The following is a 115343-nucleotide window of genomic DNA, read 5'->3' as shown; positions in this document are numbered from 1 at the left end:
CAGGGCTAGACACTGTATAAATGGACAGTATACTTAGCCCCATTAATGATAGCTTTTATCTCATAGAGATAGCGTTTTATTTCCTGGAGACCGAAATGGACGATAACAAAGAAAAGGCGCTCGCAGCCGCACTCGGGCAAATCGAAAAGCAATTTGGCAAAGGCTCAATCATGCGTCTGGGTGATGACCGTACCATGGACATCGAAACCGTATCGACCGGCTCTTTGTCTCTGGATATTGCGCTAGGTGCAGGTGGCCTACCATTTGGTCGTATCATCGAGATCTATGGACCTGAATCATCAGGTAAAACGACATTGACCCTAGAAGCCATCGCTGAAGCACAAAAAAAGGGCAAGACTTGTGCGTTTATTGACGCGGAACACGCACTCGACCCAATCTATGCGCGCAAGCTGGGTGTCGATATTGATAACCTGTTGGTGTCTCAGCCCGATACTGGCGAACAAGCTTTGGAAATTGCTGATGCGCTGACGCGTTCCGGGGCCGTTGATATGATTGTTATCGATTCGGTCGCAGCCTTGACGCCAAAAGCTGAGATTGAAGGCGAAATGGGCGACTCCCACATGGGTCTGCAAGCGCGTATGCTGTCACAAGCAATGCGTAAGCTGACCGCCAACATCAAAAACAGCAATACCATGATGGTCTTTATCAACCAAATTCGGATGAAGATTGGTGTGATGTTTGGTAACCCAGAAACGACCACAGGCGGTAATGCATTGAAGTTCTATGCATCGGTCCGTTTAGATATTCGCCGCATTGGTGCGATTAAAGAAGGCGATGAAGTGGTGGGTAACGAAACCCGCGTCAAAGTGGTAAAAAACAAAGTCGCCGCACCGTTTAAACAAGCAGAGTTCCAAATTCTTTATGGTCAGGGCATTAACTTGCAGGGCGAGCTGGTGGATCTGGGTGTGAAACATAAACTGGTAGAAAAAGCCGGAGCTTGGTACAGCTACAAAGGCGATAAAATTGGCCAAGGTAAAGCCAATGCATGTAAATACCTGAAAGAAAACCCCCATATTGCTGAAGAAATTGACACTACCTTGCGTGAGATGTTGCTGCAGCCAGGCCTGAACAACGAAGCTGTAGACGCCAACGTTGAGGCAGATACTGAGGACGAGAAGCTGTAATGGCGGCATCGTGCCAAGAAATAGCGGTGGGCCTGTTGGCTCGCCGCGATCACTCTGTCCACGAGCTAACACAAAAATTGTCTCAACGCGGATTTGATGACGACGCAATTACCCTCAGTATTAATGACTGCTTAGAACGAGGCTGGTTAGATGACGCGCGCTTTGCTACCAGCTTGTTGCGTCAGGGGATTAACAAACACCATGGCTGGTTGCGTATCTGCCAAGATGCGAAACGTAAAGGCGTTGATATTGAGCTATTAGCCCGCGCAGAGCAAGACGCTGAAGTGGATTGGTACCTACTCGCCAAAGAAACAGCGATACGTAAGTATGCTGACCTAGATGGCCGTCTTCCTCCTGTTGAGCACAAGGTGAAAGCGAAACGCATGCGTTTTTTACAATCGCGCGGTTTTAACTTTGATCAAATCCAATACGCGCTGAATGACGACGATATCGACCCGCATTTCTAAACCAATCCTACTCTGTCTCTTTTCCCCACGCGATCGGTTGTTTACAATGGCGTAAACAATACGATGCTCCCATCGCGTCATTACCATAACCGGTTGCTAACGCAATATTCGATTATCAGGATTAGCCAATGTATATGAGCACTGATGAGATCCGTACAGCGTTTCTCAAGTTCTTTGAAAGCAAAGGGCACCAGATTGTGCCTAGCTCATCGCTCGTCCCTGCCGACGACCCAACACTGTTGTTCACTAATGCAGGCATGAACCAATTTAAGGACACCTTCTTAGGGGCCGAGAAGCGAGACTACACACGTGCGACCTCAGCACAACGTTGTGTGCGCGCCGGCGGTAAACATAACGACCTTGAAAATGTAGGCTTTACCGCTCGTCATCACACCTTTTTTGAAATGCTCGGTAACTTTAGTTTTGGTGACTACTTCAAAAAAGACGCGATTGCTTATGCGTGGGCGTTTTTGACCGAGACGATCGGTTTGCCAAAAGAAAAACTGTTGGTGACCATTTACCACACTGATGACGAAGCGTTTGATCTTTGGCATAACACCATCGGTGTACCGGCGGATCGCATTGTGCGTATCGGCGATAAAGAAGGCGGAAAGCCGTATGAGTCAGACAACTTCTGGCAAATGGGGGATACCGGACCTTGTGGGCCTTGCAGTGAAATTTTCTACGACCACGGTGAGCATATCTGGGGAGGACCTCCAGGTACGCCTGAAGAAGACGGTGATCGCTTCATTGAGATCTGGAACATCGTTTTCATGCAGTTCAATCGACAAGCTGATGGCACCATGGAGAACCTCCCTAAACCGTCAGTTGATACGGGAATGGGGATTGAGCGTATCGCCGCGATTAAGCAAGGCGTGCACTCCAACTATGAAATTGATGTTTTCCAGCAATTAATTAAGCAAGTGGCTGACATCATCGGCGTTGAAGACCTGACCAATCAGTCTTTGCGTGTGGTCGCTGATCATATCCGATCTTGTGCGTATTTGATTGTCGATGGTGTGATGCCTTCTAACGAAGGGCGCGGCTACGTGTTACGTCGAATTATTCGTCGTGCGGTGCGTCATGGTAATAAGTTAGGCAGCAAAGACACCTTCTTCTACAAGTTGGTGGGGCCGTTGGCCACCATCATGGGCACGGCCGGCGAAGATCTGCGTGCGCAGCAAACCATGGTTGAAAAAGTCCTAAAAATTGAAGAAGACAACTTTAGTCGTACTCTTGAACGCGGCATGTTAATGCTAGAAGAAGCGTTAGATAAAGTGGATGGCGATGAGTTGGATGGCGAGACCGTCTTCAAGCTTTACGATACCTACGGCTTTCCAGCGGACTTAACCAACGATGTCGCGCGTGAGCGCGGTTACCGCATTGATGAAGCTGGTTTTGAAGCGGCGATGGACGCTCAGCGTCAACGCGCGCGTGAAGCCGGTCAATTTGGCACCGATTATAACCAAACGATTAAAGTCGACCACGGCTCTGATTTCTGCGGTTACACAGGCACAGAGGCGAAAGGTCAGATCACTGAGATTTTCGTGGAGGGTGAATCGGTCGACCATCTGGCATCGGGCGATCACGCGGTGGTTATCCTCGACCACACCCCTTTCTATGCCGAAGCCGGTGGTCAGTGTGGTGATACAGGCATCATTGATACCGACGAAGGGCGTTTCACGGTAACGGATACCCAGAAGATCGGGCAGGCGATTGCTCATTATGGTGCTTTATCCGACGGACAGCTAAGTGTTGGCGCGCAGGCAACCGCGCAAGTCGATGCCAAGCGTCGTCATGCGGTGGCCATGAACCACTCAGCCACGCACCTGTTACATGCAGCGCTCCGTGAGGTGCTCGGCGATCACATTGCGCAAAAAGGGTCCTTGGTGCGCGCTGATGGTTTGCGCTTTGATTTTTCTCACTTAGAGCCTGTGACTGCCGATGAGCTAAAAGCGGTAGAGCGTATCGTTAATGAGCAAATTCGCGCGAACAATGCAGTACAAACGGAAGTCATGGATATCGACGCTGCGAAACAAAAAGGCGCGATGGCATTGTTTGGTGAGAAATACGACGACGAAGTGCGCGTATTGAGTATGGGCGACTTCTCCATCGAGCTTTGCGGTGGCACGCATGCCAATCGTACCGGCGACATTGGTATGTTCAAAATCGTTTCAGAGGCAGGTATTGCAGCTGGAGTTCGTCGTATCGAGGCTATTACAGGTCAAGCGGCGATAGATAATGTGTACCAAACCCAAGCCGACTACGAGGCCAAATTGGATGAAGTGCATGGCAAAGCTAAAGGGTTGGAGAAGCAAATCCAACAACTGAAGCAAAAGCTCGCAGCACAAGAAAGCGCTGGATTGATTAATCAAGTGCGCGAAATCAATGGCACTAAGGTACTGATCAGCCAACTCGATGGGGCAGATAACAAGGCACTGCGTAGTATGGTTGATGATCTCAAAAACCAAATGGGGAGCGGGATTGTGCTTCTCGGCAATGTCGCCAACGATAAAGTAGGCTTGATTGCGGGTGTGACCAAAGATCTCACCGGTACAGTGAAAGCGGGTGAGCTGGTCAATGTTGTCGCGCAACAAGTCGGTGGTAAAGGCGGTGGTCGCCCTGATATGGCGCAAGCGGGTGGTAGCGATGTAAGCGCATTACCCAGCGCGTTAGCCGCTGTCGATGCTTGGCTTGCCGAGCGGTTATAATTCGCTAAAAAGCATTTAAGAAAAGTCAAGAAGGTCGCCATGCGCGGCCTTTTTTTGTGATCTAGATTAATAATTGCACTTTTTTTTTGATTCTGTATAGTGCAACGCCTTAGGCGATGTGTCGTGCTGAGCGGTGATATCGCTTACATTTTATCGCTTTGCTGACCAGTGCAACACTGATTTCTCTTACTCTGTTGTCTCAGATCACGCGCCTTTATGGCTAACGGTATGATGATAAAACAGTAAATTTCTCTGCCCTTTTCTGGATATGGTGTGATAATTCGGCCATAGTGTGAAGTGCGGGTAACAAAACCTCCCGCATTGGCATCACGAGCAGGGAAATAATCCAACGATTGCAGATAGCGAGCCGATACGCTGGCGGGTTATCTGGCTCAGAAACTAATTGAATAAATAAAAGATTGATACTCAAGGAGTAGAAGCATGCTGATTTTGACTCGCCGTGTTGGCGAAACCTTGATGATTGGTGATGAAGTCACCGTCACTGTGTTGGGTGTAAAAGGTAACCAAGTACGTATTGGTGTGAATGCACCGAAAGATGTCTCTGTACACCGCGAAGAGATCTACATGCGTATTCAAGCCGAAAAAGGCGCGCCAGCCGGTAGTCAAAACGACTACTAACAAAGCAAAAGAGGTCGACCAGGGTCGGCCTTTTTTATGGTTGGTTTTCCCATAAAATCAAAATGAAACGGCGATAAAACCAACAATAAAAACACCTGGTGGGTAATAATTGTCCATTTGTTAGTAACAAGGCGACTTTTCCCCGAAAAGTGTTTGACATATATCTGGCTCAAAGTAATATGTGCACCCGCAGCGACGGTGAGGTGGCCGAGTGGCTGAAGGCGCTCCCCTGCTAAGGGAGTATACGGTTTGTAGCCGTATCGAGGGTTCGAATCCCTCCCTCACCGCCATGTTGTTGCAAGCAAGATAGATGCGCGTCCGTAGCTCAGCTGGATAGAGTACCTGGCTACGAACCAGGCGGTCGGAGGTTCGAATCCTCCCGGACGCGCCACTACTTGCGGTGAGGTGGCCGAGTGGCTGAAGGCGCTCCCCTGCTAAGGGAGTATACGGTTTGTAGCCGTATCGAGGGTTCGAATCCCTCCCTCACCGCCATTATCGACAAGCCTGCCTTGTGATAATTGCAGTAAAAGATGTGCGTCCGTAGCTCAGCTGGATAGAGTACCTGGCTACGAACCAGGCGGTCGGAGGTTCGAATCCTCCCGGACGCGCCATCACCTCCATGGAAGACCCGCAACACCGTTCAGGATGAACACAAGATTGACGACACGCGCTCGTAGCTCAGCTGGATAGAGTACCTGGCTACGAACCAGGCGGTCGGAGGTTCGAATCCTCCCGAGCGCGCCATCTTCAATCTATGCAAATCCGTCAGCGCGTCCGTAGCTCAGCTGGATAGAGTACCTGGCTACGAACCAGGCGGTCGGAGGTTCGAATCCTCCCGGACGCGCCATTTTGCATTACCTCTTCCTTCTCCTTATTTCCATTTCGCTATCTTTTCATTGTCACCCAAATCGACTTTTCTGTTTATTATTTTCGCTATCGCTATCGCTATCGCTATCGCTATCGCTATCGCTATCGCTATCGCTATTGGACAGCGTGTTGTGATACTGGAAAAACGCTTTTTCCAAAAATGGCATAGTGCGCCTCTATTAATAGCCAAACCGTCAAAACCCTCTATGTACCAGGACGTTTCATCGCGCGATTAACGGACTTGGACGAGATAAATACGCCTTTACGAGTGGCGGTTGTTCGCGTGCGATGAGTGCATCATGACCCGTGTTGTCAGGTAACAAAAACACAACACGAGATTGTCATTTATGCGAATTGTTAGTATTTTGAACGCCGATGATGAAATGGCCACCAAGATAAATGAATAATAACGGGCCATCCGCGCATCATTGCCAGTAAGAGTGAGTAACAAGGAAGACAACCATGGATTTAGGCCCGCTTTTAGAACAAGCACTGACGCTGATGCTGACCGGTATGGTTGTGGTGTTTGTGTTTCTTTCTACGTTGATTTTTTTGGTCCACCAACTAGAACGTTTTGGTGACCCGACCCCGCCAGCTGCTGCTAAGGCACCCGCTAAGCCTAACGCACAACCTGCATCGGAAAACGTATCGCCCGATGTCGTTGCCGCGATCACTGTCGCTGTCCAGCAGTACCGCCAACGCCATCGTTGAGTGGTAAGGCACATATAAAAAGGAGTTTGTTATGTCTACGCCGTTAGCTATTACCGATGTGGTATTGCGTGATGCCCATCAGTCGTTGTTTGCCACACGTCTGCGTTTGGACGATATGTTGCCGATTGCCGCCGAGCTCGATCAGATTGGGTTCTGGTCATTAGAAACATGGGGTGGCGCGACCTTTGATGCCTGTATTCGCTATTTGGGTGAAGATCCTTGGGTACGGTTGCGAGAGCTTAAAAAAGCCATGCCTAATACCCCGATGCAAATGCTTTTACGTGGGCAGAATCTCTTGGGTTACCGCCACTACGCCGATGATGTGGTATACAAGTTCGTTGAACGTGCTCATGCCAACGGTATGGATGTATTCCGCATCTTTGATGCCATGAATGATGTGCGTAACTTTCAAGCCGCTGTGGGTGCGGCAGTGGACGTAGGTGCCCACGCTCAGGGAACGATTTCTTACACCACTAGCCCTGTGCATACCATGGATACCTGGACCGATTTAGCCAAGCAGTTGGAAGATCTTGGCTGTCACTCTCTGTGCATCAAAGATATGTCCGGCCTGCTTAAACCTTATGAAGCGTATGAGCTCGTGAGCCGCATAAAATCGACCTGTGATATTCCCCTGTCGCTGCATTGTCATGCGACCACAGGGTTATCAACAGCAACGGCGGTTAAAGCAGTAGAAGCGGGGTTAGATGTCCTGGATACGGCCATTTCCTCAATGAGCCAAACTTATGGGCATACCCCGACTGAAACCGTTGTTGCGATGCTTGAAGGCACCGAGCGTGAAACTCATCTTGACCTGAATAAACTTGAATCGATTGCGGCTTACTTCCGTACCGTGCGGAAAAAATACGCCCAATTTGAAGGGCAGTTAAAAGGCGTCGACTCACGTATTTTGATCGCGCAAGTGCCCGGCGGTATGTTGACCAACATGGAAAGCCAGCTTAAAGAACAAGGCGCGGCTGACAAAATGGATGAGGTCTTAGACGAAATCCCGCGGGTGCGTGAAGACTTAGGATATATCCCCTTAGTTACGCCGACCTCACAAATTGTCGGATCGCAATCGGTCATTAATGTATTGACCGGCGAGCGTTATAAGAGCATTACTAAAGAGACTGCTGCGCTGTTAAAAGGCGAATATGGAAAAGCCCCCGCACCGGTCAATGCAAAATTACAAGCGCGCGTGCTTGACGGTGAACAAGCGATTACCTGCCGTCCGGCGGATAAATTAGCCCCCGAAATGGAAAACTTGACGCAGGCATTAACCGATAAAGCGTCGACAGAAGGTGTGAGTTTGGCGGAAGAGACGATTGACGATGTCCTCACTTACGCCTTGTTCCCACAAGTGGGTTGGAAATTCCTCCAAAATCGTGGCAATCCTGATGCGTTTGAACCGGTACCCACCGGAGACTCCACGCCGCCAGCAACGCCCGCGGCTAGCCCAGCGAGCCAAGTTGAGGTTGAAACTTACAGCGTGCGCGTTAATGGCCAGGTGTATCAAGTGGATGTCGGTCCCGATGGCGCACTAGGCGCGATCCAAACTGCTAACGATGTCGACAATGCGCCTACAGCACCGCGTGCCCCGGTGTCACAGCCGGCATCTACCCACGCAGAGCCAGTCACCGCACCGTTAGCGGGTAATATCTTTAAAGTCATGGTGACCGCCGGTGAGCATGTACAAGAAGGTGACGTTCTGATCATCCTAGAAGCGATGAAGATGGAAACCGAAGTCAGGGCTGCGCATGCTGGCACTGTCCAAGATGTACAAGTAAAAGAAGGCGACGCCGTGACTGTCGGCATGCCGCTTTTACATTTAGGATAAGAGGGCAGCATGGAAGGATTAATGATCCTGTGGTCGGAAACTGGACTGGCGAATTTCCAGTGGCCACAGCTGGTGATGATGGCCGTCGGTTGTCTGCTGCTCTTTCTTGCGATTCGACGTGGGTTTGAGCCTTTGCTTCTGTTGCCCATCGGGTTTGGGGCAATCTTGGCGAATATTCCCAACGCGGGTTTTAACGAGCCGGGCGGTTTGTTGTATTACGTCTACCATGTCGGGATTGATACGGGGGTTTTCCCGTTATTGATCTTTATGGGGGTGGGGGCGATGACCGACTTTGGTGCCTTGATTGCTAACCCGCGTACCTTGCTTTTAGGGGCGGCGGCGCAATTTGGCATTTTTGCTACCTTGTTCGGTGCTATCTTGCTCAATCTGGTCCCAGGCATGGAATTTAGCCTTCAAGATGCAGCATCAATTGCGATTATTGGTGGTGCGGATGGGCCGACGGCCATCTTCTTGGCTAGCCGACTATCGCCGGATCTTCTTGGCGCGATTGCAGTCGCAGCCTATAGTTACATGGCGTTGGTGCCAATTATTCAACCGCCGATCATGAAGTTGTTCACCTCGCCACAAGAACGCCAAATTGAAATGAAACAGCTGCGTCATGTCTCGAAAACGGAGAAAGTGCTGTTTCCTTTAGCGGTCTTGATGATGACGATCTTATTCTTACCCTCCGCAACGCCCTTGGTTGGTATGTTTTGTCTGGGCAATCTGATGCGTGAGTGTGGCGTCGTCGATCGGTTATCGAGTACTGCGCAGAATGAGTTGATCAACATTGTGACCATTTTCTTGGGGCTTGCCGTTGGTTCCAAGCTAGAAGCGGATAAGTTTCTTCAGTTTGAAACCTTGGGGATCTTGGTGCTCGGAGCGGTCGCGTTCAGCATCGGCACCGGAACGGGCGTCTTAATGGCGAAGCTGCTTAACCGGTTTAGCCGCGATCCTATCAACCCACTGATTGGCGCGGCCGGCGTCTCTGCCGTGCCAATGGCTGCGCGCGTGGTGAATAAGGTTGGACTGGATGCCAATCCACATAACTTCCTGCTGATGCATGCGATGGGACCGAATGTGGCTGGCGTGCTTGGCTCTGCTGTCGCAGCGGGGATATTGTTGGCGTTAGTCGGATAGCCGTGCGATGTGAATATAGAGACAAACCGTAGCAAAAACAAAACACGTGAACAGTGAAAAGAAAACAGCGGCAGGCATTGAGTCTGTCGCTGTTTTTGTTAAGACTAGGGGTTTACGCGTTGCGATGACCCTGTGCTTTTTTATTATCTGCGCTATCAAATTTATTACCTGCGCCATGAAAGCATAATGGCATGCGAAAGGAGTCAATATGTCGAATAACTTGTCTCTTGCGATTACCGAATTCGGTGCGCCAGAGGTTCTCTCCCCAGTAAACCGTGCTATCCCCTCACCGTCGGAAGAGCAGGTGTTAATTCAGGTAAAAGCCGCGGGCGTGAACCCGATCGATGCTAAAACCCGTGCCGGACTGGGTTGGGCGGCGGAACATAACCAAGATAAGCTGCCTTGGGTACCCGGTTACGATGTGGCCGGTGTGGTGGTGGCAAACGGCACCAACGAAAGTAAGTTTGATGTGGGGGATCGCGTGGCAGGAATGATTGGTTTCCCGACCGAGGGAGGGGGATATAGCCAGTATGTGGCTGCCGACGCCGGACTGCTTTCCACGGTACCACCCAGTGTCCCAATGGTGGATGCTGCCGCGGTACCACTTGCCGGGCTCACGGCGTGGCAAGCGCTCGAGCATGTCAAACTCGCCCGTGACGAAAAAATACTGATTTTGGCGGGGGCCGGGGGAGTGGGCCACCTTGCGGTACAATTAGCAGTAAGAACGGGGGCTGAGGTGTATGCGACAGCATCGCCGGGCAACCATGAATTTTTGCGCCAGCTGGATGCGAAACCGATAGACTATCACCAGGCACATTGGGCGACAGCGCAGGGCGAGTTTGATGTACTGATTGATTTGGTCGGTGGCGATACGGGCATTGAAGCACTTGCGAGCCTAAAAACCGGTGGACGTGTGGTCACGGTGCCGACCAATACACGTGATATGATCACCGCTGCTGCGGCCGAGCGAGGATTAAAAGCCACGGGGATGTTGGTTGAGCCCAACACCTGGCAAACTCAGCGCTTGCTTGACATGCTTGATCAAGGCGAGCTTCATATTGATATTGCCGCTGTCTACCCTCTAGAACAAGGGGCGCAAGCCCATAAAGCGCTCGAGTCTGGTCATACACGCGGTAAGCGAGTATTAGAAATGCCGTCGTCGTAACAACCATGGACGACTGGTCGGCGTTGGCGACACTGTTTGTTACCAGCTTTTTGAGTGCCACTTTGTTGCCAGGTGGTTCAGAAGCGAATTTGGTTTACTTATTAACTCAGCAACAGTTTGCTGATGGCGTAATTGTAGCTATTGCGACCGTCGGAAACACCCTTGGAGGCATGACCAACTATGCCATCGGCCGTTGGATTCCGGATTATCAGCCGCACCAACGCTGGCATCGTCGTGCGCACTTGGGACTGCAACGTTATGGTTATGCGGCTTTATTATTGAGTTGGGTCCCCATCATTGGCGACCCTTTGTGCGTGGTCGCCGGTTGGCTACGTTTGCGTCAATCATGGTGTTGGGCGGTTATCTTTATCGCCAAAGCATCGCGTTACATGGTTATTGTTTGGTCATTTAATTGGGTCACTGGGTAGGAATCATCATATGCAACGCTTATTGTTCGTCGCTGTTCTCGTTTTATCCGTTCTGACAGGGTGTCAGCGACTGGAAACATCGCCTCCTGCTACGCCAAAGGGGGTGACCTGGATAAAAACAGTCTCGCCACTACCGGGCAGTGCCCAAGTGCCTTATCAACAGTTTACGCTCGATAACGGGCTGACTGTTTTGCTGCACCAAGACCACTCCGATCCCTTAGTCAGTGTCGACATGCGTTATCATGTTGGCTCTGCGCGTGAGGAGCCTGGCAAATCGGGCTTTGCGCACTTTTTCGAACATATGATGTTTGAAGGCTCAGAACACGTTGACGATCATGGTAAGCGTATCAAAGAAGTCGGTGGCTATAACAATGGCTCGACCAACCGCGATACCACCCAGTATTATCAAACGGTGCCGGCTAATGAATTAGAACGTGTACTTTGGTTAGAATCCGATCGCATGGGTTTTCTGTTGGATGCCGTGTCACAGCGTAAGTTTGAAGTGCAGCGTGATACGGTGAAAAACGAGCGAGCCTTTCGGATAGACAATGTTCCCTATGGCCGCGTTAACGAAACCATTAATCAAGCGCTATACCCCGAAGGTCATCCTTATTCATGGCCGGTGATTGGTTACGTGGAAGATTTAGACCGCGTTGATGTCGATGACCTCAAGCAATTCTTTTTACGTTGGTACGGTCCCAACAATGCCACCTTGACCATTGGTGGGGATATTGATGTACAACAAACCTTAGCGTGGGTGAAAAAGTACTTTGGTGACATCCCGCAAGGGCCAACTATCCCCGCGGCAGACCCTCAGCCTGTCACTCTGGAAGCCGATCGATTTGTCACTTTAGAAGATAAAGTGTCGCAGCCTGTTTTGATCATGAGCTTCCCCACCAGTACGCCTGAGACAGACACCAGTACGCGTCTGAGTGTCCTGGCCAATGTGTTGGGACAAGGGCGAGATAGTGTCCTTTACCAATCATTGGTGCAAACGGGAAAACTGCTTAGTGCAGGCGCATCGCATCAGTGCGGTGAGCTTGCATGCACCTTCGAAATTTATGGTGTCGGCAGTCAAGATCAGTCGTTAGCTGAGGTGCGCACGCTACTGCGCCAGAGCATGGCGACATTTGCGGCGCAAGGCGTTGACCAAGACGATATCAGCCAAATCAAAGCCATGGTAGAAGCGGATAACATTTTTGCCCTACAAAGCGTCGATGGCAAAGTAGAACAACTAGCCAGTGACTATACGTTGCATGGCGACGCAAGCATACTGACACAACGCCTAGCCCGTTTGGATGCTGTAACGCCTCAAAAGGTGATGGACAGTTATCAACAGTGGGTAAGCAATCAACCTGCGGTTAACCTCAGTGTGGTGCCTGAAGGGCGTCAAGATTTGGTCGCTCATCCGGCAAACTTTGTCTATCAGCGCCCTGATTATCGCCACGTCGCTAGCCAAAATAATGCGGATACACTGGCGTTACGCAACACGCCTGAACGCTTTGACCGCAGCCTGATCCCGCCCCCGAATGGAAGCGTGACTGTCCATGTTCCTACTATTTATCGCGCGGAGCTCGACAATGGTATTCACCTGGCAGGCACCGTCAGTCGCGAGACCCCCACGGTGACCTTGCAACTTCGCTTGCCGGCAGGTGTGTTGATGGAGCCGAATGATAAGCGTGGTATCGCCGAGCTCACGGCTAGTATGATCACAGAAGGCGGCGCGGGAATGTCGGCCGCGGAATTAACCCAAGCGCTAGATAAGCTTGGCAGTCAGATGAGTGTTAATCCAGAGGCTTATCATACGACATTGACCGTGACATCCTTGAAAAAGCATCTGGGAGAGACGCTTCAATTAGTGAATAAGGTGATCAGTGCACCGACGTTTGCGGAGCAAGATTTTGAGCGGCTCAAAAAACAAGCATTAGAGGGAATGGCGTCACGCGCCGACGATGCGGGCTGGTTGGCAGATCAGGCTATTAGCCAATTGCTTTATCAAGATGCAACCTTCCGTGCCCCGCAAGGTGGTGTGGCAGAAGACGTTGCCGCACTCACCCTTGCCGACGTTAAACGCTTTTATCAACAGCATTATGTGTTGAAAGAAAGTCAGCTTGTCGTGGTGGGTGATTTGTCCCGTGAGCATGCGATCAATCTCGCTAACCGGATTCAAGCTTGGCAACCGACTCCTGAGGGGCATGCTCAAGTTGCAAGGCCCGTGCCTCGAGACGAAAAAAGTCCACAAATTTGGTTAGTGGATAAACCACAAGCGCCACAAACCAGTATTCGTATGATACGTCATGGCATGCCTTACGACGCAACCGGCCCCATGTTTAAAACCCGCTTAGCTAACTTTAATCTCGGCGGAAACTTTAATGCCCGCATCAACCAAAACTTACGCCAAGATAAAGGTTACACCTATGGCGCCCACAGTGCTGTGTATGGTGGTCGTCAAACTGGGACCATTGAAGTCGGTGCCGATGTGCGTGCGGATGCCAGTGCCGAGGCCATTAAAGAGCTTTGGAAAGAAATGGCCCACGCGCACGAAAATGGATTTACTGAGCAAGAGCTTGCCTATTTACGTCAATCGAGCGGCCAGCAGGATGCACTCAATTATGAAACACCGTGGGAAAAAGCGGGCTTGATTGCGCACATTGAGGCGTTTAATTTGGATGACGACTATCGTGAAGCCCAAAAAGCCATGCTGTATTCACTGACACGCCAACAACTAAATGCCCAAGCATCGCGCTGGTTCGATCCTAACGACTACCAAATCATCGTGGTCGGCGATGCAGAGCGTTTGGAAGGGGATCTGCGTCAACTTGGCTTGCCAGTCAATAGCTTGGCGTTAGATTACCGTTAATACCGGTTGGATAAACTTACCCCGCTGCGTGATGGCTTTTGAGCAATAGCTTGTTTATATTGACCGCCACGCAGCTTAAAAAAATAAGAGATACATTTTGACTGACTTTACCCAACGGTTAGCGCGGTTAGCGCAAAACCCATATGCATTGAAGGGGATTGGCCGCGGATTGGAGCGCGAGGCATTACGCATTACGCCAGCAGGCCATTTAGCGCAGACGGCGCATCCAGAGACACTTGGATCCGCGCTGACACACCGTTGGATCACGACGGATTTTGCGGAGTCTTTGTTGGAATTTATTACGCCCGTCAATACATCGGTCAACGGAATGCTCGATGAGCTGCAAGACATTCACCGTTTTACTTACAAGCAAATGGGTGACGAGCAGCTCTGGCCGATGTCAATGCCTTGTGTGGTCGCATCGGAAGACGATATTACTTTGGCGCAATATGGCAGCTCGAATATTGGTCGGATGAAAACGCTTTATCGGCAGGGACTCAAACACCGCTATGGCAGTGTGATGCAAGTGATCTCGGGCGTGCATTTTAATATCTCACTCCCTGAGGCGTTTTGGCAGCACCTGTATCACTCAGAGACTGTTAGCCAAGCTGCGGTGACACAAGGCTATTTTGATTTGATCCGTAATTACTACCGCCATGGTTGGATGATCCCTTACCTGTTTGGTGCATCACCGGCTTTGTGTGGATCCTTTATCAAACATACTGACAGTCCGCTGGCGTTTGAGCATATGCCATCGGGAACCTGTTACTTGCCGTATGCAACGTCCCTGCGTTTGAGTGATTTAGGCTATACCAACAACGCCCAAGCCGATTTGAAAATAGGCTTTAATACATTAGAGCAATATTTAGAAGGATTACGTCGCGCTATTCGTACCCCTTCGCAGCAATTTGCACAGTTGGGGATTCGTGACGGTGAAACCTATCGACAACTCAATACCAATATGCTGCAAATTGAGAATGAGCTTTATGCTCCGATTCGACCAAAGCGTAATGCGGAAAGCGGCGAAAAGCCGACCGAAGCACTAAGCCGCGGCGGAGTAGAGTACATAGAAGTCCGCTCACTAGATGTGAATCCTTACAGCCCTATTGGCATTGAAGAAGATCAAGTGCATTTTCTCGATTTATTTGTGTCTTGGTGTGCGTTATCGCCCTCCGACCCCATGTCCGATCCGGAACTGAATTGCTGGCGGGATAACTGGAATAAAATTGTACTTGAAGGGCGAAAACCCGGCTTAACCTTAACCACAGGATGCAATGGCGGTACCTTAACTCAGGCCGAGTGGGGACGTCAGGTGATGGCAGAGCTGAAACAATTAGCCAAAGTGATGGACCAGACCGTTGGTGATAGCCGCTATGAGCGCGTATGCGACAAAATGATTGCGTGTTTTGATAACCCCGAACTAACCTTATCAGGGCGTGTGCTGGCAGACGTGATTGCACAAGCCGGAATTGGTGGTGTTGGCCTAAGCTTGGCGAGTGAGCACAAGAAGGCATTGGCTGATGTGCCGTATCAGGTTCACAGTGATGTCGACTTTCTCCGAGAAGCCGAAGACAGTATGGCACGTCAAAAAGCGGTAGAAGCCAGTGACACACAAAGCTTTGAGCAGTTTCTAAACGCTTATTTCAAAGATGTGCCGATGGCAGAAAGCTGGTAACTGGAATAATGGCGATGAGCAGGACGCGTATTCTCAACCGATTAGGGATAATCACCGCCATGATATTGTTACCCGGGTGCGCGACGCCGCCACCGGATAACCCCAGCAATGTCTGTGCGATTTTCGAGCAAAATCCTGACTGGTTTGAGGCGGCCGTCGAGATGGAAGACAGCTGGGGGACGCCTATTCAGGTCGCGATGGCATTTGTGAAGCAAGAAAGCGCGTTCGTTCACGATGCTTTGCCTCCACGTGACTATGTATTAGGCATTTTACCCTGGGGGCGAGTGAGCAGCGCATATGGTTATGCGCAAGCACAAGATCCCGCGTGGTCAGACTATCAAAAAGCCACAGACAATGGCGGCTCTCGCACCGACTTTGCCGATGCGTTACAGTTCATAGGCTGGTACACAGCAGAAACGCATCGTCAGCTTGGGGTGTCGCAATGGGATGTTTACCGGCAATATTTAGCTTACCATGAAGGAAGAGGCGGATTTCAACGTGGCTCATTTGAGCGAAAACCTGGGCTCAAACGGGTGGCGCGTAAAGTCGAACAACAAGCAAAGGACTACGGTTGGCAGCTAAAAGGGTGCCGGCAACGACTAGAAGACAATCTGAGCTGGTGGCCATTTTAAGGCCGCAGTGATGAATGAAGGAGGAAAGATGCCACTACTAGATAGCTTCACGGTTGACCATACCCGCATGAATGCACCGGCGGTACGGGTCGCAAAAACCATGCAAACGCCCAGCGGTGACACCATCACTGTGTTTGATTTGCGTTTTTGTCGTCCCAATGAACAGCACTTAACCGAAAAAGGGATCCATACCTTGGAGCACCTTTTCGCTGGCTTTATGCGCAATCATCTGAATAGTGACAAGGTGGAGATCATCGATATCTCGCCGATGGGCTGCCGCACCGGTTTTTATATGWGCTTGATTGGCGAGCCCCAAGAGTCGGAGGTTGCTAAAGCATGGGAGCTTGCGATGGAAGATGTCCTTATTGTTCCTTCGCAAGATAAAATTCCGGAGCTTAACGAATATCAATGTGGTACTTATGAGATGCATTCGTTGAATGAAGCCAAAGATATTGCTCGTGCAATTATAGATGCAGGTGTGACCGTCAACAAAAATGATGATCTATCGCTGCCCGAATCGATGTTGCAAACGTTGCGCGTCGATTAAAACGCGACCAGTCATCCCTCTGCGGTAACATTGCCTTCTGTGTTACCGCCCCCCCTCCCGATTTGAGTGTTCTTTTCATTATTTTTGTCTCAATAGCTAGATAAACCCAAGAGAAGTGTAGGCGTCGTTGCAGCTTTTTTGCCTGTTCAAGCACGCTTCTGCATTTTGTCGCTGCGTATTCGCCTGGGTTTCGCTAAGCTGACAACTGAAATCGACCATCAAAAAAGGCTGTGAAACCCAAAGTGAGTTTACGCACAAGACATCATATTCGCCCCATCAGTATGTATCATTACCTGCTAGGTATCATGTTGTTGGTGACGGTGCCGAGTGCGCAAGCGTCGTTAAATGGCTATTGGTCATATGACGAGTTTCTTGCACGGTATCCTGAGCAAAAAGCGCTGACGGCAACACTCGATAAACAAGTGCAAGCCGATCCGGCGCCAATGCAACGTGCGTTGGCACCGATAAAAATTTCAGTGGTCGTGCCGGGTCAACAAATCTCTGATTATTGGCAGCGTAATGTGCGAGCGTTCGAACGTCGCTTACAAGCGCTTAATATTCCTTATCAGTTAAAAGAAGTCACAACACGACCGAACAACGACATACGAGAACAAAGTGCGTCTTTGTATGCGGCGCTGCGTGACGGTGCCGACTATCTTGTGTTTACCTTAAACAGTGTTCGTCACCGTAAGTTTATTAATCATGTGCTATCACAGAAAAAAACCAAGCTCATATTGCAAAATATCACCACACCGGTAAAAGCGTGGCAAGGTAATCAGCCTTTTCTCTACGTGGGGTTTGACCATCAGCGCGGCAGTCAGCTACTGGCTGATTATTATCAAACGCGTTATCCGAAAGGGGCGAATTACTCGGTGTTGTTTTTTTCTCAAGGTTATGTGAGTGATGCACGTGGGGACACTTTTATTGAAACCATGAGTCGCCATGGTGATAGTCAATTGGTCTCGGCTTATTACACCAAAGGTGACCAACATTCTGGTTATCAGGCAGCCAAAGCCATGTTAAACAATAATCCGCAACTCGACTTTATTTATGCTTGCGCGACAGATGTGGCGTTTGGGGCAATCAAAGCGCTTGAAGAGTTGGGAAGAGAGGAAGTTGGTGTTAACGGCTGGGGAGGCGGGTCCGCTGAATTGGATGCTGTCATGTCAGGACAACTAGACGCAACCGTGATGCGTATGAACGATGATACCGGGGTGGCGATGGCTGAAGCCATCAAACGCGACCTACAACAAAAAGCTGTGCCCGTTGTGTACTCAGGTCGGTTTAACGTCGTCACTCAATATGATGATCCGGATCGAATAGAAAAACTTAAGCAACATGCATTTAGATACTCGGATTAGATCATGCCCACCTTTGGTTCACCTAAATTATCACTCTCGCAATTACTGACTCGCTTGATTGTGGTCTTCTTCTTATGTGTGACCGCGGGCGTTTACATACAAAGTTACCAGTTGACCTTAGCGGGGATTAATCAAGAGATTAGCCGTACTTTGGCACAAACTTCTCGTCTATTGCAAAACGTCTTTGATAGTCGCTTAACGGCACTGCAAATTCACCAAAATACCAATGCTGCAAGTATGACACTTCAGTCACTGGTCGCCAGTGAAGACAGTGACGCACTTGATGACTATTTTATCGAACAAGAGCAACAAGATGTTGCAAATACCCCTGACTTTCGTTTTATCGCTAAAGACGACCGTGTGTTATGGCATGATGGCAGTAGCTTGTTTCACGGTATTGATAATGAGGGGTTGGATCAGCTGCGTTTGCAATTACGAAGTATTAATCGTTGGACCTTAACCACTGTCACCACGGATACAGAGCAAGGTTATTTACTGATGCGGAAAACGCCGATCGTTTTTCAATCAAACGGTAAACTCGGCGGATATTTGTATGTGGTCGTGATGCTGAATGGCAACTTTTCGTTTGTGAAAAGTTTGCAGCGTGCCAGTGACACTCAGGCGGTATGGCTATCGGCAGACAATGCAACCTTAGCATCTACTCTTAGTGGTAACGATGACATAGGCAAGGCGTTAACGTTGCCGAGCGAGGAGAGCAGTCAAGCGTTTCGGCACTATTTAGTGAGCCAATCCAAGCTTCGCATCGGCGGTGAGTCGACCAAAATTTCATTGTTATCGGCGCAACGTAATGACAATGTTGTCACATTACAGCGGCAAATGGGCATCAACTTATTACTCACTACCCTAATTATTATTATCGCTGCTTTTTGGGTCAATCGTTTTGTGAAAACCCGGGTTGCGGATTCGCTCGATAGGCTAATGCGATATAGCCAAGGGGCGCGATCACGTCAACGTACCTTGCCGTTTGCCGGATCCGATATTGAAGAGTTTAATCACATCGGCAAAACTCTAGAGTCGACTTTTCATGCGCTGCACGAGAAAGAGCGCTCCCTACAAGATTTATTTGATTACGCGCTATCACCGATTATTGTTTGGGACACGGACTTTGCTATCACCCGTATCAATCCAGCAGCCAAGTTAAAGCTGAACTATGACGAACAAATCCATGCCTCAAGCTGGTTGTATGATCAGTTTATGTATGCCATCTCTCCTCATCTAAAGCGCGCGGTTAATGGGACCATCCTCAAAGGGGTCAATATTGAGATTGACCGTCGCGTTTACCGATGGAATCTTGCACCTTTAATGGTTGATAACCAAGTCAAAGCGGTGATCGGCCAAGGTCAAGAAATTACATCTCTTATCGAAGCCGAGCAACAAAGCCAGCGAGCCAAAGAAGCAGCGGAAGCCTCCGCGCGCGCTAAATCAGAGTTCTTAGCCAAGATGAGCCATGAAATACGCACGCCGCTTAACGGCATTTTGGGGATCACGCAAATATTAAATGATAGAGCCGAGGATAAGGCACAAAAAGACCTACTTGGTAGTTTATACCAAAGTGGTGAGCACTTACTCACAGTACTCAATGATATCCTCGATTTGTCTAAGATTGAACAAGGTAAAATGACCATCGAGTATGGGGAGTTTTATCTCCAAGATATCATTCGCACGGTGGAGAATATTTACACACCGCTTTGTGAAAGCAAGTCTATCTTATTGAATATCGATGCACCGATTGCGGCTGATACCATGGTGCGCTCGGATCAGTCCCGCCTCACACAAATCTTATTCAACCTAATGAGTAATGCGATAAAATTTACTCATGCAGGGCAGGTTGGGCTGACGGTCACCCTAGCGCAACGTGAAGTAGAAAAAACAGACGAGAATGAAAATTCGTCAGATCAATCTACATTGCGTCAATATACATTGCGTCAATATACATTGCGTCTCGTAGTGAGTGATACCGGGATAGGAATGAACCAGCAGGCGCTTGAGTCTTTGTTCGATCCCTTTGTACAAGCGGATTCCAGTGTGACGCGGACTTATGGTGGTAGCGGCCTGGGCCTGTCGATTGTTAAAAGTCTATTAGACTTACTGGAAGGTGACATTGATGTGACCAGTGAGCCAGATAAAGGCAGCCGCTTTGTGGTCGAGGTGCCGCTCACCTTGGTGGACAATAAACCGGCCAAGGCGCCAGAAAACGTGCCTTTCGATCCTGTGTCGCTCGGCATCAAGCGCGTCTTATTGGTTGAGGATAATAAGATTAATGCTATGGTCGCCCAAGCATTTTGCCATAAATATCATATTGAGGTGGAGTGGGTGAAAGATGGAGAACAAGCATTAGCGCGCCTTCAGCAAGTGCAGTATGACTTGGTGTTGATGGATAACCATATGCCCAATCTTGGTGGCGTGGAAGCAACGCAGGCCATACGGCAAACGCTCGGGTTAAGTGTCCCCATCTACGCTTGCACGGCCGATGCGTATGGCAGCGTGCATGACGCTTTTTACCAAGCAGGCGCGGATTACATCATCGTCAAACCGATTAAAGAAGCCAGCTTTATCGAGGCGCTCCGCCACTTAAAACTCCGCCACTTAAAACATGGCGCACACGCTGACTCATGAGTGTGAGAGTTAACGTTGTGCGCTGCATGGCCTAAACACTAATATTGGCGTCGGGTTGGTCTGTAGGGAGGACTTTGACTTGCTTGATCATATTGTCGGCAACATCGACAATTTCAATATGGTGACCATCAATTTCAATGCTCAAGCGGCTTTTAGGGATATCCTCCAAGTGCTCGAGAATTAAACCATTGAGGGTACGGGGGCCGTCAGTGGGTAAGGTCCAGTTAAGACTCTTATTCAAATCGCGAATATTGGCGCTACCTTCAATCAAATAGCCACCATCGGTCAATGACGTAATCTCTTCGGCCAAGCTCGGTGATAAAGAGGTGGTAAACTCACCCACGATCTCTTCGAGAATGTCTTCTAACGTCACCAGGCCAATCATGTCGCCGTATTCGTCTACCACTAAGCCGATACGTTGCTTATTACGCTGAAATTTAAGCATTTGTACGTTCAGTGGCGTGCCTTCCGGAATAAAATAGACTTCATCGGCGGCGCGAAGCAGCGTCTCTTTATTAAATTCGTTTTTCTCAACCATCAGGCGATAGGCTTTGCGGACGCGCAGCATCCCAACCACCTCGTCGATGGTATCGCGATATAACACCATTCTTCCATGCGGGGCATGCGTGAATTGGCGCATGATGGACTTCCAGTCATCATTGATATTAATCCCAGTGATCTCATTGCGTGGCACCATGATGTCATCCACGGTCACCTCCTCAAGCTCTAGGATTGATAGCAACATATGCTGGTGACGACGAGGGATCAAGCTACCGGCTTCGTTGACAATGGTCCGCAGCTCTTCGGTGCTTAGATTATCCTTGCCGTCGGCTTTAGCGCCTATTCCTAACAAGCGCAAAAAACCATTGGTGATAAAGTTCACCAGGCTAACAAGCGGATAAAACACCTTCATTAGGATGGTGAGCAAATGGCTGCTAATAAACGATACGCGCTCTGGATAAAGAGCAGCCAGCGTTTTGGGCGTGACTTCGGCAAACACCAGGATCACCATCGTTAACACACCGGTTGCGATCGCAATCCCTGCGTCGCCATACAAACGTAACCCTAGGACGGTCGCGATTGAAGAGGCAAGAATATTTACCAGGTTATTACCGATCAGAATAAGCCCAATCAATCGGTCTGGCCGAGCAAGCAGTTTTTCGACCCGCTTAGCGCCACTGTGGCCTGATTTAGAGAGGTGGCGCAACCGGTACCGATTAAGTGCCATCATGCCTGTCTCAGACCCGGAAAAATAACCGGAAATGACGATAAGCAATACCAAAAGGGAAATTAATATTCCCGTYGATATGTCGTCCAACGAACTGTTCCTTACGTTTGTTTTAAAATCAGAGCGTGTGCTCGAGGGTTTACGCTAAATGCGCGTAATCAATAGCCTGCAATCAATATCTCACGAACAAACCGGCTACCAAAGTAGGCCAGAGTAAGGAGAAACGCGCCCACGATACTAAACCAGACCACCCGACGTCCACGCCAGCCGGACTGATAATGCCCCCAAAGGAGTACACCATAGACTCCCCAAGCGGCCATCGAGAGGAAGGCTTTGTGCGCTTTTCCTTGCGCGAACATGTCATCGACAAAGACAAAACCAGAGATTAGAGTGAGTGTTAATAATACTTGTCCGACTAAAATGATGTTGAAAAGCTGACGCTCCACCATCATTAAAGGAGGAACATTATGATTAATCACCTGGCGCTTTTTGTGTTTGAGTTGATAATCCAGCCAAGCCAATTGCAATGCGTACAGGGTAGCAATCATCAATGTTGAGTATGAAAACAGAGCCAGAGAAATGTGTAATAGCACCTCTGGGTGTGATTCAAGATGCGTAATAAAGGCACCGGGCAGCAGGGTCGCGCTCGCAAGGTTTAGTCCTGCAAAGGCATAAACCACCGGCAGCAAGAACCATAGCCGCAATCGGAAAATTAGCCCGGTCGTCATCATCGCAATGATAAAACTCACCAAAGAGGCGACGTTAAGCATGCTAAGATTCTGCCCGCTTCCTGATAAAATCAGATCTTTGAGCAGATAAGCATGTAACGCCAGCGCAGCCAGTGCGGTGAAAAAGACCGGCTTCGCACTAATTTGATTGTTGCTGGACAAGCCGGGGATGATCTGCAAAATGGCGGCCAGATAAAGCAGTGATGCCAACAAGGCTGTCAGAATTTCCATCGTCACCGATCAGTCAGTTAATCAATAAGAATGAAGGTGTGAGTATACCTTGCCTCAATCTCTGTCGCTATCGATACATGCAAGTGATGGGGGGATTGCGGTATAATCTCAGTAATTTCGCGACAGCGATTGCACCCAGATGAAAAATCATGGGCCAATAGGACGAGTGGGCGAGTAACGCATGTTTGAAAACTTATCAGAACGTTTATCCCGGACGCTCAAAAATGTGAGCGGCCGTGGGCGATTAACGGAAGACAATATCAAAGAAACCCTGCGCGAAGTGCGTATGGCGCTACTGGAAGCCGATGTCGCGCTCCCTGTGGTTCGTGATTTTGTTAAACGCGTCAAAGAACGTGCCGTTGGCATTGAAGTCTCTAAAAGCCTGACCCCAGGGCAAGAGTTTATCAAGATTGTTCAAGCTGAGCTTGAAGCGGTGATGGGCGACGCCAATGAAAAATTGGATCTTGCGGCGCAGCCGCCCGCAGTGATTTTGATGGCGGGCTTGCAAGGGGCGGGTAAAACCACCAGTGTGGGTAAGCTGGGTAAGATGCTTACCGAGCAAGAAAAGAAAAAAGTGTTAGTGGTGTCTGCCGATGTGTATCGCCCGGCGGCGATCAAACAGTTGGAGACCTTGGCTAGCGAAGTGGGGGTTGATTTTTTCCCGTCCAGCACTGACCAAAATCCAGTCGATATTGCTCAATCCGCGGTTGAGCACGGCAAGCTAAAATTTTATGACGTAGTGATCGTCGATACGGCGGGTCGTTTGCATGTCGATGACGCCATGATGGGCGAAATCAAAGACGTTCACCGCGCGATCAACCCCGTTGAAACCCTGTTCGTAGTAGACGCCATGACAGGCCAAGATGCGGCGAACACCGCCAAAGCCTTTAACGATGCATTGGCATTGACGGGTGTGGTTCTGACCAAGGTTGATGGTGACGCCCGAGGTGGTGCCGCACTGTCGGTACGTCATATCACCGGTAAACCGATTAAGTTCTTGGGTGTGGGTGAAAAAACAGACGCACTTGAGCCTTTCCATCCTGACCGGGTGGCATCCCGTATCTTGGGGATGGGCGACATGCTGTCGCTTATCGAAGATCTCGAGCGTAATGTCGATCAAGACAAAGCAGAGAAAATGGCCAAGAAGTTCAAGCAGAAGAAAGGCTTCGACTTGGCCGATTTTCGTGATCAGCTTGAGCAGATGAAGGGCATGGGTGGCATGATGGGCATGATGGATAAGCTGCCTGGCATGTCCAATGTGCCTGATAACGTGAAAGATAACGTTGATGATAAAATGTTCTTGCAGATGGAAGCGATCATTAACTCGATGACACCGCGTGAGCGCCAGCGTCCAGAAATCATCAAAGGGTCACGCAAAAAGCGGATTGCCGCCGGTTCAGGCACCCAGGTGCAAGACGTCAACCGCTTGCTTAAGCAGTTCACCCAAATGCAGAAGATGATGAAGAAAATGCAAAAAGGTGGCATGCGCAATATGATGCGCCAAATGAAGGGCATGATGCCACCCGGTGGTGGCCCCGGCGGCCCTGGCGGATTCATGGGTTAATCCGATTCGATATTTTGCTTGTCAGCCCAGTGCTAGCAGGCTTGATAACTCGCTGTGAGGCTGGGGACAGCTGGTGGAAATTTGACTAAACCAGTTGCATTCACAGCAATAAAGAGTAAAATTCCCGAGCTTTATTTTGGCACGAGGCCCCGCATTGCTTACGCGAAACGGGGCCAATTTTATTAAGTAATGCAAATGAGGACGATATGGTAACCATTCGTTTGGCACGTCATGGCGCGAAAAAACGCCCATTTTATCAAATCGTTGTAGCTGACAGCCGCCAGGCGCGCGACGGTCGCTTCATCGAAAAAATTGGTTTCTTCAACCCTGTTGCTCAAGGCCAGGAAGAGAAACTACGCCTTGACCTGGATCGCGTAAACCACTGGGTTAGCGAAGGCGCAACGGTTTCTGACCGTGTTGCTAAGCTAGTCAAAGACGCAGCGCAAGCGGCGTAATTGATCAGTGTCAGGGTTAAAAGAAGAAATGAGTGAGCAAGAGACGATTGTCGTTGGCAAGCTAGGCTCGTCGTACGGCATACGAGGCTGGCTCAAGATTTTTTCTTACACTGAAGATGCTGAAAGCATTTTTGCCTACTCACCCTGGTTTATCCAGGTGCGCGGGCAGTGGCAACGTTTCGAGGTCGAAGACTGGAAACGCCACAATAAAGGGTATGTCGCCAAACTTACGGGGCTGGATCAGCGCGAAGACGCGCAGATGCTGACCAACGCTGAGATTGCAGTCAGTGCACAAGCGCTTCCTGCTTTATCAGATCAAGAGTTTTATTGGCGTGAGCTGTTTGGTATGGACGTGGTGAATGCAAAAGGCTATCACCTCGGCACTGTGACTGACATGCTTGAAACAGGCTCGAACGACGTGCTTGTCGTTAAAGCCAACCTGAAAGATGCTTTTGGTAAAAAGGAACGCTTAATTCCGTTCCTTGAAGAGCAGGTCATCAAGTCGATTGATCGCACTGCTCAACGGATCGAAGTTGACTGGGATCCTGGTTTTTAAACTCCAACAGTAAGCGAGCGGAAATATGTGGGTTGGCATTATCAGCCTGTTTCCAGAAATGTTCCGAGCGGTCACTGATTTTGGAGTCACGGGCCAAGCGGTAAAAAAAGGGCTGTTAAACGTCGAAACGTGGAATCCGCGTGATTTCACCCACGACAAACACCGTACGGTCGATGACCGACCTTACGGCGGTGGCCCGGGCATGTTAATGATGGTAGAGCCTTTGCGCGATGTGATTCATGCCGCTAAACAAGCCGCAGGCGATAAAGCGAAAGTGGTTTACCTCTCTCCGCAAGGGCGCAAGCTCGATCAAGCGGGGGTCGAGTCGCTGGCGAGCAATGATAAACTTATTTTGATTTGTGGCCGGTACGAAGGGGTAGACGAGCGCATTATTCAAACTCACGTTGACGAAGAATGGTCAGTGGGAGATTTTGTGCTTAGTGGGGGCGAGCTGCCCGCGATGACGTTAGTCGATGCTGTTGCTCGGTTTGTACCGGGTGTGCTAGGCGATATGGCGTCAGCAGAGGAAGATTCCTTTGCCAATGGGTTGTTAGACTGCCCACACTACACGCGTCCTGAAGTGTTAGATGGGTTGGTGGTACCAGAGGTGCTAAAATCCGGTAATCATAAGGACATTCGTCGCTGGCGATTAAAACAATCGCTAGGTCGCACTTGGTTACGACGACCAGAGCTCCTGGAAAACCTAGCTCTGACTGACGAACAGGAATCACTACTTGCCGAGTTCATCAAAGAACATCGTGCAAGTGCCGAATCAAATTGAGTTTCAGTTTATTCTAGGGTTATAAATAATGAGTAACATCATCAAGCAGCTCGAAGACGAGCAAATGAAAAAAGACCTGCCTGAGTTTCAAGCAGGTGACACTGTCCTGGTACAGCTTAAAGTAAAAGAAGGTAACCGTGAGCGTCTGCAGCCATATGAAGGTGTGGTTATCGCTAAGCGCAATCGTGGTCTACACTCTGCATTTACCGTACGTAAAATGTCTAGCGGTGAAGGTGTAGAGCGTACTTTCCAAGCCCATTCGCCAGTTATCGACAGCATTACTGTTAAACGTCGCGGTGCAGTACGTCGTGCCAAACTGTACTACCTGCGTGAGCGTTCTGGTAAGTCAGCTCGAATCAAAGAGCGTCTTAACAAGAAGTAATCGCCCCTATGGCGTTTATTGCTCAAAAGCCCGTCCTGTAGGACGGGCTTTTTTAATGGCCAATCGGCTCATTCACACCACACCCTTCACCGCCCTCACCACTTAATCCTGTTTACAACCGTTTATCTGCACCGGCGACCACTCGCCGTTAAAGCGCGTGTATTCGACAACGCAATCGGCAAAATGGCATCTGTCCCCTACTAAAAGATTGGCAGCAGCGCTGCTAACGACACGGAGAGCAATTATGTCCTGGTTTTTACTTTGCGTAGTGACCTTGATTGTCGGCTACTTTACCTACGGCACTTTCATTACCAAAATTTTTGGGCCAAAACCGCAAAAAGCGACCCCGGCCATGAGCATGAACGATGGTGTGGACTTTGTGCCACTGTCAGATAAGAAAGTATATCTGATTCAACTGCTTAATATTGCTGGCCTCGGTCCGATTTTTGGCCCAATACTCGGTGCGTTATATGGCCCTGTTGCCATGCTATGGATTGTGTTTGGCTGCATTTTTGCCGGCGCCGTGCATGATTATTTCTCTGGCATGCTCAGTGTGCGTGCCAATGGCGCATCTGTCCCTTCTGTCGTGGGCGAGCATTTCGGTAACTTAGCTAAACATTTTATGAACTTCTTTGCGGTGTTACTCTTGATGCTGGTGGGCGTGGTGTTTGTGCTCGGTCCAGCCAAGTTGTTAGGTAGCCTGTCAGAAATGAGCGTGGCGCTGTGGGTGGGCGTTATCTTTGCCTACTATGTATTGGCCACCGTGGTGCCGATAGACAAAATTATTGGCCGTTTTTATCCTATATTTGGCGCTTTGCTTGTCTTTATGTCGGTGGGCTTGATTATCGGCTTGGCCGTGAGCGATCACAGCTTCTACAGCCAAGGGCTCGATTTTGCCACCAACTTCCATCCGACCGATCTGCCACTATGGCCATTACTGTTTATCACCATCGCTTGTGGTGCGGTATCAGGCTTCCACGCCACCCAATCGCCATTAATGGCGCGTTGTATGCAGAATGAAAAGTCAGGCCGGTTTATCTTTTATGGCGCCATGATTGGTGAAGGTGTGATTGCGCTTATCTGGTGTAGTCTGGGCTTAAGCTTCTATGAATCGAGTGACGCGCTTAATCAAACGCTCGCTAACGGTGGCCCGGCTGCGGTGGTGCATGAGGTTTCCACCTCGCTACTTGGCACGGTCGGCGGCATTATGGCGGTATTAGGGGTGATTGTGTTGCCGATCACTTCTGGCGACACTGCTTTCCGTTCTGCGCGTCTGATTATCGCCGACTTTCTGAATATTCAGCAAAAACCGATGGTGAAGCGCCTGATGATTGCGATCCCCATGTTTGTGGTCGGCTTTTTGATCACCAAAGCGGAGTTTGGCGTGATTTGGCGTTACTTCGGCTGGGCTAACCAAACTACCGCGATGATCATGTTGTGGGCCGCGGCAGCCTATCTTATTAAGCGTGATAAGCTGCACTGGGTATGCACCATTCCTGCGATGTTTATGACTGCGGTAACTGTCACTTATTTGGCCAATGCCGAAATCGGTTTTAGCTTACCAATGAATATCGCTACCATGATTGGTGTCGGGGCAACCGTTGTCGCCACGATTGGGTTCTTTATCGGTTATAAACCCAATTCGCAGTTAATCGCCAATGAAAAGCAGTTATAGGTAAGGCGTTATAGCTGATGGGTCTGCGCTCAGCTATATGACTGGTCTTCAAGCAATATTCAGTCAAATACGCTAAGATCTAAGCCTCAGTATTTACTGAGGCTTTTTTATGAGGGTAGGACAGGGTATGAAACAGACGTTTTTTTTATTATTCGCCGTTTTACTTTTGGCCGGGTGCGCTGCTTCTACCACCCAAGGCTTGGTTGACGATCAAAATTGGTATGGCTTGGGGGAGCAAGATGGTCAGCGTGGTTTGCCACAGCGATCCGTGAAAGATTTACAAACCCTGGCAAATAAAGCAACTGGGCCGATGAATGCAAATTATCTCGACTACGAGCAAGGCTACATCCATGGTATTGATGATTACTGCGATCCTGCTCATGCCTATCAGCTTGGGCTAGACGGAAATCCGTATATGGGCGTATGTGAAAGTCGGCCAGGATCTCAGCGTTTTAGAATGGAATGGCAGCGTGGTCATCACGATTCTCAAAGCCAATCTAATAGCCTATTTTATTGAGCACTGGCGTATAAGTCTGGGTTAGTTAAGCCCCAATTGATTTTTTAACGCTTTTAAGTAACGTCGGCTCACCGGCACAACATGCGCTGAGGAGGTAATCACCTCAGCAAGGCCATTGTCGAGTAAGCGGATTTCGCGGATAGCGGCGGGGTGAATCAAGTATTGGCGATGACAGCGTATTAAGGGGGTTTTGTCCTCCAAGACCTTGAGTGATAGGTGCGTGGTAGACTCGCCTTTTGCGGTGAGCAGTGCGACGCCACTTAAGGCGGTACGCGCAACTTCGACCTCTTGATGTGGGATCAATGTAATCCGACTGTGTCCCGCACAGGGAAGCAAATCCAACGTTGGTGTCATTGCTCGGTAGTCGTTTTTCTGGCGTAGCTCACGAGTGAGTTTTTCCAAGGATTTTTTTAATCGCACGGTTTCGACGGGCTTTAACAGGTAGTCGAACGCATTTTCTTCAAATGCTTGTACCGCATATTCATCATAGGCGGTGACAAATACCACCTTGGGCATGGTATCGGGATCGAGCATGGCTAACAGCTCTAATCCCGTCACTCGCGGCATTTGAATATCTAAAAACACCACGTCTGGACGGGTTTGATTGATGGCTTTCAGTGCGTCAATGGCATTGTTGCATTGCCCTATGATGTCAACACCGCCTACCGCTAGCAACTCGTCTTCCAACGCCTCGCGGGCGTACAGCTCATCATCAACAATCAATGCCTTAATCATGCCTCTCTCTCCTTATTGGGCGTTTGATATGTGAAGGGCAAAGTGACGGTTGCCCGTGTCCATATATCAGGCTGGCAGGTCATTTTTAGCGCATATTGGCCGCCAAACAACCCTCGTACACGCTTATCAACAATACGCATGCCGAGTCCTGAGTGTTGTGCTGCGGGTTGGTAAAGCCCGGCATTGTCTTCCACTTGTAAATACAGGCATTCGCCTTCTTGCCAGCCACGAATAATAATTTTGCCGTCTGCCATCAATTGGCTGATCCCATGTTTCACCGCATTCTCGACCAAAGGCTGTAAGGTAAAGCTTGGGATCACCGCGTGCAAGATAGCGGGATCAATCTGCTTCTCCACACTCATGCGATCGGCAAAACGGGCATGTTCGAGCTCTAAATAGGCATCGAGGTGATTCAGCTCTTGCTCAAGCGAGACGGTCTCGCGGTTTTGCTTAAGGTTACTGCGAAAGAAGGTCGATAGATGTTGGATCAATTGGCGTGCCCGCTCTGGCTCGCGTTTGACCACCGCACTAATCGTATTTAAGGCATTGAACAAAAAGTGCGGATTGACTTGGGCGCGTAATAGGTTTAATTCGGCCTGGGTGAGCAAACTTTGTTGACGCTGATAACGGCCGGTTAAAATCTGGTTCGAGAGCAATCGGGCGATCCCTTCGCCCATGGTGACATTAATGGCCGAAAAGAGCTTACGTTTTGGCTCATAAAGCTTCACCGTCCCCAGTACATAGCCATCGCCTCCGCGTAGTGGGATCACCAGTACTGATCCCAACTTGCAATAAGGAGAAAGTGAGCAGCAATAGGGGATATCCGCACCATCAATATAGATCAGCTGATCATCGGCAATCGCGCGACGGGTGTAATCAGAGGCAATTGGCGTACCGGGGAGATGGTGGTCATCGCCAATACCGGTAAACGCAAGGATCTTTTCTCTATCGGTAATCGCCACCGCCCCAACGCCGGTTTCTTGCTGAATAATGGCAGCGACTTGTTCACTGCTTTGTTGATTAAACCCGCTGCTTAAAAGGCCGACCGATCGTTCAGCAATTTTGAGTGCTTTGCTGGAAAATGCCGCTGAATAGCGCTCGAACAGGGTTTTCCGGTCGACAATTATGCTCATAAACATCGCCGCGCCAATAGAGTTAGCAATCACCATGGGGGCGGCAATCGCGCTAACCAGCTCATACGCGCGGCTAAAGGGCTCAGCGACCGCGAGGATAATCGCCATCTGCACTAACTCGGCAACGAAGGTTACCCCTAACACGACCGTGGGAGAGAATAAACGGCTGGTTTGATTGCGCGACACCAAATAGCGGTGCATTACGCCACCAATCAAGCCCTCTGCCGTGGTCGATATTGCGCAAGCTAAGTCAGTAAAGCCGCCTAAACTGTAGCGATGTAAACCGCCGGTTAGCCCGACCAAAAAGCCCACAAATGGACCGCCTAGTAATCCGCCCATGACTGCGCCGATCGCACGGGTGTTGGCAATTGCATCTTGAATCCCCAAGCCAAAATAGGTACCGAGAATGCAAAAGCCAGAGAAAAGAAAATAACAAACAACTTTATGCGACAGTCGCCCCGAAATACTCAGCAGTGGCATAAATGCCGGTGTTTTACTGAGCAAATAGGCGATAACCAGATAGACGCTCATTTGCTGAAGAAGTGAGAGAATTAGTGCCATAACGACCCACACAAAAAAACCAATGCGCTATAGTAACGGTTGCCGTTGTAAGACTCTATTGTAATCTCTAGTGTAAATTATTAATTACAGAGTAAATAAATAAGTACAGTTTGTATTGCTTTTAAAATATAGGCTGGTATTGTTTGTGTAAAACATGATGAACATTAAAGGCAAGGCTATGCAGCAAGATTCGGTGACCAATATTCATATCCGTGATGAGCAGGTGCTCTTGACGCCAGAGCAGCTTCGCGCGCAGTTCCCTATTGAAAAAAGTACCCGGGCTGCTATCAGTGAGGCACGCGAGACAGTGGCGGATATTATTCATAAACGCGATCATCGCTTGTTGGTGGTGTGTGGTCCTTGCTCTATTCATGATGTTGAAGCGGCGAAAGACTACGCGCGTCGTCTGAAAGCCTTGTCGGATGAACTCAGCGATCACCTGTTTATTGTCATGCGGGTGTACTTTGAAAAACCGCGGACCACTACTGGCTGGAAAGGGTTAATCAACGATCCGCATCTGGATGGCAGCTTTGATGTCGAATCTGGCTTAAAGCAAGCGCGTGGTCTGCTCACGGATTTAGCACAAATGGGGATCCCGTTGGCCACTGAAGCGTTGGACCCAATCAGCCCGCAATACATTGGTGATCTGTTTAGCTGGGCGGCGATTGGCGCACGTACCACCGAATCACAAACCCACCGTGAAATGGCCAGTGGTTTGTCGATGCCAATCGGCTTTAAAAACGGTACTGATGGCAATCTGGCCACCGCCACTAATGCGATGAAAGCCGCCGCGTCTGGGCACCGGTTTATGGGGATCAACCAAGCGGGCCAAGTGGCACTGCTTACAACGCAAGGTAACCCTAATGGGCATGTGATCTTACGTGGTGGTAAGCAAACCAACTACGATTCAGTCTCCGTCGCCGAATGCGAGCAGCAAATGGAAGCTGCGGGACTCAACCCGTCCCTGATGGTGGATTGTAGCCACGCGAATTCACGTAAAGATTACCGCCGCCAGCCATTGGTGGCAGAAGATGTGATCCATCAAATCAAACAAGGTAACCGCTCTGTCATTGGTCTGATGATCGAAAGCCATCTTAACGCGGGTAACCAATCGGCGGATTTGTCTAAAGATGAGATGGAGTACGGTGTGTCGATCACGGACGCTTGCATTGATTGGGCGTCTACCGAACAATTGTTACGTCATGCTCACCAAGAGCTGGCAACCTCTCTTCAACAACGTACTCAACAGGACTAAACCATGGTGGCGGAACTCAGCCGACTGCGCGATCAAATAGACGATGTCGATAAACAAATGGTGAGCTTGCTCGCGCGCCGTTTAGAGCTGGTAGCAGAAGTGGGGGAGGTGAAAAGCCAGCATGGCTTGCCCATTTATGCACCGGACCGTGAGGCGGCGATGCTCGCTTCGCGTCGTCAAGAAGCACAGTCGCAAGGGGTGCCACCGGATTTAATTGAAGATGTGCTGCGTCGCACCATGCGTGAGTCTTACAGCAGTGAAAATGACTCTGGCTTTAAGTGTCTAAACCCAGATTTACGTCAGGTGGTGGTGATTGGGGGTAAAGGCCAGCTGGGTGGCTTATTTGCTCGCTTGTTCCGTTTGTCGGGTTATCAGGTTGCGGTGCTGGATAAAGAGGATTGGGAGCATGCCGATGCCCTGCTGGCCGATGCGGGGATGGTGGTGGTCTCGGTGCCGATTGACGTCACGGAAACGGTCATTAGTAAACTGACCCAGCTGCCAGACGATTGCTTATTGGTGGATCTCACCTCGGTGAAATCCGGTCCGCTACAAGCGATGTTATCCGTGCACTCCGGTCCAGTGGTTGGCCTGCACCCCATGTTTGGCCCAGATGTCGCCAGCCTTGCCAAGCAGGTGATGGTGTATTGCGATGGCCGACACCCTGAGGCGTACCAATGGCTGCTAGAGCAGTTTCGCATTTGGGGCGCCGGGTTAAACCGGATCAGTGCCATTGAGCATGATGAAGGCATGACGCTGATCCAAGCGCTGCGTCACTTCACGTCGTTTGTTTACGGGGTCCATTTGGCAGAAGAAAACCCCAACTTAGACCAGCTGACAGCGTTGAGCTCACCGATTTATCGCTTAGAGCTTGCCATGGTGGGGCGCTTGTTCGCTCAAGATGCGGGGCTGTATGCGGATATTATTATGTCCTCACCGCAAAACTTGGCGATGATCAAGCGTTTTTACCAGCGTTTTGGGGAAGCGATTGATTTGCTTGAACAGCACGACAAAGCCACCTTTGTCGATGCGTTTGCCCAAGTTGAAAACTGGTTTGGCGACTATGCCCCACGTTTTTTACAAGAAAGCCAAGGCCTGTTGCGACAAGCCAACGATGCGACTCACCGCACCGCGACCTAGGCTTATATAAACCGCTCCGACAATCGATGATAAATCTATACCGAAACCAGCCGCTTGGCTGGTTTTTTGATAGCGTAGAAATACCTTATCTGTCATAGATAGCAATGGAATAAAAATAATGAGGTCACTAGAGTGAGATCTTGATCCTAAAAAACATCATATCTTCAGTGAGGAGTGATTTTTCAATCGATTTTGTATTTATATATTGGTAGTGTTTTTCGGTTTTTTTATTGTTCCTTTACCTAAATACTAATTTAAATAAGAATTTTATGCAGAATAGATATTTTCCGTTAGTGGGTTTCATCTATATAGTGTTCAGCTCTTCTTTGTTATTTTCAATGTCTACAGTTGGAGACTATGTTGAGCACGCTATTAATTTCATATCACCTGTTGTGATGTTTTTTGTCATTATCGCATTATATTCAAAGTATCGAAATATAGTCATTTTTAGCGATTTAGAGTGTAGAATTATCGCTTTATCATATGTTGCAATAACTATTGCTGACTATTTATACCCCATTTTAAGATATTGGGATCAGAGCTTTAGTTCTAGTCATTATTCTCTTTTTTTAATCGAGGTTGGTATTAATGCTGCGATAGCAAAGGTCATTATAAAATGAGTATGAATTCTAAGTCACTTTTAGGCTCTATATCTAAAGCATCTCCTTTGGCTACACCTTTGGAAATGATGTATGGACTACTAGAAGACAAAAAAGATGCAAATGAAAAATATAATGCTTTAATTCCTATACTACATGATGCTTTATCGCGCGGGTGTCGATTTGAGTCTAAGGAAATACAATCAATTGTTAAAATACTTAGAGATATGCCTCCTGCTGGAGCTAGAAGAAATAATTTTGAAAAATTATACTTGAAGGATGAATACACGTTAAGAAAACTGCCTAAGGACGCCAGAGATATTCCATATGGACATTGGTATTAATAATTAAAGCCCACATCGTAGGCTTTTTTTATCGGTAACTTATGATTATTCGTTGCTGTCCGGCAGCGATACCTCGGTGGGAGAAATGGTCTCTGACGGGTAGCAGCCGAGCACCTTTAGATAACGGGTAAGAGTAGTGAGTTCGTCCAGCGCACTTTGCATCAGGTTGCTAGCCATATTGGCCTCAACATCGACGTAAAACATCTCTTCCCACGGGTTACCGAGCACGGGCCGAGATTCAAGCTTGGTCATATTGATGCCACGCTCGCGCAATACCATTAAACACTCCACCAAGGAACCCGCTTGTTGTGACGTCGACATAATAAAGGTGGTCTTGGCAGGGGTCAGTGATGATACTTTAACCGGCTTACGAGCCACGACAATAAATCGAGTGTGATTTTGCTGTTGGTTGGCAATCTCGCTCTTAATCGCGGTTAAACCGTAAAACTCACCACTGGCAGCATGGCCAATCGCGGCCACATTAGGCTGGTCTAAATCCGCCACTTGTTGCATGGCTTCAGCGGTGCTGGAGCAATAAATCTTCTTCACTTTACCCAAAGTATCAATGTATTCGCTGCATTGCTGGTGCGGTTGTGGGTGGGCATACAAGGTATCAATTTGGTTTGGGTCTTGGTCGCCGACAGTCAGCAGGCAGTGGTCGATAGGCAGCGTAAGCTCACCGACAATCGATAAACGTGTGTGCTGCAGCTGATCGTACACTTCGTTGATTGAGCCAGAGCTGGTGTTTTCTACCGGTAAGATACCATAGTCGGCATGGCCGGTTTCTACCGTTTCTACCACCTTTTTAAAGCTGTCACAGGCCATCTCCACCAGTTCGGTTTGCTTGCGGCTAAAGTACTGGCGCGCGGCGAGGTAGGAGTATGAGCCTTGGTTGCCCAGGAAAGAAACTCGTGCCACCGGACGCTGATTGTCGGGATTAGCGAGGTTTTGTAAATAGCGTTGCTGAATCAGCACCGAGTCTTCGATAATGGTGTGAAACAGGCTCAGCACATAGTGAGCATCTAACTGGCGATCTTGCGCTTTGGTCACCAGCTTTTCTAATAAGGCTTGCTCACGGGCTTGATCGCGAATCGGTTTTTGCACCGCGACTTTGTTTTTGGCGACGTCTAGGCTTAAGCGACGGCGCTCGGCCAATAGTGTCAGCAGCTCTTGATCAAGCTGGCTTATTCGCGTGCGTATCTCATCCAGTGGGCGTGGTGTGTCTGACATAAATTATCCTTGTTCTAATACAAAAAAACCTCCCGGTTGGGAGGTTAGTGCGCCAGGCTGATTGGGCTTAGCACGCTTCCTCCCGCGTTGGCGAGATAAAAAAGAAGCGAAAAAAACGAGCGTCAATCAGCATTGGGCGTTGTGTTGTTATGTTTGCGTATGGATTAACCATATTGGGCGCAGGCTGGCGTGTCAAGGATCAAAAAGCCCCGCGAAGACGGGGCTAACATGTTTAGCGATTTAGGTGTTGCGCTGAGGGTTAGATTTCCTCGTCGGTTGGATTTTCTTCCATCGCAACCGTCGCAGCAGATTTATCATTGCGACGTGCTTCGCCTTTGTGTTGGACCTTATTCAGTTGCTTCTCGAGCTTTTGGCCCACATCATTAATTGCTTTGTACATGTCATCGCTTTCTGCTGAGGCAACCAGCGTTGAGCCCGGCAACCCAGCTTTGGCTTCGACTTTAAACTGGTGGTTTGGCTCTTTACTGATCACAGCGTGAGGATTGATGAGTGCCACCTGCCACTTGGCCAACTTATCAAAGCGGCTTTCGATGCGCTCACGGATGGCGGGAGTGATTTCGATGTTTTTGCCTGCAATTTCCACTCTCATACTCGTTCCTCTTTGTTCCCCTGTATTAGGTTCATCTTTAGATTACCGCTTTACGCCATTGATAACGTGACTTGGCTCATGTTTAAAGGGGGGGGAGTTTTTCGATAGGAGGATCTGTGAGCATTCGCGAATCCTGACACGGAAAAGAGGCAAAAAGCCTTGAACTCACAGATGAAAATGCTAAGTTGGGAAGGGCCACGAATGCTGATTACTTGCCAATCAGGGCCCGCTCGCGCCCATCCTCCATCCTGATTTTTATTAGCGGTCAAAAGTGTGCCACAAATACATGTGGGTCACTGTGTTGAATCTGCTTCATTGATGGCGCGTTGAGAAAAATCGCATAAAAAGGCGGCTTTGAAAGCCGCCTTTGACGTAGTCACACTGACATCGCCGGATCAGTTATTGGCGTGTAGCTCGTGGTTGAGCTCGACCGCACTTTTGTTGGTCAGACACTCAACCGCTCCTGTTTTTGAGTTACGGCGGAACAGTAGATCCGCTTTGCCCGCCAAATCACGCGCTTTGATACTTTCTACTGCTTTTCCATCAGCATCTAGCATGGTTACCTTAGTGCCCGCGGTCACATACAGACCCGATTCGATGGTACAACGATCGCCCAATGGGAAACCAAGACCCGCGTTGGCACCTAATAGTGAATTCTCGCCAATCGATACGACAATTTGGCCGCCGCCACTGAGGGTACCCATAATCGATGCACCGCCGCCAATATCGCTGCCTTGACCGACCATTACACCCGCAGAGATACGGCCTTCAATCATGCTTTTGCCTTCGGTGCCCGCATTGAAGTTGATAAAGCCTTCGTGCATTACCGTGGTACCTTCACCGACATGGGCGCCCAAGCGAACGCGGGCGGTATCGGCAATACGCACACCGGCAGGTACCACGTAATCGGTCATTTTCGGAAACTTGTCGACGCATTCAACGGTCAGTGTTTCGCCTTTCAGACGTGCTTCCATTTGGCGCTCAGATAGCTCAGGCAAGTCAATCGGGCCTTGATTGGTCCAAGCAATGTTGTGTAGTAGGCCAAAGAGCCCTTCTAGCACCACACCATGTGGTTTCACTAAGCGGTGTGAGATCAGTTGAAGCTTCAAAAAGCCTTCTGCAACCGATGCAGGCTTGCTGTCATTTTCGAGGATCACCAGCACCAGCGGTTGGGTAGTTTGTTGTGCCATGTTGGCGAAATGAGCGGCCTCTTTAGCGCCAGCCGCCGCGAAGGCTTCACTGATAGCACGGCAGGTTTCTGGTGCAATCGCTACTACCTGATTACCCGCGTCGTAATCTGTCAGCGCGCTTAATGCACGGACAAGATCATCGCTCGGGTTAAGAAGCGGAGCCGGGAAAAAGGCTTCAATGATTTTTCCGTCCTGGTTTTGGGTCGCGGTACCGAGTGCCAGAGCAAAGCTTGCCATTGGGGGAGATCTCCTTATAGAAATTTGGGCTTAAAACATCGAACGCTTCATCTTAAAGACAACCGCCAGCGGTTGGAAGTACTCAACTGAACGCCAAGGTAAAATCCCACACAGGTCGGGGCACTGATTCGTGTTGATGCATAGCGTGGGTGATACCTTGCGAGTGAAATACAGGTTCAGCGCATAAAAAAAGCAAGCCAAGTGGGCTTGCTCTTTCGCGGATGCCAACAGGATCAGCAATGGGAGTGCTAGGCAGCGTCAGCGTCTTTGCTGTCGTCGCTACTTTCATCCATTTTACTGTCACTCGCTTTCGCCGGTTTTTTCTTGACGGCTTTACGTTTGGCGCCCAGCGCCTCGAGGACCGAGTCTTTGTGTTGAGCAAGGTATAGCGACAAGGCTTCACGCTTTTCTTCGTCGTCTACTAGTTCGCTTTCTCCAATCAAGTCGAACATCGCATCTGCCATATCCAACATTTTATCGTAGGCATCGGCTTCGGCTTTGGAGGTAAATGTCATCTTTTCTTCTCCCTCGCGTTCGACCACGTACTTGACGATAACGGCCATAATTACCCTCTCTTCGTTGATTTACTGTCTTTTTATACAGTAGGATAAGGGCCATTGTCTACCGACCCTGCCGTGATTGTGACATGAGAGAAAAATTTAGCACCATTTATCAACGTGCCGCCGATCGCAAAGGTGGTCAACGAGAATTAGAGCGCATGCTGGTGGCACCGCTTGAACATCAGGCACTGTGTGAAATACCGGATGATCGCTGGTTAGCAGCGTTTAGCCAGAAGGTATTTCAATCGGGCATTAGCTGGCAGGTGGTACGCAAAAAGTGGCCGGGATTCGAAGAGGTTTTTTGGGGATTTGATATCGACAAAATGTTGTTGATGCCGCCAGAAATGTGGGAAGAGAAAGCGACGAACCCCGCGATCATTCGCCACTTAACCAAGGTGATGACCATTCCACACAATGCGGAAATGATCCACCGCGTGCAGCAATCGCATGGCAGTTTTAGCCAGTTTGTCGCCGATTGGCCCAGCGAAGATATTGTTGGTTTATGGCAGTATTTAAAAAAACACGGTAAGCGTTTAGGCGGTAATACGGGTGCTTATACCTTGCGCCGAATGGGCAAGGACACCTTCTTGTTCACCCGCGATATCGAGCACTACCTGCGCGCGACTAAAATCGTTGATAGCGGCCGAGAGACCAAGCGGGCGATGCAAGCCGCGCAACAGGCATTTAATCAGTGGCAGCAAGAGTCGGGCCGTTCACTGAACCATATCAGCCAGCTGATTGCCTTCAGTGTGGGTGATAATCGCGTTTAATCGCTCAGCGATTTGCTGTGCTATCACACGGTTAGCAAGTCGTGTGCAAGGTCGCGGCGTGTCGGTGGCGATTTGCGCTTATCACGGCAATCGGCCACAATCGATGCCAGTTATCTTTCCCATGTGAGCGCCTTGTGTTTACTGTTTATCACTCTAATCGGCTCGATCTGTTAAAATCGCTGTTGGTCTCCCTGATCCAACAGCGACCGCTGTCCGATCCCTTTCAAAAAGAACTTATTCTGGTGCAAAGCCCCGGCATGGCGCAGTGGTTAAAAATGGCACTCGCCAACGAGCAGCGGATTGTCGCTAACGTCGAATTCCCGCTTCCCGCCACCTTTATCTGGCAGTTGTTTGTGCGGGTGTTGGATGGCGTGCCTGAGCGCAGTGATTTCAATAAAGAGGCGATGACATGGAAGCTAATGGATATTTTACCCAGCTGCCTGGATGCGCCTGAGTTCGCTGATTTAGCCGCGTATTTGGAAGATAGTCAGGATCAGCAGCGTGCTTATCAGCTGGCCGAAAAAGTGGCCGATATTTTCGACCAGTATTTGGTCTATCGCCCTGAGTGGGTGTTGGCATGGGAGCAAGAACAACCGGTGCCTGAGCTTGACGATGTGCAACCTTGGCAGCAAAAACTGTGGCGTCGCTTATATGATCACACCTTGGCGCTGGGACAATCGCCTTACCATCGCGCTAACTTGTATCAAGAGTTTATCGACACCTTAACCAGCCATCAGCACAAACCTGCGGGGCTGGCTGATATTGAGCGGGTCTTTGTGTTTGGCATCTCGGCGCTTCCACCACGCTATCTGGATGCGTTGCAAGCCCTAGGTGAGCATGTGGAGGTGCATTTTATGTTCACCAACCCATGCCGTTATTATTGGGGCGACATTCGCGACAAGCGCTATCTGGCTAAACGTGCCGCATTGGAACGGGATAAAATCAGCCGAATTGAAGACATCCCCGCCGAGAGCCAATTGGCACTGGGGCTTGATGAGCCCGAGCACGGTGAAGTAGGGAACAGCTTGCTGGCGTCGATGGGAAAACTGGGGCGCGATAACTTACTGCTGCTCTCGGAAATGGCCTGTAATGAGATTGATAGCGGCTTTGTCGAGGTCAACCGCGATAATCTGCTGCATCATCTCCAAGCCGATATTTTGGATTTGAATGAGCCGGGTGATCCCAAGCAAACCGAGACCAGTGCGGCGAAAACAGAAATCGAGCCAGATGATGCTTCCATCGCAATCCATGCCTGTCACAGCCCGATGCGCGAAGTTGAGGTGCTGCACGATCAGCTACTCGCGATGTTTGAGGCTAACCCATCACTGAGCCCCCGCGATGTGATTGTGATGGTGGCGGATATCAATGCCTACAGCCCCGCCATTCAAGCGGTGTTTGGTAATGCGCCTCGCGAGCGTTTTATTCCGTTTTCCATCTCAGATCGCAGTGCCGATCAAGAAAGCCCGGTGTTAGCCGCCTTTTTGCGTCTGCTCACCCTGCCTGATAGTCGATGCAGTGCGGCGGAGCTATTGGAAATTCTTGAGGTGCCGGCGGTCTCGCGCCGTTTTTCCATCGACAGCCAACAGTTTGATCAGATTAAGCAGTGGGTGGAAGAAACCGGCATTCGCTGGGGGCTTGATACCCATACCGCCAGCCAGTTTGCGTTGCCAGAGCAATATCAAAACACCTGGCTGTTTGGCCTGAAACGTATGTTACTTGGCTATGCGATGCCGAGTGAGGCTGGATTGTTTGCAGACACCGTGCCTTATGATGAAGTCCAAGGGCTTAATGCGGAGCTGGCGGGGCGTTTAGGGCTGTTTATCGACACCTTAATTCACTACCAGCAGCAACTGGCGATTGAATGCGATGGCAAGACGTGGGTGGCGCGGTTGACCCAAATGCTGGATGACTGCTTTGCCATTGAAGGGGATGAAGAGTTAGCGATAAAGCTTATCCGCACCCAGTTGGACAGTTGGCTGACACAGCTCAGCGATGCCGCCTTTACCCATACGCTAACCTTGCCCGTGGTGCGCGATTACTTTAATGGTCGCCTCAATAACGAGCGAGTCAGCCAGCGCTTTTTGGCCGGGCAGGTTAACTTTTGTACCTTGATGCCAATGCGCTCCATTCCCTTCGATGTGGTGTGTCTGCTGGGGATGAACGATGGCGTGTACCCGCGCACTGTGCCCAGTGTCGGCTTTGATTTGATGGTCGGTCGCACGCGGGCGGGAGATCGCTCGCGCCGCGACGATGATCGATACCTATTTTTAGAAGCGTTGCAGTCAGCACAGCAGCGTTTGTATATCAGTTATGTCGGTCGCTCAGTGCAAGATAACAGCTTAAAAGTCCCGTCGGTACTGGTCACCGAGTTGCTTGAGTATTGCACCCAAGGCTACTGTTTGGCCGGTGACGGCGATTTACCCGAAGCGCAGTCACGCCAGCGGTTGGAAGAAAAGCTTATCCAGACGCATCCACTGACGCCCTTTAGCCCACAGGCGTTTGTTCATAGTGGTAGCTACGCGCAAGAGTGGCTACCGGCTGCTCAAGGACAAGGGACACAACTGCCAGCATTTATTGGCGATGCGTTAAGCCCTGATCCCGACAGTCACCAGGATCCTGTGATTGAGTTAGCTGAGTTGCAGCGCTTTTGGCGGTTGCCCGTGCGCTATTTTTTCCAACGCCGCTTGAAAGTCTTCTTTGAGCAGTTAGAAGCGCCGCTAGAAGAATTCGAACCCTTTAGTTTAGATACCTTGCACCGCTTTCAGCTGCGTGATCAGCTGTTAGCGCACTTTATTGAAACCGATGACAGTCCCCAAAGTGTGCAGGATTTTATGGCCCGACAGCGTGGCCAGGGCAAGTTGCCTTTGGCGTACTTTGGCGAACTGACCTTGGATACGCAAGTCACGGTGATCCGTGACATGTACCAGCGCTTAACGCCTTTGCTCGCCGCGCCGCGCCCTGATCTTGAGCTTAATCTGACTCTTCCTACTGCGTTGGGCGAGGTGCAAGTGCAAGGTTGGCTTAATCGGCGTTATCAAGACAGCTTGGTGCGCTTTCATTGCGGCGATCTGACCGTGCGTCATCAGCTTGCGGTATGGATTGACCACTTATGCCAATGCGCGATGGGCGAAGCGGTGCCGAGCACGTTGGTGGGCGTGAAAGAAACCATCGAGTTTGCCCCACTCAGTAAAGGTGACGCGCTTGCACATCTACAAGCCTTGGTTGAAGACTATCAAAATGGCCTGAATCAGCCGCTTACTTATCTGCCAAGTACGGTCGGGGCCGGGATAAAAGCCCGAGATGGCAAAAAAGGCTTTGATAACAGTGACACCGGCCAAGACAAAGCGCTGAAAGTGATGCGTGATGCCTTTATCGGGGGCTTTAATCCTGGTGAAGTCCAAGACCCTTATGTGTATCGCGTATGGCCGCAATGGCACGAGAGTCTCGGTCAAGCGCTATTAGCAACAGGCGATCAACACGTACTGCCGATGCTTGCGCAGCGACAAAAACGCTAATCACCAAAGGCGCCTCATAGGAATAGTGCGGCGCCGTTTCCCCCTCTATCCACTCTCTTTCCCACTCTTCTCCCTGTTAGCCAAGTCTATGCATGGCTCTTTTGTGGTTATTTACTCTTAATTTTTGACTTTATATTCATTTTGAGAGATTAACTACTAGGATAGAGAAAATGGGTGGCTCGTCGATACAACCATCTTTTTTGTCATGTTTGTTACCATTGTGTTGGTTAAAGATTGCACATTACGTTGCTCGTTAGGGGTCAATCTATTTGGGGTCTAAATATTTTTTAAGCGATCATTTTAATGCAGGGTTGTATTTTAATTTTGATTAAAATCAGTATTTTAGTTTTAATTTAATGATTAGAGGGCATCGTTTTTGTGTTGTTTACAGAGGCCTTTGTTCTGTTTTTTATTTGAACGTGTAATTAACTTAACGCACAATGTCATCGAAAATTCATATAACAAACCATGAAAAAAAGGATGTGCCTTCATGCATAAATTCTCAAAAAGCGCGGTGGCGACCTTGGTCTCTGGCCTTTTGCTGGGTGCCTCAGCGCACGCCGACGTCAGCATTACTCAAGGTAAGACTGCAATCCCAGATGGTGAGGCTACGCACGCCCAAGACATCACGGTAAAAAACGAGCATGTCGCGTTCGCATTGGCGGTTGAGTCTGCGCCACCATGGGGCGTGCCACGTGGTACCTTGGTGGATCTCGCGGCGGTGAAAAATGGCAAAATTGATCTAGACCGAGTCGCTTTTGCAGATTTCATCCCCAACAGCTGGTCAGCCTGGCCGAACGATCGCAAGTCGATTGAGATTGTTGAAGACAGCGATGAAAAAGCAGTGATCAAAGTGAGCCGTAACTTCGACAAAGTCGACATTACTACTTGGTATACCTTGGCTGCAGGCTCTGACGCGATTGCTCTTAAAACCGTGATGAATAACCAGGGTGAGGATGATCTCGAACTAGAATCTGGCCACACGATCTGGCCGGATACGGGTTATCAGTTCGCGGTACCAGGGCTTGAAGGCAATGAAGAAGCGATGGCGGACAATGCCCTCGCGGATCGCATGGTCGCGTATGACCGTGATTGGGCGTTTGCGCTGCATGCGCCTTACTTTGACCGCATTAAATACAACGGTCGCGATATGTATCTGGGTCACACGCTCAAAGCCGGTGAAAGCCGTACGTTTGAGTCTCAGCTACAGGTTGTCCCGAACGGTGACATGGCGCCGATTGTAAAAGCCGAAGCCGAACGTCATGGTGAAGCGACAGGTACCATTGAAGGTAAATTGCGCGCTGATAATGGGCAAGTGCCAAACGATGCCTTGGTAATGATTGAAAAAGACGGTCACCCTTACGCGTGGACGCTTGCCAAAGATGGCCAGTACAGCATGGAGCTACCAGCCGGCGAGTATCAGGTTTATGGTACGGCAACCGGCCATGCCAACAGTCAGTCGCAATCTATTAATGTGAGCGCTGATGGCGAGCAAACACTGAATTTCACCTCGCTAAAAAGCCCTGCGACCCTTGCGCTTAACGTAGAAGAAGCGGTGTCTGGCGTGGCTAAAGACGCACGTGTGACTATCATTGAAGGCCAAGCGCCACCGGTTGAATTCTTGGGTAAACGCACCTTCTTCACGGACTTGCTGCCTGCCGGCCATGCCGAGCTAAACCTAGCGCCCGGTGAGTATAAGCTGGGCATTAACGCCGGTGCAGGCTTTACCGCTGAATCACAAACCTTGGACGTGACGCTGGAATCGGGCAAAACCAACAAGCAGTTGGTTAAGATCCCACAGGTGACCTTCCCGAATCGCCACCAATGGTACGGGGCTGATTTACACCACCACGGCAATGTGCTGGAAGGGGTAACCCCACCAGAAATCGTGGTGCGTGCCCAGTTGGCAACCGACTTGGATCTGACCTTTATCAGTGATCACGACTCCACCATTAATCACAAAGTATTTGCTGATTTATCAGCAAAACGCGGCGTGCCTTTCATTCCATCGATTGAGATCTCGCCATCATGGGGTCACATGAACCCGTTCCCCATCGACAATGGCGCGGCGCTGACGGTCGATCCGGGTACTGATGACGTGCATACTCTGATTGATGCTGCACATGAGATGGGTGCAGAAGTGGTGCCGATGAACCATCCATATAACGATTATGGCTACTTCACCAATATCGCTAAGGATGCGGTGCCGGGCGGTAAGACCGACCGTTTCGACCTGATGGAGCTTAACGCACGTGTCGATAACGAGCCGACGCTTGAAAAAGCGCACAAGCTTTGGGATCAAGGCGAAGCCATGTACCTCACAGCCGGTACCGATACCCATGATGCGTGGAACCAGCTCACTGGGCGTATTCGTATGATGGCCAATGTTGATGGTGAGCTAACGCCGCTCGCCTTTGCCAAAGCGTTAAAAGCCGGTCACGGCTATGCCACGCAGGGGCCAATCCTGTACCCACAAAACATCATGTTTGGTGAAACCGCCAAAGCAGGTGATAAATGGGATATTAATGTGGTCGCCGCTGATGGCCTCAAAGAAGTGCGCTTAATCGGCCAAGGTGGTGAGGTGCTAAACAGCATCACCATTAACCCTGAAGAGAGCACACAGCGTCTTGAGCTATCACTGCCTATTCCTGCGGATGCAGAGGGTTGGATCAATCTAGAAGTGGAAGACAAAGACGGCAGCACGGCATGGACCAACCCAGTTTGGCTTCAGTCGTAAGTGTCGAGTCTCAATAAACGAACCAAGGCCAGCGATGCTGGCCTTTTTTGATCGTGATGTTAACCGGCGCAGATTGATGGTCTTGGTTAGAATATGTTTTACCCCAAGGGGTTGCTACAATAGCGGGCAGACTAGGCGATGAAATAATGATATGGAACCGCAGATCCTCAACCCGCTCACCTTGCCACTTGATGGCGTCCGATTAATCGAAGCCTCCGCCGGCACCGGCAAGACGTTTACCATTGCTGGCTTGTACCTGCGATTGTTGCTTGGGCATGGCCGCGCAGCGCCGTGTCGGGTCGAGCAAATACTGGTGGTGACGTTTACCGAAGCGGCAACCCAAGAGTTAAAAGACCGTATTCGGCGTCGCATTCATGAGGCGCGTTTTGCCTTTATGCGCGGTGAGAGTGACGATCCCATCATTGAGCCTTTGCTGGCAGAGATTAGCGATCATAAAACCGCGGCGCAGCGTCTGTTAGAGGCCGAGCGGCAGATGGACGAAGCGGCTATCTATACCATTCACGGTTTTTGTCAGCGGATGCTGACCCAAAATGCGTTTGAGTCGGGCAGCCTGTTCAGTCATGAATTTGTCACCGACGAGCGACAGATCAAAGCGCGCGCGGCGGCCGATTTTTGGCGTCGTCGTTTTTATCCGCTGCCAAAATCGTTAGCCGGTGTGGTGAGCAGCTACTGGCCCGCGCCGGAGGCCTTATTAAAAGAGATTGCGCCCTATTTATCCGGACCGGCTGTCACGGTTAAGGCGCCTGATCTCGGCGAAGATCTCATGGCGGCACACCAAGCGGCGATTGCCAAGATTGATGCGGTGAAGCGCGCATGGCGCGAGGCGGGGGAGCAGATCACCGAGCAGCTCAGTGCCGCTAAACTCGATGGCCGTAGTTATCGCAAAGATCATCTGGCGAACTGGCTGAACGCGATGGAACAATGGGCCAATGCCGAGACGCTTGATTACCAGTTGCCCGACAAATTGGAAAAATTCGCCCAACAGACGTTAGCGGCCAAGAGTAAAGCTGAGTCACCGAGTCTGGCGCTATTTGAGCAGATTCAGGCATTGGTTGATCAGCCGCCGACGTTAAAACCGGGATTAACCGCGCTGGCGATTAAAGAAGTGCGGCAGCTGCTCCGCCAAGAAAAACGCCGCCAAGGGTGGCTCTCGTTTGACGATCTCCTTTCTCAACTTGCCAGCGCACTTGACCAAGATAGCCAAGGTCAGTTGGCGGCACGTATTCGCAGCTTATATCCGGTGGCAATGATTGATGAATTCCAAGACACCGACCCGCTGCAATATCAGATTTTTAGCACTGTCTATCAGCCGCCAGTGGCGGACGATGCCCCTGTATTCGCAGACGCAGAGACAGACACAGGGGAAGAGGATGAGCGCACCGGTTTAATGATGATTGGCGATCCTAAACAGGCGATTTATGCCTTTCGTGGCGCCGATATCTTCACCTATATTCATGCCCGTGCACAGGTGAGTGATCACTATAACCTTGCCACCAACTGGCGCTCGACAGATGGCATGGTGCGCGGGGTCAATGCCTTGTTCTCGCGTGCTAAGGCACCGTTTGTTTATCAAGACAGTATTCCCTTTTTAGAGGTAGCCTCTTCGCCTAGCGCCAAACAAAAGGCGCTGGTGGTGGAGGGAAACGAGCAGCCCGCGCTCACCTTTTGGCATCACAGCCCGGATGAATTATGTGGCAAGCAAGATTTTGAACAGACCTTAGCTGTGAGTACCGCACAGCATATTACTCAAGTGCTCAACCAATCGGTGGCGGGCAATAGTTATTTGCAAACTCCAGCAGGCCAAGCCGAAATTCAGCCGCACAATATCGCCGTGTTGGTGCGCACCGGCCGCGAGGCACAGCTGGTCAAGCAAGCGCTGGCCGAAAAAGGCGTGGCGTCTGTCTATCTTTCTAACCGTGATAATGTGTTCGCCAGCCCCGTCRCCAGCGATATTGAGCGCATTTTAGTGGCGGTCATGCAGCCTGAAAACGAGCGTAAGTTGCGGGCAGCGCTAGCCAGCCACTTATTTGGCCTGACCGCCGAGCAGCTGGCATTACTCAATCAAGACGAAGCCTTGTGGGAGCAAGAGGTGGTGGCCTTTAGCCATTACCGTGATACTTGGCAGCGCCGTGGGGTGATGCCGATGCTGCGCCAAGTCGCCAGTGCCCGCCAAGTGGCAGAAAACTGGTTGGCGATGCCGCAAGGCGAGCGCTGTGTGACCGATTTTTTGCATATTGCGGAGTTGCTGCAAAGTGCCAGCCAGCAACTGGACAACCCACACGCGCTGATCCGCTGGCTACAAGAGCGGATGGCCGAGCCGGCTCAACAATCGGAAGAGCAGCAGGTGCGGTTGGAGTCGGAGCGTGATTTGGTGCAAATCGTCACCATCCACAAATCGAAAGGCTTGGAGTACGATTTGGTTTACTTGCCGTTTGCTTGTCAGTATCGCGAAAGCAGCCAACCTTTTTATCATGATGAACAGTATCAGCCGGTACTGGCGTTGGATAATGTCGATGAGGGCAAAGAACGCGCTGAAAAAGAGCGGCTGGCTGAAGATATCCGCTTGCTGTATGTGGCGGTCACGCGAGCTGTCTACGGTTGTTTTATCGGCTGTGCCCCCCTTAAACAAGGTAACAGTCGGCAAAAAGACTCGGCCTTGCACTTAACGGCCCTGGGTTATTTGCTCCAGCATGGAGAAGTCGGTGATGCTAGCCTGCTGGCCGAGAGTTTAGCTGGGTTGGCGAGCGCGAGCGATGCGGTGGCTGTGGTTGCGCCACCGGAGCCGGATGATAGCCGTTATGCCCCTGAAACGGGGGCGCACGAGGCGCTAACCGCGCGTCAGTTTGACGGCAAGATTGACCGTCAGTGGCGCTTAACCAGTTACTCAGGGCTGTTAAAACAGAGCCATCATGTCAGCGCCTTGCCAACATTAGCCAGTTACGACTTGGACGCGGACGATGACCTCGCCGATGAGGAGACGCCGGATGTGGCGGTGGATCCTTGGTCGGTTTTTGCGTTTCCCAAAGGCGCGCGAGCCGGTACCTTTTTACATACCTTGTTTGAAGAGGTGGACTTTACCGCTGATTTGATGAGTGAAGAGGTCGCTGAGCTTATTACCCATCACCTTAGCTTGGAAAACTATGACCCGCAGTGGTGCCCGATATTGCAGCAGTGGATGACACAGGTATTGAAACACCCGCTAAATGAACAAGGGCTGATGCTGAATCAAATTGACAACGCCAGTCGGTTAACGGAGATGGAGTTCGTGATGCCTTTGGCTGCACTCGACTGCCAGCGACTGAACCGACTCGCCGCACGATATGATGCACTGTCAGCGCGTGCTGGACAGCTCTCCTTTGAGACAGCGCGCGGGATGTTAAAAGGTTTTATCGATTTAACCTTCCGCGCCGATGGCAAGTATTACGTGCTGGATTGGAAGTCGAACCATTTAGGGGACAGTGTGGCCGATTACCATCCTGATGCGCTTAAAGAGGCGATGATCGCGCACCGATACGACTTTCAGTATCAGATCTATACCTTGGCGCTGCACCGCTTTTTGCGCCAGCGGATCCCCGATTATGATTACGACACCCATGTGGGGGGCGTGTTTTATTTCTTTTTACGGGGCGCCAGTGATAGCGGCGAGACCGGTGTATTCGCGTATCGCCCCGACAAGGCGCTGATTGACGCCTTGGACAACCTCTTTGCTGGAGAGTCGGTATGAAACAAGCATTAATGGCACTATACCAGCGCGGTGAATTGCGAGCGATTGATGTGCAATTTGCTTGTTTGATGGGCGAAGAAGAAAACCAATTAGATAAGGCTGCTATCACCGTATGGGCGGCGCTGCTGAGTCGTGAAGTGGGCAAAGGGCACGTCTGCCTTGACTTAAACCAGTGGCAGCCACCCACTGACGTCGCTTGGCAGCCTTTATTGGCGCACATTGATAGCCAAGCGCCAAGCAAGCAATTGGCGCAGGCCTCAGTCGTGTCCGATGGGACGCAGGCGACGCCCTTGGTGCTTGCCGAACACCGATTGTATTTGCATCGCTACTGGCATGCCGAGCAGCAAGTGGCGGAGCATATTCGCCAGCGTCTCGCGGCGCTGCCGGTACCGGATGAGGCCAGCCAAACCCTAGATAATTTATTTGCCGCCTCACAGGTAGAGATAGACTGGCAAAAAGTGGCGGCAGCCACCGCGTTGACCCAGCCGTTTGCGGTGATTTCGGGTGGGCCGGGTACGGGTAAAACCACCACCGTCGCCCGTTTGTTGGCGGCGCTGGTGGCGTCACACCACGCCGAGCGTACAACGTCTGCAGCGCTCACCATCAAGCTGGTTGCCCCGACCGGTAAAGCGGCCAACCGATTGACTGAATCACTAGGACGGGCGATTGCCGCCTTGCCTGTTGATGATGACGTGAAAGCGGCGCTGCCGACCCAAGCCAGTACCATTCATCGATTATTAGGGGCGATTCCGCAGCGAGTAGCGTTTCGCCATCATAAAAATAACCCCGTGCATGCGGATGTGTTGATTGTCGATGAAGCCTCGATGGTGGACTTGCCCTTGATGGCGCAGTTATTCGATGCCTTGGCGCCCTCAACACGCATTATTTTGCTGGGGGATAAAGATCAGCTTGCCTCTGTGGAAGCGGGGGCGGTGCTTGGCGATATTTGTCAGTACGCCGAGGCGGGCTATCCAGCGGCGCAAGCAGCGCGTTTAAGCCAACTGACAGGCTTTGACGTACCCGAAAACCCGCACGCGCCAGCGATTGCCAGTGCTTTGTGTTTATTGCGCAAAAGTTATCGCTTTGATGCCCAATCCGGCATCGGTCAGCTCGCCTTTGCGGTGAACCGAGGAGAGATGGCCGAGGTGGGGGCGGTGTTAAAACGCGGCTATGGCGATATTGCCCACCATGTGTTGAGTGATGACAGCTATCAGACCCTGATGCTTCAAGCGGTGGCGGGGTATCGCGACTACCTAACGGCACTCGATCATTCGACGCTCGAAAATCAGCGGCCCATGGCCGACGTGCTGAGTGCCTTTAGCCAATTTCGATTGTTATGCGCATTGACCGAAGGTCCATTTGGCGTCGCTGGCCTCAACCAAGCGATTGAACAGCATTTGGCGTCGGCGGGGCTGATAGCTAAAGAGCGTGACACCTGGTATCACGGCCGGCCGATCATGATTATGCAAAACGATCATGCACTGGGTTTGTATAACGGTGACATTGGCATTGCGGTGCAGCAAACGGGGATCACCCGGGTGGCGTTTGAAACCCACGATGGCGAGGTGCGCTATTTGCTTGCCAGCCGTCTGCCCGCCCATCAAACCGCGTTTGCGATGACGGTGCATAAATCACAGGGCTCGGAGTTTGCGCACACAGTCCTGGTATGTCCGCCCACCATTTCACCGGTGATCACCCGCGAGCTGATTTACACCGGCATCACGCGGGCGAAGCACCAGCTTGATCTTTACGCGTCTTGGCCGGTGCTGCGCCACGGTGTGAGCGCACGCACCGCAAGGTATAGTGGTTTGCCGGATGCCTTGTTGGCGCCCTTATAATGGCGAGGTCAGCTAAAGCGCTAAGGTTAGTACCTTAGACCGGCGCTGATAGTTGTACAGCTCTTGGCGGGTGTTGGGGAGCGCCGAGACATCGGAAAGCAAAAAGCCTTGCTCCAGAAACCAATGCAAACTGTGGGTGGTGAGCACAAAAATCGTTTCAAGTCCTTTGGCTTTGGCGCGTTGCTTGAGGTGATTGAGCAGCATGACGCCGCGGTCGCCATCACGATAGTCTGGATGAATGGCGACACATGCCATCTCGCCGGTGCGCGCTTCACTAAACGGATAGAGTGCGGCGCAGCCTATCACTAACCCATCCCGTTCGATGATAGTAAAGCGTGGGATTTCTTGCTCCAATTGTTCTCGCGAGCGGCGCACCAGGATCCCTTGTTGCTCCAACGGTCGGATTAAATCCAAGATCCCACCGATATCGTCAATCTCAGCTTGGCGCACTTTTTCGGCACGCTCCATCACGATCTGGGTGCCGATCCCTTCAATCGAGAACAGCTCTTGGATCAAGGCGCCGTCTTTTTTATAGCTAATCAAATGACTGCGAGTGACTCCCGCGCGACACGCAGCAATCGCGCCCCGTAAAAAGCGACTGGTGCCAGAGCCAGTATCGCCAGCGGCTTCTCTCACTTCTAGAAGTGGCTGGGCTTGCGTGGGCAGTAACTCAGAAATCACTTCATTGTCTTGGTTTAAGACCCCTTGTTCGGAGCAAAAGCCAATCAACTTGTCTGCGCGTAACCGAATTGCGACTTGAGTCGCCACTTCTTCGGAGGTGAGGTTAAAGCATTCCCCTGTCACTGAACTGGCTACTGGCCCCATCAGCACAATCGCGTTTTGATCCAGTTGGCGTTGAATACCGTCGGTATCAATACGGCGAATTTTGCCACTGTGACAATAATCAATCCCCTCGTCGACACCCAACGGTTGCGCGATAATAAAATTGCCACTGATCACATTAATCTGAGCACCCGCCATTGGGGTGTTGTTGAGCCCCATGGATAAACGCGCGGTGATGTCGAGCTGCACTTGGCCGGCGGCTTGTTTGACCACTTCAAGCGCGTGGCTGTCGGTGATGCGTATTCCTTTGTGATAAGGCGTTTCCAGTCCGTACTGATTGAGCGCGCGATTGATTTGCGGGCGGGCACCAAACACCAATACTAGCTTCATGCCAAGGCTATTGAGTAGCGCGATATCATTGACGATATTTTTAAAGTTCTCATCCGCCATCGCCTCGCCACCCAGCATGATCACCGCGGTTTTATCTCGGTGAGCATTTACATAAGGTGCAGATTGGCGAAATCCTTTAACCAGTGCGGTACTTCTTATCTTCACGCGCATACCCGTTTATTTATTCACTTTATATGCCTTTTTATTCTTTTTTAGGTCTGAGTGTCAAGTCCTGTGCGGTGTCAGTGCGCATGTGAAACGATAAGAATTAGCTCCCATACTCGATGTTGGCCGATGAAGCGAGATCACAATCTGGCGTTCAGCGTCTAAAGTAAAGTGATGAGTCAGTTATGCTGGAATAAAAAGCACTGAGGGGTAAGCGCGTGCGAAAAACGAAACAAGTGGTTCTATTAGTTCTATTTATATTATTTGGTGGAACGGGATTTTTAGTGGCGACCCAGCCTGCAATTTTTGCGCCTGACGTGACGCAAACCGATTTGTATGGCGAATGGGTTGAAACAGAGGTCGCGCCCTATGCAGCTGATCGTTTTGAAGTCCGCAAAGACGGTATCTATACCAATGGCAGCCGGGTTACGACGAGTTATCAGTTTGATGGTGATAAGCTAAGTTATTCGATTGGTACGCAAACGTACGTGTATCGTGTCGAAAACAAAAGTACCTTAGAACGCTTATCGCCCGCGCATTACACGTCTTTTTTTGCGAAAGACGACTAGATGTTGGCATCCAATGGAGTTATTAGGTTACGACGGCACAAGTAGGGGCGCCCAGAAACTCTCCGAGTAGGCACAAGGATGCAGAGTGCTCAGATCGTGATTAATATTTCACAGACTCTATTGTCGACAATAACTCATTGACCGAGCATTGCTTGGTGGCTACTCGGCGTAAAAGATCGGCAGTTTCCGAGTCGCCACCTAGGCAACGCTGAATACTGGTATTGATCACATTATGGGTACAACCTTCACTGGCCATCATGCGGATCCATTGATATTCCACCGCATCGCTATCAAGTAACGTCGAACGCCCAACTTTCAAGTCCATGGTAATCATTACTCCTTTTTTGTTGCATTTTCTATGCATTTTTGTTTCATGCATAGTACATAACAATTATATGACAGTTTGATGAATGACCAAGCAGTTACTAGGATAATCTGAATGACATCACAATTGAACTGTATTATTTTGCAGGCATTTACAGTCTGATAATGATAAGTGATTGCCAAATTCATCGCTTTTTGCGAGCCTTAGCGCTACAAACTAACTGATTGGATGATGGTGTGAAAAAAGCGTTAGTCGTGATGGCGTGTGTGGCGGTACTCGCAGGGTGTGTTAGGCCGACTGATCGTGGTCAGCAGTATCGAGATGGGCGGTTTGAACGTATTTTAACCCCAGTATCTCAGGTGGTGTCGGAAAGTCCGCGCGACTTTAGTTTATTTCAGGAGCAGCTTGCAGAAGTAGAAGCAAAATCTCCCTCGTTAGTGGTCAAGCATCAAGCGGTATACCAGCGCTTGCAGGCATGGCTGGACGCAGGAGGCAATGTGGGCACGCTCGCTGAGTTTGGCCTGAGTGTTAACCAAATGGGCGGTGGCGATGATTTCGGTAACGTGATGTTTACCGGCTATTTCTCACCCGTGATTGAAATGCGCCATCAACCCGATGCCTTATTCCGTTATCCAGTTTATGCCAAACCGCCTTGTGATGAAGACTGCCCTGATCGTCAAGCGATTTATGACGGTGCTTTAGAAGGGTTAGGGTTGGCGTTGGGTTACAGCGCGTCTCGCATCGATAACTTTATTATGGAAGTGCAGGGCAGTGGTTTTGTCCATTTTGGTGACAATGATCAGCTCGAGTATTTTGCCTACGGCGGTAAAAACGGTCATCCGTACGTCAGTATTGGTAAGGTATTAATTGAAAATGGTGAGGTAGCCAGAGAGGATATGTCGTTACGGGCGATTCAAGATTGGGTCGCGGCGCACGATGAAGAAGAGGTTCGGACCTTACTGGAACACAACCCGTCGTATGTGTTCTTTACGCCCAAAGCGGCGGATCCTGTCAGTGGGACGGCGGGGATCCCGTTAAAAGCGGGCGCCTCTGTGGCGGCGGATCGACGTTACTTACCTATGGGCAGTGTATTACTTGCTGAAGTGCCACAGCTTGATGACCAGGGTAAATGGACGGGAGAGCATGTGCTCAAGCTTTTAATGGCGTTGGATACCGGTGGGGCAGTGAAAGAAAATCACCTGGATTTATACCATGGCATGGGTAATAAAGCAGGCGAGCAAGCCGGTCATTACAAACACTTTGGTCGGGTTTGGAAACTGGAACCGTTAGCGCCACAAATGGTGAATCAGCCCTAACGGCTAAGATTAAGACTCATCCTTGAAGCAATAAAAAAGCGAGCGTTTGACGCTCGCTTTTGCATTTAAGCCAACGAAGTATGATTACTCAATCAAACCCGCTTCACGATAGTAGCGTGCTGCGCCTGGGTGCAGGGGAGCAGACAGACCATCTTTTACCATTTCTTCTTTCTTCAAGTTGGCAAACGCTGGATGTAAGCGACGGAAATCATCGAAGTTCTCAAACACCGCTTTCACGACGTTGTAAATGACGTCTTCAGAGACTTGGCTTGAGGATACAAACGTAGCACCCACACCAAAGGTCGTCACATCATTATCGTTACCCCGGTACATACCTCCTGGCAATATCGCTTGACGATAATAATCGCGCTCGCTGATCAACTGTTTAGCCGCATCGTTAGCGACTTCAACCAATACGCTATCACACGCAGTCGTTGCCTCTTGGATCGCACCACTCGGGTGGCCTACGGCATAAACCATGGCGTCAATTTTATTGTCACAGAGGGCTTTTGATTGTTCAGACGCTTTCAGCTCGGAAATTTGGCCGAACTTATCCATGTCCCAACCCATTTGATCCATCAATACTTCGATGGTGCCACGCTGACCTGACCCTGGGTTACCAATGTTAACGCGCTTGCCTTCGAGGTCATCAAAGGTTTTTACGTTTGCATCAGCACGAGCGACCACGGTAAAAGGTTCTGGGTGGATAGAGAAAACCGCGCGCAGATCTTTAAATTCGCCTTGATCTTCAAACTTGCTGGTGCCTTTGTAGGCATGATATTGCCAGTCGGATTGTGCGATCCCCATATCGAGCTCGCCAGCACGAATGGTATTGATGTTGTAGATAGAACCGCCTGTACTCTCTACAGAGCAGCGAATGCCGTGGTCATCTTTACTTTTGTTAACCAGACGACAAATTGCACCGCCCGTCGGGTAATAAACACCCGTCACACCGCCAGTACCAATGGTTACAAACTGATTGGCTTGAGCCGTTGCTGCGGTTCCTAGTGCAGCGGAAAAGCTGAGCGCAATCAGAGTCGGTTTCATCGCTTTCATGCTTAAGATTCCTTTTTAAGTTAGAGGTTGCTATCCGGGCGCACCCTCGAAGATGGTATGACACTCGATGTAAATATGACAATAACGTGTCACCGCGCTATTTTTTCAATCTTTTAACAATATTTGCAAGCAATAGTATTGGGTTAAAACGATTGGGTCATGGTTTGTCTTAGTGCTTGTACAGGTTTAGTACAATATCCCAGGTTTTCCAGTGTGTTGCGCAAATTTGTGATCTGTGATGCGTTATCGTGTGCCTGGCTTTGATCGATGTGTTGGGTGTTGTTTTCAAAGCCGATTCGAACGTCACCGCCCAGTGTCGCGGCTGTGGTTAAACAGCGACTTTCATGACATCCAAATGCGCAGACAGACCAAGGAATAGTGCCATTGGCGTGAAGCGCATGATACATGGCGACGACATCTTCGGACATACCTCGGGGTGGAGTCCGATCTCGCCCTGCAACAAAAAGCAAGTGATGACCTCGTGAGGGTAAAATACCTTGTTCGCGCAGCGTGTAGTAGCGTGCCAGTTCTCTGGGGTGATAGAGAATAAACTGACTATAGATCCGAGCTTCAACCGTCCAAGCAAAAAAATCTGTTACCGCTTTGCTTGGAGGCTGATGATCAGGGATAAGCTCTCGTAGCGCAAAGGAAGCGGCTTCGGGTTTGACGGCTTTAATCAGCGCCATTTGTTGCTGGGGGGAATAGCGGCCTACGGCTTCGGTGGTGAGTTGAATCACCATACGATCACCGACGGCATCTATTACTTGCTGATATAGCGCTTGGTTTAGCGCGGGATCAAGGCTATGGGCTCCCTGTTGATCGCGGGCGTGGATGTGGGCCATGGTTGCGCCTGCCTCGGCGCATTCGTGTAGGCAGTGAATAAGCTGTTCGCCGGTGACAGGCACACGCGGATGGTGCACGGGCTGTAAGTGCGCACCATTGGGGGCAACCATGATCGTCCTTGCGTCTCGCATTCTTTTCCCTCACTTCTGAATCTGTCGTTATTGGTAAGGCAAGCACATCTCTAATGTCAGTGCTAGCTTGTCGGTAATGGCCGCGATATGAGTTGATTCAATGATATAGGGCGGTGCGAGTAAGATGTGATGCCCCTGCTTACCATCAATGGTACCGCCCATGGGATAGCACATGAGTCCGTTATGCATGGCGGTTTTTTTTATCGTTTGATGGAGCGTAAGTTCAGGCGAGAAGGGACGCTTGCTGGTTTTGTTTGCCACCAGCTCCAACGCTAAAAATAGCCCACGTCCGCGAATGTCGCCGACAAAAGGGTGAGAATCAAACTGATGGTGTAACGCCGATTTAAGCGCCTTTCCTTGCTGCTCAGTGGCGTCAACTAATCCTTCTTGCTGAATGGTGGTGAGTGTTGCTAAGGCAGCGGCACATGCCGTTGGGTGAGCCATGAAGGTGTGGCCATGTTGGAAAAAGCCTGACCCAGATGCAATTGCTTCATAGAGACGATCCGAGACCAAGGTGGCGCCAATGGGCTGATAACCAGCAGCCAGTCCTTTAGCGATGGCGACAATATCCGGAACGATGCCTTCATGTTCAAAAGCGAAAAAGCGACCGGTGCGCCCCGTGCCGCACATGACTTCATCGAGGATCAGCAAAATATTGTACTGATCGCAAATTGCGCGAATACGAGAAAAGTATCCCGCTTCCGCGGTCAATGCACCGGCTGTCGCCCCCACCACAGGTTCTGCGATAAACCCAATGACGGTTTCCGGCCCTWTTTCTAACAGCATGGCTTCCAGCTCGTTGGCCACCCGCTGACCATACTCGTAAGCGGTCTCATCGGGACGTTGATCGCGATAGGCGTAACAAGGGGCAATCAAACTGGTATCCATCAACAACGGGGCAAAGGGGGCGCGTCGCCATGCGTTGCCACCCACGGACAGCGCCCCGAGTGTATTACCGTGGTAGCTTTGGCGGCGTGCGATAAAATGTTGTCGTTGGGGTTCACCGACTTCCACCCAGTACTGGCGAGCGAGTTTTAGCGCGGTTTCCATCGCTTCCGATCCACCACTGACTAAATAGGCGTGATTTATCGAGGGAGGTGCAAGATCGGCCAACATCTTGGCGAGCGCTTCACTGCTTTCTGAGGTAAAAAAGCCGGTATGCGCATAGGGAATCGCATCAAGCTGACGGTGGATAGCGTCCAATACGGCAGGGTGGTTGTGCCCAAGGCAAGAGACGGCTGCGCCTCCGCATGCATCGAGATACTCGTTACCTTGAGTGTCGATTAAGTACATCCCATTACCACTGGCAATGGTAGGGGGAAGATGATGACAGTGACGGTGAAAGACATGACTCATACGAGGGCCTCAATGCAAGCGTGATAACTCAGTATGGTGAACTTGTGTTTTAAACCGCAAAGGATATATTTTCACCAGGTATGCAAAAAAGGAATGAGATGATGAATGTGCGTTTGCCGTCGATGCGTTCGCTTCAAACATTGATTGCGGTGGCTCAAACAGGAAGTTTTTCAGAAGCTGCCAAGGGGTTGCATGTCAGCCAAAGTACGGTGAGCAAGCAAATACAGCAGCTTGAAGAAGGGATTGGCCAACCACTCTTTGAGCGACACGCAGGGGGAGTAAAACTCAACCGAGTCGGTGACTCTTATTTAAATGTGATATCGGCCAGCGTCAATGATATCGCCAATGCCACGGCGCAAGCGCGCCAGCAAAGTGCAAGGCAAGAGTCTGTCAGCTTACTGGTACCGCCTTCGTTTGCCAGCCTTTGGTTGATTCCTCAGCTGCCTGAATTTAAATCGCAGCATCCTGATATTTCTGTGGTGGTCAGTGCCAGTGACTATGTGCCCCAAGGGAAAGAAAGTGAACTGGATATTTTAATCCGCTGTCAGCCTCATCAGCAGGCAGGCGCGCAAGGAGCCTGTTTAATTCACGAACACTTATCGCTTGTCGCATCAGTGACTTTGCTACCAGAGCCTTTGGATCGGACCGCGTTGTTATCGGAGGTGCCGGTTTTATCTCATTTGACGCGCCCTTCACTGTGGGAGCAGTTTTGGCAACAATTTGGGCTGGCTGACAGTAATCCGCAATATGGCGCAGGCTTTGAGCACTTTTTTATGGCGCTTGAAGGCGTGAAACAGGGTATGGGCATGGCGTTGATCCCCACCTTTATGGCCTCAGCCGCCCTGTCAAACGATCAGATTGTAAATCCCTTGGGGTTAAGCATAGACAGCGGCTATGGCTACTACCTTTATAGTGCGCGGTATAAGCAGCGTTCACCCGCTGTCATGCATGTGATCAACTGGCTGTGTGACGCCCTCAAGGTGGATGTGGCTAGACATCCTATCAGCAAGTCGGTATAACGCCTGTCAGCGCGATCAACGAAGACAATAGTTATGACACATCCCCTATCAGAATCCTATCTGCAACGTTTTGGCGGTACGGCTCGTTTGTATGGACGCCGTGCGCTAGAGGTGTTTCACCAAAGCCATATTTGTGTCATCGGTATTGGTGGCGTGGGATCGTGGGCAGTGGAATCGCTGGCTCGCACAGGGATTGGGGCGATCACCCTTATTGATATGGATGACGTGTGTGTCACCAACACCAACCGACAAATTCACGCGCTGAAAGATACCATCGGTCAAAGCAAAAGTGAGGTAATGGCTGAACGCGTGGCAGCGATTAACCCGGAATGCCAAGTCACTGTGATTGATGATTTTATCTCACCGGATAATATTGCTGAGTATATCGATAAGCGCTTTGATTATGTGCTTGATGCGATCGATAGCATTAAGCCCAAAACCGCATTATTGGCACACTGCAAGCGGCACAAAATCAAAGTTATTACCGTCGGGGGCGCGGGTGGGCAGATTGACCCGACGCAAATCCAGGTGGCGGATCTCACCAAAACCATTCAAGACCCCTTGGCGGCCAAGCTACGCAATAATTTGCGTCGCTTTTATGGTTTTACCAAGACGAAAGGACGCAAGTTCGGGATTGACTGTGTTTACTCCACCGAGCAGCTCAAATATCCGCAACCGGATGGTAGTGTGTGTGAGAGTAAATCATCGGCAGAAGGCCCGAAACGGATGGATTGTGCCAGTGGGTTTGGCGCCGCAACCATGGTGACAGCAAGCTTTGGATTTGTCGCGGTCTCACGTATTTTACAAAAACTAATCGCCGCTGATCAGCGGCGCGAAGATTAGAAAGTGACGCCCCAGCCTGATCTGTCGGGGCGCCATTTTTGTGGGACGGTTGATTAAGCCTCTTCTTTTACCGGTTCAGATTCGGCTGATTTCGGCCCAACGTCCGATTTAACCGGCAGTACCTGGCGTACATATTCACCTGGTGCAGCATAAAGTACAGGGTAGCTGTCTGATCCCGTTGGGTAGGGCTCAACTTGTTCGTCGGGACTATAACTTCGTAACCATTTTTCCCAATGTGTCCACCATGATCCAGTCTGGTGAGACGCGCCTTCCAGCCACTCCTCTGCCGTATCTGCGAGGTGGTCATTGGTCCAAAAGCCGTATTTTTTCTTCACTGGATGATTAACAATCCCTGCAATATGGCCGGACTCACCTAATACGAAGGTTTTATTGCCGCCGACATTGAGCGCACCACGGTACGTGCCTTGCCACAGAGCAATATGGTCTTCTTTAGTGGAAATAAAATAACTGGGAACTTTGATTTTATTGAGATCAATCCATACACCACCGACTTTAACGCCCTTATCTTGCACCAGCTTATTTTCGAGGTATAAATCGCGCAGGATAAAATTATGGGTTTTAGCTGCTACGTTGGTACTGTCACTGTTCCAATACAGCAAATCAAAGTCGACTGGGCTATTCCCTTTCAGATAGTTCTCGATGTAGTAGTTCCAATAAAGACTATTTTCCCGCAACAAGCTAAAGGTCACACTCAGCGATCGCCCATCCATATAACCGCGAGCAGTATTCTGCGCTTCTATGGCTCGGATGAGACTATCATTGATGTAAGCGCCAATTTCACCAGGCTGTGAGAAATCGAGTAAGGTAGTAAAGAAACTTGCCGACTTAATACGCGCTTTCATGCGTTTGGCAGAGTAGTAGGCAATGGTGCACGCTAATACGGTTCCACCAATACAATAGCCAACACCATTAATCTGTGATTGGCCGGTGATGTCTTCAATCGCACTGACGGCTTTTACTGTCCCTTGCGTGACATAGTCTTCAAAGCCAATATCAGCTTGCTCAGCAGATGGATTGCGCCATGACATCAAGAAGACGGTGTGTCCCTGTTCTACTAACCAACGAACCAGTGAGTTTTTCTCGCGCAAATCGAGAATGTAATATTTATTGATAAAAGGCGGCACCACTAACACAGGTGTGGCATGGACGTTTTCGGTGACCGGGCGGTATTGAATAAGCTCAAACAGGTCATTTTTATACACCACGTCTCCTGGGGTGTTAGCAACGTCATCGCCAACGCGGAAAGCGTTATTATTGGTCATGCGTACTTTTAGGATGTCGGCGCTTGACTCCATGTCTTGTTTTAACTGCTCCATGCCACGCAGCAAGTTCTCACCTTTTGATTCCAGCGTCATTTTTAACAACTCTGGGTTGGTCGCGATGTAGTTGCTGGGGGCCATGGCATTAATGGCTTGGCGAGAGAAAAAAGAAAGGCGCTCACGGGTTTTATCATCGAGTCCTTCAATGGCCTCAATGGTCTCCATGTAGGTACGTCCAAATAACAGATACGATTGCTTGATAAAGTTATAGAGGACATCTTCTTGCCACGCCTTGTCCTTGAAACGTTTATCGTCGCTACCTTCGCTGATCACTTCGTCCGTGTTATCACGGGCGAGCATGGCGTTCTGCCAGATTTGCATTTGTTGTTCCCACCACTGCATCTGTACTTGTAGAAGTGCAGCGGGTTGTTGAGCCGCGCCTTCCAGCAATTGAGCAGTGTCTTGCAGGCTGACTTCCTGCATGGCTTGATTAAACGGTGTGTCTACGGCTGCCTTGCCCTGCTCAAGATCCTGCCACCATTGCTGGTTTTGTTCTTGCAGCCTGGCAAGGTAGTCCGAAAAGAAGTGATGAAACATAATGTTGCCCTCTTGATCGGAAAAGCACTATAAAGGCCTGCTACGGTGAGTAGCAGGCGATAGTGCAGTAACCCTGCCTTTATGCTGGGGTGCCGGCTTTCATGTTTTCAGCCGTGATTTTGTCGATATCTTCTTTGAACTCTTTAGCGATGTTTTGCAGTTTGGTGCTGTCATCCATCATTTGCTGAGACAGTTTGGTTAATGCTGCCAGTTGCTGGCTACTAAATGATGTCATGCTGGTGACATCTTTGACTTCGCTGGCAGCTTTCATCTGCTCAAGACCGAGCGAGCTGTATGTGCGCATCGCGTTCATTTGCAGTTCGGTGAGTGTTTCGACATTTTTGGCTACCAGCTTGTTAAAATTAACGTAGGGAGCCAGGGCTTTTTCAGATTGCTCAGAAAACGCTTTAAACATATCTGTGTACATGGTGTATCTCCTGATAGTGTTGTTCTGGGGATTTTCCCCAAGGTCGCAAGTGTCCGTTTATACTTGTGTACGCTTAATTACTAAAGCCGTACCCATACCGCCGCCAATACACAAAGAAGCAACGCCATAGGTTTCGCCTCTTCGCGCAAGCTCGTGTAGCAAGGTCACAACAATTCGGTTGCCGGATGCACCAAGCGGGTGGCCAAGTGCAATTGCTCCGCCATTGACGTTAGCACGTGCCAAGATGGCATCGGGCGTCGTCTTGTGGTGCTCAGCTAGTTGGTGAACCACCCCGAGTGCTTGCGCAGCAAATGCCTCGTTGAGTTCAAACAAATCAATATTATCGAGAGTGAGGTTGGCTTTATCGAGTGCGGTGTTCACCGCACCCACGGGGCCTAACCCCATGACGCTAGGATCAACTCCGTGCTGTGAATAGGCACTTACTTCTGCTAATGGGGTGAGCCCATGTTTATTGACTGCCGATTCGGAGGCTAAGATCACCGCACTGGCACCATCGTTGATGCCTGATGCATTACCCGCGGTCACCGAGCCTTCTTTATCAAAGGCGGGACGTAATTTTCCCAGCCCCTCAAGGGTTACGTCTTCTTTAGGATACTCATCGGTGTCAAAGGTAATGGTCTGCTTACGCTGCTTAATCTCAATGGGAGTGATCTCGCTTTTAAAGCGACCGGCTTCTATCGCTGCAACCGCTTTTTGCTGGCTGTGTAGGGCAAACTGATCTTGTTGCTCGCGAGTGATATCCATTTTTTTAGCAACGTTTTCTGCGGTGACGCCCATATGATATTGGTTATACACATCGGTGAGACCGTCATTGATGAGCAAGTCTTTCATCGCAAAGTTGCCCATCTTTTGCCCTGTTCGTAAGTTCCCGGCCGCTGCAAACGGAATCTGTGACATGTTTTCTACGCCAGCAGCGACCACAAGTTGTGCATCACCAGCGCGAATATGAGTAACAGCATCCATAATGCTTTTCATCCCACTGCCGCAGACCATATTGACAGAGTATGCGGGAACATGAGTAGGGATATCGGCATAGATAGCTGCTTGACGACCTATTCCCATTCCTTGTCCGGCGCTGACTACATTGCCTACAATCACTTCGTCGATAGCCTCACCAGTTAATCGACTTTCAGCTAATGCGCCTTTGACAGCATAGGCAGCCAATTGGCCGGTAGGGATATCTTTGAGCGTGCCTGAAAAAGCACCGATGGCGGTGCGTTTTGCCGCCACAATAAAAATGCGTTCCATCAATCTATCCTTGATTTATTGCATGTACAGGCCGCCGTTGACCGACAGCGTTTCACCCGTAATGTATGCGCCTGCTTCGCTCGCGAGGTAAGCCACGGAAGCCGCAATTTCTTCTGGCTTTGCCAAGCGTTTCATCGGGATTTGATTGGTAATCGACTCAAGTACGTCTTCGCGCATGGCCGTTACCATGGGCGTCGCGGTATACCCTGGCGCAACCACATTCACGGTGACGCCTGCGCGGGCTCCTTCGGCAGCTAACGATTTGCTAAAGCCCATCATCCCTGCTTTCGCTGCGGCATAATTTGCTTGGCCAAACTGGCCTTTTTGACCATTTACAGACGAGATATTAATGATACGTCCACCTCCCTTTTCGCACATGGCAGCGAACAAAGGTTGAGTGACGTTAAAGAGGCTATTGAGGTTGGTGTTGATGACGTCGTGCCATTTATCGGCATCCATCTTTTTGAATACACTGTCACGCGTGATCCCGGCGTTATTTACCAAGATATCGATTGTGCCTTCTTCTTCAAGCAGTTTAGCAAGACGTGTAGCGCATTGTTCTGTATCGGTAACATCAAGTTCGAATAGGCGCACTTGATCTTGTTTGAACCCTTTTTCTTCAAACCAGTCTTGTGCGCACTGACCACCGCCCGTGAAGTGTGTTGCAATGACGCGATAATTATCATCAACTAACTTTTCGGTGATCGCTGATCCAATGCCGCCTTTTGCGCCAGTTACTAATGCCAGTTTCTTCATCTATGACTCCATTCACTACAACAAGCAAATATAACGAGATGCCTGAAGCCGCATCTGGAACCACTTTAAACCAGAATTACAGTCATCCTTTCTTGTCTCATAACGGCAGCAAGAGTTATGCCAATAGTTAATAATCATGCTGCCGATATTATTAGGCAGTCTAACTTGTTGGTGTGACCCTTTTATGACTGCCTGGTTCTAAGCTAACGAATCTAGCCAAATACGCAAAGTATAAAAGCCTCGGATTACACATTCGCGATCTCGGTCAATTTTGATAGGTAATAATGCAATACTTTGTTAATAAGTTGTTATTTTTATGTTTATCTTTGTTTTCCGTTGGCGAGACTGAATGATCTGGAAGAAATCGATTGCACTCTTCTGTGTATTTCGATGGTGAATAGTCGGGTTGTCGGCATATGTGGGCAGTGGTGGCGCGATGTTTTAGGGGGGATAAGGTTAGAATGCCGTGACGATGAACCACGGCGTCCAACACAAATTAAGCGGTAAGGTGATGAACATATTGCACAATCGCATGCAAACCATTGGTGCGTGACTCACTTAAATGGTGCGATAATCCGGCTTGTTGGAAGACTTGATCTAAATCGAGAGCGTAAATGGCATCACTGTGTTGACCATGAACACAAGCGAGCACAACGGCTAATAGACCTTTAACGATTCTTGCATTTGAATCTGCAGCAAAGTAATGCCTTTCGTCATCCGAGTGATGTAAAAACCAAACATCACTTTCGCATCCACTGACAAGGCGCGCAGTATGCTTCTGTTCATCGGTAAACGTAGGCAAGCGTTTACCCCACACGATAAGCTGGCGGTATTTGTCCTCCCAGCTGATGTGTTGTGCAAGCATCTCGGTAACCATTTTTTGGTCGAGTTCACTGCCAAAGGGGTGAGTAGGTAAATCCATGGTAGATCCTGTTATGAAACGATTAAACACCGAGTAAATATAATGTTTTATCTAACGCTGTGAGGAAGCGTTGAATGTCTTCCTGATGATTATAGGCACCGAGTGATACACGTACGGTTCCCTCCACGCCCAGCGCTTTGATCAGCGGGTGCGCGCAGTGGTGCCCAGACCGTACTGCCACGTTTTGTTGGCTGAGCAGCTCAGCAATATCTGCGTGGTGTTCTCCTTCTACCACGAATGACACTATGGTGCTGTGTGGTTGGGGGCAGATTAGCTTGATGGCTGGGCGTTGTTTCAAGCCGTCGAGTAGCGATTGATAACAGTCACTAATATGGGTATCGATGGCTTGAGCGTCATATTGTTTTAGCCATTGAATGGCGGCAGCAAGGCCAATCGCCCCCGCTGTATTGGGCGTGCCTGCTTCAAAACGAGCGGGAATCGGTGCTAATGTGTGATCATCAAATGTGACGTCAGTAATCATTTTGCCACCACCGTGAAATGGCGCGAGAGTAGCCAATGCTTCTGGTTTTCCATAGAGCACGCCAATACCGGTTGGTCCATACAACTTATGTCCGGAAAACACATAGAAGTCAGCATTCAAGGTTTGCATACTGAGGGGCTCGTGAACGATCCCTTGTGCACCATCAATGATCACCGTTGCACCATGACGATGCGCGAGTGCGGTCATTGCTTCTATCGGGTGGCGTGTTCCGGTCACGTTACTGACATGACTTATCGCCACGATACGGGGACGGGTCGTGAGTGCTTGTTGATAAGCGTCCATATCTAACTGGCCCGTGCTGACACAACAGGGGATCTTTACCAGTTGCGCGCCTGTACGCTGCGCGATCAGTTGCCAGGGAAGCAAATTAGCATGATGCTCCATTTCGCTGACGAGGATACAGTCGTTGGCGGTCAAAGTGTGGCTGAGGCTATAGGCAAGTAAGTTGATAGCTTCCGTTGCCCCTCGCGTCCAAATTATCTCACTAGGGTTTGCATCAATAAACGCCGCAACCTCACGTCGCGCTTGTTCAAACTGTGCAGTGGTGGATAACGAGGCTTGGTGTTGGCCGCGATGAACATTCGCAACCGGTGCCATGTAGCTTTGGCAAATGGCATCAATCACACACTGTGGTTTTTGTGCCGTAGCCGCACTGTCCAAATACACCCAGTCTGAGGCATTAAAAGCGGGAAACTGGGCACGCAATGCGTAGGGATCAAAACCGTCTGTCATAGTCATCGTCCAAAGTAAAATCTTGCCTATGATCGCCATCTCACTGGTGTAACTCAAGCGTGATACGTGTTTAAGATAAAAAACGGACAAAAAAAAGCACTGAGCCAAGCTCAGTGCCAACAAATATGTAATGACAGACAATGTCAAAATACAGGAAGTTAAAAGTGGTAGATACGACTACCTGTCTAACCAGTGTTAGACAAATGCAAACACAACATCGCAACCACGGAAACAGTCTAAATAGAGAGACGTCACATGTGGATGCGGGATGCACTATAGGGTGTTGCTGGTATATCAGCAATCGACAATTTATAATGTCAACGATTAGAAAAATTAATGAATAGGGTGTCCGTTTATGGCAAGGCGTCTTCCTCCACTTAACGCGCTGCGCGTTTTTGAAGCAGCCGCACGACATTTGAGTTTTACTCGTGCAGCTGAAGAGCTCTTTGTGACTCAGGCGGCGGTGAGTCATCAAATCAAAGCGTTAGAAGAATTTTTGGGATTAAAGCTATTTCGTCGTCGTAACCGCTCGCTGTTGTTGACGGAAGAAGGTCAAAGCTATTTTCTTGATATTAAAGATATATTCTCTGAACTTTCTTATGCCACTGATAAAGTGTTAGAGCGAAGTGCCAAAGGAGCGCTGACCATTAGTTTGCCACCCAGTTTCGCGATTCAATGGTTAGTGCCGAGGCTCGCTGATTTTAATAAAGCGCATCCAGATATCGATGTTCGGATAAAAGCGGTTGATTTGGAGGATGGGTCATTAACCGATGATGTCGACGTAGCCATTTATTATGGCCGAGGCCATTGGACGGGTTTGCGCTGTGACCTATTGTACCAAGAGTGCTTGTTGCCTGTTTGTTCTCCCATGTTGCTAGAGTCCGGCTATCCGCTCCAAGCGCCAGACGATCTCGTCCATCATGTTTTGTTGCATGATCGCTCACGAAAAGAATGGAAGGCATTCGCAAAAGCCCATCAATTGAGTGAAGTGAACGTTGAGCACGGTCCTATTTTTAGTCATTCGTCGATGGTGCTTCAGGCAGCGGCCCACGGACAGGGCGTTGCATTAGGGAATAATGTGCTTTCCCAACCTGAACTGGCCTCTGGACGTTTGGTGCAACCTTTTGAGCAGGTGTTAAAAAGTGACAATGGTTTTTATCTGGTGAGTCAACAAAGAGACGCTGACACCGGGCGCATTACTGCGTTTCGAGAATGGATGCTAGCCACTGCAGCAAAAGAGCAAGCGAGTATGAATTTATGATAGATCTAGAATTTGATGGGCCTGACAGTGCCACCGATTGGGTGATTATTGCTCATGGTGCAGGCGCCGGCAAAGAGCATGAGTTTATGACAGATATCGCGACACGCATCGGAGTCGGTTGCCGTGTGGTGCGGTTTAATTTTCCCTATATGGAAAAGCGTCAGGAAGATGGCAAAAAGCGTCCGCCAGACCGTGCACCTAAGCTACTTGCACACTTTGAAGCTGTGATTGATGCCATCGATAGTTTACGCCCAAAAGAAAGTCGTTTATGGCTTGCCGGTAAATCGATGGGAGGACGTATGGCCAGCCATCTTACCGGCCATTCATCAGTCAGCGGGGTGGTGTGCTTTGGCTTTCCTTTTCACCCTCCAGGCAAGCCTGAAAAATATAAAGGCGAGCATTTAGCGACCGTGACCAAACCGTTGCTCATTGTGCAAGGGGAGCGTGATACCTTTGGTCGGAAAGAAGAAGTGATGGGGTATTCATACTCATCAAGTATTGATATTGAGTTCGTTCCTGATGGCGATCATAGTTTCAAGCCGCGCAAAGCGTCAGGTTACACTGATTCGGACAATCGGCAGTTTGCGGTCGACTGTCTACTGCGTTTTATTGAGCGCCAAGGAGCGAAAGCATGAAATTAAACCACTGGATCAGCCTAGCTGCTTTAGGGGCAGGACTGGCTGTCGGGCTAGGTGCCTTTGCAGCACATGGTTTGAAAATGGTTTTGTCCGATTATCAATTAGCTATTTTTAAAACCGGCGTTAACTATCAGATGTGGCATAGTTTAGCCTTGCTTGGACTGTGTGCACTTTCTTCACGGATCTCCACGCGGTTATTCAGCTGGGTCGCTTGGGCTTGGTTAGTTGGTATGATCGGCTTTAGCGGTAGCTTATACCTGCTTGCTCTCACGGAGATGCATTGGCTAGGACCGGTAACACCAGTTGGCGGCGTGAGCTTTTTAATCGGCTGGGGAGGGCTCGCTGTGGGCGCATGGCGTACAAACGTTTCTCTCTCTCATCCATCGCGTTAAAAGCGGCTATCTGCATTTCTTTCTTGTCGAGATGACAGATATAATGCGCAGCTTATTTTTATCATCACATAGCGTGATCCTATCGTCGAACCAGAGGGTGTTATGAACCAGGTTTTGCTTTACTGCCGTGCAGGATTTGAAAAAGACTGCGCCGCAGAAATCCAACAAAAAACCACCGAAATGGGCGTGTATGGGTTTCCGCGCGTGATAAATAACAGCGCGTATGTTGTGTTTGAGTGCTACCAAGAAGATGACGCTGAGCGCGTTGTGCGTGATTTATCGTTGGACTCGCTGATCTTTGCGCGCCAAATGATTGCTGTGACCGCCGCCTTGTCGAATCTTGACCCTGATGATCGTATCTCCCCGATTTTGGCGGTAGCGAGCGATCTGCCTAAAGGTGGCGATCTACGAGTGGAGACACCGGATAACGATGAGGCTAAAGCCTTATTGAAGTTTTGCCGTAAGTTTACCGTGCCACTACGCCAAGCCTTGCGCAAACAAGGCATCATGTTAGCCAAAGATAACCCCAAAAAACCGGTGATTCACTTATGCTTTACCGCACCGGGTACTTGCTTGGTGGGCTACTCGCTGACGACCAATAACTCACCTCATTATATGGGCCTACCACGGATGAAATTTCCGTCTGATGCGCCAAGCCGTTCGACATTAAAACTGGAAGAGGCCTTCCATCATTTTATACCCAAGGATGAGTGGGATACGCGTTTAGCGCCTGGCATGTGGGCGGTCGATTTAGGTGCATGCCCCGGGGGCTGGACCTATCAATTGGTTAAACGCTCGATGTTTGTCCATGCGGTGGATAATGGGGCGATGGCTGAAAGCCTGATGGAGACAGGACAAGTGTTTCATCATGCCGAAGATGGGTTTAAATTTGAGCCGACGCGCAAGAATGTGACCTGGTTAGTGTGCGACATGATTGAAAAACCATCGCGAGTGGCGCGGTTGATGGGAGAGTGGTTAATTGAAGGTTGGGCCCAAGAGGCTATTTTTAACTTGAAACTGCCGATGAGCCGACGTTATGAGCAGGTGTCAGAAAACTTGCAAACCCTAGGTGCATTTTTGGCTGACTACAATGTGCCGTATGAAATGCGCGCGAAACACCTTTATCACGATCGCGAAGAGATCACCGTGCACTTGCGCCGTGTGAAACGCCAGCAACGTGGCGGCTAACGTTCAAAGCGGATATCTTGCAGGTTAAAACCGAGTGGGATATCCGTTTTTAATTGGGCTACCTTTTTACAACGTTGGGCTAAATCCTGGTGCCCAGCGAGCTTTTTTTGCCATTTTTGTTCGACATCGCTTGCGGCGAAAATAGCTTCAAGCGTCTCGTACCGCTCAAGCAGCGTTGCTGCCGTTTTTGCACCAATACCGGGGACGCCGCTCACTTCGCTACTGCTGATCCCGGCCAGCCCCCAAAAATCGCACAGCTGTTCAGGACGCACACCAAACTGAGCATCAACAAACGCTAAATCGAGCCACCGGTGTTGGAAGTAATCACGAATGCTTAACGTGGGTTGTAATAGCTGGCAGTAGCCTTTATCGGTGGAAACAATCGTGACGTGCTCATGACGCGCTGCCACTTTTAATGCCAAGGTAGCAATCATGTCGTCGGCTTCATCGCCTTGTGACAGTAACGCATCGACCCCTCTTTGCCAAAATGCTTCTTGGATCGTGTCTAAGCCTTGTTCTAGTGCCACAGGCATGGGCTTACGGTTTTGTTTATAGGTGGGAAGTATCTCGGCCCGCCAACCTCGATCAGGGCCAATATGATCAAACACGGCAACAATATGGCTAGGCTGGCTATGATTGATGATTTTATCCAAGGTTTTGATGCAGGATTGAGCCGTCGCATCGATCGATTCTTGATCCGGCTGGGCAGCGTGGACTCGGCGGATAAGATTCATCGCATCAATAATAACAACATGGAGCCTAGACATAATAAAAACCGGGTGTGCGTTTTATAAATGCCGCATTATACCCGGTTTTTGTTTAGGACGCAGGGCGTTAAAAGTCGTGCCTAAGTCTCGGAAACAATTTCATAGCAAGGCACATACGCAGTGCCAGGTAGCTTCATGCGTTGTTGTTCAACGAAACTTTGCAAAAGTTTATCCATTTTGGCCATCAAATACTTGTCGCCATCAATTTTAAATGGGCCATGGCGTTCAATATTACGCATCCCCTCATCTTTGACGTTACCTGCAACGATGCCTGAAAAAGCCTGGCGCAGCGAAGACGCGAGAAGCTCTGGGCGTTGATTCATGTGTAAGTTGAGGTTTGCCATATTTTCATGCGTGGGCGCGAAGGGATGCTGAAAGCCGGGCTCAATTTTTAATGACCAGTTATACGAGTAGGCGTCACCCGTTGCTTTGCGGTGCTCTTTGACGGCGGGCATGGCATTTTTCATCAAACGCGCGGCTTTGGCCGGATCATCAATCACAATTTCGTAGTATTGTGTGGCTTCTTCACCGAGTACATCACGAATAAAATTATCAATATCACGAAAATAGGCCTCGCTCTCTTTGGGCCCAGTGAGTACGATCGGCAGTGGCTGCGCGTGATTATCGGGGTGCATCATGATCCCGAGAATATAAAGTAACTCCTCGGCGGTACCGGCGCCACCAGGAAAAATAATGATACCGTGGGCGATACGAACAAACGCTTCTAAACGCTTCTCGATATCGGGCATGATCACTAATTCATTCACCATTGGATTGGGCGGCTCGGCGGCAATAATAGATGGCTCCGTCAGGCCGATAAAGCGGCTGTCATAAGTACGTTGTTTCGCATGACCGATGGCCGCGCCTTTCATAGGCCCTTCCATCGCACCTGGCCCGCAACCGGTGCAAATATCGAGCTCTCTCAGCCCTAACTCATGGCCCACTTCGCGGGTGTATTGGTATTCGATATCATTGATGGAGTGACCGCCCCAGCATACAACCAGGTTAGGATCGACATGGGGACGCAGTGCTTTGGCGTTGCGTAAGATACCGAATATTAAATTGGTAATATGTGGCGAGCTGTCTAGGTTTAGCGCCGGGCTGTGCTCGAGCTGCACATTGACATGAATGATATCTCTTAGCACAGAAAACATGTGCTCTTGAATGCCACGAATGATTTTACCATCGACGAAGGCATGCTCAGGTGGGTTAACCAACTCGAGTTTGATCCCACGCTCTCGACGAAGCACTCGAATTTCGAAGTTTTCATGCTTTTCTAGCAGCGCTTTGGAGCTATCTGTATGACTACCAGAATTTAAAACAGCCAATGAGCAGTTTCGGTATAAACGGTATAAATCACTGCTGGCGCTGGTTTTTAAACGATCAACCTCAATTTGAGAAAGCAGATCCATCGTTCCTATGGGGCTAATGTGTGTGATCATAACGACAACCTCTTACGGACCGCCCCTCTTGAAAAGCCAAGTAGGGAAGATAGCACGGTGCTATAAAAATCAGTGTGTTAATTAAAAATACACACGCCAGCCACAATTGACCAGTAATAATTAACACCAAATAATTTGGTTGCGGCCACTGTTTTTGGCTTGATACAACGCTTGGTCTGCTCGTTCTAGAACGGGGGTTGGCGTATCTTGATCGCTAAAGAGGGTAGCACCAATCGATACGGTGATCGCGACGCGTTCGTTCTTGAATTTTAACGGCAGCTTGCGGATGGTATGGCTGATAGTGGCTAGGATTTCTGTGCGAGTATCATCGTTGGCATCGGGCAATAAGATCACAAACTCTTCACCACCAAACCGAGCAATAAAATCGGTATCACGCAAACATTGATAAATCGTACGCGCGACGATTTTCAAGGCTTTATCACCGACTTCATACCCAAACTGTTGGTTAACTTGCTTGAAGTGATCAATGTCAATCACCGCGAGGCAAAACGGCCGTTGGTACTTCTTCCATAAGCGGAATTCATGTTCGAGGCGATCATTGAGCGCGGCGCGATTGTAAACACGGGTCAGTGGATCCAGTAAACGCTTGCGTTCTTGGTCGCCAACATGACGGCGTTGATCCATCGTGTGTTCAGCCAGTGTACTCAACTGGGTTTGATTGTGGCTCAGTTGCTCTTCGAGTGCGCGCTCTCGCGTTTTGAGGGCCTCGTTCTCTTTTGCTATGGCGTTCAGCGCGTCGAGTGCACGTGTTAGTGCGGCCTCAGGATTGGACTCTGGCGTGCCTTTTAGGCCAAGTTCTTTTTCAATGTCAGTAATGGTGTGATCTAGGCGCTGATCAACGCTTTGATGTGCCACCCGCAATTGTGTGGCGTGATCAAAAGCGCGCGTATTTTGCTGACTGATTGCAACCAGATCATCATTCACTTGGGCGAGAAACTGTTGTGATGCCTGACGCTCGGCTTGCGTGGCATCTAAAATCAGCCGAAGGGCGGACAGAGTGAGTGAGACGACAGTCGCTGGCGCGACATCGGTCAATAATTGGCGACGAATATCAAGCAACTGACTGCCAGCTTGACCATCAATATCGAGCTCGGTAATCAGGTTTTGTAGCTCATCTGCGACGCGACGAATTTGGTCTTTATCGAGCTCTATTTGCGCGTGTTGAGCGCGAGGGCGTGTGACTTGCAAGGTCACAGCCCGCTCGTAGAGCTGAAGTAGTCGGATCAAATGCTGCGTTCTTTCAGTATCACTGTTCGCCGATTTTGCTAGCAACTCGCGTAAATCTCGCTTGAGTTGAGCAGGCAGGCCGATAACACGTTGTAGCGTTTCACCACTGGTATGAAACTGCTCTTCGAGATGGGACTGTGCTTTTTTTTGTGTCATGTCTTGATGACTCACCATGCGTTCAATAACAGCTAAACGCGGAAGCAACGCGCTAACATCCTGCGCTGAGTATAATATGTCACGGAAGTCGGTTAGTTTTTGATCTACCGCGGTGTTTTTGCCTGTGCATGTCGCAATCAATCGCGATGCTAAGCGTTTGAGCGTATGGATCTCTCGACGCGACTTCAAAGCCAGCTCTCGATATGCTGAAGGCGCATGATGATGATCCGCCTGAGCGGTCTGTGCCGACAACGGTGATGGAGTTGACTTAGTCATTTGGTCGAAAAAACACCTAATTACATTCGCGATTCAGCATCACAGGTAGTGAGAATGCACCACCCATGGACGTTAGCTATACCGACTTATTGCTATCGTCATCAATAAAAGATGTTCGCTTTTTATCAGATTCGTGATCCTTCTGCCAGTCCATGAGGCCATTTGATGATGTTTTAACCTTTACTAGCCCAGACTCAATCCCTTTTAAACAGGCTTGGCGAAGGTTGGTATTGACGAAACTCGCCGCCGGCGCCGTATTAATCGCACTAAAGTGGACCCAATGACTTTCTTCACTTTGTTGAGCCAGTGCGCTTGCTTGATGTGTGGCGGTGAGCAAGATCTCTATCAGCTCCTGATCGTTGATCGAGGTATATGCGCGTGGCAAAAAGGGATACTCTGCTAAGCCAATGGCGACGTGTGGCGTTAAACGCGCTAGATGTTGAGGAGCAGCATCAATGGATGTGTGGTCATCAAGTAATTGGTCTGATGTGTCGACAGTAGCGTCCTTAGCGGGCGCTTCGTGGACGGTATTTTGGTATTGGGTGACAAAATCCTCTATCAATGTTTGTACAAATTGTGCGAGTGCTTCAGGTTTGGTGTTTTCGTCCCAGTTTGTCTCTATATAGATAAACAGGGTGTCAGCAAAATGGTACAGACGCCCAGATTGTGTCACACGTTCAGACAGATACTCACCGAGCTGGCGTTCTATGTCTTGAGCACGTTGGTAACCATGCAACAAAAACAATTCTTTGAGAAAAACCACGTCGAACATGGCGAAGCGTAGCCGATCACTGAGCGGTTGGTGAATCATGTCGTTGAGGTACCATTGCTCAAAATTGGCATTACTTTTTTCAAGCGAACGCGGCAATTTGGCATTAAGCATACGTAAGTTTCTCAGCCCAGTGCGAGGATGAGTGTAGAAGTCATCACGTAACTGCTCGAGTTCGGTTTGGCGTAACACTGCGGCGCGGTGGCGTAGATAGACAATGGCAATTAGGACACCCAGGCTGCCCAACAGAAAGTAATTGACTTTTTGTAGGTGCAACTGCTCTTGATGCGCCGTATCGAGCTGACGCTGTAATTCATCCATTTGTAACTGGCGTTCAACCACACGCTGCTGTTGCTTAAAGGTATCTGCTTGTTGCTGTTGCTTTGATTGAGCCTGTGTTGCTCGTAATTGCTCATATTCTCGCTGCATAGCGAGCGCAACTTGATATCGTTCCTGCGCCTCGAAAGCGTTTGATAATGCCTGATAGGCGTGGGTCATGGTGGTGATATCGTTTTCAGCCTCGGCGCGCTCAAGCGCGGTCTTGATTTCCTTTTCTGCTTGTTTGGGTTGCTCAAGCGCTAAATGTATTCGCCCTTGTAACAGCATGGCCTGAGTTGTCAGTGGCGAGTTTGGCAAACTCCCCACGAGTCGCAATGCATCCTGAATATAGCGATCACTGAGAGGAAAGTGTTTTAGCTCAAAGTAGGTGCGGGCGATGGCTAAGTGTATATCGGCGAGCGGTTGAGTTCGGCCAAGAGACTGCTCAACTTCGAGCGCATTAAAATAATGCACGAGTGCAAAATTATACCGAGATTGCTGCTCGTATAAGGTAGCTAATAAGCGCTGAGACGCTGAGAGTCGTCGGCTGAGTGAGAAGTGTTCGAAAAATGCCGCGGCTTGATTCGCATGCTCGAGTGCTTGCTCGAGTACACCTTGTTGAAAATAAAGTCGAGCAAGTTCCATATTGGCGTTCGCGATCAATGCGGTATATTCATTTTCACTGGCGATCCAAAAAGCGCTTAGCAGTTCAGTTAAGGCACTTTCGTGCTGTTCTTGTGCCAGCAAAAAACGTCCAAATGAGAGTTGAAACTCGACTTTGTCGCGAAGATCTTGTGGATCATTACTCAGCTGGCTGCGTGCATTTTCATACGCCACTAATGCCGATTCGTTATCTGATGTTTCAGCCAGTATGTTGGCGCGTAGTAAGGCACTACGAAAGCGAAGCTCTGGCCCATTGAGACTATTTTCCGGCAAGGCACTCATCGCCGTTTGTACTGCATCTAACTTTGCCAGTGCGCCTTGTTCATCATGGTCTAAGTGCCAAATGAGCGTCGCTTCAGTCAGAACGACTTGCACGTGAGTATGTTTTAAATCGTACTCTTCAACGACCTGATACGCTTTTTGGAGCGCGGCTTTGGACTCAAGTGGCTGCTCCAAATGAGCATAAGCACGGGCGCTAATTAAATACGCATAAACCGTGTGCAACGGCGTCCGAATCGATCGATCGGTGTCATTGTTGACGTGTGAACGATTAGCCCCTGTCGTTAATCGTCGTTGGGCCAGGAATCGGTTGCTGATTTCTAAGGATTGGATGGGGGATGTATCCAATAATTTTTCGGCATCGGTTAAAACGGGCGAGGAGTGGATAGAAGCGAACGCCGCCATCGACGTCAACCAAAAAAGCAGGCCTACAAGTAGTGGGCTGATGCGCATGCGCCATCCTCTATGTATAAAAATGAAAGAAAGGCTGCCGATAAGCAGCCCCGTTTTGTTATTGTCGTGCTAACCGGTTATTTTCACTCGGGGTTTTGCCCATATTGGTACGATAGGGGTTTATGTCTAAACCGCCGCGGCGAGTATAGCGGGCATAGACGGTCAATTTTTCAGGCTGACAAAAGCGCATAATATCCATAAAAATGCGCTCAACGCACTGCTCGTGAAATTCGTTATGCTCGCGGAATGAAACCAGGTAACGAAGCAATTTCTCGCGGTTTATTTTCTTGCCCTTATAAGCAATTCTCACTGAGCCCCAATCGGGCTGGTGAGTGATTAAGCAATTCGATTTGAGCAAATGACTATGAAGGGTTTCGGACACAATGGCACCTTGCGCGGCGTCTTCTAGCCATTCAGGTTGGAAACGATAGTCATCAATACTGATATCTTGATGATCCAAGCACTCGCCTGATAGTCCCGCAATCACTTCCCCTTCTAGTTCACTGAGGGGCGATAAGGTGACGTCCACAGCTTCACCGGCACAAGCGGAAAGGTCGGTTTGTAGTGCATTCGCCACTTGCTGCCAGCTATCGAATCGGGTTTGGTTAAAACTATTGAGGTATAACTTGAACGATTTCGATTCCACTAGGTTTGGGCTGGATGCGGGTAATCGTACCTCGCCGATCGCGACTTGAGGTAAACCGTTCTTGTTTAACCAGGATAGTTCATAGAGCGTCCAGGTATCATAGCCAGTGAAAGGAAGCGACGCCTGATCGAGGCCGATAGCTTGGCGGTTTAATTCGCGCGGGACCGCACGCAGCTGTGACGGATCATATTCAGTTGGGTAATCAGTGTGTTGACCTAGCGATAGTTTGGCTAGGGCATCGGCATCTTGATAATTGCTCATACGGATCTGCTATTGATTCAAGTAGAATGGGTAAAGTTTACTGAATCTTGCTATAGGTTGCGAATGGAGAACACATTACATCGCGCCCTTTGGGCGCTAGCACAGAATTATGTTACCGCATGGCAGCATCAATATCAGAGTTTACCGTGCTCGGATGAGTATATCGGGCTCTCATCGCCTTGTATGGTCAGTGACAATGCGCATCAAGTACAGTGGCAGCCAGTTAAGCGTGAAACCGCCGCGGACTTTACCAATGTTGAGAAGGGAATATCGCTGCGTTTACACAGTGATATAAAAGATTTTTATAATGGCTTCTATTGCGCCGATTTACCGGTTCGGTTTGCGGGGGAGTCGATCTGTTTGGTGCAAGTTTGGAGCGATGACGATCTCGCACGCTTACAAGAAAATATTTTGGGGCATTTAATGATGCAACGTCAGCGTAAATTGACCCCGACTGTTTTCATTGCCACCACGGATGACGAAATGACGATCATTTCAATTGATAATATGAGCGGCGAAGTGGTGAAAGAAGGATTGAATACTGGCACTCGCGACGTGATAGCCAAAGATGCCGAAGCGTTTGTGACGGCGTTGGAGGTTGATGCTATATGATCCTGACAGAGCTGACGTTTGAGTGTTTCGATAACACCACAGTAGATGCCGTCGATCGTAAGCTTAATGGTTTAATGGACGCGCTGCGATATAACGGTCAGGTGCTTGGACGCGAATTTCCTATTCTCATGCAAGACGGGCAATTTCAGCTCCGTGTGGTGTGTCCAGATGAAGATGCGTTACAACCTAAGTATCATAGTCCTCAAGTCAAACGCGCGTTGCAACAATTGGCTGATGCGTGTTTGACCCAGCCAAAAGTACGCCTTTTGGGGCGCGATCTCAATTCGGAGCAAGCGGCGCCTAATGCGTCACCAAGTTGGCAAGTGTTGTACACAACCTTTGTGCACACGTGCTCACCGCTGCGCTGCGGGGATACGTTGCTACCTATCCCTTTATACCGTTTACCAGCCACCTTTAATGGTGACCATAAGTCGGTCGTCAAATGGCAAACGGAATGGCAGGCCTGTGATGAACTACAAATGGCGGGCGCCAGTGATGCCGAATTTGCTGGGCTTAACGAGATACAAAGCCCCCATACTCGGCTATTTCAACGGGGATGGGATTTGCGCGGTCGGATTGAATACCTAACGGGGATCCCGACTTATTACTATCAATATCGCGTCGGTGGCAAAGACAAGGACAGTGAGTTAACACGCCCTTGTCCGAAATGCGGYGCAGCGTGGCGATTAGATACGCCATTGCACGATATTTTCTTATTTAAGTGTGAGGCTTGCCGTTTGGTCTCAAACCTGTCTTGGGACTTTAAACTAACTTGATTGCTTGATTGCTTGATTGCTTGATTGCTTGATTGTTGTATTACTGATTGTCCAACGTTGCTTCTAACCGGGCCAAACGCTCACTTAGCTGTGTAATGTGTTGCTCAAGTTGATCGATCCGCTCAGCATCAGACAGGGTGATCTCGGGGGCTGACATGGCAGGCAGGGACTGATTTTTTTTGGCACTTTTGACGGCCTGAATGATCAGCGGCAATGGGACTTGTGTATCAAGTTGAGCTTTTATCTTTGCCACTGTCGCGCTTTGTCCTTTTGCGGCGAGCGCTTTTAACGCTCGCTCTAATGCTGCTTGATAGCTCATTTCATCTCCTTGGTTTAAAGTCAGCGGCAAGATTAGGGCTTTCTCAGTAATGCATCAAGCATATCAACTTGCTCAGCCCAGTCGGCATCCTCTTTTACGGCTTGCTCAATCAATGCCCGCTGCGCCGCGTTCCAAAAAGGAGCCTCCACCAGCGTTTGTCCGTCCACCAGACAGTGGCTGGATAAGAAGTGCTCAATCGCTGTGTGATCGCTGTCTAACCCGAGTTGCTCAAACAGATGTTGCAAATCATGCTGGAACGTTTCCATTGTCTCTCCTATCCTGTTGGTATGGGTCTATATTGACTATAGCAAGAATAAAAAGCGCAGACCTCTCCCCACCGTTGATGACTCAATCCTACCTTGTCGAGACAATTATCCCTTTTCTGTGTGCGATATCTCTTACACGCGCGTGGGATAAAAGCAGAATCGTATCAAGACAAACGACCTGACGATAGTTTATTTTTAATTTAAAACAGTGACTTACTGGATTGTAACTAGTTCGGACTAAAAAATGAGAGATTAAGCACGTGACAGTGACTTGTACCAAGCGTCTATTCGCGTAATCTTATGGGTGTCGGAAGGGAACTGACACAGGGAACAGGAATCACCAAGGACTTGGTACCTCAGGATGAGGCAGTACTTCAGGAAGAAGCGCTGGCAAGGATTGCAAAAAGGACAACGGACGGAGCCGTTCGCTGCAAGCAGGAAGCTTGTGCGTCAGGAAGACTTAGGACAACCCAGGATGGGGGCTTAAGGATCACTTCAGGACGAAGTCATGGACACCTCCAGGATGGAGAGCTTATCGAAAATCGGAATTTCGGTTTGTCAGGATGACGAAAGGACACCTCCAAGACGGAGAGACATGGAACGACGCTGAAGGAATCGGCGACTGATCAAGGAATGATGCAGGGAGCACCTTTTCGTAGCAGGATAGCTGCAAGTAAAACTTTAGGGCGCGGCGCAAGCTGCGCCCTTTCCTTTTTGAGTGCTTTGGCCGACACTCGGTGGCCGACACTCGGTGACTCCCTGTCACGCATTAGCAAAAACACCCTCAGCGTGCGCATCATATTTATAATCTAGTACAGCTTATCACGAGGCGCGACCATGTTTGTGCACCCAGGTCTCTGTACTCAGGTCTTTGCCCTAAGGTCTTTATACTAGGGAAGGCCTTTGCATTGACGATCTTCTCATCGATCAATCGGATTGCCCCGGCATCGTATGAACAGGCGTATCAATCGCTTTCAGCCTTAGTCCATAAAGCTGTGCTTGACCGGTGTAGTGATCATTACCCGTCGCTGAAAACTCAAACCAATAGTACGTTACCCATCGCCAACCAGCCTTCGTTTTGACCATGGTGTGGCGACCGCGCGCGATTGAGAGTAATTGTAACTCCATTCGTTGACAGTATTGACGAATATGCTGGTGAGCTTGCTCAGATTGCCGCCGCTGTTGCCAAAATAGCAAGGCAATGACGACAACCAGCAAGATGGTCAATAGATCAGTGATCATGTGATGTTTGTGTCACGGCCTGTTGCATCCGAGCCATGGCCTGAGCCAGGGCGGGTGATGTATGACCGTGGAGCCGCGTCAGTAGTGCACCGCGTAACGGTGGTAACATGACCAAATCCGTATAGATTTGCTGAAATAATGCTGCATCTTGGTGGTCTGCCAAGGCAATCAAAAAGTAGTCAAGCACGGATTCATTGGCTAAGCTACGCCAGCAGCGACCGGCAATAGCGACAAAAATTTCTCGGTGGTGGAGCTCTGGCCTTGCAAGCACCGCTTCTATCAGTTGGTGCTCGGTGTCTGAAGGCGCCCCAGCATGAGCACGAAGTAATGCACTGACCAAAAACAAGTCGACATCTTGGTTTTGGCACATTTGAGTAAACATCTCGCGTAAACTTTCCGCTAATTTCGCGTTAATTTCACAATGCTCCAAACAACCTAACAGCGCATATAGGGGTGTGTTAGGTATGTTATTCAGTGCTTTACGAACTCGAGTTGCATTATTTTGCTCCTGCATACGCACGCAGGTATCCGCTAGCCCCTGAAGTCCAACACCTTGCCAATTATCCCAGCCGAGCTCGCCATTGAGGTAATGCTGGGCATGGTCATAGTACTGGCTGGCAGGATGACCCAATTGATAGGTCAGTGAGGCGTGAAACATCGCCATCTTGTCGTCAGTTGGGGTAAAGGTATAAGGATTGTTGGCCAGTTTCTCGCGCTGTGCCTTGTTTGGCGTCGCGGTCAGGCTCTCGCCCATCGCCGCGCTGACATACTGAAGGAAATCCCCCATTGCGGTGTGATTTAATAACCCTCGCTCATCTAAAGGCATTTTTAAAAACCATACCCAAGGCGTGCCACCTTGTGGCCAAAAAGCCACGGCCATATGCGCTTGCTGACGTAATGGGTGAGGGTAAGGTTGTTGGTTGGCCTCGACGGCACGAAAAGATGCCTCTTCCAGGCGGCACACTCGACGGCCTAAATCATAGACACTGAATTGGCAACCTGCTTGATCAAATAGGGCGCTGAGGGCGTGAACCGTTTGCATGATATCCGCTCTTCGTTATCGCTTAATTAGCCGCGAGTATATCAGTTTTTATCCCTGCAATGCTCGCCTTGTTAATGTCGTCTTGAATCGGTTCGTGCTATGCTTCGCGCTTTATCGGTCGAGTAATGATGAGGTTGTCAATGACTCTTCGCCAACAATGTGAACAACTCCTTGATGAATTAGAGCAAGTGCTAAACAATCACGCGCTATGGCAGACGACGCCACCGTCAACTGAGCGGCTAGCCAGCACTGAACCGTTTGCTGTCGATACACTGGCGTGCCACGAATGGTTGCAATGGGTTTTTGTGCCTAAGATGCGAGCGCTTATCAAGACAGAGCAAGCTTTGCCACGTAACTTTGAAATCTCACCGTACGTGGAAGAAGCAATGAAAGAGTATGCAGGCCATAGTGACGTGGTTGCTGTCGTTGTTCGAATTGATAACTTGTTTTCTGATCAATGACCGATACTTTGCTGAACATTTTATACCGTGACGAGCATTTAGTGGTGGTGAATAAACCGTCAGGGATGCTGGTCCACCGCTCTTGGTTAGACAAAGGGGAAACCCGATTTGTGATGCAAACCTTGAGAGATCAAATTGGCCAGCATGTCTATCCATTGCACCGACTGGACAAGCCGACGTCGGGCGTTTTGGTGTTTGCGTTATCCAGTGAAGTGGCCTCTAAGATGATGCCGCAGTTTGCTGAAGGGCAGGTCAAAAAAGCTTACCATGGCATTGTTCGAGGCTGGGTTTCCCATGCTGGCCAGCTGGATTACCCGCTGGTGGAAGAACAAGACAAAATAGCGGATAAACACGCCAGCCAACCGGCGACAGCAAAAGCGGCGGTGACTGACTATCAGCCATTGGCGACAGTTGAGCTGCCGATCGCAACCGGACGCTATGCGACCAGTCGTTATAGCTTGGTAGCGATGCAACCTCATACTGGACGAAAGCATCAATTGCGGCGGCATATGCACCACTTAAGCCATCCGATCATTGGTGACACCACTCATGGAGACGGTCGCCACAATCGTGTGTTTAGAGAGCAATTTAATTGTCATCAGCTGCTATTACACGCCAGTGAGATGACGCTAACGCACCCAGCCAGTGGCAAGACTGTTTTTATCCATGCGCCTTTGGATACAGTCTGGCAGCATGTTATTAAACAGTTGGGCTGGAAAGCGCCGGCGTCATCATACGATAACTAGACCTTGCTATGGGCGGTGTACTCGCATGCCGCCCTTACAGTTTTTCGAGTTCGGCCTCGATTTCTGCAATCTTACTGGCGACCACTTTTTCTAGGTGACGTAGGTCGGTAAGCACTTTTTGCTTCACGTCTTGCTCGGTATGCTCGTGTTGCACGATCTGGTCGAGCTCATCAATGACCAAAGAGAGGCTCCGGTTTATCTCTGTCACTTCTTTTGAGCGACCTGTACCGCTGTCGACGACCACATTTTTACGCTGCCGCGGATATTTAAATTTCATACTCCGCGCAAACAGATCGCCTTTTGGCTTACTAAAATAGATTTTGAGCGTATCGTAGCTTGCTTCTTGACGGAGCGAGTAGCGCTCTATTTTTTCAGGGTGTTCAACACCGATATTCTTTAACTGTTGATACATAGCCACCTCATGGTTAGACATCGTTATGGTTGCGCGTCTTACCCGCGCGATTCCCTGGTATTATTTGGCTTGCGAGAGGGCTTTCTCGAGCGCCGCTTTCAATTGTGCTTGGTGTTCAGAAGTGAGCGCTTGATTGTCGAGATCCGTGACGATAAAAAAGTCCTCTGCGCGCTCACCGATGGTGGTGATTTTAGCCGCGTGAACACTCACATTTTGCCGAGCAAAAACCGCACCGACGCGTGCCAATAGCCCTGGCGTATCGAGCGCGACTAATTCCATGAGTGTACGTCGCCCGTTTTTGGTGGGGAGAAACAACACCTGCGTTTTCACCGAAAAATGTTGTAACTTTTGCGGTGAGCGACGCTTGGGAATAGTGATCTTGCCGGTCTCGTTGAGTGCTTTCCCAACCCCGTCGATAATTCTAGGATGACGATCGATAGAAATCGCATCGTCGTTTTGATCGAGCACCATAAAGGTATCGAGTGCGTGGCCATCTTTGCTGGTCATGACTTGGGCATCATGGACACTGAGGWTTTTCTTATCTAGGGCGGCAACGACGCGTGCGAACAAGCTCGGCCTGTCTTGGCAGTAAACGAATATTTCTGTGCCGCCACGGGTCGCTTTTTTACTGACGAGCACCAGCGGCTTATCATCGGCGTGGTGGAGCAGATGTTCACTATGCCAAGCTATTTGCTTGTGGGTATGGCGAAGAAAATAATCCGCTTTAAAACGTTGCCATAATACTTCAATTTCTCGTGGACTGTGCCCCTGCTTGCGTAACATGGCAGCAGCGAGATGTTTGTTGTGCCGGATCCGTTCTCGGACATCCGGTGGGTTTTCTAGCCCACGTCGTAAGGCTTTTTGAGTGGAATAATAAAGCTCAGCAATTAAGGTACGCTTCCAACTATTCCACAAGTCTGGGTTAGTGGCATTAATGTCTGCCACGGTCAGGCAGAGAAGCAAATCGAGCCGCTCCTCGTCGCGGACCTCTTTGGCAAAGTCGGTGATGACATCGGGATCGTAAATATCGCGACGCTGGGCGGTGACAGACATCAGTAAGTGGTTACGTACCAGCCAACTGACAATGTTGGCTTCTGGCTTTGATAAACCGTGGTCAAGACAAAAATCATGGGATTCAATCGCGCCAATTTCACTGTGATCGCCTCCACGGCCTTTGCCTATATCATGAAAAATAGCCGCAACCAGCAACAGCTCTCTTCGTGCAAGACGCGGAAATACATCGCAACAAATGGGGTGGCGCTCACGATTAGCTTCATCGTCAAACAAACGCATATGTTTGAGCAAACGAATCGTGTGTTCATCAACCGTATAGACATGAAACAAATCAAACTGCATTTGTCCGACAATTTGACTCCACTGTGGGAGGTACGCAGACATGACACCGTGGCGGTGCATTAGTCCAAACGCTTTATGCAGAGCGTTTGGGTGGCGTATGAGTGCCATGAATTTTTCTCTTGCATCGTCTTGCTGACACAAAAAGTGGTTAAGTCGACGTCGAGCGGTACGCAGTTGACGTAAAGTGGGGGCGGCGATGGCCTCGATCGAGGTGTCGTCGGCGATATGCAGCATCATATCCAAGATAGTCTCAGGGCGTGCTTGAAATAAAGCAGGTTTGCGTGCCTCAATAGTCCGTCCGCAGCGTTGGAAGTCATCACTTAATACGTCGACTTCTCCAGACCGACCATTATCGATGATCACCTGATCAAAGATTTGCAGCAGCATCTTGTTGAGCTCCCCCACGCGTCCGAGGGTGCGAAAGAAATCTTTCATCATGGTCTCGACCGCACGATTACCGTCGCCCCGGTAGCCGAGGAGTTCAGCCACTGAGGTTTGGTGGGCGAAGGTCAGTCGGTTGTCGTAGCGGCGCAGCTCAAGATGAAGGGCAAAACGGATCCGCCACAGCACGTTTTGGCATTCGTTAAGTTCACGATACTCAGCATCAGTCAAAAAGCCAAAATCGCTCATTTCTCTTAAGCTGGTGGCACCAAAATGACGGCGCGCAATCCAAGATAGGGTATGAATATCGCGTAAGCTGCCAGGGCTGAGTTTTAAATCTGGCTCGAGTTTATAAGCGGTATCATGATAGCGGCGATGTCGGGCTTTTTGCTCGTCGACTTTCGCTTGATAAAAGCGTTCACTGGGCCAAAAGCTATCATGGTGCACACGGGCCTCGAGCGCCTCGAACAACTGTGAATCGCCACATAAAAGGCGCGACTCTTGTAAATTAGTCGCCACGGTAAGATCATCCAGCCCAACGTCAATACACTCTTCGACAGTCCGGACACTGTGGCCGACTTCCAATTTCAAGTCCCACAACAAGGTGAGTAGATCACTGAGGCTTTGCTGCTGATAAGCATTTAGCGGTGCTTGGCAAAGTAGGAGTAAATCAATATCAGACAGAGGGTGTAATTCACGCCGGCCATAGCCGCCCACCGCGACCAGCGCAAGAGGGCTTTGATCAAAACCAAAGTGATGCCATAACCTAGCCAGAAGGGCATCCATATAATCGGTACGCTGATAAACCAACTCGGCAACGGGAACATTGGCAAGGAAATCTTGCTTTTGCTGTTCAAGTAGCTGTTGGAACTGTGCCTTTAGCGTGATGGGGTCGAGTTGATCATCCCCCAAATGTTGTGGCGTAATTACCGTGTCTGTCATGGCGATCCTTTGCGCAAAAAAAAGCCGGAACGAAACCGGCTCTTATTTCTAGATTAGTGGTTGATGTAACGTGGGAGACTTTCTTCCTCTCGTAACGTTAATACCTCAACCCCTGTGTCGGTCACCAGCAGCGTGTGCTCCCATTGCGCCGACTTTTTACCATCGATGGTATAGACCGTCCAATCATCGTCCTCATCCAGTACGGTCCCATACTTCCCTGCGTTAATCATAGGCTCAATAGTAAAACACATGCCAGGTTTAAGAATGGTACGGTCGTTGTTTTTGTAGTGCACCACTTGTGGATCTTCATGGAAGCTCGCGCCAATACCATGCCCACAGTACTCTTTGACGATTGAGTAGCGCGTGTTGCTGCTCTTGATGAACTTTTGGATCGCTGTTCCTAAATCACCAACAGTCGCACCTGGTTTTACCTTTTTGATCGCGTGATACAGGCTTTCTTGCGTGACACGGCAAAGACGTTTGTCTTCGAGAGACACTTCCCCGACTAAAAACATCTTTGAGGTATCGCCATGGTAGCCATCTTTGATCACGGTGACATCAATATTGACGATGTCGCCTTCTTGGAGCACGTCTTCATCACAAGGTATACCATGACAAACGACATGATTGATTGATGTGCACATGGATTTAGGAAAACCGTGATAGTCCAATGTGGCAGGAATGGTGCCTTGTACGTCAGTCATATACTGGTGAGCGATGTCGTCTAGCTCACGGGTGGTGACCCCAGGCTTAACATGCTCGCCAAGCATCACGAGCACGTCAGCAGCGAGCCGACCGGCTACGCGCATTTTTTCAATTTCTTCTTCTGTTTTAATCGGGATTGTCATTTTGCTTTCTCTCTTTATTCGGGATGCTCAATGATAATGTTAAAACGAGAGCATGATTCAAGTCACGTTTTGTATCATTAAGCACAGCCACTGACGCCCTGCTACGCTTGTCTCAGCGGTGCAGGATTAGCAACTGTCTAATAGTGACTATATGGTACCAAGCCATGTCCATGGAAGAAACAGAAAGAGAAGCATTCCGCGCGGTCATCGTATAGGTTTAGGCGGATTGCGCGCGCAATTTAACTGGATTTTACCCACGTGTTTGTGATATAAAGCGCGCCGAAAACCGTCATTATGATCAATCTAGCCATGCTAGGTCTAGCCGAGCTAGGTTTCAGTTTGATGGGGTTCAATTATCATTTTTAATCTTAAATCACACACATATCGACACATTGACCGGGGTGCCCACTAACGGGTCGGTAAATGGGATATGTGGAGGCCTAACCCCGAGAGGAATTTATCATGGCTACTGTTTCAATGCGCGACATGCTCAAGGCGGGTGTACACTTCGGTCACCAAACTCGTTTCTGGAACCCAAAAATGAAGCCGTTCATTTTTGGTTCACGTAACAAAGTGCACATCATCAACCTTGAAAAAACCGTACCAATGTTCAACGAGTCACTGGCTGAACTGTCAAAAATCGGTGAGCGTAAAGGTAAAGTTCTGTTTGTTGGTACTAAGCGCGCAGCAAGCGAAGCGGTAAAAACGGCAGCAGAAAACTGCGAGCAGTTTTATGTAAGTAACCGTTGGTTGGGCGGCATGCTGACCAACTGGAAAACCGTTCGCACATCTATCAAACGTCTAAAAGATCTGGAAACTCAAGCGAGTGACGGTACGTTTGAAAAGCTGACCAAAAAAGAAGCGCTGATGTACACCCGTGAAATGGAAAAACTCGACAAATCACTGGGTGGTATTAAGAACATGAACGGCCTACCTGATGCAATGTTCGTTATCGATGCGGATCACGAGCACATTGCCATCAAAGAAGCGAATAATCTGGGCATCCCAGTCTTTGCAGTGGTAGATACCAACTCTAACCCTGACGGCGTTGATCACGTAATCCCAGGTAACGATGACGCAATTCGCGCTATCCAACTATACCTGAACGCAGCGTCTGACGCTTACAAAGAAGGCCGTAGCCAAGATATCGTCACGCAAGCAGAAGACGAGCTGGTTGAAGTCGCTGAGTAAGACGACAGCTCCTTGTGAGCGTTCTTAGCCATCAGCGTGTCATCTTTCATGCTGTAAGCTAAGTATGGTTAGCAGGGGCCGATATCGGGCCCCTGTTTTTTACCCAAAATAGTTTCGAATCGAGGATTGAACAATGGCAACTGTTACCGCTGCCCTGGTTAAAGAACTGCGCGAGCGCACTGGCGCTGGCATGATGGAATGTAAAAAAGCACTGGTTGAAGCGAACGCTGACATCGAAGTTGCAATCGAAAACATGCGTAAGAGCGGCGCGGCAAAAGCAGCGAAGAAAGCTGGCCGTGTTGCTGCTGAAGGTGTCATCCTAGTTAAAGAAAACGACGGCAAAGCTGCGATCGTTGAAATTAACTGTGAAACTGACTTTGTTGCTAAAGACGCGAATTTCGCTGCATTTGCTAACCAAGTGGCAGAAACAGCACTGGCTGAAGGCCTAGCAATCGACGCGCTGAAAGAAAAATTCGAACAGCAGCGTGCTGAGCTTGTTGCAAAAATCGGTGAAAACATGGATATCCGCCGTGTTTCATTCATCGAAGGCGAGAAAGTCGGTTCTTACCGTCACGGCGATCGCATCGGTGTGGTTGTTGCTGCGAAAGCTGACGAAGAAACCATCAAGCACGTTGCTATGCACATTGCCGCGTCTAAGCCTGACTACGTGAACCCTGAAGATGTGCCTGCTGACGTTGTTGAAAAAGAGAAGAAAATTCAAGTTGATATCGCAATGGAATCAGGCAAGCCAGCTGATATCGCAGAGAAAATGGTTGTTGGCCGTATGAAGAAATTCACCGGTGAAATTTCTCTGACAGGTCAAGCATTCGTGATGGATCCAGCACAAACTGTGGGTCAAATGCTGAAAGAAAAAGGTGCCGAAGTGACTAACTTCATCCGTTTTGAAGTGGGTGAAGGCATCGAGAAAGAAGAAGTAGACTTTGCTGCAGAAGTTGCTGCTGTACAACAAAGCTAATTCTTGCTGACTCAGACCGCGGTGCTCGCCGCGGTCTTCCATAACCTTCTTCCCTAATTAGTGCCTAATAGAAAGGTAGTGAAATGACTACAAATCCTAAGCCTGCATATCAACGAATTTTACTTAAACTGAGCGGTGAAGCCCTGCAGGGCAAAGATGGATTCGGTATCGATCCCACCGTGCTTGATCGTATGGCGCAAGAAATAAAAGAACTGGTCGAGCTGGGTGTTCAGGTAGGATTGGTCATCGGTGGCGGGAATTTATTCCGTGGTGCGGGTCTTGCTGAGGCGGGAATGAACCGTGTTGTGGGCGATCACATGGGTATGTTAGCCACCGTGATGAACGGGTTGGCGATGCGTGACGCACTTCATCGTGCCTATGTGAACGCACGAGTGATGTCAGCGATTCCTCTAAACGGTGTATGTGACAGCTATAACTGGGCGGAAGCCATCAGCCAACTTCGTAATGGTCGGGTGGTGATTTTCTCTGCTGGGACCGGTAACCCTTTCTTTACTACCGACTCGGCTGCCTGTTTACGCGGTATTGAAATTGAATCCGATGTGGTGATTAAAGCGACCAAAGTCGACGGTGTATACAGTGATGATCCAACCAAAAACCCAGATGCAACACTTTATGACTCGCTGACATATCAAGATGTGTTAGAAAAAGAGTTGAAAGTGATGGATTTGGCCGCATTTACACTTGCACGCGACCATAAACTGCCTCTTCGTGTATTTAACATGAATAAGCCAGGTGCGTTACGCCGTGTCGTGATGGGTGAAGCAGAAGGCACCTTGATCACTAACAGCTAAGCCAATATTGGTGGCATAATCTTACAAATTAATTCAATCGCAAGGATATTCCCGTGATTAATGACATAAAAGACGACGCCAAAGCGCGTATGGAAAAAAGTGTAGAAGCGCTTAAGCACACATTAGGTAAACTGCGCACTGGGCGTGCACATCCAAGCTTACTAGAAGGCCTTACCGTTGAGTATTACGGCGCGCAAACGCCTTTAAACCAACTTGCGTCTATTGTTGCTGAAGATTCGCGTACCTTGGCGATTAGCGTGTATGACAAGCAAGTAACCCAAGCGGTTGAAAAGGCGATCATGACCTCTGACCTAGGCTTGAACCCAGCCTCAGCAGGTACCGTGATCCGTGTGCCTTTGCCACCACTGACCGAAGATCGCCGTAAAGACATGGTGAAAGTTGTTCGTTCTGAAGGTGAAAATGCGCGTGTTGCAGTACGTAATATCCGTCGTGATGCCAATAGTGATCTCAAAGCACTATTAAAAGACAAAGAAATTTCAGAAGACGACGAGCACCGTGCGCAAGATGACATTCAAAAGTTGACTGATGAAGCGGTTAAGAATGTTGATGCACTTCTTGATGCAAAAGAAAAAGAGTTGATGGAAGTCTAAATCTCATTAGACTTTACCGCCAATGCTAAAGCGCTGTGCGTGCAGTACAGCGCTTTTTATTTGCCAAGGAGAAACATGAGTTCCCAGTCTCTTGATGCGCAGCTCGAATCTGCCGCTTTACCGCAACACATCGCCATTATCATGGATGGCAATGGACGCTGGGCCAAGGCTCGCGGAAAAGCCCGTGTGTTCGGGCATAAAGCGGGCGTCAAAGCGGTACGTAAGACCGTCAAGGCGGCGTCTGAGCTTGGTGTGAAAGCGCTAACTTTATTTGCGTTTAGTAGTGAAAACTGGCGTCGTCCAGAAGACGAAGTCAGCGTATTGATGGAGCTATTTATCAATGTGCTATCGCGTGAAGCTAAACGGCTCGACAGCCATGGTGTGCAATTACGCATTATTGGTGACACCTCTCGATTCAGCCCTTCTTTGCAAACGAAAATTGCCGAAGCTCAAGCGTTAACGGCAAATAATGACCGTTTGGTACTCAATATTGCGGCGAATTACGGTGGGCAATGGGATATTACCCAGGCAACACGTCGTGTCGCTGAACAGGTTGTCGCCGGTCACTTACAACCCAATGATATTGGGGAACAGGATATTGCGCGTCATTTAATGTTGGCAGATTTACCGGATGTCGATTTAATGATCCGCACCAGCGGCGAATGCCGCATCAGTAACTTTATTTTATGGCAAGCTGCCTATGCAGAGTTATGTTTTACCGAGCAATATTGGCCTGATTTCAACGAACAAAGTTTGTATGATGCCGTGGCTTGGTATGTCAATCGTGAACGACGTTTTGGCTGCACCGGCGAGCAAATTAAAGCCATGATAACAACGGATAAGTAACCACGAGGAATCAGTTTGCTCAAACAACGTGTTTTAACCGCGGCCTTGTTAGTCCCGTTAGTGGTCGCTGGAGTCTTTTACTTACCGTTTCCTGCATTTGTTGCAGCGATAGCGGCTGTCACTTTAATTGGACTTTGGGAATGGACGCAGTTTGTCTCGGCGTCTTCGCGTCTTTTTACCTTTATTATCCCTGCTGCAGCGCTGGCGCTTTCGCTCTTTAGTATTCCTTTTAGTGCCATGGCGCTTGGGCATGTCACACTGCCACCTTTCGCACTGGCGGCAACCGGCGCGGCTTGGTGGCTATTCGCAACCGTGTTAGTGCTCTCATACCCTCGCTCAGGGGCATATTGGACCCACAGCAAGTTACTACGCCTACTCTTTGGTCTCGTTACCCTGTTACCGTTTATGTGGAGTGTCTTGCTGTTGCGTGCAACAGACTACCAGTTCTCCTCTTTTTATGGCGCCAAGTTAGTGCTGCTGGTTTTTGTCCTTGTATGGTGCGCAGATAGTGGTGCCTATTTTGCCGGGAAAAAATTCGGTAAACATAAAATGGCCCCTGCGGTCAGCCCGAATAAAACCCTCGAAGGATTACTGGGTGGGCTCACTGCGGCAGTGGCAGTGACCTGGTTAGGGACGCATCTGTTAAACATCCATTTCGCCAATGTTGGCGTGTTCTTGGCTGTCACTGTGGTGACCGCCTTGGCGTCCGTGTTGGGTGACTTAGCGGAGAGTATGTTTAAACGCGTCGCTGGGGTGAAAGACAGTGGTAATTTGCTTCCAGGTCATGGGGGCATTCTTGATCGCATTGATAGCTTAACGGCAGCGTTCCCAGTGTTTACCGTGTTGTACTTCGCATTTGCGAATTAAGTGAAACGAGTCTTCGACATGCAAAGAATCACCGTATTAGGCGCCACAGGTTCTATTGGCTCCAGTACCCTAAAAGTGGTTGCAGCCAACCCTGAAAAGTTTGAAGTCACGGCATTGGCTGCACATACCAATGTCGAGAAAATGATTGCGTTATGTGTCGATTGGCAACCTGCTTACGCCGCGATGGCCAATCGCGCGTCAGCGCAACAGTTGCGTCATGCGTTGCTTGAAAGAGGGATCGGCACCGAAGTACTCGCTGGCGAGGACAGTTTATGTCACCTTGCGGCATTACCTGAAGTGGATATGGTGATGGCGGCAGTTGTTGGCGCGGCCGGGCTGTCTTCAACAATGGCGGCGGTTAAAGCGGGCAAACGGGTGCTGCTTGCCAATAAAGAAGCCTTGGTAATGTCTGGGCAGTTTTTTATTGATGCTGTTTATCAATACGGCGCTGAGCTGCTGCCCATCGATAGTGAACACAATGCGATCTTTCAATGCTTGCCGCAATCCGTGCAGCAACAGCCCGGACGCTGTGATTTGCAAGCGGCCGGCGTCAATAAAATTTTGCTAACAGGCTCGGGTGGACCATTTCGCTATCGTGACCCACAAAGCTTAGCGACCGTCAGTGTTGAAGAGGCCATCGCACATCCTAATTGGTCGATGGGGCCAAAAATCTCGGTCGATTCAGCAACCATGATGAATAAAGGTTTGGAATACATTGAGGCGCGATGGTTATTCAACGCCCAGCCTCATCAACTGGAAGTAGTGATCCACCCGCAGTCAGTGATCCACTCCATGGTACAGATGTGTGATGGCTCGGTGCTCGCGCAATTGGGTACGCCCGATATGTGTACGCCGATTGCTCATGCAATGGGATATCCTGATCGCGTTCAAGCGTCGGTAGCGCCTCTTGATTTCACTCAAATTGGCGAATTTACTTTTATGGCACCGGATGCGTGTCGTTATCCTTGTCTTTCGCTCGCGATCGCAGCCTGTGAGCAGGGGCAAGCAGCAACTACCACGCTCAATGCCGCCAATGAGCAAGCTGTCGCCGCGTTTCTTGCCGGAAAGATCAGCTTTATGGATATTGCTCGCATCAATGAGCAGGTATTGACCCAATCATCGCTTCCCACGCCAACAAGCTTGGATTGCTTATTTGAGCTGGATAGAATAGCTCGCATGGCTGCCAATGAGCAGATTACTAAGGTGACAAAATGAGCGATTTTCTTTGGAACGCGGCGGCGTTTATTGTCGCGCTTGGCATACTGGTTGCAATTCACGAATACGGTCACTTTTGGGTCGCTCGTCGCTGTGGTGTAAAGGTTGAGCGTTTTTCAATTGGCTTTGGTCGCGCATTATGGCGCTGGTATGGCAAAGACAATACCGAATACGTGATTGCTGCGATCCCGCTCGGTGGCTACGTCAAAATGTTGGATGAGCGTATTGAGGCTGTTCCTGACGCAGACAAACACCGCGCATTTAACAACCAACCCCTATGGCAACGTAGCGCCATTGTCGCCGCCGGCCCTATCGCTAACTTTATCTTTGCCGCCTTTGCGTATTGGCTGGTGATGATGATCGGTGTTCCTGCTGTCAAACCTGTGATCGGCGAAATATCCCCCAACTCGATTGCTGCTGAAGCCGGAATCGAATCAGGAATGGAACTAACCCAAGTTTCCGGCGTCGAAACCGCTGATTGGCAAGCGGTTAATTTTGCGTTGATCGGGCATATTGGTGATGAGAGCATGACCCTCACTGCGAAACAGAGTCCAGCGCAAACTTATCAACGCGATTACACCCTAGATCTCACGCAATGGCAGTTTGATCCAGAAAAACAATCGCCTTTGGCGACGCTTGGCATCACGCCTTATCGACCCGCGATCACATTGTCGGTCGCACAAGTGGTTGAACAGAGCGCGGCAGCGCAAGCTGGACTCGAACAAGGTGATAAGATCGTTGCCGTGGATGACACTGAGTTGGCATCATGGCAAGCGCTCGTTGCGGTGATCAAACGAAGTCCCAATCAAAGCTTGTCGCTGACAATCGTCCGCGATGGGGAAACGCAAAATTTGACACTCACCCCGGATGCGCGTGACGTTGAAGGTCAAATGACAGGGTATGCGGGGATTGCTCCTCAAATGGCAGCATGGCCTGAATCATACCGTTTCACGCAACAATATGGGCCGTTAGCGGCGATACCAGAAGCGGTCAATAAAACGGGCCAAGTGATCAGCATGACCGTCAATATGATAAAAAAACTGATCACCGGTGATGTGGGTGTGAACAACTTAAGTGGTCCTATATCGATCGCGAAAGGCGCGGGCATGACAGCAGAGATCGGATTGATCTCATTTTTAGGGTTCATGGCACTGATCAGTGTGAACCTAGGCATTATCAATTTACTTCCTCTGCCCGTATTAGATGGCGGCCATTTGCTGTTCTTTGGGATTGAGGCTGTGACACGAAAACCGGTTTCCGAGCGTGTACAGGACTTTGGGTATCGTATCGGCGCTGCCGTGTTGATGATGGTGATGGCAGTGGCATTGTTTAACGACTTCGCCCGACTTTAAACGGTTAGTATTCAAGGATAAGTCAGATAGCACATGGCGATGAAAAAACTATTAATAGCGTCTCTTTTAGTAAGCAGCAGTATGGCGCATGCTGACACATTCGAGGTAAGCGATATCCGCTTTGAAGGCCTACAGCGGGTCAGCTTAGGGGCTGCATTGCTATCGATGCCGGTCCGTGTGGGTGACAACGTCGACGACGAGGATGTGGCAGATGTGATAAATGCACTGTTTGCCTCGGGTAATTTCGAGGATGTGCGCGTCTATCGCGATGATGAAACCTTGCTGGTTAAAGTCGTGGAGCGTCCTACTATTGCGAGCATTTCGTTCTCAGGCAACAAAGCAATTAAAAAAGAGCAGCTACAAGAAAACCTCACGTCTTCCGGGCTGCGTGTCGGTGAGGCGCTTGATCGGACAAAGCTTAGTAATATTGAGAAAGGCTTAGAAGACTTTTATTACAGTGTGGGTAAATACAGTGCGTCGGTAAAAGCCGTTGTTACGCCTTTGCCGCGAAATCGCGCGGATTTGAAGTTTGTATTTACTGAGGGCGTCTCGGCTAAGATTGAGCAGATCAATTTCGTGGGGAACGACGTCTTCAGTGATGACGCATTACGCGATAGCTTCGATTTGCGTGCCGATGTGCCGTGGTGGAATTTCTTAGCCAACGAAAAGTATCAAAAGCAGGTGCTTGCTGGCGATCTGGAAAAACTGCGTAATTTTTATCTCAATCGTGGGTATTTAAAGTTTCGCGTTGAATCGACCCAGGTGGCTATTTCGCCAGATAAAAAGGGTGTTTACATCACTCTGAATGTGAACGAAGGCAAGCCGTATGAGATTGCTGATGTCAACTTTCGTGGCGATCCGCAAAACGAAGACACTTACCGTTCATTGGTTAGCTTTACCCGTGGTGATACCTACAATGGCGATAAGGTGACTGCACTCGAAGAGGCCATTAAGCGCCATCTTGGTGAAACCGGCTTTGCCTACCCCAAAGTCAATACCATGCCGACTTTTGACGATGACAACCAACAAGTCTCACTGACCGTGAATGTCGAGCCGGGTAAGCGTATCTACGTGCGCAATATCCGCTTTTCCGGGAATACCACGTCTAAAGATGAAGTGTTACGCCGCGAAATGCGACAGCTGGAAGGAACCTGGCTAAACTCCAAAGCGGTCACTCGGGGGAAAGAGCGGTTGAGTCGTACCGGCTTTTTCCAAAACGTGGAAGTGGATACACAACGCGTGCCGGGAACGGACGATCAAGTCGATGTTAACTATAAAGTCAAAGAAGCCAACTCCGGTAGCATTAACTTTGGTGTCGGTTACGGTACCGAGTCTGGCGCCAGTTTACAGCTCGGTTTGCAGCAAGATAACTTTGCCGGTACCGGTAATCGCTTTGGCATTAATGCCATGGTCAATGATTACCGTAAAAACCTAACGTTGGAGTACCGAGACCCTTACTTTACCCTCGATGGTGTCAGTCTGGGTGGTAAGGTATTTTACAACGAGTTTGAAGCGCGTGATGCCAATATTGTTGAGTATACCAACGAGAGTTACGGGACAAGCCTGACGTGGGGTTTTTGGACCGATGAGTTGAATTCAGTCGATTTCTCGCTAGGGTATACCCACAACAAAATTGAAAATATTGGTAAATACTACCAAATCGATAAGTTTCTTGAACGCCATAATGATCACTTAACGAGCAATGGTGGACTCGAAGTTGATGATTTTGATATGTCCGTCTCATGGACGCGCAATAATCTCAACCGTGGCTACTTTCCAACCGCCGGTAATTATCAGCGAGCCTCTTATCGCATGACAGTGCCGGGGTCCGACGTTCAGTATTTTAAAATGCAGTACGATATTCGCCAGTATATGCCGCTGACACAAGAGCATGAATTTACGCTCTTAACGCGTGGTCGTCTCGCGTATGGTAACGGCTATGGTCAAACCAACGGCCAAGACCATATGCTGCCGTTTTATGAAAACTATTATGCTGGTGGCTTCTCATCTCTGCGTGGCTTCCGCTCGAACTCGGTAGGCCCTAAAGCTATTTATGAAGCAGATGGCTCTGAGCAGCCGGACGGGGACATTGAACAATCCGAAGGGTCTTACGGTTCAAGTGATGCGGTTGGTGGTAACGCCATGGCGCTTGCCAGTGTTGAGCTGATTGTACCGACGCCATTTGCTTCAGATGAAGCACGCGAGCAAATCCGTACCAGCGTCTTTATTGATGCCGCCTCTGTGTGGGACACTGAGTTTGATCGCCAAGAACTGGTCGATATGGGCTATCCCCCAGGTACAAAAGACTACTCAGATCCATCCAATGTCAGTGCCGCTTACGGTGTGGCACTGCAGTGGATGTCACCGATGGCACCTTTGGTGTTTTCCATCGCAAAACCTATAACTAGCCAGCCTGGCGACGATGAAGAGTTCTTTACCTTCACGATCGGGCGCACATTCTGATGATCAGAAAGGAGACTATTGTGAAATCATTTTTGAAAGCAGCGGGACTGAGTGTCGCGGTATTGACCACGTCCATGTACGCATCAGCGGCTGATGCTGCACAGAAAGTGGGCTACGTATCAACCGGCGCTGTGATGTCGCAGCTGGCGCAAAAAAATAACCTCAATGAAAAATTGCGTGGTGAATTTAAAGATCGCGTCGCAGAGATTGAACGTTTGAAAGAAAAGCTCTCAAAAGGCGTAGAAAAACTTAAACGTAATGGTGAGTTGATGAGCGAAGACGAGCGCGTGAAGCTACAACGCGAGCTTCAGTCGATGGAGTCTGACTATAAACTCAAAGTAAAAGCCTTGCAGGAAGATCAGCGCAAGCGCGGCGGCCAAGAAGAATCTAAGCTGGTGCAAAAGCTGAAAAAAGCCGTCGATAAAGTGGCAGAGCAAGAGGGCTATGACATCGTGATTGATGCCAATGCCGTTTTGTATGCGAACCCAAGTGATGATTTGTCTGAAAAAGTGATTAACGCAGTTAACTAACCGTCGAGGAGCCCATGGTTTCAATTACTCTCGCTGAATTAGCGGAAAAACTGGATGCACAGCTCCACGGAGACGGCGCTGTAACGATAACCTCGCTTGCAGGGATGAATTCAGCGGGAGAAGGGCAAATCACCTTCTTATCGAGTCCGAAATATCGGAAGGGTCTTGCACTGTGTCGTGCTAGCGCGGTGATGCTTAAAGAAGGCGATCTTGCCTATTGCCATGGCAATGCCTTGGTGGTGGCAGACCCCTATTTAGCCTACGCGAAGGTCGCACAAATTTTAGATACGACCCCTGCCTGCGCCACCGATATCGCGTCGTCAGCGGTCGTTGCAAATGATGCCATCCTAGGTGAAGGCGTCGCCATTGGTCCTAATGCGGTGATTGAATCTGGGGCGTTAATTGGTGACAACGTTCAAATTGGCGCAGGTTGCTTTATTGGTAAGGGCGCAAAACTCGGCGCGCGGACAAAACTGTGGGCCAATGTTAGCGTCTATCATCATGTCGTTATCGGTCAAGATTGTTTGGTTCAAGCAGGAACAGTGATCGGCGCAGATGGGTTTGGCTACGCCAATGACAAAGGCAAATGGATTAAAATCCCTCAGCTTGGCCGGGTTGTGATTGGTAACCGAGTCGAAATAGGTGCCTGTACCACTATCGACCGTGGGGCGTTGGATGATACCGAGATTGCTGATGGCGTGATTATCGACAATCAGTGCCAGATTGCGCATAATGTCTCGATTGGTGAGAACACGGCAATCGCGGGTGCAACGGTAATGGCAGGCAGCCTCAAAGTAGGTAAACACTGCATTATCGGTGGCGCCAGCGTGTTTAATGGCCATATGGAAATCACAGATAACGTGACCATCACAGGAATGGCGATGGTAATGCGGCCAATCACTGAGCCGGGCATGTATTCGTCCGGTATTCCGTTACAGCCCAACCGCGAGTGGCGGAAAACAGCCGCGCGTGTGCTCAAAATTGACGAGATGCACAAGCGACTTAAAGAGCTGGAACATCAGCTCGACAAACAAGATTAACGCCGAGAATAGCAGGCCCGCCTTAGTAACGCGGGCCGTTTTGCGTTAATGAAGTCAGTATTGGATTTGAACGGGAATACTACCTTGACTCGCGAAAAAAAAGTTCTATATATCAATGAAATCAAAGAGCTGCTACCACACCGCTATCCTTTTTTGTTGATTGATCGTGTTACCGATTTTGAAGAAGGGCAGTACCTTCACGCGATTAAAAATATTACGGTTAATGAGCCGCAGTTCACTGGGCATTTTCCGCAGTTGCCGGTGTTCCCAGGCGTACTGATCCTAGAGGCGATGGCGCAAGCGACAGGCTTGCTCGCATTTAAGACCTTCGGTAAGCCGAAAGACAACGAGCTATACTATTTTGCAAGCATTGATAATGCTAAATTCCGCCGCCCAGTCTCGCCAGGCGACCAACTGGTTCTCGAGGTAGAATTTATTAAAGAGCGCCGAGGTATTGCGGCCTTTACTGGCGTCGCAAAAGTCGATGGTGATGTTGTCTGCTCGGCTCAATTAAAGTGCGCAAGAAGAGAGATCTAATTGTGATCCACGAAACTGCCTATATCCATCCCGCTGCCGTTGTCGAAGACGGTGTAGTCTTGGGGGAAAACGTAAAAATTGGCGCCTTTTCTTATGTGGGGAAGGGTGTAGAGATCGGTGCAGGGACCGAAGTGATGACCCATGTGGTGATCAAAGGGCCTACGCGTATTGGTTGTGATAATAGAATCTATCAGTTCGCCTCCATTGGTGAAGCATGCCAAGATCTTAAATATGCTGGTGAGCTAACAACATTGGAAATTGGTGATCGCAATACCATTCGGGAAAGCGTGACCATGCACCGCGGCACGGTGCAAGATAAAGGCGAAACCAAAGTTGGCAGCGACAACCTGTTTATGATTAATGCCCACGTCGCCCATGATTGTGTGGTGGGGAATCATTGTATTTTTGCCAACAATGCGACCTTGGCAGGACACGTCCATGTCGATGACTATGCGATAGTGGGCGGGATGTCAGCTATTCACCAGTTCTGCGTCATTGGTAGTCATGCCATGCTCGGTGGCGGATCCATTGTGGTTCAAGACGTGCCACCGTATGTGATGGCTCAAGGCAATCACTGCGCACCGTTTGGGATCAATGTGGAGGGTCTCAAACGCCGTGGCTTCGACAAGTCCGCCATTCGGGCCATTCGTGCGGTGTATAAAAACATGTATCGCGCCGGTAAAACGTTAGAAGAAGTGAAAAAAGAGCTCGCGGCGCAAGCAGAAGACGAACCTGCATTGGCGTTGTTTGTTGACTTTTTTGCACGCTCAACGCGAGGCGTTATTCGTTAATGTTACCGAGTGAGCGTCCATTACGGGTTGGAATCGTCGCCGGAGAAATCTCCGGCGATGTTTTAGGTGAAGGCCTCATCAAGGCACTGCGCGCCCAGCACCCGAATATTGAATTTGTCGGCATTGGCGGCCCACGAATGATAGCGCAAGGCTGCCAGAGCCTGTTTGATATGGAAGAGCTGTCCGTGATGGGGCTGGTTGAGGTCTTGGGTCGACTGCCGCGTTTATTGAATGTGAAGGCCGCGCTGGTGAAGCACTTTACTGCTCATCCGCCTGATGTCTTTATTGGTATTGATGCGCCGGACTTTAACTTACGTCTTGAAGCATCATTAAAAAAAACCGGAATAAAAACCGTCCATTACGTCAGCCCTTCAGTGTGGGCGTGGCGGCAAAAGCGGATCTTTAAAATTGCGGCCGCCACGGATCTTGTCTTAGCGTTTCTGCCCTTTGAAAAAGCGTTTTACGACAAGTTCGACGTGCCGTGTGCCTTTGTCGGTCACACCATGGCGGATAGCATTCCGATGCAAGTGGATAAAACGGCGGCACAGCAAACCCTGGGGCTTGACCCCAATAAACGTTGGTTAGCGGTCCTTCCGGGAAGTCGCGGCAGTGAGATGGCGATGTTAGCCCCGCCGTTCATACAAGCCTGCCAACAGCTTGCGGCACGTTATCCGGAACTTGGCTTTGTGGTTGCTTTGGTTAACTCGGCACGTCGCGAACAGTTTGAGCAAGCTTGGCAGGCCATTGCCCCAGAGCTTTCGTTTACCTTGATTGACGATACAGCGCGCCAGGTTATTAGTGCGGCCGATTCTGTGTTGCTGGCCTCGGGAACCGTCGCGCTTGAATGCATGTTACTCAAGCGTCCTATGGTGGTGGGCTACCGCGTGAAACCACTGACAGCATGGCTGGCAAAGCGTTTGCTTAAGACCCAGTATGTCTCGTTGCCGAATATTTTAGCAGACGCGCCACTGGTGCCTGAACTGCTACAGGAAGACTGTCAGCCAGAGGCGTTAGCGAAGGCCGTTAGTGATCAGCTTGATAGCGATAATCAAGCACTGTTGTCCACCTTTACTGCGTTGCATCAAACCATTCGTCAAAATGCGGATGCCTCCGCCGCCAAGGCAGTATTAACACTATTGGGTCACCATGACTGAACAACCTTTTGTATACCCGGACGCCAACGTGATTGCTGGTGTTGATGAGGTCGGGCGAGGCCCGCTTGTCGGCGCGGTGGTGACAGCGGCGGTGATTTTAGATCCCAATCAGCCGATTGTTGGATTAACCGATTCAAAGAAATTGAGCGAGAAAAAGCGGCTTGCGCTGTATGATCAGATCAAGCAAAAAGCGCTTTCATGGTCTGTTGGACGTGCTGAGCCTGATGAAATTGATGCACTCAATATATTACACGCCACGATGCTAGCGATGCAGCGTGCGGTGAATGGGCTGTCGGTTACTCCGGATTATGCGCTGATTGACGGTAATCGCGTGCCTGACTTACCGATGCCGGCGCAAGCCGTTGTGAAAGGTGACTTACGCGTGGCGGAAATCAGTGCCGCCTCAATTTTAGCCAAGGTCGATCGCGATCATGAAATGGCGTTACTGGATGCCGCGTATCCAGGCTACGGATTTGCCCAACATAAAGGGTATCCGACCAAAGTTCATATGGCCGCTTTAGCTGAGCACGGTGCCTTACCGATGCATCGTAAGAGCTTTAAGCCGGTTAAACGCGCGCTCGGTATCGACTAGTGCGCGCTATTTATCTCAGCCAATCATAGTGAAGTAGCGAGTTTTATGTCTGAGCCACGTTTCGTCCACTTACGCATTCATAGTGATTACTCCATGGTTGATGGAGTGTCCAAAGTGCCGCCATTGGTAAAAAAAGTGGCGGAAATGGGCATGCCTGCGATGGCACTCACCGATTTCAGTAATTTATGTGGGTTGGTTAAGTTCTATAACACTGCGAACAATGTGGGTGTTAAGCCCATTATCGGGGCAGATTTTAATGTTCAGTCTGATGCGTTTGGCGATGAGTTATGTCAGCTAACCCTGCTTGCCACCAATAAAGTTGGGTACAAAAACCTGACATTACTGATCTCCAAAGCGTATTTGCGCGGCCATGTGCAGCATCGTCCTGTGATTGATCAACAATGGCTCGTTGACCATGCCGAAGGCCTAATTGTGCTATCTGGCGGCTGTCGTGGTGATTTGGGTCGTGCTTTACTGAAAGGCAACCAAGCGCTCGCCGAACAGTGCGCACACTTCTATCAGCGGTACTTTCCTAACGCTTACTATATGGAGTTGGTGCGGACCGGACGCCAAGATGAAGAGAGCTACCTCCATTTTGCGGTCGACTTTGCTGCCGAGCATGATTTACCTGTCGTGGCGACCAATGAAGTCTGTTTTCTCTCGCCCGATGAATTTGATGCTCACGAAATTCGCGTCGCGATTCATGATGGCTTTACGCTCGATGATCCGCGTCGGCCTAAACACTACAGTGCAGAGCAGTATTTACGCACTGAGCAAGAAATGTGTGAGCTGTTTGCGGATATTCCCGAAGCACTCACCAACAGTGTTGAAATAGCCAAACGCTGTAATGTGCCTGTTCGGCTAAACGAATACTTCTTACCGAACTTCCCGACCGAGGGAATGGACATTGATCAGTACCTGGTTAAACGCTCGCAAGAGGGGTTGGAAGAACGTCTCGCCTTTTTGTTTCCTGATGAAGCAGAAAGAGCACGTCGACGACCCGACTATGACGCACGCTTAGAGCGTGAGCTTGGCGTGATTAACCAAATGGGATTTCCCGGGTACTTTTTGATCGTCATGGAGTTTATCCAATGGTCAAAAGATAACGATATCCCCGTTGGTCCAGGGCGCGGTTCGGGCGCTGGCTCATTGGTTGCGTATGCCCTCAAAATCACCGACCTGGATCCGCTGCAATTTGATCTGCTTTTCGAGCGCTTCTTGAATCCCGAGCGTGTCTCGATGCCGGATTTCGATGTCGATTTCTGTATGGATAAACGCGATCTGGTGATCGACCATGTCGCCGAAATGTACGGACGTGATGCGGTATCTCAGATCATTACCTTTGGTACCATGGCGGCCAAGGCGGTTATTCGCGATGTAGGTCGGGTGTTGGGACACCCTTACGGCTTTGTTGATCGCATTTCTAAACTTGTGCCTCCTGATCCAGGGATGACCCTTGAGAAAGCCTTTGACGCAGAGCCCCAGCTGGTCGAAGTCTATAACAATGATGAAGAAGTCAAAGCGCTGATCGACATGGCGCGGAAGCTGGAAGGGGTCACACGTAACGCGGGTAAGCATGCGGGCGGGGTAGTGATTTCGCCCACGACGATTACCGATTTCTCGCCACTCTATTGTGATAGCGAGGGACACCACCCTGTTACCCAGTTCGATAAAAATGATGTTGAAACCGCAGGCTTGGTGAAGTTTGATTTCCTGGGCCTGCGAACCCTGACGATCATCGACTGGGCGTTGGGCATGATCAATCCTCGCTTGAAAGCCAAAGGGCTGGATCCGATTGATATTACCGCGATCCCGATGACCGATCAGGCATCCTTTGCGATGTTGCGTAAAGCCGAGACGACCGCGGTTTTCCAGCTGGAATCGCGTGGCATGAAAGAGCTGATCAAGCGTCTTCAGCCCGATAGTTTTGAGGACATGATCGCTTTGGTGGCGTTGTTCCGGCCGGGCCCGTTGCAATCAGGGATGGTCGATAACTTTATTGACCGTAAGCATGGCCGAGAGCAGGTTTCTTATCCCGATGAGAAGTGGCAACATCCGTCACTGCAAGAAACGCTTGAGCCGACTTATGGCATCATTCTCTATCAAGAGCAGGTGATGCAGATTGCGCAAACGCTAGCGGGGTATACTCTCGGCGGTGCAGACTTGCTGCGTCGTGCCATGGGTAAGAAAAAGCCCGAAGAAATGGCCAAGCAGCGTGCAATCTTTGAGAAAGGGGCGATCGCCAACGGCATTGATGGCGAGCTGGCGATGCGCATCTTCGACTTAGTAGAAAAGTTCGCCGGTTACGGCTTTAACAAATCGCATTCAGCGGCATATGCGCTAGTTTCTTATCAAACGCTGTGGCTAAAAGCGCACTATCCCGCTGAGTTTATGGCGGCGGTGATGACTGCTGATATGGATAACACCGATAAAGTCGTGGGGCTGGTTGAAGAGTGTCGCCGCATGAAGCTGACGGTGTTACCGCCCGATGTGAATGCGGGTCTGCATCATTTTACCGTGAATGACCAAGGTGAGATTGTCTACGGTATTGGGGCGATTAAAGGGGTTGGCGAAGGCCCTATTGATACAATTGTCGCCGCTCGCGAGCAAGACGGTTATTTCCGAGACTTGTTTGATTTTTGTGCTCGAATTGATACTAAAAAAGTCAACAAACGTGTGATTGAACGGCTGATCCGCGCCGGTGCTATGGATAAACTGGGGCCACATCGTGCTGCGATGATGGCGTCTGTCGATGAAGCTATTCGCGCCGCGAGCCAACACCATCAAGCTGAAGCATATGGGCAAACCGATATGTTCGGGGTATTAACTGATGCCCCTGAAGAAGTTGAGCACGCCTACGCGCATGCGGCCCCTTGGCCAGATAAAGTATGGCTAGAGGGAGAGAGAGAAACGCTAGGGTTGTATTTAACCGGTCATCCCATTAATAGTTACCGCAAAGAGCTGAAAAATTATGTGACCTGGCGGCTGGAAGATGCGCACGCAACTAAACGCGATGTGATCTCGACCGTTTCAGGGTTGGTGATTGCTGCGCGAGTCATGACCACCAAACGCGGCTCTCGGCTGGGGATACTGACCCTGGATGATCGTTCGGGCCGGATGGAAGTGATGCTTTTTTCTGACGTGCTCGACAAATATCTTGATCTAGTGGAGAAAGATCGCATTCTGGTGGTCTCAGGACAGGTCAGCTTTGATGACTTCAACGGGGGGCTTAAAATGACCGCCCGTGAATTGATGGACATTAGCCAAGCGCGGGAAAAATACGCGCGTTGTTTGGGCATATCGATGTCATCTAAGCAAATAGAGGCCCCCTTTTTTGAACGATTTCATGATGCACTGGCGCCGTATCGTTCGGGTACGGTGCCGGTGAATATCTATTATCAGCGTGATGATGCGCGTGCTCGGTTGCGTTTAGGCGCGGAATGGCGTGTGACGCCAACCGATGAATTAATCGACACCTTGAAAGGCTTGCTCGGTAATGATCAAGTCGAATTAGAGTTTAACTAAGCCAGGCTGGTGACGTATCGCGTACACTGGCGGTGACCAATAGGATTCTCTTGGTATGAGTCTTAATTTTTTAGAGTTCGAAAAACCGATCGCAGAATTAGAAGCCAAAATTGAGGCCCTTCGTGCGGTGTCCAAGCGTGGCGGAGAAGACGCGGTTAACTTAGATAAAGAAATCGAGCAGCTGGAAACCAAAAGCGTTGAGCTTACTCGAAAGATTTTTGCTGATTTAGGTGCTTGGCAAGTCGCGCAGTTGGCGCGTCATCCACAACGCCCTTACACCTACGATTATCTGAACCGGATTTTTCACGAATTTGATGAGCTGGCCGGCGATCGTGCGTATGCCGACGACAAAGCATTAGTCGGTGGATTGGCGCGTCTTGAGGGACGTCCAGTGATGGTGATCGGTCACCAAAAAGGGCGTGATACTAACGAAAAGGTAAAACGTAACTTTGGAATGCCAAAACCAGAAGGGTACCGTAAAGCATTACGCCTGATGAAGATGGCGGAACGGTTTAATATTCCTGTGATCACCTTTATTGATACCGCCGGCGCGTATCCTGGTGTGGGCGCGGAAGAGCGCGGCCAGTCGGAAGCGATTGCTCGAAACCTTAAAGAAATGGCTGGGTTAACTGTCCCCATTATTTGTAATGTGGTCGGTGAAGGAGGCTCTGGAGGAGCGTTAGCGATAGGCGTAGGCGATTACGTCAACATGCTGCAATACTCAACCTATTCGGTGATTTCGCCTGAGGGATGTGCGTCGATTCTTTGGCGTGATTCAGCAAAAGCCCCTCAAGCGGCGGATGCAATGGGGATCACAGCGCCACGGCTTAAAGAGCTGGGTTTAATTGATACTGTGATTAGCGAACCACTTGGGGGCGCCCATCGCGATTTAACCGCGATGGCAGAGCGTATTAAAGACACCTTGTTGGCCCAGCTGGCTGATTTGGAAGGCTTGGATACGGAAAGCCTGCGCGATCGTCGTTACCAGCGTTTATTGAACTACGGTTATTGCTAAGCCGTTATGGTATTTATAGGGATAAAAGGGCCTTCGGGCCCTTTTCTTTTTACCAGCGGCCAGCAACAATGGCGGATTATATCAACAGTGAATGCCTATGCTTTACCAACAACTTTGTGATTGTTTGGCACCGTTAACCACGACGCCACGGCAGATCATTCTCGCATTAAGCGGTGGTCTGGACTCTCGGGTGCTGCTTGCACTGTTGGCTCAGTATCGTGATCAGCATCCTCAGCATTGTTATCGGGTGGTCCACGTTAATCATGGTTTGCAACTGCAGGCTGAACAATGGGCGAGACAATGCCAACACTGGGCTGCACAAGCGGGCTTTGACTGTCGAGTTGAGCATGTTGAACTCGACAGTGCGCTCAGTCTTGAACACGCCGCGCGTGAAGCAAGGTATCAGGCTTTGCAACAACATCTAGAGCCGGAAGGTTTAGTGTTGACGGCGCAGCATAGTGACGATCAGGTCGAAACATTTTTTCTCGCGCTAAAGCGTGGCAGTGGCCTCGACGGATTAGCAGGGATGCCCGAGGTGCGTCCATTAGGACAGGGCTGGCTCGTGCGGCCTCTCTTAGCCCAATCACGTGCTGCCCTTGCAAGCTATGCCAGCAGCCATGGGCTGAGTTGGATTGATGACCCTAGCAATCAGCAAACTCGCTTTGATCGCAACTTCTTACGTCAGCACTGGTTACCGCAAGCCGATGCGCGCTGGCCTGGCTTTCGACAAGCCGTTCAACGCACACAGCGCCTATGTGCAGAGCAATCCTCACTGCTGACGCGTTTTATCGCGCCGATAGTGGAAAATGCACTTAGTGATTCAGGCGCGTTACCGATCGCGGTACTCCCCCAAGCGGATCCTGCCATGGCGCATGCGCTGCTCCGTCATTGGCTAAAGCGATATAAGTTGGTGCTCACTTATGCGCAGTTACAGGTGCTTATCCGTGACGTGATCCACGCCAAACAAGACGCTAACCCGTGTTTGACGATCGCAGATGTCAGTATTCGTCGCTATCAGCAACAGCTTTATGTCGTCACACCTTGTGCCGACTTATCGCAGTGGCAAGGAGAGTTAACACTGGAGCAGCCCCTGACGTTACCCGATGGGCTTGGACAATTGCACTTGTCGCCCTTTGAGGCGACAGCGCCAGGTTTAGCGCTCGGACCATTAACCTCAACGCTCAAGGTCCACTTTAATCCGAGTGGCTTAGCAATGCATCCTGTTGGGCGGCAAGGGCGGCGAAAATTGAAGAAGCTCTATCAAGAGGCGGCGATCCCAAGTTGGTTACGTCGTCGGCAACCTATTGTCTGTGACGATCAGGGCGTGGTAGCGGTGGCTGACCATTTTGTTCGTCTAGGGGCGAGTGGTCAGCAATGGCGACTCGTTTGGCAACGTTAGCGTTAGTCTTTGCAAACGGATGTTTACCTATTTTTACTCCGTTAAACCGAGGACAAAAGAAACATCGCGCATCATGGCGGCATAATAGCATGCCCGTCTAGTGATGATTAATTGAGCAGTTAAGCGCCCCGGGCTTGCTTAATTTTCCCGAATTACTTAATGTACTAGTCTAATGATACATGAGGTAAGTGGTAATGGCATCAAGTCGCGAGTTATTCGGTACTAGAATTGGCTTCGTTCTCGCTGCAGCAGGGGCTGCGGTTGGGCTCGGTAATATTTGGGGTTTTCCGACGCAAGCGGCCAGTAATGGCGGGGGCGCTTTTTTGCTCGTCTATCTTCTGATGATTCTGCTGGTCGCGTTTCCGATGCTGGTGGTCGAGATGGCGATAGGCCGTCATGGTCGAGCTAACCCGCTAGATAGTATGCGTGCATTAAGTGACAACCCACTAATGAAGCGCTTAGGCAGTGGTGTAGGTCTTATTGGCCTGGCGGTGCCTTGTATGGTGTTAGCGTTTTATAGCATCGTTGGTGGTTGGTTAGTGTCATTTTTGCTCGCCGCGGTCGCAGAGATCCTGCAATTTACCGATACAGCGGCTTGGTTAAAAGGCTTTTCGGCGTCGCGTAACCTGTTTGGTGCTATCCTTTTTTATGTTTTGACTATTTTTATCGTCCAAGCCGGGGTCAAGCAAGGGATCGAACGCTGGTCAACGCGTTTGATGCCTGCGCTATTTGTCTTATTTGCCGCCATGTTCATCTACATCATGACATTGCCAGGCGCGACAGAAGGACTAAAGCACTATCTCATCCCAGACTTTAGCAAGATCATGGACAAAGACTTGTTGCTAGCCGCGATGGGGCAAGGGTTCTTTTCGCTGACGATTGGTGGGTGCTCGATGTTGATTTATGGCTCTTACCTTAGCCAGAAAGAGAATTTGCCGAAGATGGCCTTGAGTGTGACCTTGGTGGATACTGCTGTGGCGGTGGTTGCGGGGTTAGTGGTATTGCCAGCGATGTTTGTGGCGATGCATCAGGGCGTCGAAATCTATGCTCAGGATGGCAGCTTACTTAGCGCCGATACCTTAGTATTCACCGTGTTACCCTTGCTGTTTGAAAGCTTAGGTGCTGCTGGCCCTTATGTGTCTTTGGTCTTCTTTTTATTAATGACGATTGCCGCACTGACGTCTTCTATTTCTATGCTCGAGTGTCCGGTTGCACTGGCTAGCGAGCGGTTAGGATCAAATCGTAAATTGACAAGCTGGGTGCTTGGCGGCTTGATTGCGGCGTTGAGTGCGGTGATTGTTTTCCACTTTGGTACTTTGTTCGGGTTAGTGGCAAAAGTGGCGACGCAATACTTCCAGCCTTTTACTGCTTTACTGTTTTGCTTATTTGGTGGCTGGATCTGGGCGCGTGACCGTAAGTTGTCTGCCTTACGTGAGGGCTATGAAGAGATTGAACAGAGCCTTTTTTGGAAAATTTGGCCCGCCTATGTGAAGTTCGTGTGTCCTATTTTGGTGGCAACCGTGTTATGGGTGTCACTGGGTTAAGCGAACACGCTCACAGGGTGAATTGAGATAAAAAGCGGACACCATGTCCGCTTTTCTCGTTTTAATCCTGATTACCGAAATTGCTTCGTTGCTTCCAGGTAGTCAAAGCCCGCGTCTTTAAGTCGAGCACAGAGAGCGACTTTATCTATCTCGTAATAGCGAACCAAATCGTCCAAGCCATCGAATTCATCACGCAGCTTCATGTTGATGATGCTCATCAGCATCACAGGATCCATGGTCGCGTAATTGTTTAAATCCATCTTAATCCTCGTGATCGCTAATCAATAAATTGGCGGCTGCAAATGCAGCTTGGTCGCGACGTGACTGAGGAATCGACGGATCTTGTGCAACGTCGTTTAGGGTGTTGATCGCGCAGTGGATCGCCGCAGGAATATAGCCTTGCTCACCACTGCCTATTTCGGCATAGCGTTGGCGAATAAGATCACAGCAGTCTGCAACTTTCATGATTGTCTCCTCAAGTGATGATAAGGAGCACTATACCCAATCTCACCGGCAGGAGGAAAGTATTAACGTGCGCGCTTTTGGCGGTACATGCTCTGGTCAGCACGCTCGTAAAGAGAGAGATTATTGTCGCCTTGTCGATACTCAGAAAATCCGACCGAGGCGCTGATCTGATGGCTGGATAGCAGGTGGTCTTGGCCAACGAGTTGTTTAACGCGTGTTGTGACTCGCTTGACTGACGTTTGGCTGGCGGGCTGTAAGATGACGGCAAACTCATCGCCGCCCAGTCGATAGCAGCGATCACTTCCTCTTACCGCTTCCCTAACCAGCAATGAAAAGCGGCGTAACACTTTATCGCCGTCCAAATGACCATAGGTGTCATTGACTTGTTTAAAGTTGTCCATATCGAACATCACCATCACAAGGCCGATATTTTCTCGCTCGCATACAGCAACCGCATGCTGAAGATCCTGCTCAAAGCTCGTACGGTTGTGTAAGCCTGTTAAACCATCAAGTAACGCCATATTTTTCACACGCGTATACTCAACGGCATTATTAAGTGGCCCGGCTAATAACTTGTGATAGGTGTGTAACAAGCTAATTTCGTCTCGGTCGAGCTTATAAGGTGTCGAATATTGAAGGACACCAAGCGGCTGTTTATTGAACTTGATTGAAAACGTTTGACGAAAGGTATGTTGCTCACCACGGCGAATGATATTGGAGATGTCATCGTGCTCCCAAATAATCCGACCGATATCGATATGTTTTTCTAATTGGCGCGCATAGACCTCGAACAGGACCTTTATATCAAGGTGGCCTTGCAGTTTTTGCAGCAACAACAAGCGCTGATCGGCGCCCAACGGAATAATCCGCGGGGGGGAATCAGCCTTTGTATACTGCTTTATGTGCGAGGCATTCATTAAAGGATAACAACTCTACAATCGTGTGTGTTTGTAATGGTAAAGCAGAAATCATGCCAGCCTTTAATATTCATCCTAATCATGGTGAGGAGAGGCTAATAAGCATGTTGTTTTTTAGATAATTAATCGGTCAGTAGAGAGAGAATATCAGACTGATGATTGTGTGCATCGCGATAACCAATGTCAATCAACTGGCGAAGGTATGCCGGCTCAAATAACAAATAACTCGCTAGGGTCGCATCTTGACCGGCATTGATGCCTAATAATTTGAGTAAACTCCGCAAGGCTATCGGCATATGTGGGTAAAAACGCTTGGCTAGGGGCTCAAAAGGCTCAGAAGGACGCAGATGTAAGGCATCAATATGGCGTAATCCCAACTGTTGCTGCTGTGATGGTGTCAGCGCACTAGCCACTTGATTAAGTCGTTGAAGGTGCTCCAAATCTGCAGACAGTGTATCGGCGAAAATGGCATTCATCAGGTGGCCGCCGAGCATTGCTAGCCCAGGAGCTGCATGATTTATTTGAGCAGATTGCCGGATCCCAGTGGTCAAATCTAAAATGAGGATACGCTCTGCATCCATTTTTACCGCTGGCCGCAAAGGTGCGATCTGGTGGATGGCACCGTCACCGTAAAACTCATGGCCAATTCTAGATGCTGGAAACATGAACGGAATAGCGGAAGATGCGAGTAAGTGTTCTGTTGATATTTGACTGCGGCGGCCCACCGCCCGGGCACGTACCCAAGGCGGAATATCCGGATCTCCTTGGAAAAAGCTGACTGACTGGCCGGTTTGATAGTTAGAGGCGGTGACGGATAGCCCGTGTAAGTGCCCAGCTAAGACCTGATAATTAAGTTTATTAAAGTTAATGGTTTGATTAAGCAGATAGCGTAAAGGTCGGTTATTTAGTAAGCCAAAGGGAATGGGAGGTTGATAGTGAGACTGAAAACGTTGCCCGGTTTGTGACAACAGGTGGCCAATCAATGCGCTGGGGTGACTCGCAATGACACGAGACGTACTCAATCGGCGCCATAGCCACGACAGTTTTTTGACGCCTAGTCGAAAACATGACGCATGGCTCGCAAGGGAGACGGCATTAATCGCACCGGCTGATGTGCCACAATAAATAGTAAACGGGCTAGTATGCACGCGCGGATACCACTGCGCGATCGCCGATAACACACCAACTTGGTAAGCGGCTCGGGCCCCACCGCCAGTCAGCACCAAAGCTGTCTTAGGTTTGCTTTTGGCCATACATATCTCATCCTCGCGCTAACAGTTTGATTATAGACAGCCTGTGTGCGCCGATGCATGGTCATTGTCACACTCTTTCCAACATTCAATCTTTTAAACATTGCGGATGGTGACTGCGTTAAATAGAGGGCTTTGTAATCAGTGAGGCCGGTTGGCAACAAATCAGCAAAAAAATACCCCGCTAAAACGGGGTATTGAATGCAACCATCACGCGCTATTTAAGCGAGTTTTGATTGAATGAAAGTCAGTGCATCGTCAATCGCAAAAGGCACTTTCTCGCCATCACGACGGTGTTTGTACTCGAACACTCCGTTATCCATGCTGCGCTCTCCGATAACAATCGTGTGAGGAACACCGACAAGTTCAATGTCGGAGAACATTACGCCTGGGCGCTCTTTACGATCATCGAATAATACATCGATACCAGCGTGAGTCAGATCAGCATAGAGTGCTTCTGCTGCTTCGCGTACGCGCTCAGACTTATGCATATTCATCGGTACAATGGCAACTTTAAATGGCGCAAGGGCATCGGGCCAGATAATGCCATTTTGGTCATGGTTCTGTTCGATGGCGGCAGCAATCACACGCGTAATGCCGATACCGTAACAGCCCATTTCTAGCATCGCGTTCTTGCCATCCTGTCCAAGCACGCCGGCATTCATTTTTTGCGAGTAGTTATTACCAAGCTGGAAAATATGACCGACTTCAATACCGCGTTTAAACATCAGCGTTCCTTTGCCACACGGGCTAGGGTCGCCTTCGACAACGTTACGTAGGTCCTCAACTTGGTCAAGCGTCGCATCGCGTCCCCAGTTGATCCCGAAGTAGTGCTTATCGTCGATATTGGCACCTGCGCCAAAATCGTTCATGACTGCCACACTGCGGTCAACGATGAAAGGAGACGGTAAGTTGACAGGCCCTAAAGAGCCAGGACCCGCTCCAACCAGTGCGCGGATTTCTTCTTCAGTCGCAAAGGTAAGTGGTGCAGCAACCTGTGGTAGGTTCTCTGCTTTCACTTCATTCAACTCGTGGTCGCCACGGATGATTAGGGCGATAAGATCAGACTCTACCTCGTCAGAGGCTTTGACAAATAAAGTTTTTACCGTCTTTTCAATCGGAAGCTCAAACTGCGCAACCAACTCAGCGATGGTTTTCGCATCAGGAGTATCGACGAGCGTCATTTCTTGGGTCGGTGCATCAGCCTGCGTTTTAGGTGCCAAAGCTTCGGCTTTTTCAATATTTGCCGCGTAGTCGGACTCGGTTGAAAATGCAATCAGATCTTCACCACTGTCGGCCAGGACATGGAACTCGTGTGATGCTGACCCACCAATCGCACCGGTATCTGCTAACACAGCACGATAATCCAGCCCCATACGATCAAGAATGGCACAGTAGGCCGCACGCATTTTCTCGTAGCTTTGTTCCATGCCTGCTTTATCAATATCAAAACTGTACGCGTCTTTCATTGTGAATTCACGTGAGCGCATAACACCAAATCTTGGACGTACTTCATCACGGAACTTGGTTTGGATTTGATAAAGATTGAGCGGCAGTTGCTTGTATGAATTAATTTCATTACGTGCCAAGTGCGTAATCACTTCTTCATGCGTAGGGCCTAAGACAAAATCACGCTGATGGCGGTCAGCAATACGAAGTAGCTCAGGACCAAACTTCTCCCAGCGCCCCGTCTCTAACCAAAGATCAGCAGGTTGGACAACGGGCATCATGGTCTCAACGGCACCGGCTCGATTCATTTCTTCGCGCACAATGCGTTCAACATGGTGAAGTACGCGGACACCCGAAGGCAACCAAGTATAAAGGCCAGAGGCAAGTTTTCGAATCATGCCCGCGCGCAGCATCAGCTGGTGGCTGACAATCTCTGCGTCGCTAGGGGTTTCTTTCAAGGTAGAAAGCAGATATTGACTGGTACGCATTTAAAGTTATCCGTTGAAATTGGCGTTCAATAAGTCCAAACATATTAACAGTGTGGGGGAGTTTCGACAAAAGCTTCTACCGCCACGACCAGGATTTGCGTAGGTTGTACATAAAACCGCACGTTAAAATCAAAAAGGTGTACGGCGTAACATTTATCATCCTTTTTACCCTGTTTATAAGCAGGACGAGGATCCTGGGCTAATACTTCGCTAATCACGCGTTGATGGTAGGCTTGATAAGGAGATTGAGATAAAGCCTGTAATGCGTTGTCAGAAAAACGGACGTCCATTGGGGTCGGTTTGGTTTGAGCAAATCCGCCTTGAGCGTCGGCTATGCTATCTGAATAGGGAATGTATGGTTTTATATCGATAATAGGTGTCTGGTCGACGAGATCGCATCCGCGCAGTGTTAAGGTGACCTGCCCGTTATCCTGTGACACATCAACTAACTCGACGGCTGACATGCCAATACCGTTAGGGCGAAACGTCGCTCGGCTAGCAAAGACGCCAATACGTTCATTCCCACCTAAACGAGGGGGACGCACTGTCGGTCGCCATCCTTTCTCTAAGTTTTGGTCAAAGATAAAGAGCAACCATAGATGGGAATATTGTTCGATGCCTCGGACAGCCTCAATCTGATTCGCGTCATCGTGTAATTTAAGGTGGGCAAGCGCACTCGGTGCCAGCCCCGGTTGGCGAGGAACAGCAAACTTTTCTTTAAACGGTGATTGGAGCGTGCCGATCGGCGTGATAGAAAATGGGGAGCGCATAAACGAATAAACCCGACAATAAAGCCGCTATACTAGCATGCGAAAGAGACGGGGAGTATGGATGCAAGTCAGTCTTGAGCGTGACATAATCTGGTGACTATTGATGAAGAGGAAAAATGCGTGAGGCTACCAGCAATTTTTATCGATCGTGATGGCGTGGTGAATGTTGACCACGGTTATGTGGCCAGTATCGATAACTTTGAATACATTGACGGTGTGTTTGAGGCGTGCCGCGCGTTAAAAGAAAAAGGATATCTTTTAGTGTTAGTCACTAATCAAGCGGGCATTGCTCGGGGTTACTACAGCGAAGAAGATTTCTTACAATTGACAGAATGGATGGATTGGAACTTTGCCGATAAAGGTGTCGATTTCGATGGCATCTACTATTGCCCGCATCATGCATTAGACGGCATCGGTGAATATCAACTTGATTGTGACTGCCGAAAACCTAAACCAGGCATGCTCTTAGAGGCAGCGGAAGAGCTTGATATTGATTTATCTCGCTCTGTGATGGTGGGTGATAAAGCAGATGACATGAAAGCCGCTCAAGCAGCAGGTATCGAAACGCGATTTCTGGTTCGTTCAGGGAAGCCTATTACCGAAGAAGGGATGGCGTTAGCGACCGCGGTCCTCGTATCGATTGCCGATGTGCCGGATGCATTGAAAGATACCCAAGCGTAAACGTATATTTAACGATGCGGCGAAAAGTTGTGCGATTAGATTTTTTTGAACAAAAACACTTGCATCAAAAAAACAACTCTCTATAATTCGCTTCTCGTTGGCACGGCAAGCCGAGCTAACAACGGCAATACAGACAAGCAAAACAAAATGCTTGACTCAATGCCAAAGTGGCGTATTATGCCACTCCCGCTCAACGATGAGCGGCGCTCTTTAACAATTTGACCTATGCAATCTGTGTGGGCACTCGTTGAGAATAGACAAAAAGATTTATTCGATGAACTGAGTGACCA

The 115343-nt window shown here is 49.6% G+C and carries 99 protein-coding genes and 6 tRNA genes; 68 read left to right on the top strand and 37 right to left on the bottom strand.

The genetic code is table 11. The features are described from left to right. Positions 1 to 95 precede the first annotated feature (95 nt). The 21 genes from recA to BZG76_RS00435 all read left to right on the top strand — a co-directional run bounded on the left by recA (position 96) and on the right by BZG76_RS00435 (position 20819). On the top strand, positions 96 to 1145 hold the full coding sequence (gene recA, locus BZG76_RS00535; protein WP_021022081.1) for a recombinase RecA: 1050 nt from the start codon (positions 96 to 98) through the stop codon (positions 1143 to 1145). Beyond that, the gene (locus BZG76_RS00530; RefSeq protein ID WP_241824024.1) at positions 1145 to 1612 is read left to right on the top strand and encodes a regulatory protein RecX; all 468 of its coding nucleotides are present in this window, start codon (positions 1145 to 1147) and stop codon (positions 1610 to 1612) included. Before recA ends, BZG76_RS00530 begins: the two co-directional genes overlap by 1 nt. Positions 1613 to 1740: 128 nt before the next feature. Further along, positions 1741 to 4323, top strand: coding sequence for an alanine--tRNA ligase (alaS, locus tag BZG76_RS00525; protein ID WP_077459775.1), 2583 nt, complete (start codon positions 1741 to 1743; stop codon positions 4321 to 4323). Positions 4324 to 4764: 441 nt separating this feature from the next. Further along, on the top strand, positions 4765 to 4962 hold the full coding sequence (gene csrA / locus BZG76_RS00520; protein WP_021022078.1) for a carbon storage regulator CsrA: 198 nt from the start codon (positions 4765 to 4767) through the stop codon (positions 4960 to 4962). Positions 4963 to 5159: 197 nt separating this feature from the next. Then, positions 5160 to 5252: transfer RNA gene (locus tag BZG76_RS00515), tRNA-Ser, on the top strand. A 24-nt stretch (positions 5253 to 5276) separates the two neighbouring features. Beyond that, positions 5277 to 5353: transfer RNA gene (locus BZG76_RS00510), tRNA-Arg, on the top strand. Between the two features lie 8 nt (positions 5354 to 5361). Beyond that, a tRNA-Ser gene (locus tag BZG76_RS00505) sits at positions 5362 to 5454 on the top strand. A gap of 42 nt (positions 5455 to 5496) precedes the next feature. Continuing rightward, positions 5497 to 5573, top strand: a tRNA-Arg gene (locus BZG76_RS00500). 56 nt (positions 5574 to 5629) lie between these two features. Continuing rightward, positions 5630 to 5706, top strand: a tRNA-Arg gene (locus BZG76_RS00495). A gap of 26 nt (positions 5707 to 5732) precedes the next feature. Further along, positions 5733 to 5809 (top strand) — tRNA-Arg (locus tag BZG76_RS00490). A gap of 482 nt (positions 5810 to 6291) precedes the next feature. Next, a complete protein-coding gene (locus BZG76_RS00485) occupies positions 6292 to 6540 on the top strand; it encodes an oxaloacetate decarboxylase subunit gamma (RefSeq protein ID WP_021022076.1) in 249 nt (82 codons plus the stop codon). Between the two features lie 31 nt (positions 6541 to 6571). Continuing rightward, on the top strand, positions 6572 to 8374 hold the full coding sequence (gene oadA / locus BZG76_RS00480) for a sodium-extruding oxaloacetate decarboxylase subunit alpha (protein ID WP_077459774.1): 1803 nt from the start codon (positions 6572 to 6574) through the stop codon (positions 8372 to 8374). 9 nt (positions 8375 to 8383) lie between these two features. Next, complete coding sequence (locus BZG76_RS00475; RefSeq protein WP_021022074.1) at positions 8384 to 9514, top strand: sodium ion-translocating decarboxylase subunit beta; 1131 nt, start codon at positions 8384 to 8386, stop codon at positions 9512 to 9514. A gap of 208 nt (positions 9515 to 9722) precedes the next feature. Beyond that, positions 9723 to 10679, top strand: a complete 957-nt coding sequence (locus BZG76_RS00470; RefSeq protein WP_077459773.1) for an NADP-dependent oxidoreductase — start codon at positions 9723 to 9725, stop codon at positions 10677 to 10679. A 5-nt stretch (positions 10680 to 10684) separates the two neighbouring features. Beyond that, positions 10685 to 11107 carry a YqaA family protein gene (locus tag BZG76_RS00465; protein ID WP_021022072.1) on the top strand — a complete coding sequence of 141 codons (423 nt, stop codon included), beginning with the start codon at positions 10685 to 10687 and terminating at the stop codon, positions 11105 to 11107. A gap of 10 nt (positions 11108 to 11117) precedes the next feature. Continuing rightward, a complete protein-coding gene (locus tag BZG76_RS00460; protein ID WP_077459772.1) occupies positions 11118 to 13967 on the top strand; it encodes a M16 family metallopeptidase in 2850 nt (949 codons plus the stop codon). A 97-nt stretch (positions 13968 to 14064) separates the two neighbouring features. Next, positions 14065 to 15642 carry a glutamate--cysteine ligase gene (gene gshA, locus BZG76_RS00455; protein ID WP_077459771.1) on the top strand — a complete coding sequence of 526 codons (1578 nt, stop codon included), beginning with the start codon at positions 14065 to 14067 and terminating at the stop codon, positions 15640 to 15642. A gap of 14 nt (positions 15643 to 15656) precedes the next feature. Then, positions 15657 to 16274: a transglycosylase SLT domain-containing protein gene (locus tag BZG76_RS00450; RefSeq protein WP_051109660.1), complete on the top strand. Its 618-nt coding sequence runs from the start codon at positions 15657 to 15659 to the stop codon at positions 16272 to 16274. Positions 16275 to 16302: 28 nt separating this feature from the next. Beyond that, positions 16303 to 16821: an S-ribosylhomocysteine lyase gene (gene luxS, locus BZG76_RS00445; protein ID WP_077459770.1), complete on the top strand. Its 519-nt coding sequence runs from the start codon at positions 16303 to 16305 to the stop codon at positions 16819 to 16821. A gap of 281 nt (positions 16822 to 17102) precedes the next feature. Then, positions 17103 to 18182, top strand: a complete 1080-nt coding sequence (locus BZG76_RS00440; protein WP_077459769.1) for a substrate-binding domain-containing protein — start codon at positions 17103 to 17105, stop codon at positions 18180 to 18182. 3 nt (positions 18183 to 18185) lie between these two features. Beyond that, the gene (locus tag BZG76_RS00435; RefSeq protein WP_077459768.1) at positions 18186 to 20819 is read left to right on the top strand and encodes a LuxQ periplasmic sensor domain-containing protein; all 2634 of its coding nucleotides are present in this window, start codon (positions 18186 to 18188) and stop codon (positions 20817 to 20819) included. A 31-nt stretch (positions 20820 to 20850) separates the two neighbouring features. On the opposite strand, the gene BZG76_RS00430 is transcribed toward BZG76_RS00435, so the two are convergent. After that, complete coding sequence (locus BZG76_RS00430) at positions 20851 to 22137, bottom strand: HlyC/CorC family transporter (protein ID WP_077459767.1); 1287 nt, start codon at positions 22135 to 22137, stop codon at positions 20851 to 20853. Positions 22138 to 22205: 68 nt separating this feature from the next. Further along, positions 22206 to 23006: a cytochrome C assembly family protein gene (locus BZG76_RS00425; RefSeq protein ID WP_021022064.1), complete on the bottom strand. Its 801-nt coding sequence runs from the start codon at positions 23004 to 23006 to the stop codon at positions 22206 to 22208. Positions 23007 to 23187: 181 nt separating this feature from the next. Between BZG76_RS00425 and ffh the strand changes: the two genes are divergently transcribed. The 7 genes from ffh (at position 23188) to BZG76_RS00390 (ending at position 28936) form a co-directional block, all read left to right on the top strand. Continuing rightward, positions 23188 to 24570: a signal recognition particle protein gene (gene ffh, locus BZG76_RS00420; protein ID WP_077459766.1), complete on the top strand. Its 1383-nt coding sequence runs from the start codon at positions 23188 to 23190 to the stop codon at positions 24568 to 24570. Positions 24571 to 24776: 206 nt separating this feature from the next. Continuing rightward, entirely contained in the window at positions 24777 to 25025 is a 249-nt protein-coding gene (gene rpsP / locus BZG76_RS00415; protein ID WP_021022062.1) for a 30S ribosomal protein S16, read from the top strand. Positions 25026 to 25053: 28 nt separating this feature from the next. Then, positions 25054 to 25581, top strand: coding sequence for a ribosome maturation factor RimM (gene rimM, locus BZG76_RS00410; protein WP_021022061.1), 528 nt, complete (start codon positions 25054 to 25056; stop codon positions 25579 to 25581). 25 nt (positions 25582 to 25606) lie between these two features. Further along, on the top strand, positions 25607 to 26362 hold the full coding sequence (gene trmD, locus BZG76_RS00405; RefSeq protein WP_077459765.1) for a tRNA (guanosine(37)-N1)-methyltransferase TrmD: 756 nt from the start codon (positions 25607 to 25609) through the stop codon (positions 26360 to 26362). A gap of 28 nt (positions 26363 to 26390) precedes the next feature. Beyond that, a complete protein-coding gene (gene rplS / locus BZG76_RS00400) occupies positions 26391 to 26744 on the top strand; it encodes a 50S ribosomal protein L19 (protein ID WP_021022059.1) in 354 nt (117 codons plus the stop codon). A gap of 244 nt (positions 26745 to 26988) precedes the next feature. Beyond that, on the top strand, positions 26989 to 28419 hold the full coding sequence (locus BZG76_RS00395) for a carbon starvation CstA family protein (RefSeq protein WP_077459764.1): 1431 nt from the start codon (positions 26989 to 26991) through the stop codon (positions 28417 to 28419). A 127-nt stretch (positions 28420 to 28546) separates the two neighbouring features. Continuing rightward, on the top strand, positions 28547 to 28936 hold the full coding sequence (locus tag BZG76_RS00390) for a DUF2799 domain-containing protein (RefSeq protein WP_021022057.1): 390 nt from the start codon (positions 28547 to 28549) through the stop codon (positions 28934 to 28936). Between the two features lie 21 nt (positions 28937 to 28957). Here the strand turns inward: BZG76_RS00390 and btsR are convergent, their stop codons facing one another. Further along, a complete protein-coding gene (gene btsR, locus BZG76_RS00385; protein ID WP_077459763.1) occupies positions 28958 to 29671 on the bottom strand; it encodes a two-component system response regulator BtsR in 714 nt (237 codons plus the stop codon). Then, positions 29668 to 31365: a sensor histidine kinase gene (locus tag BZG76_RS00380; RefSeq protein ID WP_077459762.1), complete on the bottom strand. Its 1698-nt coding sequence runs from the start codon at positions 31363 to 31365 to the stop codon at positions 29668 to 29670. Before BZG76_RS00380 ends, btsR begins: the two co-directional genes overlap by 4 nt. A gap of 178 nt (positions 31366 to 31543) precedes the next feature. Between BZG76_RS00380 and BZG76_RS00375 the strand changes: the two genes are divergently transcribed. The 3 genes from BZG76_RS00375 to BZG76_RS00360 all read left to right on the top strand — a co-directional run bounded on the left by BZG76_RS00375 (position 31544) and on the right by BZG76_RS00360 (position 34700). After that, positions 31544 to 32620 carry a 3-deoxy-7-phosphoheptulonate synthase gene (locus BZG76_RS00375; RefSeq protein ID WP_021022054.1) on the top strand — a complete coding sequence of 359 codons (1077 nt, stop codon included), beginning with the start codon at positions 31544 to 31546 and terminating at the stop codon, positions 32618 to 32620. A gap of 3 nt (positions 32621 to 32623) precedes the next feature. Further along, on the top strand, positions 32624 to 33757 hold the full coding sequence (gene tyrA / locus BZG76_RS00370) for a bifunctional chorismate mutase/prephenate dehydrogenase (protein ID WP_077459761.1): 1134 nt from the start codon (positions 32624 to 32626) through the stop codon (positions 33755 to 33757). Between the two features lie 616 nt (positions 33758 to 34373). Beyond that, positions 34374 to 34700, top strand: coding sequence for a hypothetical protein (locus BZG76_RS00360; RefSeq protein ID WP_021022051.1), 327 nt, complete (start codon positions 34374 to 34376; stop codon positions 34698 to 34700). 45 nt (positions 34701 to 34745) lie between these two features. Here BZG76_RS00360 and pheA read toward each other — a convergent pair whose 3' ends face one another. From pheA to BZG76_RS00340, 4 genes are all read right to left on the bottom strand, one after another. Next, positions 34746 to 35930 carry a prephenate dehydratase gene (pheA, locus tag BZG76_RS00355; RefSeq protein WP_077459760.1) on the bottom strand — a complete coding sequence of 395 codons (1185 nt, stop codon included), beginning with the start codon at positions 35928 to 35930 and terminating at the stop codon, positions 34746 to 34748. 259 nt (positions 35931 to 36189) lie between these two features. Then, on the bottom strand, positions 36190 to 36540 hold the full coding sequence (hpf, locus tag BZG76_RS00350) for a ribosome hibernation-promoting factor, HPF/YfiA family (protein ID WP_021022049.1): 351 nt from the start codon (positions 36538 to 36540) through the stop codon (positions 36190 to 36192). A 395-nt stretch (positions 36541 to 36935) separates the two neighbouring features. Beyond that, positions 36936 to 37967, bottom strand: coding sequence for a 2,3,4,5-tetrahydropyridine-2,6-dicarboxylate N-succinyltransferase (gene dapD / locus BZG76_RS00345; RefSeq protein ID WP_077459759.1), 1032 nt, complete (start codon positions 37965 to 37967; stop codon positions 36936 to 36938). 248 nt (positions 37968 to 38215) lie between these two features. After that, entirely contained in the window at positions 38216 to 38530 is a 315-nt protein-coding gene (locus BZG76_RS00340) for a YebG family protein (protein ID WP_021022047.1), read from the bottom strand. 83 nt (positions 38531 to 38613) lie between these two features. Between BZG76_RS00340 and BZG76_RS00335 the strand changes: the two genes are divergently transcribed. From BZG76_RS00335 to recD, 5 genes are all read left to right on the top strand, one after another. Beyond that, the gene (locus BZG76_RS00335) at positions 38614 to 39297 is read left to right on the top strand and encodes a DNA-3-methyladenine glycosylase I (RefSeq protein ID WP_077459758.1); all 684 of its coding nucleotides are present in this window, start codon (positions 38614 to 38616) and stop codon (positions 39295 to 39297) included. A 134-nt stretch (positions 39298 to 39431) separates the two neighbouring features. Continuing rightward, a complete protein-coding gene (gene recC / locus BZG76_RS00330; protein ID WP_077459757.1) occupies positions 39432 to 42812 on the top strand; it encodes an exodeoxyribonuclease V subunit gamma in 3381 nt (1126 codons plus the stop codon). A 490-nt stretch (positions 42813 to 43302) separates the two neighbouring features. After that, positions 43303 to 45549, top strand: coding sequence for a CehA/McbA family metallohydrolase (locus BZG76_RS00325; protein ID WP_077459756.1), 2247 nt, complete (start codon positions 43303 to 43305; stop codon positions 45547 to 45549). 151 nt (positions 45550 to 45700) lie between these two features. Next, positions 45701 to 49294, top strand: coding sequence for an exodeoxyribonuclease V subunit beta (gene recB, locus BZG76_RS00320; RefSeq protein WP_077459755.1), 3594 nt, complete (start codon positions 45701 to 45703; stop codon positions 49292 to 49294). Then, positions 49291 to 51132, top strand: a complete 1842-nt coding sequence (recD, locus tag BZG76_RS00315) for an exodeoxyribonuclease V subunit alpha (protein WP_077459754.1) — start codon at positions 49291 to 49293, stop codon at positions 51130 to 51132. The genes recB and recD overlap by 4 nt, the downstream gene beginning before the upstream one ends. A gap of 12 nt (positions 51133 to 51144) precedes the next feature. Here the strand turns inward: recD and argA are convergent, their stop codons facing one another. Next, positions 51145 to 52470 carry an amino-acid N-acetyltransferase gene (gene argA / locus BZG76_RS00310; protein ID WP_025744514.1) on the bottom strand — a complete coding sequence of 442 codons (1326 nt, stop codon included), beginning with the start codon at positions 52468 to 52470 and terminating at the stop codon, positions 51145 to 51147. 218 nt (positions 52471 to 52688) lie between these two features. Here argA and BZG76_RS00305 point away from each other — a divergent pair, with 218 nt between their 5' ends. Further along, the gene (locus BZG76_RS00305; RefSeq protein ID WP_077459753.1) at positions 52689 to 53039 is read left to right on the top strand and encodes a DUF2850 domain-containing protein; all 351 of its coding nucleotides are present in this window, start codon (positions 52689 to 52691) and stop codon (positions 53037 to 53039) included. 100 nt (positions 53040 to 53139) lie between these two features. On the opposite strand, the gene BZG76_RS00300 is transcribed toward BZG76_RS00305, so the two are convergent. Then, a complete protein-coding gene (locus BZG76_RS00300) occupies positions 53140 to 53364 on the bottom strand; it encodes a hypothetical protein (protein ID WP_025744513.1) in 225 nt (74 codons plus the stop codon). Positions 53365 to 53600: 236 nt separating this feature from the next. On the opposite strand from BZG76_RS00300, the gene mltA reads away from it, so the two are divergent. Continuing rightward, entirely contained in the window at positions 53601 to 54680 is a 1080-nt protein-coding gene (gene mltA / locus BZG76_RS00295; RefSeq protein ID WP_077459752.1) for a murein transglycosylase A, read from the top strand. Between the two features lie 84 nt (positions 54681 to 54764). Here mltA and BZG76_RS00290 read toward each other — a convergent pair whose 3' ends face one another. The 3 genes from BZG76_RS00290 to BZG76_RS00280 form a co-directional block, all read right to left on the bottom strand. After that, entirely contained in the window at positions 54765 to 55736 is a 972-nt protein-coding gene (locus BZG76_RS00290; RefSeq protein ID WP_021022036.1) for a TAXI family TRAP transporter solute-binding subunit, read from the bottom strand. Between the two features lie 143 nt (positions 55737 to 55879). Then, the gene (locus tag BZG76_RS00285) at positions 55880 to 56689 is read right to left on the bottom strand and encodes a 3-keto-5-aminohexanoate cleavage protein (protein WP_158011307.1); all 810 of its coding nucleotides are present in this window, start codon (positions 56687 to 56689) and stop codon (positions 55880 to 55882) included. A gap of 48 nt (positions 56690 to 56737) precedes the next feature. After that, on the bottom strand, positions 56738 to 58066 hold the full coding sequence (locus BZG76_RS00280; RefSeq protein WP_077459750.1) for an aspartate aminotransferase family protein: 1329 nt from the start codon (positions 58064 to 58066) through the stop codon (positions 56738 to 56740). Positions 58067 to 58164: 98 nt separating this feature from the next. Here BZG76_RS00280 and BZG76_RS00275 point away from each other — a divergent pair, with 98 nt between their 5' ends. Further along, on the top strand, positions 58165 to 59085 hold the full coding sequence (locus tag BZG76_RS00275; protein ID WP_198532282.1) for a LysR family transcriptional regulator: 921 nt from the start codon (positions 58165 to 58167) through the stop codon (positions 59083 to 59085). A gap of 33 nt (positions 59086 to 59118) precedes the next feature. Beyond that, complete coding sequence (tcdA, locus tag BZG76_RS00270) at positions 59119 to 59928, top strand: tRNA cyclic N6-threonylcarbamoyladenosine(37) synthase TcdA (protein ID WP_021022032.1); 810 nt, start codon at positions 59119 to 59121, stop codon at positions 59926 to 59928. Between the two features lie 53 nt (positions 59929 to 59981). On the opposite strand, the gene phaC is transcribed toward tcdA, so the two are convergent. The 6 genes from phaC to BZG76_RS00240 all read right to left on the bottom strand — a co-directional run bounded on the left by phaC (position 59982) and on the right by BZG76_RS00240 (position 66413). After that, positions 59982 to 61805 carry a class I poly(R)-hydroxyalkanoic acid synthase gene (gene phaC / locus BZG76_RS00265; protein WP_077459748.1) on the bottom strand — a complete coding sequence of 608 codons (1824 nt, stop codon included), beginning with the start codon at positions 61803 to 61805 and terminating at the stop codon, positions 59982 to 59984. Between the two features lie 79 nt (positions 61806 to 61884). Next, a complete protein-coding gene (locus BZG76_RS00260) occupies positions 61885 to 62232 on the bottom strand; it encodes a phasin family protein (RefSeq protein ID WP_021022030.1) in 348 nt (115 codons plus the stop codon). 57 nt (positions 62233 to 62289) lie between these two features. Further along, a complete protein-coding gene (locus tag BZG76_RS00255; RefSeq protein WP_077459747.1) occupies positions 62290 to 63501 on the bottom strand; it encodes an acetyl-CoA C-acetyltransferase in 1212 nt (403 codons plus the stop codon). Positions 63502 to 63516: 15 nt separating this feature from the next. Then, entirely contained in the window at positions 63517 to 64257 is a 741-nt protein-coding gene (locus tag BZG76_RS00250) for an SDR family oxidoreductase (protein ID WP_077459746.1), read from the bottom strand. 496 nt (positions 64258 to 64753) lie between these two features. Then, a complete protein-coding gene (locus BZG76_RS00245) occupies positions 64754 to 65179 on the bottom strand; it encodes a SufE family protein (RefSeq protein ID WP_077459745.1) in 426 nt (141 codons plus the stop codon). Positions 65180 to 65201: 22 nt separating this feature from the next. Beyond that, entirely contained in the window at positions 65202 to 66413 is a 1212-nt protein-coding gene (locus BZG76_RS00240; protein WP_077460031.1) for an aminotransferase class V-fold PLP-dependent enzyme, read from the bottom strand. 355 nt (positions 66414 to 66768) lie between these two features. On the opposite strand from BZG76_RS00240, the gene BZG76_RS00235 reads away from it, so the two are divergent. The 4 genes from BZG76_RS00235 (at position 66769) to rlmM (ending at position 69892) form a co-directional block, all read left to right on the top strand. Continuing rightward, entirely contained in the window at positions 66769 to 67674 is a 906-nt protein-coding gene (locus BZG76_RS00235) for a transcriptional regulator GcvA (RefSeq protein ID WP_021022025.1), read from the top strand. Next, positions 67671 to 68309: an alpha/beta family hydrolase gene (locus BZG76_RS00230; protein ID WP_021022024.1), complete on the top strand. Its 639-nt coding sequence runs from the start codon at positions 67671 to 67673 to the stop codon at positions 68307 to 68309. The genes BZG76_RS00235 and BZG76_RS00230 overlap by 4 nt, the downstream gene beginning before the upstream one ends. After that, positions 68306 to 68704 (top strand): DUF423 domain-containing protein, encoded by a 399-nt coding sequence (locus tag BZG76_RS00225; RefSeq protein ID WP_077459744.1) that lies wholly within the window; start codon positions 68306 to 68308, stop codon positions 68702 to 68704. Before BZG76_RS00230 ends, BZG76_RS00225 begins: the two co-directional genes overlap by 4 nt. Before the next feature lie 102 nt (positions 68705 to 68806). Then, the gene (gene rlmM, locus BZG76_RS00220; RefSeq protein ID WP_077459743.1) at positions 68807 to 69892 is read left to right on the top strand and encodes a 23S rRNA (cytidine(2498)-2'-O)-methyltransferase RlmM; all 1086 of its coding nucleotides are present in this window, start codon (positions 68807 to 68809) and stop codon (positions 69890 to 69892) included. On the opposite strand, the gene xni is transcribed toward rlmM, so the two are convergent. The 5 genes from xni to queF form a co-directional block, all read right to left on the bottom strand. Then, entirely contained in the window at positions 69889 to 70659 is a 771-nt protein-coding gene (gene xni / locus BZG76_RS00215) for a flap endonuclease Xni (RefSeq protein ID WP_077459742.1), read from the bottom strand. The genes rlmM and xni overlap by 4 nt on opposite strands. A gap of 80 nt (positions 70660 to 70739) precedes the next feature. Then, positions 70740 to 72101 carry a nucleotide 5'-monophosphate nucleosidase PpnN gene (ppnN, locus tag BZG76_RS00210; protein ID WP_077459741.1) on the bottom strand — a complete coding sequence of 454 codons (1362 nt, stop codon included), beginning with the start codon at positions 72099 to 72101 and terminating at the stop codon, positions 70740 to 70742. Positions 72102 to 72221: 120 nt separating this feature from the next. Then, complete coding sequence (locus tag BZG76_RS00205; RefSeq protein ID WP_077459740.1) at positions 72222 to 73781, bottom strand: GGDEF domain-containing protein; 1560 nt, start codon at positions 73779 to 73781, stop codon at positions 72222 to 72224. Between the two features lie 76 nt (positions 73782 to 73857). Next, positions 73858 to 76263 carry a hypothetical protein gene (locus BZG76_RS00200; RefSeq protein ID WP_021022018.1) on the bottom strand — a complete coding sequence of 802 codons (2406 nt, stop codon included), beginning with the start codon at positions 76261 to 76263 and terminating at the stop codon, positions 73858 to 73860. A 58-nt stretch (positions 76264 to 76321) separates the two neighbouring features. Then, positions 76322 to 77170, bottom strand: coding sequence for an NADPH-dependent 7-cyano-7-deazaguanine reductase QueF (gene queF, locus BZG76_RS00195; protein ID WP_021022017.1), 849 nt, complete (start codon positions 77168 to 77170; stop codon positions 76322 to 76324). A 63-nt stretch (positions 77171 to 77233) separates the two neighbouring features. On the opposite strand from queF, the gene syd reads away from it, so the two are divergent. Together syd and BZG76_RS00185 are read left to right on the top strand one after the other, a co-directional pair. Then, positions 77234 to 77782: a SecY-interacting protein gene (gene syd / locus BZG76_RS00190; RefSeq protein WP_021022016.1), complete on the top strand. Its 549-nt coding sequence runs from the start codon at positions 77234 to 77236 to the stop codon at positions 77780 to 77782. Next, positions 77779 to 78558, top strand: coding sequence for a Zn-ribbon-containing protein (locus BZG76_RS00185; RefSeq protein ID WP_077459739.1), 780 nt, complete (start codon positions 77779 to 77781; stop codon positions 78556 to 78558). The genes syd and BZG76_RS00185 overlap by 4 nt, the downstream gene beginning before the upstream one ends. Before the next feature lie 40 nt (positions 78559 to 78598). Here the strand turns inward: BZG76_RS00185 and BZG76_RS00180 are convergent, their stop codons facing one another. From BZG76_RS00180 to BZG76_RS00160, 4 genes are all read right to left on the bottom strand, one after another. Beyond that, positions 78599 to 78877, bottom strand: coding sequence for a hypothetical protein (locus BZG76_RS00180; protein WP_021022014.1), 279 nt, complete (start codon positions 78875 to 78877; stop codon positions 78599 to 78601). A gap of 32 nt (positions 78878 to 78909) precedes the next feature. Next, positions 78910 to 79143, bottom strand: coding sequence for a DUF2789 family protein (locus BZG76_RS00175; protein ID WP_077459738.1), 234 nt, complete (start codon positions 79141 to 79143; stop codon positions 78910 to 78912). Positions 79144 to 80070: 927 nt separating this feature from the next. Further along, positions 80071 to 80385, bottom strand: a complete 315-nt coding sequence (locus BZG76_RS00165) for a DUF3301 domain-containing protein (RefSeq protein ID WP_021022011.1) — start codon at positions 80383 to 80385, stop codon at positions 80071 to 80073. After that, positions 80375 to 81427: a DUF3549 family protein gene (locus tag BZG76_RS00160; RefSeq protein ID WP_077459737.1), complete on the bottom strand. Its 1053-nt coding sequence runs from the start codon at positions 81425 to 81427 to the stop codon at positions 80375 to 80377. Before BZG76_RS00160 ends, BZG76_RS00165 begins: the two co-directional genes overlap by 11 nt. Before the next feature lie 140 nt (positions 81428 to 81567). Between BZG76_RS00160 and BZG76_RS00155 the strand changes: the two genes are divergently transcribed. Together BZG76_RS00155 and truC are read left to right on the top strand one after the other, a co-directional pair. After that, positions 81568 to 81888 (top strand): YqcC family protein, encoded by a 321-nt coding sequence (locus BZG76_RS00155; RefSeq protein WP_077459736.1) that lies wholly within the window; start codon positions 81568 to 81570, stop codon positions 81886 to 81888. An 8-nt stretch (positions 81889 to 81896) separates the two neighbouring features. Continuing rightward, entirely contained in the window at positions 81897 to 82634 is a 738-nt protein-coding gene (gene truC, locus BZG76_RS00150) for a tRNA pseudouridine(65) synthase TruC (RefSeq protein WP_198532281.1), read from the top strand. Positions 82635 to 82668: 34 nt separating this feature from the next. Here the strand turns inward: truC and BZG76_RS00145 are convergent, their stop codons facing one another. From BZG76_RS00145 to map, 3 genes are read right to left on the bottom strand one after another with little or no spacing between them, the layout of a single operon-like run. Next, positions 82669 to 83046: a DUF3461 family protein gene (locus tag BZG76_RS00145; RefSeq protein WP_021022007.1), complete on the bottom strand. Its 378-nt coding sequence runs from the start codon at positions 83044 to 83046 to the stop codon at positions 82669 to 82671. 60 nt (positions 83047 to 83106) lie between these two features. Further along, the gene (gene glnD, locus BZG76_RS00140) at positions 83107 to 85725 is read right to left on the bottom strand and encodes a bifunctional uridylyltransferase/uridylyl-removing protein GlnD (protein ID WP_077459734.1); all 2619 of its coding nucleotides are present in this window, start codon (positions 85723 to 85725) and stop codon (positions 83107 to 83109) included. Positions 85726 to 85778: 53 nt separating this feature from the next. Further along, positions 85779 to 86573: a type I methionyl aminopeptidase gene (map, locus tag BZG76_RS00135; RefSeq protein ID WP_021022005.1), complete on the bottom strand. Its 795-nt coding sequence runs from the start codon at positions 86571 to 86573 to the stop codon at positions 85779 to 85781. Between the two features lie 462 nt (positions 86574 to 87035). Between map and rpsB the strand changes: the two genes are divergently transcribed. From rpsB to BZG76_RS00040, 19 genes are all read left to right on the top strand, one after another. Continuing rightward, positions 87036 to 87764: a 30S ribosomal protein S2 gene (rpsB, locus tag BZG76_RS00130; protein WP_021022004.1), complete on the top strand. Its 729-nt coding sequence runs from the start codon at positions 87036 to 87038 to the stop codon at positions 87762 to 87764. A gap of 133 nt (positions 87765 to 87897) precedes the next feature. Further along, the gene (gene tsf / locus BZG76_RS00125; protein ID WP_021022003.1) at positions 87898 to 88740 is read left to right on the top strand and encodes a translation elongation factor Ts; all 843 of its coding nucleotides are present in this window, start codon (positions 87898 to 87900) and stop codon (positions 88738 to 88740) included. Between the two features lie 83 nt (positions 88741 to 88823). Beyond that, the gene (pyrH, locus tag BZG76_RS00120) at positions 88824 to 89552 is read left to right on the top strand and encodes a UMP kinase (RefSeq protein WP_021022002.1); all 729 of its coding nucleotides are present in this window, start codon (positions 88824 to 88826) and stop codon (positions 89550 to 89552) included. Positions 89553 to 89605: 53 nt separating this feature from the next. Beyond that, positions 89606 to 90163 carry a ribosome recycling factor gene (gene frr, locus BZG76_RS00115; protein ID WP_021022001.1) on the top strand — a complete coding sequence of 186 codons (558 nt, stop codon included), beginning with the start codon at positions 89606 to 89608 and terminating at the stop codon, positions 90161 to 90163. Between the two features lie 75 nt (positions 90164 to 90238). After that, positions 90239 to 91009, top strand: coding sequence for an isoprenyl transferase (locus tag BZG76_RS00110; RefSeq protein ID WP_021022000.1), 771 nt, complete (start codon positions 90239 to 90241; stop codon positions 91007 to 91009). Positions 91010 to 91024: 15 nt separating this feature from the next. After that, positions 91025 to 91876, top strand: coding sequence for a phosphatidate cytidylyltransferase (locus tag BZG76_RS00105; protein WP_021021999.1), 852 nt, complete (start codon positions 91025 to 91027; stop codon positions 91874 to 91876). Between the two features lie 18 nt (positions 91877 to 91894). Beyond that, positions 91895 to 93091, top strand: a complete 1197-nt coding sequence (gene ispC, locus BZG76_RS00100) for a 1-deoxy-D-xylulose-5-phosphate reductoisomerase (protein ID WP_077459733.1) — start codon at positions 91895 to 91897, stop codon at positions 93089 to 93091. Then, a complete protein-coding gene (gene rseP / locus BZG76_RS00095; protein WP_077459732.1) occupies positions 93088 to 94443 on the top strand; it encodes a sigma E protease regulator RseP in 1356 nt (451 codons plus the stop codon). The genes ispC and rseP overlap by 4 nt, the downstream gene beginning before the upstream one ends. A gap of 33 nt (positions 94444 to 94476) precedes the next feature. Continuing rightward, a complete protein-coding gene (gene bamA / locus BZG76_RS00090; protein WP_077459731.1) occupies positions 94477 to 96906 on the top strand; it encodes an outer membrane protein assembly factor BamA in 2430 nt (809 codons plus the stop codon). A gap of 20 nt (positions 96907 to 96926) precedes the next feature. Further along, positions 96927 to 97436 carry an OmpH family outer membrane protein gene (locus tag BZG76_RS00085; RefSeq protein ID WP_021021995.1) on the top strand — a complete coding sequence of 170 codons (510 nt, stop codon included), beginning with the start codon at positions 96927 to 96929 and terminating at the stop codon, positions 97434 to 97436. Positions 97437 to 97450: 14 nt separating this feature from the next. Further along, positions 97451 to 98476: a UDP-3-O-(3-hydroxymyristoyl)glucosamine N-acyltransferase gene (gene lpxD, locus BZG76_RS00080; protein WP_077459730.1), complete on the top strand. Its 1026-nt coding sequence runs from the start codon at positions 97451 to 97453 to the stop codon at positions 98474 to 98476. 84 nt (positions 98477 to 98560) lie between these two features. After that, positions 98561 to 99013 (top strand): 3-hydroxyacyl-ACP dehydratase FabZ, encoded by a 453-nt coding sequence (gene fabZ / locus BZG76_RS00075; protein WP_025744337.1) that lies wholly within the window; start codon positions 98561 to 98563, stop codon positions 99011 to 99013. 2 nt (positions 99014 to 99015) lie between these two features. Beyond that, on the top strand, positions 99016 to 99804 hold the full coding sequence (gene lpxA, locus BZG76_RS00070; RefSeq protein WP_077459729.1) for an acyl-ACP--UDP-N-acetylglucosamine O-acyltransferase: 789 nt from the start codon (positions 99016 to 99018) through the stop codon (positions 99802 to 99804). Then, positions 99804 to 100958, top strand: coding sequence for a lipid-A-disaccharide synthase (gene lpxB / locus BZG76_RS00065; RefSeq protein ID WP_077459728.1), 1155 nt, complete (start codon positions 99804 to 99806; stop codon positions 100956 to 100958). The genes lpxA and lpxB overlap by 1 nt, the downstream gene beginning before the upstream one ends. Then, entirely contained in the window at positions 100951 to 101550 is a 600-nt protein-coding gene (gene rnhB / locus BZG76_RS00060) for a ribonuclease HII (RefSeq protein WP_077459727.1), read from the top strand. Before lpxB ends, rnhB begins: the two co-directional genes overlap by 8 nt. 45 nt (positions 101551 to 101595) lie before the next feature. Next, entirely contained in the window at positions 101596 to 105075 is a 3480-nt protein-coding gene (gene dnaE / locus BZG76_RS00055) for a DNA polymerase III subunit alpha (protein ID WP_077459726.1), read from the top strand. A 55-nt stretch (positions 105076 to 105130) separates the two neighbouring features. Then, positions 105131 to 106090 (top strand): acetyl-CoA carboxylase carboxyl transferase subunit alpha, encoded by a 960-nt coding sequence (accA, locus tag BZG76_RS00050; protein WP_021021988.1) that lies wholly within the window; start codon positions 105131 to 105133, stop codon positions 106088 to 106090. Positions 106091 to 106187: 97 nt separating this feature from the next. After that, a complete protein-coding gene (gene tilS, locus BZG76_RS00045; protein WP_198532280.1) occupies positions 106188 to 107489 on the top strand; it encodes a tRNA lysidine(34) synthetase TilS in 1302 nt (433 codons plus the stop codon). A 194-nt stretch (positions 107490 to 107683) separates the two neighbouring features. Further along, positions 107684 to 109033: a sodium-dependent transporter gene (locus BZG76_RS00040; protein WP_077459724.1), complete on the top strand. Its 1350-nt coding sequence runs from the start codon at positions 107684 to 107686 to the stop codon at positions 109031 to 109033. Positions 109034 to 109104: 71 nt separating this feature from the next. Here the strand turns inward: BZG76_RS00040 and BZG76_RS00035 are convergent, their stop codons facing one another. From BZG76_RS00035 to tsaA, 6 genes are all read right to left on the bottom strand, one after another. Continuing rightward, positions 109105 to 109293: a DUF4250 domain-containing protein gene (locus tag BZG76_RS00035; protein ID WP_021021985.1), complete on the bottom strand. Its 189-nt coding sequence runs from the start codon at positions 109291 to 109293 to the stop codon at positions 109105 to 109107. 1 nt (position 109294) lies between these two features. Further along, positions 109295 to 109498, bottom strand: coding sequence for a YaeP family protein (locus tag BZG76_RS00030; RefSeq protein WP_021021984.1), 204 nt, complete (start codon positions 109496 to 109498; stop codon positions 109295 to 109297). A 62-nt stretch (positions 109499 to 109560) separates the two neighbouring features. Further along, positions 109561 to 110415, bottom strand: a complete 855-nt coding sequence (locus BZG76_RS00025; RefSeq protein WP_021021983.1) for a GGDEF domain-containing protein — start codon at positions 110413 to 110415, stop codon at positions 109561 to 109563. 122 nt (positions 110416 to 110537) lie between these two features. Further along, a complete protein-coding gene (locus tag BZG76_RS00020; RefSeq protein ID WP_077459723.1) occupies positions 110538 to 111668 on the bottom strand; it encodes a patatin-like phospholipase family protein in 1131 nt (376 codons plus the stop codon). A gap of 218 nt (positions 111669 to 111886) precedes the next feature. Continuing rightward, complete coding sequence (locus BZG76_RS00015) at positions 111887 to 113602, bottom strand: proline--tRNA ligase (RefSeq protein WP_077459722.1); 1716 nt, start codon at positions 113600 to 113602, stop codon at positions 111887 to 111889. Positions 113603 to 113646: 44 nt separating this feature from the next. Then, entirely contained in the window at positions 113647 to 114372 is a 726-nt protein-coding gene (gene tsaA, locus BZG76_RS00010) for a tRNA (N6-threonylcarbamoyladenosine(37)-N6)-methyltransferase TrmO (RefSeq protein WP_077459721.1), read from the bottom strand. A 120-nt stretch (positions 114373 to 114492) separates the two neighbouring features. Here tsaA and gmhB point away from each other — a divergent pair, with 120 nt between their 5' ends. Continuing rightward, positions 114493 to 115053, top strand: coding sequence for a D-glycero-beta-D-manno-heptose 1,7-bisphosphate 7-phosphatase (gmhB, locus tag BZG76_RS00005; RefSeq protein WP_108743637.1), 561 nt, complete (start codon positions 114493 to 114495; stop codon positions 115051 to 115053). Positions 115054 to 115343 lie beyond the last annotated feature (290 nt).

Origin of the sequence: Salinivibrio sp. AR647 (genome assembly GCF_001995415.1) — a bacterium.
In the GTDB taxonomy this organism is placed as follows: domain Bacteria; phylum Pseudomonadota; class Gammaproteobacteria; order Enterobacterales; family Vibrionaceae; genus Salinivibrio; species Salinivibrio costicola.
The sequence above is the reverse complement of the archived record's forward strand: the minus strand, read 5'-3'. Positions and strand labels throughout refer to the sequence as shown.

What these genes read in the sequence shown, in the direction of transcription:
- BZG76_RS00275 (WP_198532282.1), top strand. Translation starts at nt 58,165, where the DNA reads ATGATGAATGTGCGTTTGCCGTCGATGCGTTCGCTTCAAACATTGATT.
- BZG76_RS00025 (WP_021021983.1), bottom strand. Translation starts at nt 110,415, where the DNA reads ATGAATGCCTCGCACATAAAGCAGTATACAAAGGCTGATTCCCCCCCG.
- tsaA (WP_077459721.1), bottom strand. Translation starts at nt 114,372, where the DNA reads ATGCGCTCCCCATTTTCTATCACGCCGATCGGCACGCTCCAATCACCG.
- BZG76_RS00040 (WP_077459724.1), top strand. Translation starts at nt 107,684, where the DNA reads ATGGCATCAAGTCGCGAGTTATTCGGTACTAGAATTGGCTTCGTTCTC.
- BZG76_RS00240 (WP_077460031.1), bottom strand. Translation starts at nt 66,413, where the DNA reads ATGACAGACGGTTTTGATCCCTACGCATTGCGTGCCCAGTTTCCCGCT.
- BZG76_RS00485 (WP_021022076.1), top strand. Translation starts at nt 6,292, where the DNA reads ATGGATTTAGGCCCGCTTTTAGAACAAGCACTGACGCTGATGCTGACC.
- rplS (WP_021022059.1), top strand. Translation starts at nt 26,391, where the DNA reads ATGAGTAACATCATCAAGCAGCTCGAAGACGAGCAAATGAAAAAAGAC.
- BZG76_RS00225 (WP_077459744.1), top strand. Translation starts at nt 68,306, where the DNA reads ATGAAATTAAACCACTGGATCAGCCTAGCTGCTTTAGGGGCAGGACTG.
- dapD (WP_077459759.1), bottom strand. Translation starts at nt 37,967, where the DNA reads ATGGCAAGCTTTGCTCTGGCACTCGGTACCGCGACCCAAAACCAGGAC.
- BZG76_RS00375 (WP_021022054.1), top strand. Translation starts at nt 31,544, where the DNA reads ATGCAGCAAGATTCGGTGACCAATATTCATATCCGTGATGAGCAGGTG.
- BZG76_RS00395 (WP_077459764.1), top strand. Translation starts at nt 26,989, where the DNA reads ATGTCCTGGTTTTTACTTTGCGTAGTGACCTTGATTGTCGGCTACTTT.
- bamA (WP_077459731.1), top strand. Translation starts at nt 94,477, where the DNA reads ATGGCGATGAAAAAACTATTAATAGCGTCTCTTTTAGTAAGCAGCAGT.
- BZG76_RS00425 (WP_021022064.1), bottom strand. Translation starts at nt 23,006, where the DNA reads ATGGAAATTCTGACAGCCTTGTTGGCATCACTGCTTTATCTGGCCGCC.
- BZG76_RS00475 (WP_021022074.1), top strand. Translation starts at nt 8,384, where the DNA reads ATGGAAGGATTAATGATCCTGTGGTCGGAAACTGGACTGGCGAATTTC.
- BZG76_RS00155 (WP_077459736.1), top strand. Translation starts at nt 81,568, where the DNA reads ATGACTCTTCGCCAACAATGTGAACAACTCCTTGATGAATTAGAGCAA.
- ispC (WP_077459733.1), top strand. Translation starts at nt 91,895, where the DNA reads ATGCAAAGAATCACCGTATTAGGCGCCACAGGTTCTATTGGCTCCAGT.
- BZG76_RS00530 (WP_241824024.1), top strand. Translation starts at nt 1,145, where the DNA reads ATGGCGGCATCGTGCCAAGAAATAGCGGTGGGCCTGTTGGCTCGCCGC.
- rpsB (WP_021022004.1), top strand. Translation starts at nt 87,036, where the DNA reads ATGGCTACTGTTTCAATGCGCGACATGCTCAAGGCGGGTGTACACTTC.
- BZG76_RS00325 (WP_077459756.1), top strand. Translation starts at nt 43,303, where the DNA reads ATGCATAAATTCTCAAAAAGCGCGGTGGCGACCTTGGTCTCTGGCCTT.
- csrA (WP_021022078.1), top strand. Translation starts at nt 4,765, where the DNA reads ATGCTGATTTTGACTCGCCGTGTTGGCGAAACCTTGATGATTGGTGAT.
- pyrH (WP_021022002.1), top strand. Translation starts at nt 88,824, where the DNA reads ATGACTACAAATCCTAAGCCTGCATATCAACGAATTTTACTTAAACTG.
- BZG76_RS00020 (WP_077459723.1), bottom strand. Translation starts at nt 111,668, where the DNA reads ATGGCCAAAAGCAAACCTAAGACAGCTTTGGTGCTGACTGGCGGTGGG.
- BZG76_RS00230 (WP_021022024.1), top strand. Translation starts at nt 67,671, where the DNA reads ATGATAGATCTAGAATTTGATGGGCCTGACAGTGCCACCGATTGGGTG.
- ffh (WP_077459766.1), top strand. Translation starts at nt 23,188, where the DNA reads ATGTTTGAAAACTTATCAGAACGTTTATCCCGGACGCTCAAAAATGTG.
- btsR (WP_077459763.1), bottom strand. Translation starts at nt 29,671, where the DNA reads ATGATTAAGGCATTGATTGTTGATGATGAGCTGTACGCCCGCGAGGCG.
- xni (WP_077459742.1), bottom strand. Translation starts at nt 70,659, where the DNA reads ATGTCTAGGCTCCATGTTGTTATTATTGATGCGATGAATCTTATCCGC.
- tilS (WP_198532280.1), top strand. Translation starts at nt 106,188, where the DNA reads ATGCTTTACCAACAACTTTGTGATTGTTTGGCACCGTTAACCACGACG.
- rnhB (WP_077459727.1), top strand. Translation starts at nt 100,951, where the DNA reads ATGACTGAACAACCTTTTGTATACCCGGACGCCAACGTGATTGCTGGT.
- BZG76_RS00470 (WP_077459773.1), top strand. Translation starts at nt 9,723, where the DNA reads ATGTCGAATAACTTGTCTCTTGCGATTACCGAATTCGGTGCGCCAGAG.
- BZG76_RS00380 (WP_077459762.1), bottom strand. Translation starts at nt 31,365, where the DNA reads ATGGCACTAATTCTCTCACTTCTTCAGCAAATGAGCGTCTATCTGGTT.
- BZG76_RS00235 (WP_021022025.1), top strand. Translation starts at nt 66,769, where the DNA reads ATGGCAAGGCGTCTTCCTCCACTTAACGCGCTGCGCGTTTTTGAAGCA.
- BZG76_RS00360 (WP_021022051.1), top strand. Translation starts at nt 34,374, where the DNA reads ATGAGTATGAATTCTAAGTCACTTTTAGGCTCTATATCTAAAGCATCT.
- BZG76_RS00160 (WP_077459737.1), bottom strand. Translation starts at nt 81,427, where the DNA reads ATGCAAACGGTTCACGCCCTCAGCGCCCTATTTGATCAAGCAGGTTGC.
- BZG76_RS00205 (WP_077459740.1), bottom strand. Translation starts at nt 73,781, where the DNA reads ATGACTAAGTCAACTCCATCACCGTTGTCGGCACAGACCGCTCAGGCG.
- BZG76_RS00300 (WP_025744513.1), bottom strand. Translation starts at nt 53,364, where the DNA reads ATGGACTTGAAAGTTGGGCGTTCGACGTTACTTGATAGCGATGCGGTG.
- queF (WP_021022017.1), bottom strand. Translation starts at nt 77,170, where the DNA reads ATGAGCAATTATCAAGATGCCGATGCCCTAGCCAAACTATCGCTAGGT.
- tyrA (WP_077459761.1), top strand. Translation starts at nt 32,624, where the DNA reads ATGGTGGCGGAACTCAGCCGACTGCGCGATCAAATAGACGATGTCGAT.
- BZG76_RS00030 (WP_021021984.1), bottom strand. Translation starts at nt 109,498, where the DNA reads ATGAAAGTTGCAGACTGCTGTGATCTTATTCGCCAACGCTATGCCGAA.
- rlmM (WP_077459743.1), top strand. Translation starts at nt 68,807, where the DNA reads ATGAACCAGGTTTTGCTTTACTGCCGTGCAGGATTTGAAAAAGACTGC.
- BZG76_RS00255 (WP_077459747.1), bottom strand. Translation starts at nt 63,501, where the DNA reads ATGGAACGCATTTTTATTGTGGCGGCAAAACGCACCGCCATCGGTGCT.
- syd (WP_021022016.1), top strand. Translation starts at nt 77,234, where the DNA reads ATGGAGAACACATTACATCGCGCCCTTTGGGCGCTAGCACAGAATTAT.
- BZG76_RS00250 (WP_077459746.1), bottom strand. Translation starts at nt 64,257, where the DNA reads ATGAAGAAACTGGCATTAGTAACTGGCGCAAAAGGCGGCATTGGATCA.
- recA (WP_021022081.1), top strand. Translation starts at nt 96, where the DNA reads ATGGACGATAACAAAGAAAAGGCGCTCGCAGCCGCACTCGGGCAAATC.
- trmD (WP_077459765.1), top strand. Translation starts at nt 25,607, where the DNA reads ATGTGGGTTGGCATTATCAGCCTGTTTCCAGAAATGTTCCGAGCGGTC.
- oadA (WP_077459774.1), top strand. Translation starts at nt 6,572, where the DNA reads ATGTCTACGCCGTTAGCTATTACCGATGTGGTATTGCGTGATGCCCAT.
- BZG76_RS00245 (WP_077459745.1), bottom strand. Translation starts at nt 65,179, where the DNA reads ATGGATTTACCTACTCACCCCTTTGGCAGTGAACTCGACCAAAAAATG.
- pheA (WP_077459760.1), bottom strand. Translation starts at nt 35,930, where the DNA reads ATGTCAGACACACCACGCCCACTGGATGAGATACGCACGCGAATAAGC.
- rimM (WP_021022061.1), top strand. Translation starts at nt 25,054, where the DNA reads ATGAGTGAGCAAGAGACGATTGTCGTTGGCAAGCTAGGCTCGTCGTAC.
- BZG76_RS00035 (WP_021021985.1), bottom strand. Translation starts at nt 109,293, where the DNA reads ATGGATTTAAACAATTACGCGACCATGGATCCTGTGATGCTGATGAGC.
- rpsP (WP_021022062.1), top strand. Translation starts at nt 24,777, where the DNA reads ATGGTAACCATTCGTTTGGCACGTCATGGCGCGAAAAAACGCCCATTT.
- hpf (WP_021022049.1), bottom strand. Translation starts at nt 36,540, where the DNA reads ATGAGAGTGGAAATTGCAGGCAAAAACATCGAAATCACTCCCGCCATC.
- BZG76_RS00465 (WP_021022072.1), top strand. Translation starts at nt 10,685, where the DNA reads ATGGACGACTGGTCGGCGTTGGCGACACTGTTTGTTACCAGCTTTTTG.
- phaC (WP_077459748.1), bottom strand. Translation starts at nt 61,805, where the DNA reads ATGTTTCATCACTTCTTTTCGGACTACCTTGCCAGGCTGCAAGAACAA.
- lpxB (WP_077459728.1), top strand. Translation starts at nt 99,804, where the DNA reads ATGTTACCGAGTGAGCGTCCATTACGGGTTGGAATCGTCGCCGGAGAA.
- BZG76_RS00435 (WP_077459768.1), top strand. Translation starts at nt 18,186, where the DNA reads ATGCCCACCTTTGGTTCACCTAAATTATCACTCTCGCAATTACTGACT.
- BZG76_RS00175 (WP_077459738.1), bottom strand. Translation starts at nt 79,143, where the DNA reads ATGGAAACGTTCCAGCATGATTTGCAACATCTGTTTGAGCAACTCGGG.
- dnaE (WP_077459726.1), top strand. Translation starts at nt 101,596, where the DNA reads ATGTCTGAGCCACGTTTCGTCCACTTACGCATTCATAGTGATTACTCC.
- BZG76_RS00200 (WP_021022018.1), bottom strand. Translation starts at nt 76,263, where the DNA reads ATGCGCATCAGCCCACTACTTGTAGGCCTGCTTTTTTGGTTGACGTCG.
- tsf (WP_021022003.1), top strand. Translation starts at nt 87,898, where the DNA reads ATGGCAACTGTTACCGCTGCCCTGGTTAAAGAACTGCGCGAGCGCACT.
- BZG76_RS00285 (WP_158011307.1), bottom strand. Translation starts at nt 56,689, where the DNA reads ATGGTTGCCCCCAATGGTGCGCACTTACAGCCCGTGCACCATCCGCGT.
- BZG76_RS00145 (WP_021022007.1), bottom strand. Translation starts at nt 83,046, where the DNA reads ATGTATCAACAGTTAAAGAATATCGGTGTTGAACACCCTGAAAAAATA.
- BZG76_RS00440 (WP_077459769.1), top strand. Translation starts at nt 17,103, where the DNA reads ATGTATCATTACCTGCTAGGTATCATGTTGTTGGTGACGGTGCCGAGT.
- alaS (WP_077459775.1), top strand. Translation starts at nt 1,741, where the DNA reads ATGTATATGAGCACTGATGAGATCCGTACAGCGTTTCTCAAGTTCTTT.
- accA (WP_021021988.1), top strand. Translation starts at nt 105,131, where the DNA reads ATGAGTCTTAATTTTTTAGAGTTCGAAAAACCGATCGCAGAATTAGAA.
- BZG76_RS00260 (WP_021022030.1), bottom strand. Translation starts at nt 62,232, where the DNA reads ATGTACACAGATATGTTTAAAGCGTTTTCTGAGCAATCTGAAAAAGCC.
- BZG76_RS00290 (WP_021022036.1), bottom strand. Translation starts at nt 55,736, where the DNA reads ATGAAAGCGATGAAACCGACTCTGATTGCGCTCAGCTTTTCCGCTGCA.
- BZG76_RS00450 (WP_051109660.1), top strand. Translation starts at nt 15,657, where the DNA reads ATGAGCAGGACGCGTATTCTCAACCGATTAGGGATAATCACCGCCATG.
- BZG76_RS00460 (WP_077459772.1), top strand. Translation starts at nt 11,118, where the DNA reads ATGCAACGCTTATTGTTCGTCGCTGTTCTCGTTTTATCCGTTCTGACA.
- BZG76_RS00165 (WP_021022011.1), bottom strand. Translation starts at nt 80,385, where the DNA reads ATGATCACTGATCTATTGACCATCTTGCTGGTTGTCGTCATTGCCTTG.
- recD (WP_077459754.1), top strand. Translation starts at nt 49,291, where the DNA reads ATGAAACAAGCATTAATGGCACTATACCAGCGCGGTGAATTGCGAGCG.
- lpxD (WP_077459730.1), top strand. Translation starts at nt 97,451, where the DNA reads ATGGTTTCAATTACTCTCGCTGAATTAGCGGAAAAACTGGATGCACAG.
- BZG76_RS00015 (WP_077459722.1), bottom strand. Translation starts at nt 113,602, where the DNA reads ATGCGTACCAGTCAATATCTGCTTTCTACCTTGAAAGAAACCCCTAGC.
- BZG76_RS00390 (WP_021022057.1), top strand. Translation starts at nt 28,547, where the DNA reads ATGAAACAGACGTTTTTTTTATTATTCGCCGTTTTACTTTTGGCCGGG.
- ppnN (WP_077459741.1), bottom strand. Translation starts at nt 72,101, where the DNA reads ATGATCACACACATTAGCCCCATAGGAACGATGGATCTGCTTTCTCAA.
- BZG76_RS00335 (WP_077459758.1), top strand. Translation starts at nt 38,614, where the DNA reads ATGAGAGAAAAATTTAGCACCATTTATCAACGTGCCGCCGATCGCAAA.
- map (WP_021022005.1), bottom strand. Translation starts at nt 86,573, where the DNA reads ATGACAATCCCGATTAAAACAGAAGAAGAAATTGAAAAAATGCGCGTA.
- BZG76_RS00340 (WP_021022047.1), bottom strand. Translation starts at nt 38,530, where the DNA reads ATGGCCGTTATCGTCAAGTACGTGGTCGAACGCGAGGGAGAAGAAAAG.
- BZG76_RS00110 (WP_021022000.1), top strand. Translation starts at nt 90,239, where the DNA reads ATGAGTTCCCAGTCTCTTGATGCGCAGCTCGAATCTGCCGCTTTACCG.
- tcdA (WP_021022032.1), top strand. Translation starts at nt 59,119, where the DNA reads ATGACACATCCCCTATCAGAATCCTATCTGCAACGTTTTGGCGGTACG.
- rseP (WP_077459732.1), top strand. Translation starts at nt 93,088, where the DNA reads ATGAGCGATTTTCTTTGGAACGCGGCGGCGTTTATTGTCGCGCTTGGC.
- BZG76_RS00180 (WP_021022014.1), bottom strand. Translation starts at nt 78,877, where the DNA reads ATGAGCTATCAAGCAGCATTAGAGCGAGCGTTAAAAGCGCTCGCCGCA.